The sequence below is a fragment of the Streptomyces sp. NPDC091287 genome, from assembly GCF_044768525.1.
GTDB lineage: Bacteria > Actinomycetota > Actinomycetes > Streptomycetales > Streptomycetaceae > Streptomyces.
On record NZ_JBIVUV010000007.1, the window covers coordinates 229,949 to 345,291 of the forward strand.

Sequence of the window (115,343 nt, forward strand, 5' to 3'; positions counted from 1 at the left end):
TCGCTCGGCGGTTTCTCCCGCCCCCCCCCCCCGCGGGGGGGGGGGGGGCGGTCATTAACCCCACCCCCCGGGGGGGGGGCCCCCCCCGCCCCCCCCCCCCCCCCCCCCCAACGCCTTGTTTGTTCAGGGGTTACATCCGCTGATGTTGAGATTTTCTCAACACATGGCTACGGTGGCTGACCATGCAGCAGGACGAGGTGGCCGCACGGGTCCGGCACGTGATCGACGCGACGGGTGTCAGCGCGCGCGAGTTCGCGCGGCGGATCGTCATCGATCCGTCGAAATTGTCCCGTTCCCTGAACGGCACACGGCGGTTCACCGCCGCCGAGCTGGCCCGGATCGCGGACATCGGCGGCGTGGACGTCGGTCGGCTGATCGGTACGACGGCCGGTGCCGGCGATGATGCGACAGCCGGCGTGGCGGGCGACGCGACGGCCGGTGCGGGCGATGCGACAGCCGGCGCGGCGGTCGGCAGCACGACGTCGACGCCGTCGACCGTGCGCGCCCCGTCGCCCCCTCGCGCGCCGTCGCCCTCGCCGGAGGGCGGCAGGCCCTTGCAGATCGTGCGGGAGACCGTCCGGCTCATCGCCGAACGCGGATTCCACGCCGTCCGGGTCGCGGACATCGCCGCGGCCTGCCACACCAGCACGGCGGCGATCCACTACCACTTCCCCGGCCGTGACGAACTTCTCGAGGCAGCGGTCCGCTGGTGCATGGACGAGGACACCCGTCGCCGTGCCGACGCCACGGCCGGCACCTGTAACGCCGGGGACGAGCTGCGCCTGCTGATCGAGCTCCAGACGCCCCGCACCGGACAGCAACGGCGGCAGTGGTGCGTCTGGCTCGACCTGTGGGCCGAGGCCGCCCGGTCCACCACGGTCGGACGGCTCCACGTGGAGTACTACCGCCAGTGGCGGGGAACGGTCGCCGACGTGATCCGTCGCGGCGTCGAGCAAGGCGTGTTCCGTCCGGTCGACGCGGACGGCACGGCCCTCGCCCTCACCGCCCTGATCGACGGACTGGCCTCCCAGGTCCTGGCCACCGAGCCCGGCCTCCCGGGCACCGGCGCACAGACCATGCACGACGCGCTCATCGCCCACGTGGACGCCTGCCTGACGGCGCCCGTGGCCGACTGACGCCCGCACCCGCCCCGTACCCCCCCCTGCACCCCGATCCCAACCCCAGCCCCAACCCCTGAGCCCGAACTCCCCGAACTCCCCGAACTCCCCGAACTCCCCGAGAGGAGACGTTCCCGCATGCCCGTGAACCAGGACGTCATCATCACCTGCGCCCTCACCGGAGCCGGCGACACCGTCGGCCGCAGCCCCCACGTCCCGGTGACGCCCGAGCAGATCGCCGCCTCCGCCGTCGAGGCCGCAGGGGCCGGGGCCGCCGTGGTGCACATCCATGTCCGCGAGCCGGAGACCGGCGCGCCCTCCCGCGATCCGCGGCTCTACCGGGAGGTCGTCGAGCGGATCCGGGAGACCGGCACCGATGTGGTCATCAACCTGACCGCCGGGATGGGCGGAGACCTCGTCATCGACCCTGAGGCCCCGCTCCGTCAGCTGCCGGGCACCGATCTGGTCGGCGGTCTCGAACGGCTGCCGCACGTCGAGGAGCTGCTGCCGGACATCTGCACCCTGGACTGCGGTTCGCTCAACTTCGGCGACGGCAGCAACCTCTACGTCTCGACCCCCGACATGCTGCGCACCGGCGCGAAGCGCATCCAGGAGCTCGGGGTCCGGCCCGAGCTGGAGATCTTCGACACCGGGCAGCTGTGGTTCGCCAAACAGCTCCTCGCCGAGGGGCTGCTCGACGACCCCACGGTCTTCCAGCTCTGCATGGGCATTCCGTGGGGCGCGCCCGCCGACCCGGGCGTCCTCCAGGCGATGGTCAACATGCTTCCGCAGGGCGCCCAGTGGGCGAGCTTCGCGCTCGGCCGGATGCAGATGCCCTGGGCCGCCCAGTCGATCCTGCTCGGCGGACACGTCCGGGTCGGCCTGGAGGACAACCTCTATCTGGGCAAGGGGGTCAAGGCCACCAACGGTCAGTTGGTGGAGCGCGCGGTGCGGATCACCGAGTCCCTGGGCTCCCGGGTCGCCACGCCCGACGAGGCACGCGCGAAGCTCGGCCTGCGCCCGCGCGCCTGATCACGCACGCTTCCCTCCCCCCGTTCGTCCTCCCCCCTCTCCCTCTTCCCTCTTCCCCTCCCCCTCCCCCACCGTCTTTCTGGAGTGTCGCCCGTGACTGTCACCCCCTCTGCCGCCGCGACCGACGGCCCCGCCGCCCCCTGCGCCCCGGAGGACGTACGCCGTGTCGCGTGCGTCGGGGCCGGGGTGATCGGCGGTGGCTGGGCGGCCCACTTCCTCGCCCGCGGATACGACGTCACCGCCTGGGACCCGGCCCCCGACGCGGCCGTCCGGCTGCGCCGGCTCATCGCCGCGGCCTGGCCCGCGCTGGAGCAGCTCGGGCTGGCCCCCGGAGCGTCGCAGGACCGGCTGACCGTCACCACGACCCTCGAAGAGGCCGTGGCCGACGCCCAGTTCGTCCAGGAGAGTGCCCCCGAGAAGCTGGACCTCAAGCGCGATCTGCTGGCCCGGCTGGACGCCGCGGCGCCGGTCGGCACGGTGATCGCCTCGTCGACGTCCGGCTACCCGATGACGGACATGCAGACCGAGGCCGCCGACCCCGGGCGGCTCGTCGTCGGGCACCCCTTCAACCCGCCCTACCTCATACCCCTGGTCGAGGTCGTCGGCGGTGAACGGACCGCGCCCGCCGCGGTCGACTGGGCCTCGCGCTTCTACGCCGTCGCGGGCAAGTCCGTGATCACCATGGAGCGCGAGGTGCCCGGCTTCATAGCCAACCGGCTCCAGGAGGCCCTCTGGCGCGAAGCCCTGCACATGGTCGCCAACGGCGAGGCCACGGTGGCGGAGATCGACGCGTCGATCACCGAGGGCCCGGGGCTCCGCTGGGCCGTCATGGGACCGATGCTGACCTTCGCGCTCGCCGGCGGCGAGGGCGGGATGGCCCATATGCTCGACCACTTCGGCCCGTCTCTCAAGTCGCCCTGGACCCGGCTCGAAGCACCGGAACTGGACCGGGCGCTGTACGAGGCGGTGGTGGCCGGCTGCGAGGAGGCGGCGGACGGCCGGAGCATCGCCGATCTGGTCGCCGAACGGGACCGGGTCGTCATCGACGTCCTGCGGGCCACGGGCCGGCTGCCCCGGTCCGCCGAGGAGGTCGCCCGATGAGCGAGCACTCGACCCCCGAGGAGACGACCGCGACCGACGACCACACGGGACTCCCCCTGTTCCACCGGACCGTGCGGCCCGAGTGGATCGACTACAACGGCCACATGAGCGAGGCGTTCTACGTCCTCGTCTTCGGGTACGCCACCGACGCGATGATGATCGAGACCGGTCTGCACGCCGGGTACCGGGAGAGCACCGGCTGCTCGCTCTACACCGTCGAGTCGCATCTGCGCTATCTCCGCGACGTGGCCGAGGGCGCCCATCTCGCCGTCCGCACCCGCCTGTTGGGCGTGGACGCGAAGAAGGCGCGCTTCAGCCACGAGCTGTACGTGGTCGGCGCGCCGGACGGCGTACCGGAGCCGGAGGCCGCCCCGGTTGCGACGAGCGAGCTGCTGGCGCTCCACGTGGACCAACGGGCGGGCCGCACCGTCCCGTTCCCGGATTCCGTACGGGAGCGGCTGGCCGCGCTCGTCGAGCCGGCGCCCGCGTGGGCGGGCCGCTCGATCGCCGAGGTCCCGGCGGCCCGCTGAGCCGCCCTCAACCCTCCACTCTCCGTCGCCGTCGCCGCGCCCACCCCGCCGGCGCGGCGACGGCGAGCGGCGGCCCGGGAGCGGCCGGGTGTGGCTTCTCCGTTGCCGCCGTGTTGCGGGGCATGACGCGCCGTTGCGGGTTCATGGCCGGGCGGGCGACACGCTTCCGGGGGTGAGCGGTGCGGCTTACGGTCCGTACTCAGCCGTCACCGCCCCGTGCGAGGAACCACATGAGCCAGCCCCTCGACCCCGTCACCGCAGGCCACACCCCCGAGGACCAGCACCGGCAGGAACCCGGCGCCCCCTGGTCGTTCGAGACCAAGCAGATCCACTCCGGCGCCGCCCCGGACCCGACGACCGGCGCCCGCGCGGTGCCGATCTACCAGTCGACGTCCTTCGTCTTCCGCGACACGCAGCACGCGGCCGACGTGTTCTCGCTGGCCGAGCCGGGCAACATCTACACCCGCATCCACAACCCCACCCAGGACGTCCTGGAGCAGCGCATCGCCGCGCTGGAGGGCGGGGTCGCCGCCGTCGCGCTGGCTTCGGGGCAGGCCGCCGAGACACTGGCGATCCTGACGCTGGCCGGGGCCGGGGGCCACATCGTCTCCTCCCCGTCGCTGTACGGCGGCACCTACAACCTCTTCCGTCACACGTTGCCCCGGTTCGGCATCGAGGTGACGTTCGTCGAGGACTCGGAGGACCTGGCGGCGTGGCGGGCCGCGGTCCGGCCCAACACGAAGGCGTTCTTCGCCGAGACGCTCGGCAATCCGCGCGGCGACGTGCTGGACGTCCGGGGCGTCGCGGACACCGCGCACGCGGCCGGGGTGCCGCTCATCGTCGACAACACCGTGCCCACTCCCTTCCTGCTGCGGCCGATCGAGCACGGCGCGGACATCGTGGTCCACTCGGCGACCAAGTTCCTCGGCGGGCACGGCACGACGATCGGCGGCCTGGTCGTGGACGCCGGCACATTCGACTTCGGGGCCCACGCCGAACGCTTCCCCGAATTCCACGATCCCGACCCGAGCTACCACGGGCTGCGCTACTGGCCCGACCTGGGCCCGAGCGCGTTCGCGGTGAAACTCCGGGTGCAACTGCTGCGCGACCTGGGTCCCGCCCTCTCGCCGCACTCCGCGTTCCTGCTGCTCCAGGGCGTCGAGACGCTCAGCCTCCGGCTGGAGCGGCACACCTCCAACGCGCTGGAGCTGGCCCGCTGGCTGGAGCGGCGCGACGAGGTGGAGACCGTGCACTACGCGGGCCTGGAGTCGAACCGCTGGTACGAGGCCGGGCAGCGCTACCTTCCGCGCGGGGCCGGGGCGGTGCTGGCGTTCGAGCTGAAGGGCGGGGCCGAGGCGGGCCGGCGGTTCGTGGACGCCGTCGAGCTGTTCAGCCACCTCGCCAATATCGGTGACGTACGGAGCCTGATCATCCACCCGGCCTCCACCACGCACAGTCAGCTCACCGAGGAGCAACTGCTCGCCACCGGCGCCACGCCCGGTCTGGTGCGGCTGTCGGTGGGGCTGGAGAACGTGGACGACCTCAAGGCCGACCTGGAGGCGGGTTTCCGGGCGGCGAAGGCGGCGTCCTGAACCGGCAGGACCCGCACCGCGCCCTCCCCCTCCCACCGGCCTCCGGCGGCCGGCAGGAGGGGGATCCGCCCGGTCGTCGCCGCTGGGCGGCGATCGAGGACCCGCTGCCCCTGGAGTCCGGCGTCCGGCTGCCGGGGGTGCGCCTGGCGTACGAGACCTGGGGGCAGCGGGCGCCGGACGGGTCCAACGCCGTGCTGGTGCTGCACGCGCTGACGGGCGACAGCCATGTGGCCGGGCCGGCCGGCCCGGGGCATCCGACGCCCGGCTGGTGGGACGCGCTGGTCGGTCCGGGCCGGGCGGTCGACACCGACCGCTGGTTCGTCGTCGCGCCCAACGTCCTGGGCGGCTGCCAGGGCAGCACCGGACCTTCCTCCCCGGGGCCCGACGGCACGCCGTGGGGGCCGCTCTTCCCGTACCTGAGCGTCCGGGACCAGGTGGCGGCCGAGGCGGCGCTCGCCGATGCGCTGGGCATCGACCGGTGGGCGGCCGTCGTCGGCGGGTCGATGGGCGGCATGCGGGCCCTGGAGTGGGCGGTGAGCAGGCCCGGACGCACCGGTTCGCTGCTCGTGCTCGCCGCCCCGGCGGCCGCGTCCGCCGAGCAGATCGCCTGGGGCTCGGTACAGATCGGCGCGATCCGCTCCGACCCGGGGTGGCGGGGCGGCGACTACCACCGGGCGCCCCCGGGCGGCGGCCCGCACCTGGGGCTCGGGCAGGCGCGCCGCATCGCCCACATCACGTACCGCGCCGAACCCGAGCTGAACTCCCGCTTCGGCGGCCGGGCGCAGCCCGGCGAGCGGCCGGCGCACGGGGGCCGCTACCGGGTGGAGTCCTACCTCGACCACCACGCGGACAAGCTGGTGCGCCGGTTCGACGCGGGCAGCTATGTGACGCTCACCGAGGCGATGAACGGCCACGACGTCGGCCGGGGCCGGGGCGGGATCGCCCGGGCGCTGCGCCGGGCGGACATGCCCGCCCTGGTCGCCGGGGTCGACTCGGACCGGCTGTATCCCCTGGCGCAGCAGGAGCGTCTGGCCGCACTGCTGCCGGGTGGGGACGCCCCCCGCACCATCACCTCGCCCTGCGGGCACGACGGTTTCCTCGTCGAGACGGAGCAGGTGGGCCTGCTCGTACGGGAGTTGCTCGCGAGCCTGCCGCAACCGCACCCCGCTCCCGCGCCTTCCCTCTCCACCTCGACCTGCGTCTCCCCCCACCTTCCCACCTGAACTGCGAGGAGCTTCCATGAGCCCGGTTCCGACCGAGGACGTCTACGACCGGATACGGATGCGGCAGTGGACCGGCGGCCGGGCACGCTCCGCCGGGATCGACCGCCGCGATCTGCTGAAGCTGGTCGCGGCGGCCTCGGCCGCCGTGCCGCTGGCCTCGGTCGCCGCACCCGCGCGGGCGGCCGACGGACTGCCCGGGGTGGTCAAGTCACTGCCTCCGGAGCTGTTCACGCTACGCGGCACCAACGCGGAGACGAGGTTCGCCGCCCTGCGGGACACCGGGCTGCTGACACCGGCCGACCGGTTCTTCGTCCGCAATCACACCGCCACCCCGCGCATCGACCGGACCGACTGGAAGCTGACGGTCTGGGGCGACGGGCTGAGGGGCGGCCCGGTGGACTTCACCTTCGCGGATCTGCTGGCCCTCCCCCCGGTGACGCGCACCGCGTTCGTGGAGTGCGCGGGCAACGGCCGCAGCTTCTTCACCTCGCAGCAGGGCCAGGCGGTCAGCGGCACCGCGTGGACGCTCGGGGCGATCGGGACGGCACGCTGGCGCGGGGTGCGACTGGCGGACGTACTGCGCCGGGCGGGAATCGGGCGGCACGCGGTGGACGTCCTGCCACGCGGCCTGGACGCGGAGGTCGTCACCGACGGGGTGAACCTGGGACGGGTGCGCCGTCCGCTGCCGGTGGCGAAGGCCCTGGACGACGTGCTGCTCGCGTACGGGATGAACGGCGAGCCGCTGCCGCCCGACCACGGCTTTCCGGTCCGGCTGATCGTGCCGTCGTGGGTGGGCATCGCCAACATCAAGTGGGTCGGGGACATCGAGGTGAGCTCCGGACCGCTGCTCACCCCGTGGAACACCGGCCTCTACCGGCTGTTCGGTCCCGGGCATCCGCCCGAGGGGAGCGCGCCGCTGACCCGGCAGACGCTGAAGAGCGCCTTCGAGCTGGCCCCGGGCGCTTCGTTCCGCGCCCATCGGCGCACGCTGCTGACCGGGCGTTCCTGGTCGGGCGGGGCGCCCGTGCGGGCCGTGGAGGTCAGCACCGACGGCGGGACGCACTGGCGGGCGGCCCGGCTGCGCGACGAGCCGCGGGCCGGGAGCTGGGTGCGCTGGACGGCCGACTGGGTGCCGAAGGAGCGGGGGCCGGTCGTGCTGCTGGCGCGGGCGACGGACCGGTCGGGGCGTACGCAGCCGGTGGCCGCCGCGCACAACACGCAGGGCTACCTGTTCGACGCGGTGGTGCGGCATCCGGTGACCGTGGACTGAGCCGGCCCGAGCCCGTCACGGTGCTGTGCGGGCCCCCGCCAGTACGGCGGTGTGCACGGCGCGGGCGATCCGCGCGCCCCAGGTGGACCGGGGTCCGGCGAAGGGTTCGCCGCCGTCGGGCCCCGGCTCGGGAGCGGCGACGCACACGGCGTCCGTGGGGGTGCCCGAGCAGTCTAGTCCGGCGTCCAGGAGGGCCTGCACCTTGGCCTCGGTGGCGGTGGCGACGGCGTTGACGAGGGCGGCGTCGGAGAGCGCGACGGGCAGCGTGACGACGATGTTGACCGTGCCCGGCCGGAACGGGGACGCAGGGACCTCCGCGGGACCCGGCAGGAACGGGGCCGGCGAGGCCTCCGTCTCCGGCGGACGCGGCGCCCGGACGGCGGTGTCGGGAGCCGCCGCCCAGCCCCGTACGCCGAGGCCGGCGGTGACGGTCGCGGTAACTCCGCCGTCCTGGCCGGTCGTGTACGCGGCGACGTCGGCCGCGGTCATCAGCCCTGCGCCCGGTCCGGTGAGCCCCTCCGCGGCGGCGATCTCGGCGAGGTGCCGGTCCGGGTCCAGGCGCGGGTAGCCACCGGGTACCTGGGCGTTGAGGATCCAGGCCCGGGTGCCGATGCCGCCGCCGAGAACCGCGCTGCTGCAGACCCGGACGCCGGGCCCCAGCCGCCAGAGGAGGTGGTGGAGCCGGTGCCCGTCCTCGTGCCGGTCGCGCAGTTCGCCGCGTTGCGCGGGCGGCCGGAGGCGTACGGAAGAGATGGCGCACCCCTGGTGGCTCGGCGGGTCGGCGGTGGTCCGTCCTTCGGCCGCCACGGTCCGCCGATCATATGCGGGACCCACAGTCTCACCCGATTGGCCTAACGGGTCCGGGGGCGGCCCGGTGCCGCCGCACGGGCCCGGGGCCCCGCACCGGGCTTCCGGGAGCCCTGATCCGGCCAAGCGGCCGGTTGCAGCGTCCATGCGGGTGAGGCGCGATGGAATCCGGACGCGCCACCTCTGGTGGAGCCACCCACAGGGCGTGCCCGAGAGGAGGAATCGGTTATGGGAGCCGCTGACGGTTTCACGGATTCCGGAGAACTCGACGGTCTGACCGTGTACGACAACGACGGCGAGAAGGTCGGCAGTGTGGGCCGGGTGTACGTCGACGACGACACCGGCAAGCCCGACTGGGTCACGGTCAAGACCGGTCTGTTCGGCATGAAGGAGAGCTTCGTCCCGCTCGCCGGAGCCCGTCGGGTGGGCTCCGACCTGCACGTCGCGCATCCGAAGGACAGCGTCAAGGACGCCCCGCGCGTGGACGCCGACGCGCACCTCTCCGTGGCCGAGGAGGAGGAACTGTACCGGCACTACGGCCTGACCAGGAAGTCCGGCAATCTCGGTGAGAACCGGTCGGCGGGCATGGACGCGCCGACCGTCGCCGGGACCGGTGCGATGGGTGCGGCGGGCGCCGCCGGTGCGGCGGGCGCGGCCCGTGGGACCGGAACGGCCCCCGGCGCCAAGGCGACCGGGAAGGCGACCACGGCGGGCACGAGCGCCGGGATGGCCGGCGCGGGAACGACGGGAGCGGGCATGGCAGGAGCAGGCAGCGGTACGGGCAGGCACCGCGACACGGACGCCTCCAGCACGGCGCGCCCGATGGCGGGCGCCGGCGCGGGCACGTCCCGGGCGGCCGACATGAGCGGCCGCGAGGAGATGATCCGCTCCGAGGAGCAGCTGCACGTCGGCAAGGAGGAGTACGAGAGCGGCAGGGCACGGCTGCACAAGTACGTGGTGACCGAGGAAGTCACCCGGACCGTGCCGGTCTCCCACGAAGAGGTTCGCGTGGTCCGCGAACCGATGCAGCCCGGTGAGAAGACCACCGGGACCACGGACTTCGGCGAGCAGGACGTCGAGGTGACGCTGCACGCGGAGCGCGCCACCGTGCGCAAGGAGTCCGTGCCGGTGGAGCGGGTCCGGCTGGAGACCAACCGGGTCACCGAGCAGAAGGAGGTCTCCGCCGAAATCCGCAAGGAGAAGATCGACTACGCGGACGGCACGGAGATGGGCAAGGGCAAGGGCAAGGACGCCGGTGGCGAGTTCGGCCAGGGGCGACGCCGCTGACCGGCACTTCCTCAGGTGGCCACACGGCCGCTCCCACGTCCTCGGCCGCCGGGCGGACTCGTTCCACGGGTCCGCCCGGCGGGCTGTCCGGCGCCGGCGCCGGCCGCGCTCAGCGGCGCGGCAGCAGCCCGGGGGTTACGGAACCGCGGGTTACGGAGCCGGAGTTACGGAGCCTGGAGGGCGATCACCGCGTTCTGGCCGCCGAAGCCGAAGGAGTGGCTGACGGCCCGACGTACGGGCACCTCGCGCGGGACCTTGGTGACGCAGTCGATGTCGAACCCGGGCTCGGGGGCGTCCAGGTTCGCGATCGGGGGGACCACTCCATGCTGGAGCGTGAGGATCGTCAGGCCCGCTTCGATGGCGCCGGCCGCCCCCATGCAATGGCCCAGCACGCCCTTGGGGGCGGTGACGGGCGGCCGGTGCGGATAGGACCGGCCGATGAGGGCGGCTTCGGTGGCGTCGTTGAGGGGGGTCGACGTCCCGTGCGCGTTGACGTGGTCGACGTCCTCGGCACGCCAGCCCGCGTCGCGCAGCGCGGCGTCGACCGCCGCCCCTGCGACCGCCCCGGACGGGTGAGGGCTGGTGGGGTGATGGGCGTCGGTGGTGGCGCCCGCACCCGCGATCAGCGCCCGGGGGACGGCTCCTCTCGCACGGGCGTCGTCCGCCCGCTCCAGGACCATGATGGCCGCGCCCTCGCCCATGACGATGCCGGCCCGGTCCGCGGCGAAGGGCCGGCAGAGGCGGGCGGGGTCGCCGTCCCGCAGCGCTGCCGCGCCGGAGCGGGCGAAGCCGGTCATGGCGACCGGGAACACGATCGACTCGGTGGCCCCGGCGATGGCGATGTCGCACTGGCCCAGCGTCAGCATGTCCCGGGCCACCGACAGCGCGGTCACCCCGGACGAACAGGCCGTGCACGGGGCCAGGCTGGGGCCGGTGGCCCCCATCCCGATGGCGATCTCGGCCGCGGGCATGTTCGGGATGGTCAGCAGGATGCCCGACGGCGAGGTGGCCCCGGGGCCCCGCCGCTCCAGGGCGACGGCCTGCTCGGTGAGTCCGGCGGATCCTCCGCTGCTCGTGCCGACGACGACGGCGACCCGGGCACCGTCCCAGCGCTCCGGGTCGAGCCCCGCGTCGGCGACCGCCTCCCGGGCGGCCAGGAGGGCGAACTTGACGTACCGGCCCATCCGGAACGCGGTCCGGCCGCCGACCGCGTCGTCGAGGTCGATGCCGGTGACCGTACAGGCGAAGTCGACCTCGCAGCCCAGCAGTTCGGGGACGGTGCGGGCGGGCGACGCGCCCGCGCAGACTCCGTCCCAGGTGGTGTCGGTGGTGTGGCCGACCGGGGTGATCATCCCCAGCCCGGTGACGGCGATGGCGGGTCGCTTCATCGGGTGTTGCTCACCGGCACCGTGGCCTCGGCTGCCGCGCTGCCGACGGCCGCGTCGACGTACGCGGAGATGTCGGCAAGCGTGGCGTCCTTGTACAGCTTCTCCGAGTCCGCGTCGACGCCCAGGGTCTCCTTGATGACGACGGCGAACTCGGCGACCGCGAGGGAGTCCATCTCCAGGCTGTCCATCGTGGACTCCGGCAGGATCTCGGCGGCGGGCACCTTGAACGTCGCGGTCAGCACCTCGGTGATCTTGGGGTGGATGGTCTTCATGGTGGTTCCTCTCATCGGCGTCTCATCGGCTTGGCTTCGTCCTGCGCGGCGGGCGCGTGAACGCGACGGCCCACCGCCCGATGTAACTGGATGACGATCTTCCGGTTACGCCTTCGGGCGAACCGATTCGTCTACGCTCACCTGCGGCTTCTCGAACCATCGGGAGAGCACGGAGGTGGTTCCCCAGTACGCCAGCAGGACCCCGCGAGTACCGAGCGCCGCCACCTTCTCGCGCAGCGGGCGCCGCCTGCTGCCGCAGACGGGCCGTCGGAACTCCGCCGCGCGGCCCCGGATTCCCGCCCTGCGGCCCCGGTGCCAGGGCCCCTCCGGGTCGTCGTACACCTCCGCGTAGCCGGGTCCGGCGATCGGCCAGTCCGACATCAGGCGCTCGGGGAGCGCGAAGGACTCCACCAGGGCGGGCGTGTGTTCGGCCACGACGGCGACCGCGTCCTCCACCGCGTCGGGCAGAAAAGTTACCTGATCGGCGGTCAGCCGTCCGGACGCGAGCAGGGCGCCGCTGTTGCGGGCGATCCACCGGAGCGCGAAGAGCCTGCGCAGCTCGGACAGCCGTTCGCGTGCCGCGCCCTCGGGCAGGGAGGCGACGGCCTCGGCGTACGCTTCGTCCGCCTGCCGGTAGGCGTGCGCCTCGACGCCGCGCAGCGCGGCCGACGAGGCGGCGTTCCAGCGGCCGAGCGGGTCGCCGGGCGGGGCGGCGGCCATCCGCTCGCGGGCGCGGGCGAACCAGAGGTCCTCCACCGCCGCGAACAGCCTGCCGAGGAAGGCGGGGTCGTCCGTATCACCGGGGCCGTCCGGGGCCGGTTCCGGGGCGGTGGCGCTGAACAGCATCTCGGCGGCGGCCTTGGCGTGCACGGCGAGGTTGTCGCCCTCGGCGGTGATCGCCCCCTCGATGCCGGTGAACAGCTCGGTCATGCCGTTGTTCTCCAGGAGCCCCTGGGCGCCGCACCGTTCGCGGCACTCGACGATGACGGCGCGTGCCTGCCAGGTGATCCACCCCTTGGCGACGGCCACCAGGCGCTCCGCCTCGTCCCGGTCGGTCTCCGGGGCCGACTCCCAGCGGTCCAGGGCCCTGCGGTGGAGCAGGCTCATCGCGTAGACGGTCGCCATCGCTCCGGCCAGCGGCCCGTGATGGGTGCGGTGCGCGTACACCGGGATCCGCCGCGCGGCGCGTGATCCGGAGATCATCCGGTGGCCGGCGTACCGGACGGCGATGGCCAGGGTGACCCGGGCGGAGCCGACCGCGCAGGCGCTCATGGAGAGCTTGCCGGGGGTGACCCGGCCGATGGAGGCGAGGAACCGCCTTCTGCGGTTCGGGACTTCGCTGTGGAAGTGCCCGTCGTCGCCGATCCGCCCCTGCTGTCCGGCGAGCAGCGCGTCACGCGCCACGAAACGGCGGTCGAAAGAGGTCAGGCAGTGGTCGACCGGGGAACCCATCCGGGCGGGCAGCCGCCGCACCCGGACGCCGGGCAGGGCGCGATGGGCGTCGGTGAGCGGGACGAGGAAGAGGAAGACCCCGTGGTCGGCGCCGTCGACGAGCAACCGGGCCGCGACCACACCGGACTTGGGGCCTCCGGCGGGGCTGGTGTTGGGCATGAATTTCTGCGCACCGGCGTGCGGGGTGTGCAGCACGAAGCCGTCGCGTTCCCGGTCGTACGTCGCGGTCGTCTCGATGGCCGCGGCGTCGTTGCCGTGCGCCACCTCCGTACAGAGGAAGGTGCCCACACGCCGCAGGGCGAGGAAGTCCGACAAGTCGCGGAGGGTGCCCGCGTCGTGGTCGAGGAGGCTGCCGAGGAAGAGGTTGTAGTGGATGCCCGCCACGGTGGTCAGCGCCGGGTCGACGGGGCCGAGCCACTCGTGCAGGGCGGCCAGCGCCCGGGGGTCGGCGGCCAGTCTCGCGCCGCTGTCGAGCGCGTTGTTGAGGATCCGCAGCCGGTGGTAGGAGAGGGCGAGCCGCTCGTCGGGGGTACCACCACCAGGACGGCGAAACGGCTCCGTTGTGAGCAGTCGGCGCCAGAACCCGTGCTCCTGACGGAAGTTCGGTCCGAAGAGCACCGCGGTGAGCAGGTCGTTCGTGGACGGCGGGGCCGCGTCGTTCATGATTACGGTCACAACAAAGTAACGATCAAGGAACGGCGAGGACACCCTCGCCGTCCCGAAATGCCCCTGTGGATCAGGCGCGTTGGAAGGCGAGGGCGACGTTGTGGCCGCCGAAGCCGAAGGAGTGACTCAGGGCCCTCTCGACCCGCTGCTGACGGGGCTCCTTCGTCACGCAGTCGAGCGGGAAGGCGTCGGGGAGCGCGTCCAGGTTGGCGATCGGCGGGATGGCGGAACGTTCCAGCGTCAGGACGGTGGCCACCGCCTCGATCGCGCCCGCCGCCGCCAGGGTGTGCCCGACGACCCCCTTGGGTGCCGTCACCGGCGGCCGATGCGGGAAGAGCCGGGAGATGAGGGCGGTCTCCATGGCGTCGTTGAGGGGTGTGGAGGTGCCGTGGGCGTTGATGTGGTCGACGTCGGACGGGGTCCAGCCCGCCTGGTCCAGCGCCGCCTGGACCGCCCGCTGGGCGCCGTACCCGTCGGGGGCCGGGGCGGTGGGGTGGTGGGCGTCCGTGCTGGACCCGGCCCCGGTGAGCAGGGCACGCGGGCGGCCGCCCCGGCCGCGGGCCTCCGCCTCGCGCTCCAGGACGAGCATGGCGGCGCCCTCGCCGATGACGAAGCCGTCCCGGTCGGCGGCGAACGGGCGGGACGCGCCCGCCGGGTCGCCGGTGCGGGTGGAGAGCGCGCCCATCCGGGCGAAGGCGGTGACCACCAGCGGGGTCAGCACCGACTCCGCGCCGCCCGCCACCACCACGTCGCAGCTGCCGCCGAGCAGCAGGTCGCGGGCGACGGCGACGGCGGTGGCCCCGGAGGCGCAGGCGGTGGCGGGGGCGAGGCTGGGGCCGCCCGCCTTCAGCGCGATGGCGACCTCGCCCGCCGCCGCGTTGGGGATCATCATCGGGACGAGCAGCGGGGAGACCGCCTCGGGGCCGGAGGCCGCCAGCTTGGCCGCGTTGTCCACCAGGACGGAGACGCCGCCGACGCCCACGCCGAGGACCACCCCGACCCGGCTGCCGTCCCACCGTGCCGGGTCGAGGCCGGCGTCGGCGACGGCCTGCCGGGCGGCCACCAGTGCCAGCTTCACGAACCGGGCCATCCGCCACACCGACCGGCCGCCCACTGCCGCGTCCAGGTCGATGCCGTCGACCGGGCAGGCGAAGTCGACCGGCAGACCGGCCAGTTCCTCGCACCGCCGGGCGGTGGAGTGCCCGGAGCACAGCCTCTCCCAGAAGCTGTGCTCGTCCGCCCCTGCGGGTGTCACCAGGCCGACCCCCGTCACCGCGATGGCGGTGCCGGCTCCGGCCTCGGTGCCCTGATCAGCGGGGAGCGACATGCTGTGTTCCTTCCGTAGAATCCGTGGAAATGGTCCCCGGGGTCCCCGGCCAGCGAAGTGCCGCCGACCCCCAGGTCAGTCCGCCCCCGAAGGCGGTGAGCAGCACCCGGTCGCCGGAGCGGAGGCGGCCTCGGCCCGCCTCGTCGGCCAGGGCCAGCGGGATGGAGGCGGCGCCGGTGTTGCCGACCCGCTCCACATGGGTGACGCAGCGCTGCGGCGCGATGCCGACCCGCTCCGCGACGGCGTGCAGGATCCGGGCGTTGGCCTGGTGCGGCACGAAGCGGTCGACCTCGGCCGGGTCCCAGCCGACCCGGTCCAGGAGGGTCCGGCAGGAGCCGGTCATCCGCTCGACGGCGTGCTGGTAGACGGTGCCGCCCTGCATGCGGAAGAACCCGTCGGTCAGGCCCGGCGGTTTTCCGCTGGCCCGTGCGCGGGCCCCGCCGCCGGGGACGGTGATCAGGTCGTAGCCGGTGCCGTCGCTGCCCAGGTCGAACGCGAGCAGTTCCCCGGGATCGCCCAGGTGCCCGGCCGCCACCAGGGCGGCGCCCGCCCCGTCGCCGAAGACGACGCCCGCCGAGCGGTCGGTCGGGTCGAGCCAGGTCGAGTAGGCGTCGGCGCCGACCAGCAGGACCCGGTCGTAGAGGCCCGAGGCGACCAGCCCGTGGCAGACGGCGAGTCCGTAGACGAAGCCGCTGCACACGGCGGCGATGTCCAGGGCCGGTACGGTGCCGAGCCCGAGCCGGGCCGCCAGCGCGGGGGCGGTGCCCGGACAGAGGTGGTCGGGGGTGGCGGTGGCGAGGACCACCGCGTCCACCTCCCCCACCACCGGGCCGCGGGCCAGGAGCCGGGAGGCCGCCTCGTAGGCGAGGTCCCCGGTGGCGACGCCCGGTCCGGCGCGGTGCCGGCTGCCGATGCCGGTGCGGCGGCGGACCCAGGCGTCGTCGACGTCCCAGTCCGCGGGGAGCCGGTCGTTGCCGACCGGCTCCCCCGGCACCCATCCCGCCACGCTCTCCAGCACCGCCGTGCGCGCCCCGGCCCCTAAGACGCCCGCCCGCGTCCCCGGCTCCGTACCGCTGTCGGCCACCCGTCTCCTCGCCACCCGTCGCCCCGATCCCGTTGTCGTACTGCATCCGGTTGACGAACGGCGGAACGTCTCACGAGGATGCGTTCGACTGCGCCGAACGGGTCATGACGTGGCGTCAGGTGTTACGAGCGCCTCGCGGAGCTCGTCCGCGCCGGGCGGGTTGGCCCCGGCCCGGGAGACGGTCACGGCGGCGGAGGCGACCGCGTGACGCAGGACGTCGGTGACGGTTCCCCGGTCCACGGCGTGCAGCCGGTCACGGGCGCCGGGGCCGAGGAGGCCGTGCGCGGCGAGGGCGTGGAGCGTCCCCGACATGAACGCGTCGCCCGCGCCGACGGTGTCGACGACGTCGACCGGCGGGGCTTCGGCGACTGCACGGCCGCGGGCGAACAGGGCGAACGCGCCCGCCCCGCCCCGGGTGACGAGGACGAGTGCGGGGCCGGCGGCGAGCCACCGCTCGGCCACCTGCTCCGCATGCTCGTCCGGGTACAGCCACCGCAGGTCCTCGTCGCTGGCCTTCACCACGTCGCTCAGCGCGACGCAGCGCTCGACGCGGGGCACAGCCCGGGCACGCTCGCCCATCAACTCGGGCCGCACGTTGGGGTCATAGCTGACCGTGGCGCCGCCCCGCAGCGACTCCACGGCGGCCAGGACCGTCGCTGCCCCGGGCTCGACGACGGCCGCGATCGAACCCGTGTGCACATGCCGCGGTACCCGGTCGAGCACCACCGGGCCCAGGGTCCAGCTCACCTCGAAGGCATACGTGGCGTGCCCATGGTCGTCGAGCGTGACGGCCGCCGACGGGGTCGGGCCGGTGGCTTCGTCGGTGCGGACCTCGACCCCGGCGGCGGTCAGGTGGTGCCGGATGAGCCGCCCGTGGGCGTCCGGTCCCAGCTGGGTGAGGAGGGTGGTGTCGTGGCCGAGGCGAGCCAGGCCGTACGCGACGTTCGCGGGGCTGCCGCCCGGGTGGACCCGGTCGGGCTCCTCCGGCACCCGGACGATGTCGGCGACGCATTCGCCGATGACCAGCGGATCAACTCGGTCGAGCATGGGGGCGGGTCTCCTGGGTTGCCGTGTCGGGGAATTGTCCGGCGGTGCCGCCGGTCGCCGGGGCGGTGACCGGCGTCGAAGGGGGCGTGTTCTCCGGGGGAGGCTCGTCATGGCCGCGCCGATCCGGCCGGAGGAGCGGCTTCGCGGGGGCGGCCCGGCGGAGCCAGAGGAGGGCTGCGGCCAGCACGGCGGTGGCGGCCAGCAGCCAGGGCAGCCTGCCCGGCGGCAGGGCGCCGGCGGCCAGTCCGGCGCCGGCGGCGACCAGTTGCAGGGAGAGCGACTGGACGGAGAGGGCGGTGGCCCGGCCCGAGGCGTCGACCCGGCGGTGCAGCAGGTCGTTCTCGTTGGGGCCCGCGGCTCCGAGGCCCAGGTACACCAGCCCGTAGCCGGTGACGGCGGTCGCCGTGGCGAGGGGGCTCATTGAGTGCGCGGTGAGGCCGAGCAGGGTCAGCCCCAGCGTCACCAGCCCGAGGCTCACCAGCACCGCGCGCTCACTGCCGCCGGCGAACCGGGCGACGAGCGGGGCGAGTTGACTACCCAGGGCGTGGCAGAGGAATCCGGCACAGGCAAGCCCCGCGAAGACCAGGGCCCCGGATTCGGCCGTTCCCATGAGGGCGGCGGCCCGGCCGGGGGTGAGCAGTTCGAGGGCCGCGAGCGCGGCACCCGCGGCGCTCGCGGTCAGCAGGATGCGCCGGATCAGGACGTCCCGGGCGCCGAGCCGGAGCCCGGCGGCGATGGCGGCGGGCACTCCGCCCACGATGCCTCGTACACCTGCCCGGGGCCGGGGCGGTTCGGTCAGGGCGCTCAGCACGTAGAGCACGAAGACGACCTCGACCAGCGCGCCGAGCAGGGCGGGCACGGAAAGCAGGATCACGAGCCCGCCGGTCGCGTCGGCCAGCCACTCCGCCAGGCCGGGAACGAGGCCGAGCAGCCAGGGCAGCCCGCCGCCGAGCAGGGTGCCGAGCGCGAGGGCGGCCGAGGTGGCGGAGCCGCCGCGCGCCAGCCCCGTACGCAGATCGGCGCCGGGCCCCGCGTGGGCGTGGACGGTGTCGACGTACCAGGCCTCGGCGGGACCGCTGGACAGGGCGCGGGCCAGGCCCATCAGCCCCATGCCGAGAGCGATGGCCCAGCCCGCCGCGCCGAGGCCGATGAGGGTGAAGGCGGTCAGGTTGAGCAGCCCGGCGATGGCCAGGACGGGGCGCCGCCCGATGACGTCGGAGAGGCCGCCGGTGGGCAGTTCCATCGCGGCGGCCGTGAGGGAGTGCACGGCGTAGAAGCCGGCGATGGCGGCGAGGCCCATGCCCCGTTCGGTGAAGAGGAGCACTCCTGTCGCGATGGACATGCCGATGGGGAGCCAGAAGAGGAAGGAGACCGTGACGAACCGACGCCGCGCGGTCGCCTCGTCCGGGCCGGGCCCCGGCACGGGGACGGCGACGGTTGGCCCGCCGGTCATGAGGCGTCTCCGGCAGCGGAGGTGTCCGGGGCATCGGGTCCGGCGGGGGCGTCCGCGTGTTCCTGACCGGCCACCGGCTCCGGGGACAGCGGCAGCCCGGCGGTGAACAGGACGACCTGCTCGGCGCGGGGGTTCCCGGCGTCACGGGCGGTCAGCTCGTCCGTCTTCGCCTGGAGCACCTCCCACAACTCGGCGAGGGACTCGGGAGTCAGCCGGGGCATCGAGTCGCTGACGCCCGACGGCTCCTGCCACTCCTGACCCAGTCGGCCGCTCTCCAGGTCCGCCTCGTGGCGGTCCAGCGACTGCTGGAGGTGCTCGATCTGGCGGCGGTGCAGGACGCTGAGAATCGTGCTGCCGCCGGGGCTGCGGTGCATCGCCTCGTTGCTCCACGAGGTCATGTCGTGCACGGACTTCCAGCGCCGTTCCCGGCTGTCGCGGTGTTCGGCCTCGGTGACGAACGCGTATTTGGCGAGCACTCTCAGGTGGTAGCTGGTGGAGGCCGAGGACTCCCCCGTCCTGGCCGCGAGCTCGCTGGCGGTCGCCGGGCCGTGCTGTCGGAGGAGTCCGAGCAGGGTGAGGCGCAGGGGGTGGGTGAGGGCCTTCAGGGCGGCCCCGTCCTGCGCCGGATCGAGTACGCGACGACCGTCTTCGCTATCCATGACCTCAGCGTAGGACGACAGGAGCGCTTTCCCAAAGTATTTTTGCAGAATATTTTTTGGAGACCTGCGGGCCCAGGGCGCACCCGTCAGGACCCGGCGGCGTCGGACTCCCGCCGCGCCCGGAGAACCGCCACCACGTCCCGGCACCAGTCGCGGTTGGCCCGTTCGAAGTCCCGCCCCCGCCGGCAGGTGAGGTACGGGCCGACCCGTGCGCCGCGGAGCAGGAACTCCGCCTCGCCGCACTCCCCCCGCATCGTGCGCAACTGCTCCTCGAACAGCGCGGCCTTGGCTTCGGCGAACGCGAACCGTTCGGTGAGCCGCTCGATCAGCACGTCGGTGTCGAGGTGGTCGGCGGCCTGGACCTGGACCAGCAGGTCCTCCCGGAGGAACGAGGGTTTGGCGGCGGCGGAAGCGAAGCTCTCCAGTTCGGCCAGCCCCTCGCCGGTGACATGGAACAGCCGCTTGTTGGGGCGGGCCTCCTGGACGACCTCGCGCCCGGCGACCAGACCCTCCTTCTCCAGCCTGGCCAGCTCCGCGTAGACCTGCTGCGGCAGGGCGTGCCAGAAGTTCGCGACGCCCGCCGCGAACGCCTTTGTCACCTGGTAGCCGCTCAGCTCCTCGTCGAGCAGCGCCGCCAGCACCGCGTGGCGCAACGCCATCGGACCGTCTCCCTCTCCACCGTGGCCGGGCGCATCCCCGCCCACCACCCCTGTCCGGAACACCTGACCTCATGATAGTCATGAAACTGACTAGTCACTTTCATGGCTATGCAGCGCGCCTCGGCGAGGACGCGCCTCATCAAGGAGGACACATGACCACCGCAGTGGACCGTTTCCGCGCCGCCGTCGACCGTCGCGACCTCGACGCCCTGGAGGATCTGTTCACCGAGGACATCCAGCTCTACAGCCCGGTGAAGTTCACCCCGTTCGAGGGCAGGCCGATGGTGCTTGGCCTCTTCGGGGTCCTGCTGCGCACCTTCGAGGACTTCCGTTACGTCGGTGAGTTCGCGGGCGCCTCGCAGACGAGCGCCGACGGGACCGAGGCCCCGTCGGCGGTCCTGCTCTTCCGGGCGACGGTCGGCGGCCGGGAGATCCACGGCATCGACCTGCTGCACCTGGACGAGGACGGACGGATCAAGGAGTTCACCGTGATGGTCCGCCCGCAGTCCGCCGTCCAGGCACTGGGCGAGGCCGTGCTGACCGGTCTGGTCGCCGACGGCCTCGTCCCCGCCCCGTAACCACGCCCCGTAGCCGTACCCCGCATCCGCCGCCCGGTGCCGGCGCTCCGGCTCAGCTCGTCCGCGCCGCCTCCAGGGCGTCCGCGACCAGACCCAGGAACCGGGCGTGGTCGCGGGGCCCGTAGAGGGGCTCGGGGTTCCACGGGACGACGGGCGTCGGCGCGCCCTCGCTCCCGCGCAGCTCTTCCAGCGGGGCCGCGTGGGCACGGATGTCGGTCAGGATCACCTCGGGGCGCAGCGCGAAGGTGTCGGAGCGGCTCTGCGTGGACCAGTTGGCCCCCGGGCCCTCGGCCGGCTCCACGACCTGGACGCCCAGTTCGGTGAGCACGCGCAGCTCGGGCCACATCCTGGGGCGCGCGACATGCGCCTGGTCCGGGCCGGCCGGGGAGAGCGCGAGCACCCGGGGCGCTTCGGCGGACGTGGCGGCGACCACGGAGCTCAGCCGCTCCCGGGCGGCGTCCAGGTCCCGGTCGGCGCCCGGCCGGGCCGTGGCGCCGAGCGAGCGGGCCAGTTCGGCGAACCGCTCGCCGATCTCACCGAACGTACGGGCCTGGCTGACGTCGAGGACGACCACCGGGACCCTCTCCTCCAGGGGCTTGGCCGTCTCGGGGGTCAGCCCGTAGACATGGCCGCCGCAGTAGCTGACGGCCACCACGAGGTCCGGTCCGGTGCTCAGCAGCCGTTCGACGTCCAGGGCCGCTCCCGCACCGACGTACGCGACCTCGCCCAGCGGCAGGGTCCCCGTCTTCGCCGTGTCGGGGTCCGGTCCGTCGTGGTCGGAGCCGAAGATCCCCACCGGCCGGATTCCGAGGTCCCACAGGGTGGCGCCGGCCTGGACATAGGCCAGCACCCGCCCGGGCGGCCGGGGTGCCGTCGACTGCTGACCCCGGTCGTCGGAGAACCGCCATTCGCTCTGCTCCGTCACGTCACACACGCCCCTCTGCCGCCGACTGCCGTTCCATTCGTGCGAGTTCGTACACGTGTACCTGCCCACCTCCTCGCTGCCACACCCCTCCGGCCAGGGAACAAACGCCCGTCAACCGGTTTCGGGCACGACGGGCGACCGCGGTCACGGAGTGTTAGAAATGAGAGACCCTCAGTAATCGGGCGGCGCCCCAGTCGGCCCCCTTCAGGACGGAGTCAACTCCCCATGCGCGCGACCCTTTTGAAGGCAGCCCTGGCCGTCGGCGTCGGCGCATCGCTCTGTGCGGCCTCGGCGGACGCCCCCGCCACGGCCGGGACCGCGACACGTCCGGCGGCGGGAGCGGCGAGGGCGGCGGCGGCATGTCCCGTGGTCGATGTGCTGGCCGTCTACACGCCCAAGGCGGCGAAACGGGTCGGCGGCGAGCGCCGGGTGCCCTCGTCGGCCCAACGCATCGCGACGCGGATGAACCGGTCCCTGGCGGCGGGCGGGCTCTGCGGCGCCATCCGGGTTGTCCACCCGTACACGGCGAACGATTACGAGGGCCCGGAGGAGTTCCGCGCCGCGCACGCCATCCTCAAGGACCACTCGGCGGGGCTCGGACGCCAGGTGCACGAGCAGCGGGCACGGTACGGCGCCGATCTGGTCACGCTCGTCGTGGACCGGGAGGAGCGGGGTGGCGGCACCGCGGACTACACGCCCGTGCTCGACGGCTCCACGGACGAGTACGCCTACGCGGTCGTCGAGGTCGACGGCATCCGCCTGGATTCGGCGAGCCACGAGATCGGCCACAATCTGGGCCTCGCCCACGACCGCACGACGCTGGCGGGCAACACGGACGGCTCGATGAGCGTGAGCCGCAACCGTCCGTACAACACCGGCTGGATCACCGAGGACGGCAATCACTACACGATCATGGCGTACCGCTCCGCGTGCGGGGACCACTGCCGGCGGATCAGCCGGTTCTCCAGCTCGACGGAGACATGGAAGGGCCGTCGACTGGGTGACGCGGTCAACGACGGTGTACGGGTGCTGCGCGAGACGATGCCGATCGTCGCCGGATACCGCGACAAGCGCTGACCCGGCAGCCCCTCGGGGCGTCACGGCACCCCCGGGCACTCCCGGGTGCGTGACGCCGCACGGGGTGCGTCAGCCGTTGGCGGCGCGCCCGTCGCGGGGGCGCGCGCCGTCGAGCGTCAGGTCCACGATCCGGCGCGCGAGCCCCCTGTCCAGCGGCGCCCCGGTCAGCAGGACCCGGGCGAACAACGGCCCCGCCAGGGTCTCCGCCACCAGCCTGGCGTCGGTGTCCGGGGCCAGTTCGCCGCGCTCGACACCGCGCCGCACGATGTCCTCGCCCCGCTCCAGCCGGGCGTCCCAGTACGGCAGGCGTTCCGCTTCGACGGACCCCGCGTCGGGGGAGGCGCCGAGGTGGAGCAGGGCCGCGCCCTGCGGCGAGGCGAGATAGTCCGAGACCGCCGACATCAGCTGGGTCAGGTCCTGGCGCACGTCCCCCGTGTCGGGCTCGGGCAGCGCCTCGTCGGCGTGCGAGCCGAGGGCGTCCAGCAGCAGGTTCTCGCGGGTCTTCCACCGCCGGTACACGGAGGTCTCGTGCACCCCCGCCGCCCTGGCGACCGCGGCGACCGTGGTGCCGGTGAGTCCGTCCGATGTGAGCAGGTCGACGGTGGCCGCCAGGACGGCCTGCCGCATGCGTTCGCCCCGGCGGCGCAGCGGCGCGGGGCTCTTCTCGGTGGTCACCCCCGAACCGTATCGCAAGGCTACTTGCTTTACTGACAGGCCGGGCTTACGTTTCAAAGCAAGGCGACTTGCGATAGGCCGCCGATCCGAACCGTAAGGACCCGTCATGGAACGCATGCGCGCAGCGCGTCTCCACCTGCCCAGCCGCACCCTCGCCGTGGAGGAGGTGGACAGGCCCGTGCCCGGTCCCGGCGAAGTACTGGTGAAGGTCGAGGCGGCGGGGGTCTGCCTCTCCGACGTGCACCTCGTCGAGGGCACGCTGAGGCCGCTGTACCTGGAGGGGGACACGGTCACCCTGGGCCACGAGGTGGCCGGGACCGTGGCGGAGCCGGGTCCGGACGTCACCGGCTGGTCGCCCGGCACAAGGGTGGTGCTCCAGGCGGGCGAGCAGCGCCGGGGCCGGACGCACACCCGCGGCGTCGACTACGACGGCGGCTGGGCGGAGTACGCCCTCGCCACCGCGTCGACCCTGGTCGCCCTGCCCGACGCGCTCCCCTTCGAGCAGGCCGCGATCATCCCGGACGCGGTCTCGACGCCCTGGGCGGCGGTGACCGCCACGGGCGACGTCCGGGCGGCGGAGGCCGTGGGAGTCTGGGGCGCGGGCGGGCTCGGCGCGCACGCCGTGCAGTTGCTGCGGGCGGTGGGCGCGCATCCGGTCCTCGCGGTGGACCCCGCTCCGGCGGCCCGGCGGCGGGCCCTGGAGTTCGGGGCCGACCTGGCGCTGGACCCCGCCGATCCGCTGTTCCGCGAGAAGGTGCTCGGGGCGACGGGCGGCGTGGGTCTGGAGGCGGCGTTCGACTTCGCCGGGGTCCCCCCGGTCCGCGAACAGGCGCTGACCACGCTGGCCCCGAAGGGGCGGCTGGTGCTGGTGGGATTGACCGACCAGCCGCTGACCGTCGCCCGCGGCACGCTGTTCAGCTACCTCCAGCACCGGATCCTGGGCCACTACGGCTCGGAGGGACACCATGTGGCGCAGCTCGTCCGGCTCGCCGAGGGCGGCCGCCTGGACTTCTCCCGGTCGATCACCGACGTCCTGCCCCTGGAGGACGCGGCGGCGGCCGTGCGGCGGATGGAGACCAAGGAGGGCGACCCGGTCAGGATCGTTCTGCGGCCGTGACGGGTTCCCCGCCGTGGGCGCGGGCCTCCCGCTCCGGCTCGGGCCGCCGCAACTCCACGTTGAACTGGGCTCCGGCCAGCAGCGAGAGGTTGGCGAACCAGACCCAGATGAGGAAGACGACGAGCCCGGCGAGCGATCCGTACAGCCTGCTGTAGCTGCCGACCTGGGTCGCGTAGAGGGCGAACAGCGCCGATGCGGTGAGCCAGCAGAACGCGGCGAGGATCCCGCCGGGCAGGCCCCGGCGGACACCGCGCGCGGAGCGGGGGCCGGTACTGAAGAGGACCATGATCAGGCAGGCCACGAGGAAGACCAGCAGCGGCCACTTCAGCGCCGCCCACAGGGTCTCCCCCTCGTGCGGCAGGCCGATGCGGCGGCCCAGCCAGCGGGCCAACGGGCCGGTCGTGACGATGGCGAAGGCGCTGGTCATCAGCAGGAGGAGCAGGCCGATCGCGGAGACGACGATGATGTGCGCCTGCCGCAGGGGCGGGCGCGTGTCCCGGACGCCGTGCATGGCGTGCATCGCCCGGCGGAAGACCGCGAGGTAGCTGCACGCGGACCAGACGGCGCTCACGGACCCGGTGGCGACGAGCAGCCAGACGGCGGAGCGCTGTTCGGTCGCCGCCTCCAACGGCCTGCGCAGCGCCTCGCCGGACTCGGCCGGGGCGAACGCGGTGATGTCGGCGATCAGGGCGCCGGTCGCGTCGGGGTTGGCCAGTCCGATCACGGAGACGGTGACCAGGAGCGCCGGGAGCAGGGCGAGGATGGCGTAGTACGTCAGGGCGGCGGCCCAGTCGGTGACGTCGTCGTTCCACAGCGAGACCGGTGTACGCCGCAGGGCGGCGCCCCAGCGGCGGGGCAGGGCGGCGGGGGCGGTGCTTTCCGCGGCGGACGCGGTCTGGGTGGGCAAGCTGGTACTCCGGGGACGTGGGCGGACGCGGTGGGCGGCGTGACCTGTCCGTTTCCGGACGCGGTGACTCCGCTCGATCCTCTCCTGCCACGTCGCGGCCGAAGCACACCCCACCCCGGCCGGTACCGCGCGCCCCGGCCGGATCAGTCGTTGACGGCCGTGAGCAGGACCACGGCGTCCTGGAGCGCCAGCAGCCCGTGCCGTTCCTGCGGGATCGGGTGCAGGGTCCCGGACGGCAGCTCGGCGTCCCCGGAGCCGGCGGTGAGACGGACGCTGCCGCGCAGCACGAGGAGCGAGGCTGCGGGCGGCGCGTTGTGCTCGTCGAGCGACGTCCCCTCGGTGAGGGCGATCACCGTCTGCCGCAAGGGGGGCTGCTGGAGCAGGAGGTGGGCGCTGCGGCCGTGCGCGGAGGCGCGGGCGGCGGTCAGGTGTTCCTCGGCGAGTGCGTTGAGGTCGTCCATGTGCCCACTGTGCCGCAGCGGCGACAACGCCGCGATCCGCGGGATCAGCGGGGCGCCTTCGCGGTGGAGCCCCGCACCACCAGCTCCGGCTCGAACAGCAGCTCGTCCGGGGGGACCGACCCGCCCTGGATGCCCGCGCAGAGCAGTTCGACGGCGGCCCGGCCCATGGCCTCGATGGGCTGGCGGATCGTGGTGAGCGGGGGTTCGGTGCAGTTCATGAACGCCGAGTCGTCGTAGCCGACGACCGAGATCTCCGACGGCACCCCGAAGCCGCGCCTGCGGGCCGCCCGCACCGCGCCGAGGGCCAGGGGATCGCTGGCGCAGATGATGCCGGTGACTCCGCGCTCCAGCAGCCGGGAGGCCGCGGCCTGCCCGCCTTCCAGGGAGAACATCGAGCGCTCGACGTGCTCCTCGGTCAGCTCCCCGCCGGTGGCCGCCGCGACGGACCGGGCGGCCGCGAGCTTGCGGCGGGAGGGCACATGGTCGGAGGGGCCCATCACCACGCCGATGCGCTCGTGGCCGAGGGAGGCCAGGTGGCGCCAGGCGCGCTCGATCGCGACGGCGTCGTCGCAGGAGACGCAGGGGAAGTCCAGTCCTTCTATGGGGGCGTTGATCAGCACGACGGGGATGCGGCGCTCGGCGAGCCGGTGGTAGTGCTCATGGGCCTCGTCGGCCTGCGCGAACAGACCTCCGGCGAAGACCACCCCGGAGACCTGCTGCTGGAGCAGGAGGTCCACGTAGTCCGCTTCGGAGACTCCGCCCTTGGTCTGGGTGCACAGCACGGGGGTGAGTCCCTGCTGGGCGAGGGCGCCGCCGATCACCTCGGCGAAGGCGGGGAAGATCGGGTTCTGCAGTTCGGGCAGGACGAGGCCGACGAGCCGGGCGCGCTCGCCCCGGAGCTGGGTGGGCCGCTCGTAGCCGAGGACGTCCAGGGCGGTCAGCACGGACTGCCGGGTGGTCCGGGACACCCCGGGCTTGCCGTTGAGCACCCGGCTCACCGTGGCCTCGCTGACCCCAACCTTCTTGGCAACCTGAGCAAGTCGTCGCGTCATGCCGCAAGACTAGCGTAAGCAGCGCAAACAATTGACTTATCAATGCAAGGATTGCATGCAAAAGGGGCACTTCCCTGTCATCGGGAAGCGCCCCCTTGCCGGTGATCGCGGCCTCTCTCCCGGGCTACGGGTTAGTGATGATCTTGAAGGTGGAGGTGGTGTTCTTGACGTCCTGAGCGTTGTCGCTGAGCTTCAGGCCGTTGAAGGTGACCTCGCCGACGGCGGGCCCCTGCCCTGCCTCCGGCATCTCGTTGGCCCACAGCCCGAACCCGGACTTGGCGTCGAAGGCGTCACCGCTCTTGCGCGCACCCGAGATGGACACGTCGGTGAGCACGGTGTCCTTGATCGGGAACTGGGGCTGTCCGCCGACGTAGTTCGTCTGGAACATGATCCCGCTGTAGGTGGGATCGACGATGTCCACGTTGTTGATGCGGATGCCCTGGAACACCTTGGAGGCCGAGAACAGCCAGATGCCGGGGAAGGTCTGCGATCCCCAGAAATGACCGCCCGCGCGCACGATCGAGACGTTCTCGATCGTCGTCGGTTGCGTGCCGAACCCGTTCATCGGGTAGCCGAAGTCCAGCGAGCTGACCGTGATCCCGGAGTACACCAGGGTGTCGGCGATGTGGATGTTGCGGAAGGTGTTGTCGTAACCGCCGTAGACGGCGACGCCCGCCGCGCGCCAGGTGAGGATCGAGGTCAGGTTCTCGTAGACGTTGTTCTTCATGTCCGCTCCCCCGGCGTCGATCGCCGAGAAGAGCGCGAAGCTGTCGTCGCCGGTGGCCCGTGCCTCGTTGTTGGTCACCAGGTTGTCGGTGGACCCGTTGGTCATGTTGACGCCGTCGGCGAACATGTTGCGGATCCGGGAGTTCTTGATGGTGATGCTGTCGGTGTTGGCGCCCCAGTAGAGGCAGACCATGTGCTCGTTCCAGATGTTGTCGATGACGATGTCCGACACGTTGGAGAAGTCGAACACCTTGCCAGGACCGTCGATCCGGGACGTGTAGTTGCCGAAGTACGCGAAGTTCGCGAACGAGGACCCCTTGGCACTGGCCTCGGCCCGGAAGCCGATATCGGTGTTGTCCTGGGTGGAAGGGGCGTTGAAGCGGGTGTACCAGGGACCCGCGCCGACCACCTTGACGGCCTTGCCGTAGACCTGGAACTTACTGGCCGTGCTGTACTGCCCCGCCGGGAGGTAGACGCCCACGAGGGTGCCCGTGGTGTCCATGCGGACCTTGTCCAGGGCGTTCTGGACGTCCTGGTGGGTGAACCCGGCCGGCACGGTGTACGCGGCGGGGTTCGGGTTGGCGACCGGTGCGACCTGCTCCAGGTTGATGAAGTCGATCGCGTACGTGGTGGTGTTGGCGCTGTCCTTCTGGAGCCGGATCTTTGATCCCGCCGGGACGGTCTTGCCCAGCATCATGTTCGCCTCGTCGTAGATGTGACGGGGCGCCCCGGAGCCCGGGGAGTTGCCGGGAGCGGCCTCGTTCCCGTACAGCCAGGCGTACTTGGAGGTGAGGTCGATCGCCTTGAGGAAGACGCCGTCCACGTAGACGTTCAGGGTGGAGTCGATGCCGCCACCGCCCGGGGCGTCGGGGATGGAGTACCGGGTGACCAGGGTGTTGGTGGCGGCCCGGGTGGTGAACTCGACGTAGTTGCCGGTCTGGTCGAGGGTGACGGCCTTGCGTCCCGAGGCCTCTCCCGCGATGTCGCCGATGGTCCGGTTCGGGCCGACGGCCTTCGCGCCGCCGCCGGCCGTGCCGTCTTCCGCCTCGTACATGTCGTACGGCATGTTGGCGCCGCGTCCGACGAAGAGCGCCTGGGTGGAGGTGTTGTTCTCGCGCTTGACCGGGAGTTCGTTGGCGTCGGCCGCGATCACGGTCCGCACGGTGTACGAGCCGTTGGCGGCGGTCCAGGAGCCGAGGGTGACCGGTGCGGCGGTGGCTCCCGCCGCGATGGCCCCGGTGTGGCTGCCGGTGAGCGTCTTGACCGTGGCGCCCTTGCTGTCGACGAGCGTCAGGGTGATGCCGTGGGCACCGGCGGCCGAGGCCACCGTGCCCTGGTTCTTCAGCGCGACGGAGAAGGTGACCGTGTCACCGTCGGACGCGCCCGAGGGCGAGGTGGTGACCGACGAGGCCACCAGGTCGGAGCTGGAGACCGGCTTCACGACCAGCGGGGACGCACTGGTGTAGGTGTTGTTGGTCTCGTTCTGCTCGATGATCTCGCCCGCCGGATCGGCGACCGCGCTCAGCGGGTAACTGCCCGCGTTCCGGGCCCCGATGGAGGCGCTGACCTGGGTGGAGGCGCCCGACGCGAGGGCGCCGACCGCAGCGGTGGCCACCTTGGTGCCACCGAGGCGCAGCTCGACCTTGCTCGCCGGGGCGGCGAGCGCGCCTGCGTTGCGGACGGTCGCGGTCAGGGTGACCTCGTCCGTCTCGACCGGTGCGGCGGGTGCGGCGGTGATGCCGGTGACCTGGAGGTCCGGGTTGGCCGCCGGAGCGCCCAGGACCTGGAACTCCGCGACCTGCCCGGCTCCGGAGCCGCTGTTGGCGGTGAACTTCAGCTGGACGTCCGCGACGCGCGCGGAGACCGGGATGGTCACCGTGTTGTCGGACGCCGGACCGAAGGCGTAATCCTTGGCGGCCGACAGGGAGTTGAAGGACGAGGAGCTCTGCTCCCGGCCGAGGACCTCGATGCGCTGGGTGCGCGGCCCCCAGCTGCTGTCGGGGTTGAGCTTGATGACGACGTTCTCGGTGTCGGCGTTGGAGCCGAGCTTCACGGTGAGGGTGTTCGGGTAACTGCCGCCCGCGCCCTCCCAGTAGGTGGAGGTGCTGTTGTCGTTGGCGTTCTCCGCGACGAAGGTGTGGATCACGGAGGAGGCGGTGATCGGCTTGTTCACGGCGAGGTTGGAGGCGGAGCCGCTCTGCCCGTTGCGGGTGACGGTGTTGCTGTCGCCGGAGACGTTGCCCGCCGCGTCCTTGGCCCGCACGACGTAGCTGACCGTGGTGGACGTCGGCTGGGTGTCGGTGTAGGTCAGCACGTTGCCGGCGACGCTGCCGCGCAGCACGTTGTTGGCGTAGACGTCGTAGCCGGTCACGCCCTTGTTGTCGGTGGACGCTCCCCACGTCAGCTTCACCGAGCCGCTGGACGGTTCGGTGTACGCCAGCGCGGAGGGGGCGGTGGGCGCCTGGGTGTCACCGGTGTCGCCGCCGCGGGTCACGGTGTTGCTGTTGGCCGAGACGTTGCCCGCCGCGTCCTTGGCGCGGACGAAGTAGCTGACGTCCTGCCCGGCCGGCCGGGTGTCGGTGTAGGTGGTGACGTCGCCCGCGACGCTGGTCAGCAGGGTGTTGTTCGCGTAGACGTCGTAGCCGGTGACGCCCTTGTCGTCCGTGGAGGCCTTCCACGTCAGCCGGATCTGCCCGGTGGCGGGCTCGGTGAACGCCAGGCCGGCCGGTGCGGTCGGGGCCTGTGTGTCGCCGGTGGCGGGGCCGTAGATCTCCAGTTCGGCCAACTGCGCTGCCTGCGCGCCGCTGTTGGCGGTGACCAGGACACGGACGTACCGGGTGGTCGTGGCGTCGAAGGTGATCGTCGCCGACTGTCCCCCCGCCGCGTCGAAGCGGTAGGCCTTGGACGCGGTGAGGTCGGTGAAGTCCGTTCCGTTCGCGCTGCCCTGGAGCTTCAGCGTCTGACTGCGCGCGGCCCAGCCGTCGGGCAGCCGCAGGACCACCCGGTCCACACCGAGCGATCCGCCCAGGTCCGCCTGGATCCACTGCGGGAACTGGTCGTCGCGGCTGGCCCAGTAGCTGTCCCGGTTGCCGTCGTTGGCGTTGGCCGGAGCCTGGGACCCGCTGCCGCTGCTGGCGGTGAGGGTCTTGCCCGCCGCGAGGTCGGCGGACGAGTCACCGGCGCCCCGGACCTCCAGCTCGGAGAGCTGCGCGGCCGACCAGCCGGTGTTGGCGGTGATGTTGACGCGCACGAAGCGGGTCAGAGTGGCCGGGAACGCGATGGTGACCTCGTTCGCCGCCCCCGGGGCGAAGGTGTACGTCGCGGAGTTCTTCAGGGTCGCGAAGCTGGTGCCGTCCGCGCTGCCCTGGAGGGACAGCGTCTGGGTGCGGGTCTCCCAGCCCGCCGGCAGGGTCAGCTTCACCTCGTCGACGCGGCTTCCCGCGCCCAGGTCCGTCTGGACCCACTGGGGCAGTCCGCCTCCCGCGCTCTCCCAGTACGTGGACCGGTTGCCGTCGGTGATGTTGGACGCGCCGTACTCGGCATGGGCACTGCTCGCGGCCGCGGCCCGGCCCGCGGCGAGGTTGGGGCCGTCGGCCGCCGCGGCGGCGAGCGACGGTACGCCGATCATCAGAAGACTGGTCGTGACCAAGGCGGATATCGACCGCCATCTCCAGCGTTGGGCTCTCATAGCTCCCCGATCTTCGGCCTCGGCGCAGGGCGCGTCGAGGGCGCGGCTCTGTGACCGCAGCCAGGGAGAACACGAGTTTCTGCATGCGCTGCGGCCTGTTTTGCGTTGTGCCGTCAGAGAGTTGCAGAGAAATGAGAGACCGTCCACCGTTCCGACAACAGCCGGGGGCCGGGCCGGGGAGCGGGTTCCGTCGCGCGGTCACCGCTCCCCGCCCCGCGGACGAGCCGTCGGGACGGCCGCCCGACGGATCGTCAGAGGCCGCCGGTGTACAGCAGCAGGTCGGGCGAGCCCTGACCGAGAGCGGAGAGCACGTCCGGGGTGGCCGTGTCCGTCAGCCACTGCGAGACGGCGGCGGGAGACGCCGAGGGGTTCCCCTCCTTGTAGAGCGCCGCGACGCCCGCGACGTGCGGGCTGGCCATGGAGGTGCCGTTCAGCGAGACGGTGCCGCCGCCGAGGCGGGCGGAGACGATGTCGGCGCCGGGGGCATAGAGCGAGAGACAGGAGCCCCAGTTGCTGAAGGAGGTCTCCCGGTCCTGCCGGTCGCTCGCCCCGACAGTGAACACACCATCCGCGGCGGCCGGGGAGACGTCACAGGCGTCCCGGTTGTCGTTGCCCGCGGCCACGACGGGCAGCACACCCGCGTCGGCGACCGCCTCGACCGCGGCGTCGACCGCCGTCGAGCGGTCGCCGCCGAGCGAGGCGTTCAGAACAGCGGGGACCCCGCTGCGCTCGGCGTCCTTGGCGACCCAGTCGAACCCGGCGAGGATGCCGGCCCAGGTGCCCCGGCCCTCACAGTTCAGGACGCGTACGTTGACCAGCGAGGCGTCCTTCGCCACGCCGGACGTCGCGCCGCCGACCGTGCCCGCCACGTGCGTGCCGTGTCCGTTGCAGTCCATGCCCGCGCGGCCGTCCCCGACGGCGTCGTACCCGCTCGCGACCCGGCCGCCGAATTCGCTGTGCGCGGCGTCGATCCCGGTGTCGACGACGTACGCCTTCACTCCCTTGCCGGTGGCCGTGGTGGTGAAGGTGTCGTCCAGCGGCAGGGCGCGCTGGTCGATGCGGTCGGTCCCCCAGCCGGCCGCGGGGGCCCGCAGCAGGTTCGCGGCGGTGGGCGCGGGGACGGTCACCTCGGCGTTCTCCTCGACGGCGAGGACGCCGGGCACGGCCCGGACCGCTTGGAGTTCGGTGGCGGTGAGCGTGGCGGCGAAGCCGTGCAGAGCATTTCCGTACGTGAACAACGGGTTGAGCCCGAACTCCCGCAGGACGGTGGCCGGCGAGAGTTCGGGCTTCAGGGTGACGATGTACTGCCCGGGTACGGCCCGGGTGGACTGCTCCACCAGGACCCCTTCCGGTCCGGTGTCGGCCGAGGCCGTGGCGGGTGCGCCGATCAGCGGTGCGATCAGCAGCAGGGCGGCCGTGGCCCATCGGGCGGGCAGGCGCATGCATTCTCCTCGGGGTGGGGATCCGGTCACGGAGCGAGTGCGTCCGCGAATCGCGAACACCCGTTCCTTCGTCCCCGCCCGTCGGTCGCCTTAGCGGGTTCAGCCGGACAGCGCAACGCCCGCGGTCAGCTCCAGCTCGTCGAGGTCGTGTCCGACGTCCGCCCGGAGGTCGTCCTTCGCCCAGCTGCCCACGGCCACTTCGGCGGTGATGCCGGGCCCGAAGCCGGCGATGAGCCCCTGCGCGGACTCGGCGGCTCCGCCGTCGTCGAAGAGCCGCGCCAGTGCGTCGAAGACGACGGAGCTGGCGATGTTGCCGCGTTCGGTGAGGGTGGCCCGGCTGTAGCGGAACATCTCGGGCGGCAGTTGCAGGAAGTGGCAGAGGTCGTCCAGGATGCGCGGTCCGCCCGCGTGGACGATGAAGAAGTCCATGTTCGGGACTGACCAGCCGTGCAGGTCGACCAGGTCCAGGAGCACCGGGGCGAGCATCTCCATGGTGCCCGGGACCCGCTTGTCCAGCTGGAAGTGGAAGCCGGTGTCACGGACGGCGTAGGAGATCCAGTCCTCGGTGTCGGGCACCAGGTGGGAGCCGTTGCGCTCCAGGCGCATGCCGGTCCCGCCCTGCCCCCGTACGACGGCCGCGGAGATGGCGTCACCGAAGAGACCGTTGGAGAGCAGCGAGCCGACCCCGATGTCGGTGGGCTGGTAGCACAGCGAGCAGAACTCGCAGGACACGATGAGGACGTTGGACTCGGGGTAGGCCAGGCAGAAGTCGTGCGCGCGGTTGATCGCCGCGCCGCCCGCCGCGCAGCCGAGCTGGGCGATGGGCAGTTGGCGGGTCTCGGGTCTGAAGCCCATGCTGTTGATGATCCACGCGGTCAGCGAGGGCATCATGAAGCCCGTGCAGGAGACGTAGACGATCAGATCGATCTCGGCCGGGTCGGTCTCGGCGTTGGCGAGCGCCTGCCGGACGACTTCGGGGACCCGGGTCTTGGCCTCGGCCTCGTACACCTGGTTGCGCGCCTCGAATCCGGGGTGCCGCAGGGTCTTCTCGATGGGCTGCACGAGGTGCCGGGTCTGGACGCCGGTGTTCTGGATGAGCCTCAGGACGAGCTCGCGCTGCGGGTGCCCGGCGTGGGTCTCCCGGGCCAGGTCCAGGGTCTGCTGCATCGTGATGACGTGCTCGGGCACAGCGATGGCCGGTCGGCACAGGGTCGCCATGGGTTCTCCTCGTTCTCTGGAGCGAAGGCTCTCGTCACCATGTGACGGGCAGGGCGAGCGGGTAACGCCAGATGGACGTCGTGTTCCACGAGACGCCCGCGGGCGGCACGTCCAGACGCAGGGCCGGGAAGCGGGTCAGCAGCGTGGAGAAGGCCACTTCCAGTTCCATGGTGGCCAGCGGTGCGCCCAGGCAGTGGTGGGCGCCCCAGCCGAACGTCATGTGGGGGATGGTCGGCCGGTCGGGATCCAGCTCGTCGGGACGGTCGAACTTGGCGGAGTCCCGGTTGGCCGTCAGATAGGACACGTGCACCACGTCGCCGGCCTTGATGAGGACTCCGGAGAGCTCCACGTCCTCCAGCGCGATGCGCGGGATGCCGACGCCCTTGCGGAAGGGGATGTGGCGCAGCAGCTCCTCCAGGGTGCGGGGCAGCCGCTGCGGTTCGGCCCGGAGGGACCGCATGAGGTCCGGGCGGGTGAGCAGGGTGTAGGCGATGTTGCCGAGCTGGTAGGTCGTGGTGTCCTGGCCGGTGATGAGCAGGACCATCGCCATGACGGCCAGCTCGTCGTCGTCCAGCAGTTCGTCGCCGTCCCGGGCGGTGGCCAGGGTGCTGATGAGGTCCTCGCCCGGGGAGCGGCGCCGCTCCGCGGTCAGCTCCTGGAAGTAGCCGCGCAGCTCCGCCTTGGCGCGTACCGCGTCCTCCTTGCCCGCGGCCCCGACGTTCATCATGGTCATGGCGTGGGCCCGGAGCCAGGGGCGGTCGGCCTCGGGGATGTCGAGCGCCTCGCAGATGGTGATCAGCGGCAGCGGCGCGGAGACCCGGGCGACGAGGTCGGCCGGTGCGCCCTCCTCCTCCATCTCGTCCAGCAGCCGGTCCACCACCCGCTGGGTCCCGCCGCGCATCTGCTCGACACGGCGCGGGGTGAAGCTCTTGGCGACCAGGCCCCGCAGTCGGCTGCTGGCGGGCGGGTCCATGAGGTTGATGGACTCCGCCTGCACGATCGGCTCCGGCGTCATCCGGGGGAAGTCACGGCCGAGGACGGCGCTGCGGCTGAACCGCCGGTCGGTGGTGACCGTCCGGACGTCCTCGTAGCGGGTGACCAGCCAGGCCTCGCCCTCTCCGTACGCCATACGGATGCGGGACACCGGCTCCTCGGTCAGCAGTTGCCTGAGCTGGGGGTCGAACTCCAGCTGCTGCGCATAGTCGAAAGGACAGTTCCGGACGGTTTCCTTGTTCTGCACCGAGGTGTTCTCCACCGAGGTTCTCCCAATGACCGCTTCGAGGAAAAGGGCGTGTGCCGGACCGGGACCCGGCACCCGACCTACCCTGTGTGCCCCGTCACTCTCCGAAACATGTCAGTGACACACGGCAGTCAGTCGATCAGGGGGGCGCACGCCCCGGCGCTCATTCGGCCGCCTCCCCCACGGTCAGTGCCTCGGCCCGGTCCAGGACGTGGTGGCGGCCGATCGGGAGCATCAGGGGCCGGCCCGACACGGGGTCCTCGATGATGCGGCTGTCGAGGTCGAACACCACCCGTACGGTCTCCTCCGTCAGCACCTCGGCCGGGGTGCCGGACGCGTGGAGCCCGCCGCCGGCCAGGGCGATCAGGTGGTCCGCGTACCGGGCGGCGAGGTTGAGGTCGTGCAGGACCATCACGATGGTGGTGCCGCGCGAGCGGTTCAGATCGGTCAGAAGGTCCAGGACCTCGATCTGGTGGCTGGCGTCGAGGAAGGTGGTCGGCTCGTCGAGCAGCAGCAGATCGGTCTGTTGGGCGAGGGCCATCGCGATCCAGACGCGCTGGCGCTGGCCGCCGGAGAGTTCGTCCACCGCGCGCTCGGCGAGCGGTTCGGTGTGGGTGGCCTCCAGGGCGGCGGCCACGGCGGCGTCGTCCTTCTCGTTCCAGCGGGAGAAGACGGACTGGTGGGGGTGGCGGCCGCGGCCGACGAGGTCGGAGACGGTGATGCCCTCGGGCGCGACGGGCGACTGCGGCAGCAGTCCGAGGGTGCGGGCCAGCTCCTTGGCGGGCAGCCGGTGCACCTCCTTGCCGTCCAGGACGACGCGGCCGGCCCGGGGGGCGAGCAGCCGGGACATGGAACGCAGCAGCGTCGACTTGCCGCAGGCGTTGGCGCCGACGATCACGGTGATCCGGCCGGGCGGTACGGCCAGGTCGAGGGAGTCGACGACGGTGCGGTCGCCGTAGCCGAGGGTGAGTCCTTCGGCGGTCAGTCGGTGGTGCGTGGTCATAGCGAGCCTCCCGCCCGGTTGGTGCGGATGATCAGGTAGACGAGGTAGGGGGCTCCGAGGGCGCCGGTGACGACGCCGACCGGGTAGCGCTCGCCGAAGGCGAACTGGCCGGTGAAGTCGGCGACGAGGACGAGCAGCGCGCCGACGAGTCCGGCGGGCACCAGCGGGGAGCCGCCCGCCCCGGTGATCCGGGCCGCGATGGGTCCGGAGAGGAACGCCACGAACGCGATGGGGCCGGCCGCCGCCGTGGCGAAGGCGATCAGCCCGACGGCGGCGACGATCACCGTGATCCGGGTGCGTTCCACGCGTACGCCGAGCGCGGAGGCGGTGTCGTCGCCGAGCTGGAGCGCGGAGAGGTTGCGGGCCTGGCCCAGCAGCAGCGGGGTGAGGACGGCCGCCGCGACGAGCGCGGGGACGACCTGGTCCCAGGTGGCTCCGTTGAGGCTGCCGGTCAGCCAGCGCATCGCCTCCTGGAGGTCCCATTCGGCGGCCCGGGACAGGACGTAGGAGGTGACGCTGTCGAGCATCGCGGAGATCCCGATGCCGATCAGGATGAGCCGGGTGCCCACGACGCCGCCCTTGAACGCCAGGGAGTACACCAGCAGGGCGACTCCGAGGCCGGCGGCGATGGCGAGGACGGAGACCTGGACCTCGCCGAGCGACAGGGTCACGATGGCGATGGCCGCGGCGGCGCTCGCCCCGGAGCTGATGCCGATGATGTCGGGGCTGGCGAGCGGGTTGCGGAGCATCGTCTGGAAGGTGACCCCGGCCAGGCCGAAGCTGAATCCGGCCACCAGGGCGAGGACCGCGCGGGGCAGCCGCAGCCGGCCCACCGTGAACGACGCGCCCGGCACCTGTTCCCCGAGGATCACCCGGAACACGTCTCCGGGCGGGTAGAAGGTCCGGCCCGCCATGAGCGTCACGGCGAAGGCGGCGAGGACGAGGACCATCAGCGCCAGGACGACCCGGCGGCGGCGCGAGGCGCCGCGCACGCGACGGCGGGTGGCGGCCTCGACGGACGGCCGCCGGGTGAGGACAGGGGCGCTCACAGGGCACGTACCTTCTGTCGGCGGACGATGTAGATGAAGAAGGGGGCGCCGATCAGTGCGGTCACGATGCCGACGTCGATCTCCGAGGGGCGTGCCACGATCCGGCCGACGACGTCGGCTGCGGGGAGCAGGACCGCGCCGAGCACCGTGGAGAGCGGCAGGAGCCAGCGGTGGTCGACACCGACGAGCAGCCGGCAGGTGTGCGGGACGACGAGGCCGACGAAGCCGATCGGTCCGGCGACGGCGGTGGCCGCTCCGCAGAGCAGTACGGCGCCGAGGGCGGCCACGGCCCGGGCCACGGCGACGCGTTCGCCGAGGCCGGCCGCCAACTCATCGCCCAGCGCGAGCGAGTTGAGGGCGCGGGCCGAGAGCAGGCAGACGGCGAAGCCGACCGCGAGGAACGGCATGACCTGGCCGATGCGTTCGAAGGACGCGCCGCCCACGCCACCGATCTGCCAGAGCTTGAAGCTTCCGGCGATGTCGTTGCGCGGCAGGATGATCGCGCTGACGAGCGAGGCGAAGGCCGCGGACGTAGCGGCTCCGGCGAGTGCCAGCTTCAGCGGGGTCGCTCCTCCCCTGCCGAGGGTTCCGACGGTGTGGACGAACAGGGCGGACAGGGCCGCGCCCACGATGGCGGTCCAGATGTATCCGGTCGGCGAGGTGAGCCCGAAGAACGCGACCGCCGTGACGACGGCGAGGGACGCCCCCATGTTGACGCCGAGGATGCCCGGGTCGGCCAGGGGGTTACGGGTCACACCCTGCATCACGCCGCCCGCGAGGCCGAGTGCGGCGCCGATGACGACGGCGAGGACGGTACGCGGGATCCGCTTCGTCGCCGCCGCCCGTCCCAGGGTGTCGTCCGCGCCGCCGAGCGCCGCGACGACGTCGGACCAGGGGACGTCGCGGGAGCCGATGGCGACGGAGGCGACCATGACCGCCGCCAGGGCGAGTACGGAGAGCAGGACCCACAGCAGGCGCACGCCCGCCGGACGCCTGGTGACGACGTCCGGCGGGGTACGGGTGTCGAGCTCGGTCACTTGACCTTGTCCGCGGCCTTGGCGAGCGCGGCGGCGTAGTCGTCCAGCACGTAGCTGATCGACAGCGGCGTCGGGTTCGCGGCGGTGGCCAGCGGGCTGGTGCCGGGCAGGAGGTAGACGGAGCCGCGCTCGACGGCGGGGATCTTCGAGAGCAGCGGGTCCTTGGTGATCGTCTTCAGCAGCTCGCCGGTGTCGTCGCCGTAACCGGTGATGATGTCGACGTCGTCGAACGCGTCGATCTGCTCGGCGCTCTTGGTGAGGGCGAACTTCTTCGTTCCCTCGGACGCCTTCGCGATGGACCCGGGGATCTTCATGCCGAGGTCCTGGAAGAACTGCGTGCGGGTGTCGTGGGCGGTGTAGAAGCCGACCTGACTGACGTCGTTGGGGTCGACGTGCGTCATGAACATCGCCGACTTGCCCTTCAGCTGCGGGTACTTGGCGGCGGTCCTGGCTATGTCCCCGTCGAGCTTCTTGATCAGCTTCTCGCCCTCGTCGGCCAGCCCGATCGCCGTGCTGTTCGTCCGGATGATCTCGCGCCACGGCGTCGCCCAGGCGGCGTCCGGGTAGGCGACGACGGGGGCGATCTCGCTGAGGGTCTCGTAGTCCTTCTTGGTCAGACCCGAGTACGCGGCCAGGATGACGTCCGGCTTCGTGTCCGCCACGGCCTCGAAGTCGATGCCGTCGGTCTCGTCGAACAGCACCGGCGTCTTCGCCTTCAGCTCGTCGAGCTTCTCCTCGACCCAGGGCAGCACGCCGTCGTCGTTGTCGTCGCCGAAGTTGGCGGCGGCCATGCCGACGGGCACGACGCCGAGCGCGAGCGGTACTTCGTGGTTGGCCCAGTTGACCGTCGCGACGCGCTTCGGCTTCGCCGGGATGGTCGTCTTGCCCAGGGCGTGCTCGACGGTCAGGGGGAACCCGCCGGAACGGCTTTCGTCGTTCTCGTTCCCGGCGTCGGTGGAACCGCCGCAGGCAGAGACGCCGACGAGGGCGGCCGCCACGACGAGCAGGCGGAGGCGGTGTGAAGACATGGGTGTGTACCCGGCTTTCCGGATGTCGGGGTGCCGCTTCTCGCACGTCCGGGCGTGCGCAGCCGTCATGGATCGGTGCGCGGCGCGTGCGTCATCGGCTTAGGTAAGGCTTGCCTTCGCACTTTATGAGAATCGACCCTGCTGTCGCAATCAACCGTTTAGGACATGCCCTGTAGCGATACGGACATGGGGTCCGCGGTCACTCCGGTCGGAAGGTCCCCGGGGTGAGGCCCGTCGTACGCCGGAAGGCGGCGCCGAACGCGCTCGCCGAGCGGTAGCCGACCTGTTCGGCCACCGCCTCCACGTCCCATCCCCGGGCCAGCAGGCCGATGGCGTGCTGGGCGCGGACCGCCGCCACCCAGCGCACGAAGCTCGTGCCCGTCTCGGTGGTGAACGCCCGGGTGACCGTGCGGGCGCTGACGCCGATGGCGGACGCCCAGTCCTCCAGTGTCCGCCGGTCGGCCGGGTCCTCGCGCACCGCGTCGGCGATCGGGCGCAGCAGCTCGGAGGCCGGGATCCGCACGAGCAGTTCGCGGGGCGACGGTACGAGGACGTCGAGCACCAGTGCCTCGGTAGCGGCGCGCGAGGCGGCCGAGAGGCCGGGTTCGCCGAGCCGTTCCAGCAGCAGGCGCAACAGCGGGGTGATCTCGACGGCGACCGGCGTGGCGGAGATCGACGCGGTGGTGCGGAAGCCGAAGAAGCTCGCCCGGAACCAGGTTCCGGCGGTCGCCGATCCGGCGTGCAGGGTCCCCGCAGGCATCCACAGGCCCAGAGCCGGGGTGATCGTCCAGATCCGGCTCCCGACCACCGCCGTGGAGGCGCCGCGCTCGTTCCAGAGCAGTTCGTGGAAGGGGTGGGAGTGCGCGTCCCAGAGCGTGTCGTGGGTGACGACCTCGTCGTAGCCGGCGATGACGAAGGGGGTGTCCACCGAACCGGGAGCGAACGCGGGCAGCGTCCGGGTCTCCCTGGTCATGGAAGGTGGACCTCTCTCGTACGGGGGCCGCTCGCGGCGGACGGGGCGCGCATCGGCTCAGCCTAGAGGCCGGGGGCGCGCGGATCCAGCGAGCCCCTCCTCCTGCTTCAACTTGACGTTTACGCAGGTCAGTTACGTCCTTCAGGTGAAAGAACCACGGCTTTCACCGTGGACGCCGCTCCTCGGCGGACAGTGGGTGGGCCGACCGGGCACCGGGCCGCGGTCGGAGGGAACGTGACATGCGGAGAAAGGTGACGGATTCATGAGCATTGAGGCCACCAGGCGGGTCACGCTCGTCTTCTCCCTGTTCGACGCCAACGCCAACGGCGTCCTGGAGGCGGACGACTTCGACCTCATGGCCGACCGCGTCGTCCGGGAGGCGCACGCGTCGGACCGGGCGGCGAAGGACGCGATGCGCGCGGCGTTCCGGCGGTACTGGACGACGCTGCGCACCGAGCTCGACGCCGATGGCGACGGCGAGGTCAGCTTCGAGGAGTTCACCGCCTGCGTGCTGTCGCCGGAGCGGTTCGACGCGACCGTCGGGGTGTTCGCGGAGGCACTGGCCGCACTCGGCGACCCCGACGGCGACGGTCTGATCGAGCGCCCGCTGTTCATGGCGCTGATGACGGCCATCGGGTTCGAGCCCGCGAACATCGACGCGCTCTTCGACGCCTTCGAGCCGAACGACGGGGACCGGATCCGGGTGGAGACGTGGGTCGCCGGGATCAAGGACTACTACGCGCCGGGCAAGGCCGGCATCCCCGGCGACCACCTGGTCGTGGGGACCGCCGTCTGACCGGGCGCGCACGCATACGGCCGGCGTCGGTGGACGCTCTCCCGGGCGTCCACCGTCACGCCGTCCCCGGTGCGGTCCGCCCGGTCCGGCAGTTCCTCGGGCATCACCGGCTCCGCTCTGAGCGTCGGGCGTCGGGAGGCGGGCGGCGTACTGCGGGCGCGGGGTGATGGGCACGTGCCGGATGCGGTCCTGGTCCGTCGACCCGATCGGCGCGGTGCAGCCCATGCGGGCGCGAACGTCGATGATGATGCCCGTGGACGCCGCCTTCCGTCCCGCACTCCGGTGCCCGCAAGTCCATCGACCACCCCCAGGTGGGTGCGATCACCCTGGACTGCGACACCACGAACCCTCGTCGGACAAGGTCTTGCCCCGCACTTTCGCGCACGCGTAGCCCCCCGCCCCAACGGACGCCGCTGGAGCGGGGGCATGCCATGAGTGCGCGCTCGTCCTTGCGTGGGACGTCGACAGCCGAGGCGTCGTGAAGCAGTTTCGATCTCCATGTCCTCGAGCGCAGTTCAGGCGGGAAAGTCCGTGACACCGAGGGCGAAGTCCCAGCCGCCCACCCCGTGACGGGCGAGCCCCATCGTGAGCAGGCCCGCTCCTTCCAGCCAGTGCGCCATGTCCAGGCCTCCGACATCCATCGGGCGCAGCCCGAGGCTCTTGATGAACACCTCCACGTCGGCCTTGGCCTGCGCCTGGTCCCCGGCGATGAAGACATCGGGGCGGCCGTTCTCCAGGACGTGACGGAAAACCGTGTTGAACCCCTTCACCACGCCAGCACCGGCCGGGGCCACCTTGGCGACTTCCTGCGCGATGGAAGTGACCTCGCGGTGGGTCAGACCGTCTGCCGTGGCGTTGAAGGGGTTGCTGATGTCGACGATCACCTTGCCCGCGAGGGCGTCTCCGTAGTGAGTGACGGCCGGAACGACCCCGTCGGCCAGCAGAGCCACGATGACGATCTCCCCAGCCGGGACGGCACCCCACTCTCCCGCCGTGGCGCCTCCGCCGAGGGCCTTGGCCAGGTCAGAGGCCTTGGCCTGATCGCGGCCCATGACCTCGACGGTGTTGCCGCCCGCCAGCGCACGCGCGCCGATGGTACGGGCCATGTTCCCCGTGCCGATGATGCTGATGCTGCTGCTCATGAAATGTGCTCTCTTCCTGGTATGTCGAACTCACGCCGCTGAGCGCGCCGTTCGCGAGGGGCTTCTGGACGACACGTCGGTGTGCCCGTTCAGATCGCTGTGGTGCCGCCGTCGGTGGTCAGTTCAAGACCGTTCACATAGCTGGAGTCGTCCGAGGCGAGGAACAGCGCGACCGCCGCGATCTCCTCCGGGCTGCCCATCTCGCCCCGCGGGATCAGGGACTCGAACTGCCGCTTCGTCTCCTCGTCGAACAGCTCCTCCTGCTTGGCCGTGGCGACCTGGCCGGGGGTCAGGACGTTCACCCGGATCCGCCGGTCCCGCAGCTCGTTCAGCCACACACGGGCATAGGCCTGCTGCACGGCCTTGCTCCCCGCATACGCTCCACCCGGGGAAGCCCCTGAGCGAGGCGTTCGACCCGGTCATGAAGATCGAGCCACCGTCGTTGAAGAGCGGCAGCGCCTTCTGCACCGTGAACAGCGTGCCTCGCGCGTTCAGCGAGAACGTGGCATCGAACTGCTGCTCGGTGATCTCGCCGAGCCTGCCCTGCTCGCCCATGCCGGCACTCGCCCACAGCACGTCGATCGAGCCCTTTTCCCGCCTGACCGTCTCGTACAGGCGGTCCAGGTCCGCCAGGTCGGCCGCATCTCCCTGCACGGCGGTCACGTTCCGGCCGATCACCTTGACGGCGTCGTCCAGCGCCTCCTGCCGTCGGCCCGTGATGAAGACATGGGCCCCTTCCTCGACGAACAGCTTCGCGCCGGCCAGCGCCATACCGGTCGACCCACCCGTGATCACCGCGACCTTGCCATCGAGCTTTCCCACAACCGCTCCTTAAGTGAACCGTTCGGTTTACTTAACGTAGGGGACGGTCGGCGGGAACGCAAGCTAAGTACACCGATCAGTACCGCACTCGGTTACGATGGAGTCATGACGCAGCTGGAGAAGGGCCCCCAGGGCCAGCGCCGCGGCAGGGGAGCGCGCGAGCGCATCCTCAGCGCCTCACAGCAGCTGTTCCGCGCCCAGGGCATCAACAGCACCGGCATGGACCAGCTCTGCGCGCTGGCCCAGGTCTCGAAGCGGACGGCCTACCAGCACTTCCCCAGCAAGGACGACCTGGTCGCCGAATATTTGCGCCGATTCGATCCCGAGATCATGGCCTCGGTGTTCGACCGCACCGACCTCACGCCCCGCGAACGGCTCCTCGCCGTCTTCGAGGTCCCCACGTCCGGCACGGACGAGCTCACGCCCCTGTGTCCCTACATCGCGGCGAGCGTCGAGATCCACGACCCGCAGCACCCCGCGTCCCAGTACGCACGTGACTACAAGCTCGCCCTCGCCGCGCGGCTCGCCGCAACGGCCCGCGAAGCCGGCGTCACCCACCCCGAGCAGCTCGGCGAACAACTGGGGCTGCTCCTCGACGGCGCCTCGGCCCGCACCCGAGTCCTCAACGCCGAGTCCTTCCCCGCCGCCGCCGCCATCGCCGCCGTCCTCATCGACAACGCCCTCCCCGGGACAGCTCCAGGCCAAGGAAGCGAAAAGCCAACGGCCGGGTAAGTCGCGCGGCCCGCGTGATCGTGCGTGACACCAACGGAGCCCACGAGGCCACCCTGCTCACCCCTGGCCGGCGGGCCTGGCTGGGGAGCCTGGTACGCCGCCATGCCGACGTCTTCTGAGAACGGCCCCCAACTGCCGAGGAGCCTCACCGTGTACGACGTGGCAGGAAGAATTCTCGTCGAGCAGAAGCTCGCTACGAGGTGACAGCGGACGCATCGACCGCTGCCGGCGCCCGGAGGACCCCACCGGGGTGCCTGATTTGCGCACACGTTGCGGGGCGCACGATCCAGTTGTGAACAAATAGGCGCCTTTTGGGCTATTTGTTATCTATGAGTGATCTCGACTACGCGGACAGGTCCGACTTCGACGACGCCGAGCGGGGTTTCGTCGCCGCTCTCTCCCCGGCGGTGATCCGGACGGAGGACGGCCGGGTGATCTGGGACGGGGCCGCGTACGCCTTCCTGGACGAGGACTGCCCGCCCAGCGCGCACCCGAGCCTGTGGCGGCAGAGCGGGCTGTGCGCCAAACAGGGCCTGTTCGAGGTGACGACGGGGATCTACCAGGTCCGGAACCTGGATCTGTCGAACATGACGCTGGTCGAGGGCGACACCGGCGTCATCGTCATCGACCCGCTGATCTCGGCGGAGACCGCGGCCGCCGCCCTCGCGCTCTACCGCGAGCACCGCGGCGACCGCCCGGTCACCGGGCTGATCTACACCCACTCCCACGGCGACCATTTCGGCGGCTCCCGCGGGGTTCTGCCGCACGGCCACGCCCCCGTACCGGTAATCGCCCCGGCCGGGTTCCTGGAACACGCGGTGGCCGAGAACGTATACGCGGGCGGCGCGATGACCCGCCGTGCGGTCTACATGTACGGCGCCGAGCTGAAGAAGGGCCCCACCGGGCAGATCGGCGCCGGGCTGGGCATGACGACGTCCACGGGCACGATCACCCTGGTCCCGCCGACGCTGGACATCACCCGCACGGGCCAGGAGGAGACCGTCGACGGTGTGCGGATCGTGTTCCAGATGACGCCGGACACCGAGGCGCCCTCGGAGATGAACTTCTACTTCCCCGACCGGCGCGCTCTGTGCATGGCGGAGAACGCGACCCACAACATGCACAACATCCTGACCCTGCGCGGGGCGGTGGTCCGCGACACCCGTATCTGGGCGCACTACCTGGACGAGGCGATCACGCTGTTCGGCGACCGGGCCGAGGTCGCGTTCGCCTCCCACCACTGGCCCACCTGGGGCCGGGACCGCATCGTCGACCACCTGGCGGGCCAGCGCGACATGTGGGCGTACCTCCATGACCAGACCCTGCGCATGACCAACCAGGGACTGACCGGGCCGGAGATCGCCGAGCGGATCGAACTTCCGCCCGCGATCGCGAACCGGTGGGCGAACCGCGGCTACTACGGTTCCGTCAGCCACAACGCCAAGGCCATCTACCAGCGCTACATGGGCTGGTTCGACGGCAATCCGGCCCACCTGTGGGAGCACCCGCCCGTCGAGCAGGCCAAGCGGTTCGCCGCCGACTACGGCGGCGTGCCGGCGCTGATCGCCAAGGGTGAGGAGTACGCGGCCTCGGGGGATCTGCGGTTCGCCGCGACGCTGCTGGGGCACGCGGTCTTCGCCGCGCCCGACGACTCGCTCGCCAAGCAGGCGCTGGCGTCGGTGTACGAGAAGCTGGGCTTCGGGGCGGAGAACGCCACCTGGCGCAACTTCTACCTGATGGGTGCCCAGGAACTGCGCGGCACCATCGCGCACACCTCGCTGGAGACGACCAACCCCGAGATGGCGATGGCTCTGACCGTCGACATGCTCATCGACTCGCTCGCCATCCGCGTCGACGGCCCCCGGGCTTGGGACGAGAAGCTCACCATGACCTGGAACGTCACCGACGAGGGCCGCGCCTGGCACCTTCGGCTGTCCAACGGTGCCCTCACCTACCGCAGCACCGATGCGCCCGCCGGGACGGACGGGTCGGCGGCGGCCGCCGACCTGACCTTGACCCTGACCAAACCGCAACTGCTCGGTGTCCTCGCAGGCAAGGGACTCGATGGCGTGGGCGTCCAGGGCGACCCGCAGGTCTTCGCGACCCTCGCGGGCCTGCTCTGCACCCCCGACCCCGACTTCCCCATCGTCACGCCGTGACCATCGAGGCCTTGCACGATCCGGCCGCCGTGAATACGGCGCAGCTGGCGATCGGCGCCGTCGGTTTCGGGTCGTTCGATTTCACCGGTGGCGGCACGTTCATCAACCTGGTCGCGGCGACCACCAACGCTCTGAACGGGGCCCTGCTGGCCCGCCGTCCCGACCACTACAAGAACTTCACGGTGGTCGGCATCCTGCTCATGGCGCTGCTCGGCGGCATCGGCGGCGGCATCAGCCGCGACGTCATGGTCGGCCGCGTACCGGCCGCACTGACCAACTCCTCGTACGTCGTGCTGTGCCTGATCGCCGGATACATCGGCCACCGACTCGCCTACTCCCAGGGGCAGCTGTTCCGCGAGGGCCTCTTCCAGTTCGTCACGTCCTTCGCCCTGCCCTGGTACGCGATCGTCGGCGCGCAGACCGGGGTGGACGTCGGTCTGCCGGTCCTGGGCTCCCTCGTCCTGGCTGTCGTGGGACCCACGGCGGGGCGCTTCCTGATCGATGTCTCCTGCGGCGTGCCGCCCAAGCAGTTCGTCCGCGGCGAGTGGTTCGTGACCATCGCCGCGCTGACCGGCGCGGTGTGGATCGCCCTCGACCAGGCGGGGCTGCCCCGCGCCACGAGTGCTCCCCTCGCGTTCCTGGTCGGCTTCACCGTCCGTCTCGCCGCCCTGTACCGGGGCTGGGAGGAGCCCCTGGCCGCCGAACCGGCCGGCGTCTACCGTCACGACGACGGCCGCCCCCTCCTCGGCCGCAAGATCGCTGGGAAATCCACCCGTGAACTGCGCCTGCTCGGCCTGACCGTCGAACCCCACGAGCCCGGGTCACCTCCTGCCGGAACAACGCAGGGGGACCACGACAGCCAACCGTGAAGCACTCGGCGGCGAGCCCATCAGCTTCATCGATGACGTGTCCCGGTGTGGCTGTGTCCGCTCACAGGGCACGCTCCATGCAGATCAGGTGGTCCCCCGGCCCCGGAATTCCGGGTCCGTCCAGAGCCTCTTGATCTCCGACCGCCCGTCGTCAGGGGCGGTCACCACCAGACAGCCCACCGATCCGGACGGGCTGCCAGACCGCTACCGGGCGGAAATCTCGGACCCGCAGCTGGACATCACCTGCACCGGCCATGAGCCGGTCAGGGGGCGAGGCCTGAGATCGCGTCGCCGACGTACTTGGAGCCCAGGAGCACCAGGACCACGGTCATGATCGCTGCGTTGTGGGCGGCCATCCACTGCTTCCAGCTGCCCAGCACTGTCGCGGATCTGGAACCGCCGAAGAGGTAGACGGCCAGCGGAAGCAACGCGCAGAGGGAAGCGATGACGACCATGAGCACGGCCGCCAGGGTCTTGCCCCCCGAGTCCGTGGTGCTGGAAGCGATCGAGACGGCGCCGCCCACCGCGAGGACGAGGTTCTTGGGGTTGGCCACCGCGAGCGCGGCGGCCAGACCTGCGGCCTTGACGGGGGTGAAGCGATCGATGGCCTTCATCCAGCCGGGCGGCTGCGCCTCATGCCCCTCCCTGGGCCGGGAAGCCCACTGCTTGGCGCCCAACAGCAGGAACAGCACGCCCAGCGCGAGCTTCAGCCACAGCGTCCACGGTGCGGGCGAGTCACCGGATCCCTGAGCCGCACCGGCTCCCGAGCCTGCGAGAACCACCACCGTGACCAGCACGGCGAGCGAGACGATCCAGCCTGCCGTGAAGGCGATCCCGTTCTTGCGCCCCGCCGGCGTCGCCAGCATCAGGATCACCGCGATGAGCGGGAGCGGGCTGATGGCGATACCGACGGCCGAGGTGAGCATCTGGCCGATCGCGTCACCCATGACCGGCACCGTCGGCGACGGAGAGTGTCGGCATCGACCAGGTGCCGTCCAGGACCGACGGGTCCGCGCCGTAGACGCGGATGGCGATCGTGAAGGGACCTTCGGGTGCGGGCAGCCAGTTCGCCGCCTGCTTCGGGTCCGCCGGTGCGTCCTTCCGCACGTGGAGGGTCAGGCCGCCGTCCTCGTCGTACACGATGCCCGGCGTGCGGTCGCCGATCGAGTACCGGTCGATCGGGTTGGCGACGAGCAGGCGCTCGGGGAGGCGGTACATGGTCGCCGACCAGAAGAAGCGGGCCGGAGGGAGCGCACCGGGGGCGAAGCGGACCGTGTAGTTGCGCGTCGAGGCGTCCGGAGGCCGGTTGCCCCGGTCGTCCTGCACCCATCCCGCGTACCAGGCTTCGGCGGCCGGCAGGCGGTACAGGCCCTTGTCCACACCGACCGCACGAGTCAGATAGTCCTCGCCGTGCTCCGCGCGGGTGCCGAACCAGTGCGTGGAGTCGGCCGTGTTCTTCTCCGCCTCCGCCAGCCGGGCCCGCGCGTCAGCGATGCCCTGCTCCATCGCCCGCTTCACCTCCGGAGCCAGGGTTGCCGGTTCGAATTCGCCGTCCCCGCTGACCCCGAGGGTCGCGAGACGGGTGCGCAGGTCCGCGTCCTGCTGAAGCACGGGGAAGAATTGCAGCAGGAAGTCCAGGAGGGTGAAGAACTCGACGTTCCCCAGGTCCTCCTCGCGCCAGATCGGCCGGACAGGCTCCTCGGCCTGCTCGGGCGCCTTCTGGTCGAGGTAGGCGGAGAGGGGGCGCAGGGTGTACTGCTGCTGGATGGCGCGGAGGGCGGTCACGTCGTCGGGTCCGGCGAGGTAGGTGCGGCCCAGGCAGCCCACCAGGAAGGTGTCCGCGCGCAGGACGCCCCCGAGGCCGTCAGGGGGTGTGCCCTGCCAGCCGGGGCCCACGATCAGGTATGCACCGGGCCCCTGGCCCGTGGTGCGGGCGCCGACGTAGCCGACATACGACGTATCGAGGTCGTGGAAGGGCAGGACGTAATAGCGGTCCACCGCGGGGACGGAAACCACCCACGGTTCAGTACGCAGGTCCAGCCACGCCCAGGAGTACGGGGTGTCGTTGTTCGGTGTGACGATATCGGTGTTGGCCGGGGTGAACGGTTCCGAGTAGTGGCGGAAGAGGCCGAATCCTCCGACGTTGCGCGGGTCGTCGGCGTCGATGGCCTGCGGGTACATCGTCCGGTAATTCTCCAGGCCTTCGCTCGCTGGGAGGCGCTGGGCGCCCGCCGCCGACCGAGTACAGGACGGGTCGACGTCACCCCCGTCCATCCAGGCCGCCGTACAGCGAGCGGCCCAATCCGGGCACGGATCGGGCTGTCTGAGTAGAGTGACCATTTGATCGATCATCTATCATCCTTATGCTCGGAGGGCCGGACATGGCGGAACGGGGAGAGCGGCAGCGGGTGACGGTGGTCACCGGCGGCAGCCGGGGCATCGGCGCGGCGATCTGCCTGCGGCTGGCGACCGAGGGACACGACATCGCCATCGGCTACCGATCGGACACCGAGGCGGCCGAGGGCGTGGCCGAAGGGGTACGCGCGCTGGGCCGGGCAGCCGTCACGGTCGCGGTCGACACCGCCGACGCGGCAGACGTTGACCGGCTGTTCAACACCGCCGTCGCGCACCTGGGATCGGTCACCGGGCTGGTGAACAACGCCGGGGTGAGCGGGCCGGTCGGACCACTGGCCGGCGCGGACCCGGAAGGGATGCGGCAGGCCCTGGAGGTCAACATCCTGGGCTACCTGCTGTGCGCCCGCCGGGCCATCGGCGACATGACAGCGGGCGGGGCGATCGTGAACATCTCCTCCGCCGCCGCGACTCTCGGCAGCCCCGGTACCTACGTCCACTACGCGGCGGCGAAGGCCGCCGTGGACGCCATGACGGTCGGGTTGTCCAAGGAAGTCGCGGCCGACGGCATCCGGGTCAACTGCGTCGCCCCCGGCACGATCTGGACCGACTTCCACGCCGACCCGCAGCGCCCCGCCAAGATCGCGGCACTCGTCCCCATGGGCCGCGCCGGCCAGCCCGAGGAAATCGCCGGAGCGGTCGCCTGGCTGCTGTCGGACGACGCCTCCTACGCCACCGGCACGGTGATGAGGATCGCCGGCGGGATGTGAGCACACGCGGCCGCAGCCTGGTCCCGCTGCTCCGGGACAACCGACTTGGTACCGCGTTTACACAGGTGGGCGTGGTCACCGCGGGACGCGTACGCCTTGTCCCCGGCGACCGCGTCCGGCCGAGTGCCGGGGGGCGGCCGACGGGCCAGCGCAGCAATGCCCGGCCGGCCGCCCCAGCACGGTGGCGAGTTCGTTTTCGGCGACCCCGTCACCCGGGGATCGAGCAGGCCGTAAGGGCACCGGCACCCACCTCTACGGGCAGGCGACCGCGCGAGCGTGGGACCGGCTGCACCGGACCGCGCACGCGTGGGGCCGGCTGGAGCCCCCCGTACGCCGCCCCCAGGAGAAGCAGTCCGGCCAGCAGGGCGGGGGCGGGGTCCGATCCGATGGCGTACGCGATCAGCGCCAGGCCCGCGCACGCGGTGAGGGCGAGGATTCCGGTGGTGGGCCGTAGGGCGATCCGGTCCTCACCGCCGGGTTCACGCGCCACCCGCCCGCCGGGCTGGGCGAACACACTCCGCCTCCGCGCACGGTGCGGAAGTGCTCACACGGGCCCCGGCCGACCGTACGGGCGCCCCGCACGGCCTGAACGAACGCCCGGCCTCCCACGGGGGCCGGCTCCGGAGCGGGCCGCCCCCCGCCGGTCAGCCGGTCAGCAGATCGGGGTTGCCGGCCAGGGCGGCGAGACGGCCCTGCGGGTCCGGGACGAGCCGGCGTTCGGTCAGATCGAGAACGCCGGCCACTCCGGTGATCTCGGCGGCCACCGTGCCGTCCTCCTTGATGATGTGCTGCTCCATCGTGAACGTCTTGCCCGTGCCGTAGTCGAACCGACAGGTGACCCGTACGCGCTCGCCGCCGCGCAGCTCCCGGCGGTACTTGACCGTCACTTCCAGCTGCACCGGGCCGACCCCGTCGGCCAGCAGCTTCTCCTGGGGCAGCCCGGCGGCCCGAAGCAGCTCCCAGCGGGCGTGCTCCGCGTACTGGAGGTAGACGGCCTGGTTCATGTGGCCCTGGGTGTCGAGCTCATAGCCGCGCACGGTCACATCAACGGAGAAGGTCATGACCGTGCGAACGCCTGCACCAACCCTTCCATTCCGGTGAGACGGTGCTGTCGGATCCCTTTACGCACCTGTCATGCACCGGTAACTTCCACCCCGCAAGGAATTGCAGCAAGATTCCGGCGGAACTTGCCGTCGGGTCGCGTTCACCCGCCGAACCCCGAGGCGCGTCAGGGTTCTCCCCCTCCCCCTGGAGACACGCATGAGACGCACCCCTCGCCGGTTGCCGCGGCGCCCGCTCGCGGCGGCCGTGGCGGCAGCCGGGCTGCTGGGACTCCTCACCGCCACGCCACAAGCCGTTCCCGACCCGGCCACCGCACCCGTCGCGGCCTCGGCCTCCGCAGCGACCACGGCGACCGTCTTCTACTCCACGAAGACCCGGAACTGGTCGGCGTACTACCTGCATTACTCCACCGACGGCGGTTCCTGGACCGCCGCGCCCGGCACCCGGATGGAGGCCGCCTGCACCGACTGGGTCAAGCTGACGGTCCCCCTCGGGGGCGCGGGCGGACTGAAGGCGACCTTCACCGACGGCTCGGGCACCTGGGACAACAACGCGGGCAAGAACTACGACCTGGGCACCGGGAACATCACCGTCCAGGGCGGGGTCGTGGCGCACAGCGACCCGTGCGCGGACACGGGCCCCGAGGAGCCGGAGGAGCCCGAGGGGCCGAACTCGGCGTCGGTCTACTACGCGACCTCGACCGTCGGCTGGCCCACCGTCAATCTTCACTACCGACCGCACGGCGGAGCCTGGACGACCGTACCCGGCATCGGCATGGAAGCCGCCTGCACCGGCTGGGTGAAGCGCACGGTGGACCTGGGCAGCGCCACCGGCCTCCAGGCGACGTTCAACAACGGCAACGGGGTCTGGGACAACAACAACGGCAACGACTACACCCTGGCGACCGGGCTCACCACGGTGAAGGACCGCAAGGTGACCGCCGCGGCGAAGGACCCGTGCGCCGCCGAGGAACCGGACACCGAGGCGCCCACCGCGCCCACGGCGGTGAGGGCCGCCGCCGACGGGGTCGCGGTCGTGGTCACCTGGGAACCCGCCACGGACGACCGGGGAGTGACGAAGTATCAGGTCGTCCGGACCGGTGGCACGAAGGGCACGGTGGTCACCGACCCCACCTCGACCGTGTTCTCCGACACCGGTCTTGAGGCGAGGACCGTCTACCGCTACGGCGTCCGGGCCGTCGACGCCGCCGGGAACGTCTCGGCGGAATCCGCCCCCGCCTCCGCCACCACCGGCGACAGGCCAACCGCACCGCCGGCGGGCACACCGCTGGGCACTGATCCCCGCAAGGACCCGATCTACTTCGTGCTCACCGCCCGCTTCAACGACGGCGACAGCATGAACAACCGGGGCGGCAGCCAGCACGTGAAGTCCGGCAACGCCGCCAACGACGACCCCATGTTCCGGGGCGACTTCAAGGGGCTGGTGCAGAAGCTCGACTACGTCAAGGGGCTCGGCTTCTCCGCGATCTGGATCACCCCGGTCGTGCTCAACCGCTCGGACTACGACTACCACGGCTACCACGGCTACGACTTCTACAAGGTAGACCCGAGGCTGGAGTCCGCCGGGGCCTCGTACCAGGACCTCATCAACGCGGCGCACGCCAAGGGCATGAAGATCTACCAGGACGTGGTCCACAACCACTCCTCGCGCTGGGGCGCCAAGGGGCTGTTCACCCCGAAGGCCTACGGGGTGCGCGACGCCCAGTGGAGCTGGTACTACGACGAGAAGGACGACGCCTTCACGTACGACGGCCTCACCGTCGAGCCCAAGTCGGGGAAGTCGTACTACAACGGCGATCTGTGGTCCACGGCCGAACCGTCCGGCAACACCTGCCTCAACTGGGGCACCCCCACCGGACACACCTCGCCGGAGGGCTACCGGATCTACAACTGCCAGTGGCCGAGCCCCACTTCGGGCATGTTCCCGAAAGCCCTTTACCACAACTGCTGGATCGGCAACTGGGAGGGCGAGGACTCCCGCTCCTGCTGGCTGCACGACGACCTCGCCGACTTCAACACCGAGAACGCCCAGGTCCAGAACTATCTGATCGGCGCGTACAACAAGTACATCGACATGGGCGTCGACGGCTTCCGGCTCGACACGGCGGTGCATATCCCCCGCACCACCTGGAACCGCCGCTTCCTGCCCGCCATCCAGGAGCGCGTCACCGGGCAGTTCGGGGCCGAGGCGGCGAAGAACTTCTTCGTCTTCGGTGAGGTCGCCGCCTTCGTCAACGACAAGTGGAACCGAGGTTCGGTCAACCACTCGGCGCAGTTCTTCACCTGGAAGGAGCGCAAGGAGTACAGCGCGGACGACGAGAAGGCCGCCCTGGAGATGTACGACTACGAGCAGCAGCAGGGCACTGCGGCGCAGCCCGTCTCCGACAACGCCTTCCTCAAGGGCAACGCCTACCACACCCCCGACCGCAGCCGGTCCTCCGGGATGAACATCATCGACATGCGGATGCACATGAACTTCGGGGACGCGAACAACGCCTACCACAACGGCAAGGACTCCGACGACGCGACCAACGACGCCACGTACAACGTCGTCTACGTCGACAGCCACGACTACGGGCCCAACAAGAGCAGCGAGCGGTACGCCGGCGGCACGGACGCCTGGGCCGAGAACATGTCGCTGATGTGGACCTTCCGGGGCATCCCGACGCTCTACTACGGCTCCGAGATCGAGTTCCAGAAGGGGAAGAAGATCGACTGCGGGCCGACGTGCCCCCTGGCGACGACCGGGCGCGCCTACTTCGGGGACCACCTGGCCGGTGAGGTGACGGCCTCGGACTTCGGCAAGGTCTCGTCGGCCACCGGGAAGGTCGCGGACGCGCTGGCCGCACCGCTGGCACGGCATCTCCAGCGGCTCAACGAGATCCGGCGGGCGGTGCCCGCACTCCAGATGGGCCAGTACTCCACGGAGGGAATCAGCGGATCCATGGCGTACAAGCGGCGCTACACCGACGCGGCGAGCGGCACCGACAGCTTCGCCCTGGTGACGGTCTCCGGGAGCGCCACGTACACCGGCATTCCCAACGGCACGTACAAGGACGCCGTCACGGGTGACACGAAGGTCGTCACCGGAGGCACCCTCGCGGTCCCGGCCCCCGGGAAGGGCAACCTGCGCGTGTACGTCCTGGACCTCGGCGGGAAGAACGCCGCGCCGGGGAAGATCGGCGCGGCGGGCCCGTACCTCAAGTAGCGGGAGGGGTGCGGCCGGCGACCCGCCGCACCGTGCGGAGCAGGTACTCCTCGCGGTGCAGCGGGTCGTGGTCGGTGCGCGGGCGGTCCGGGGCCGGGCCGGTCACCGGGCGGTGGCCGGCGAAGGAGGACTCCAGCACGCCCTCGCCCCGGGTCGCCCCCGGAAGCAGCCGCTGGAGTTCATGGACGCGGGCCCGGGCGTGGGTGAAGCCAGCCGGGTCGTCGACGTACGCGCTCAGCAGTTCGTCGTCGTGCCGGGTGAGCAGGTCCGTGAGCGCACCGGTGAAGCCGGGATCGGCCCCGGTGAAGGGGATGCTCGTCGCGGACCGGGTGCCGAGCCCCCGGGCGGAGCCCATCGCGACGATGTCCGGGCAGAGCCGTTCGGTCATGCTCGCCAGCAGCGAGCCGTACCGTGCGCCGGGCCGGTCGGTCTTGTTGACGAACAGCAGGGTCGGGATGCGCAGTCGGCGCAGCGTGCGGAGCAGGACGCGGGTCTGCGCCTGGACGCCCTCCACCGAGGACACCACCAGGACGGCTCCGTCGAGCACGCCGAGGACCCGCTCCACCTCGGCGATGAAGTCCGGGTGGCCGGGGGTGTCGATCAGGTTGACCGTGGTGGCGCCGAGGGTGAAGGAGACGACGGCGGACTTGATGGTGATGCCGCGTCGGCGCTCCAGGGCGAGGGAGTCGGTCTGTGTGCTGCCGTCGTCGACGCTGCCGATGGTGTCGATGATTCCGGCGGTGTGGAGGAGCCGCTCGGTCAGGCTTGTCTTACCGGCGTCGACATGCGCCAGAATTCCCAGGTTCAACGTGTGCACGGAGCTTCATGTCCTTGAGAGAAAGGTCAGTTTCTGTCGGGAGGGACACGAAAGCTCGGCGCATGTCAGGGCTCCTGGGTCGTCGTACCGGCGGGCTGCCGGAGTAGATCAGGGGGCCGCCGGGGGCCGCAACCGGTTATCCGCGGCGCCGCAGGTGCGGGAAGCGCCACTCGGTGCGGCTGCGCAGGGTCTCACCGGGGCGCAGCACGGTGGTGGGGTGGCCGGGGCGGTTGGGCGAGTCCGGCAGGTGCTGGGTCTCCAGGCAGAGCGATCCGTGGCGGAGGTGGCGGCGGCCGGTGCCGTCGGTGAACGCGCCGTCGAGCTGGTTGGCGGTGTAGACCTGGAGGCCGGGTTCGGTGGTCCAGAGCTCCAGGGTGCGCCGGTCGCCGGGGGCGGTGAGGCGGGCGGCCCGGCGCAGGGTCCCGGGGGCGGCGGGGCGCAGGGCCCAGCAGTGGTCGAAGCCGCCGGCCAGGGCGAGTTGGGGGTGCGGCAGGGCGAGTTGTTCGCCCAGCCGCTGCGGGGCGGTGAGGTCGAAGGGGGTGCCGGCCACCGGGGCGGGCGGGCCTTCGGGGATGGAGCCGGGGTCGATGGGGAGATAGGCGTCGGCGTCGACCTGGAGGGTGTGGCCGAGGATGTCGTCGTCGCCGAGGTTGAGGTAGGAGTGGTTGGTGAGGTTGACGACGGTGGGCCGGTCGGTGACGGCCCGGTAGTCGACGGCGAGGGTCCCGGTGGTGTCCAGGGTGTAGGTGGCGGTGACGTCGAGCGCTCCGGGGAAGCCCATGTCGCCGTGGGGGCTGTGCAGGGTGAGCCGGAGGACGGCGGTGGTGTCGGTACGGTCCCCGGTGGCCTCCCAGACCTTGGTGTGGAAGCCGTCGGGGCCCCCGTGCAGGGCGTGGCCCCGGTCGTTGGCGGGGATGTGGTGCGTGGTCCCGTCGAGGGTGAAGCGGCCGTGGGCGATGCGGTTGGCGTACCGGCCGACGACGGCCCCGAAGTACGGGTTCTTGTCGGTGTAGTCGTCGAGCGCGGGCAGCGAGCGGACGACCGGGCCGGGGCTGCCCGCGGTGTCCGGCACGGTGAGGCTGTGCAGGACACCGCCGTAGGTGAGGATCTCGGCCCGGACGCCGGTTCCGGAGTCGAGGGTCCAGAGGTCGATCTCGCTCTGCCCGTGGGCGCGGCCGAACGGTTTGCGGTGCACGGTGGGCATGAGGAGTTCCTTGGGGGAAGCGCGGAAGGTGACCCCGCTGAGGTGTGTCGTCAACTTCCGCCTGTCGGGTGGCAGTTGACGACAGTCCCGAAGGGCCGCTAGCGGGGAGGCCCGGGAGCCTCGCGGGGCGTGGTGGATTCACGGACGACGAGCCGGTAGCCGGGGCGGGGCCGCCGGGGTTCGGCGACGGGGGTGCCCGCGAGGCGTTCGACGAGGCTGTCGACGGCGAGCCGGGCGATGGCCGCCTTGTCGGGCGCGATGGTGGTGAGGGTGGTGGCCCCGTACCTGCTCTCCTCGATGTCGTCGAAGCCGACGACGGCGATGTCGTCCGGGATGGCGAGGCCGCGCTCGGTGATGGTGCGCATGGCACCGGTCGCGATCATGTCGTTGTACGCGAACACGGCGTCGGGCCGCTGGCCCCGGTCGAGGAGGGAGGCCATCGCCGCCGCGCCGTCCTCGCGCCCGTAACCGTCGGTGACGACGACCAGGGACTCGTCGGGTTCGATGCCGGAGGCGGCCAGTTCCTCGCGCCAGCCGCGCAGCCGGAGGTGGGCGGGCTGGCGTTCCTGGCCGGTGCGGGAGCCGAGGAAGGCGATCCGGTGGTGGCCGAGGGCGACGAGGTGGGCGACGGCCTCGCGGGCGGCGGCCACGTTGTCGATGGCGATGTGGTCGTAGGGGGCCTCGTACTCGCGCTCGCCGAGCAGCACCAGCGGCGCGGTCTCGGTGCGGGCCATCAGGTCCTCGGTCTCCAGGTGGATGGGGCTGAGGATGAGGCCGTCGATGACGTGGGAGCGGAACCCCTGGCAGACCAGCAGCTCCTTCTCCCGCAGGCCCGCCGTGTGGTCGACCAGGACGGTGTAGTCGTGCCGGGCCGCCGCGTCGACGACCTCGCCGGCCAGCTCCGCGAAGTACGGGTTGCCGAATTCGGGGACGGCGAGGGCGATGATGCCGGTGCGGCCCTTGCGGAGGTGGCGGGCGGTGAGGTTCGGCCGGTAGCCGAGCTCGTCGATCGCCTGCTGGACCTTGGCCCGCATCTTCGGGGTGACGTGCTGGTAGTTGTTGACCACGTTCGACACGGTCTTGATGGACACGCCCGCCCGTTGAGCTACGTCCTTGAGGCTGACGCCCACGGCACTCCTTGTTGCTTGGTTCGACTCGGCCCGATCCGTACGGTTCAGGTGGTTCTCCGGCTGCGCGCGAGGTAACGCTGCGCCACCACGACAACGATAAGGAAGCCGCCGCTGACCACCGACTGGTACGAGGAGTTGAGCGAGCCGATCTGGTTGATGAGGTTCTGGATCACGGCGAGGAGCAGGACGCCCCAGAGGGTGCCGCTGATGGATCCCGCGCCGCCGATGAGGAGGGTGCCGCCGATGACGACGGCGGAGATCGCGTCGAGTTCCATGCCGACGCCGACGATGGTGACGCCGGAGGAGAGGCGGGCGGCGTTGAGCGCTCCGGCGAGTCCGGCGAGCAGTCCGCTGAGGGTGTAGACGAGGATCTTCGTCCGGGCGACGGGCAGGCCCATGAGGGTGGCCGCGTCGCTGCTGCCGCCGACGGCGAACAGGGTCTGTCCGAACGAGGTCCGTTGGAGCAGGAGTCCGCCCGCCCCGAAGAGAGCCAGGGCGATCAGGATCGGGTATCCAAAGCCCCAGACGCTGCCCTGGCCGAGCTCGGCGAAGGCGGAGTCCTTGGGCACCAGGTAGGTGGTGGCGCCCTCGTCGGTGAAGGCGAGCAGCATGCCGCGCGCCGCGAGGAGGGTGGCGAGCGTGACGATGAAGGGGGCCATGTTCGCGCGGGCGATGAGCAGCCCGTTGAGCAGCCCGATCGCGCCGCAGACCACCAGGGGTACGAGGAGGGCGGCGAAGAAGCCCCATTGCGAGGCCCAGGCGGCCAGCACGCCACCGAGGGCGAAGACGGAGCCGACGGAGAGGTCGATTCCGCCGGTGATGATGACCAGGGTCATGCCGAGCGCGACGATCGCGAGGAACGAGGCCTGGACGGTGACGCCCCGGGCGTTGTCGAGGCTCGCGAACGTCGGGTAGACGAACGAGGCGATGAGGATCACGGTCAGCAGGACCGCGAGGACGCCCTGGCGCTGGACGAGTTCGCCGATCCGGGAGCCGGTGGAGCGTCCGGGGCGGGGTTCGGGGCGCGAGGGGGCGCTCTTGAGCGGCGCCGGGGCCTCGGCCGCGGGCACGGTGGCCGGTGGGGTGTTGTTCATCGGGACCTACGCTCCCGGGCGACGTAGACGGCGGCGATGATGATGGCCGCCTGGGCGATCTGTGCGGTGGAGTCGGGCAGGTCGTGCTTGACGAGGGTCGCGCGCAGCAGCTGCATCAGCAGGGCGCCCGCGACGGTGCCGAGCACCCGGATGGAGCCGCCGTTCAGCGGGGTGCCGCCGACGACGACCGCCGTGATGGCGGACAGCTCCATGAGGGTGCCGAGCGAGGACGGGTCGCTGGCGGTGAGCCGGGCGGTGGCGAGGATGCCGGCGAGGGCGGCCGTCACCCCGCACAGGATGTAGACGCCGATCAGGACGCGCTTGACGGGCAGTCCGGAGAGCGCCGCGGCCGAGCGGTTGCCGCCGATGGCGACGATCTGGCGGCCGAAGGTGGTGCGCTGCACCAGGAAGGCGACGGCGAGCGCGAGGACGCCCGCGATGAGGACGACCGTCGGGATGCCGAGGAAGGAGCCGGTGCCCAGCGCGAGGATGTCGGGGTTGACGATCTGCTTGAGCTGGCCGTCCGCCATCACGAGGGCGAGCCCCCGGCCGCCGACGAACAGGGCGAGGGTCGCCACGATGGGTTGCAGCCCCACGAGCGAGACGAGCGTCCCGTTGACCGCGCCGACGACCGCTCCGGCGAGCAGCGCGATCAGCAGCGCGGGGACCAGCCCGTAGCCGAGGTAGAGCGGCAGCAGGGCGGCGGCGAGCGCCATGGTGGAGCCGACGGAGAGGTCGATGCCCTCGGTCCCGATGACCAGGGCCATACCGAGGGCGACGATCACGATGGGCGCGACCTGGACGAGCTGGGTGCGCAGGTTGTCGGCCGTCATGAAGTGCTCGGTGAACAGTGCGTTGAACAGCAGCACGACGGCGACGGCCGCGTACACCCCGTACTCCTGGTACCAGGCGGGGTCGCGCAGCCGGGCCAGTGGCTTCGCGGCGGGGCGTGGCAGGGTGGCCTGGGTGGTCATCGGGGGTCCTCCTGGGCGGCCGGGGCCTTCCCGCCGGAATCGGGCGTGTGGTCGGCGAGCACTGCGAGCAGGCGGCTCTCGTCCACCTCGTCGCCGGCGAGTTCACCGGCGACCGCGCCGCCGCGCAGGACGACGATGCGGTCGGCGCCCTCGATCAGCTCCTCGATGTCGGAGGAGATCAGCAGTACGGCGAGTCCCTCGCGGGCGAGTTCGTCGATGAGGGACTGCACCTCGGCCTTGGCGCCGACGTCGATGCCCCGGGTGGGCTCGTCGAGCAGCAGCACTTTGGGCTCCAGGCAGAGCCAGCGGGCGAGCAGCACCTTCTGCTGGTTGCCGCCGGAGAGTTCGCCGACCTTCTGCTCGGGGCTGGAGGCCTTGATCCGCAGCCGTTTCATGAAGATGTCGACGACGCGGTCCTGTCTGGCGCGGGAGACGATGCCGCCCCTGGAGAGCCGGGGCATGGCGGCGAGCACGATGTTCTCGCGGACGGAGAGGCCGGGGACGATGCCCTCGGCCTTGCGGTCCTCGGGGAGCATGCTGATGCCCGCGCGGATGGCCGCGGCCGGGGTGGGGCGGCCGAGGCGCTTGCCGTCGACGGTGATCTCCCCGCCGTCCAGGGGCAGCGCACCGGTCAGCGCCTTCGCGGTCTCGCTGCGCCCGGAGCCCAGCAGTCCGCCGAGTCCCAGCACCTCACCGGCGTACAACTCCACGGATATGTCGTGCAGTTGGTGGCGGCGGTCGAGGCCCTTGGCGGTGAGGACGGGGGTGCGGGCCGCGTCGTGTCCTTCGGCGGCGAAGCCGGTGAGGCCGTCGCGCCGGACCTCGGCCATGTCGCGGCCGAGCATCATCGACACCAGCTGCATGCGTTCCAGCGGGGCCAGTTCGCCGGTGTGGATGTGGCGGCCGTCGCGCAGGACGGTGACCCGGTCGCAGATGCGGTAGAGCTCGTCCATGCGGTGGCTGACGTAGAGGACGGCGATGCCCTGGCCGCGCAGGTTCTCGATGACCCGGAAGAGGGTCTCGACCTCGCGGGGCTCCAGCGACGAGGTGGGTTCGTCCATGATGACGACCTGGGCCCGTACGGAGACGGCGCGGGCGAGCGCGACCATCTGCTGGGTTCCGATGCCGAGCGTGTGCAGGGGCCGCTTGGGGTCGACGCGGACGCCGAAGCCGTCGAGGAGTTCGGTGGTCTCACGGTTCATCCGGGCGAAGTCGATGAGCCCGAGGCGGTTCTTCGGCTCCCGGCCCAGGAAGATGTTGCGCGCCACGCTCATCAGCGGGACGAGGTTCACCTCCTGGTAGATGGTGGAGATCCCGGCCTGCTGCGCCTCGAACGGGCGGGCGAAGCGGACCGGTTCGCCGCTGACGCGCACCTCGCCCTCGTCGCTCCGGTAGACGCCGGTGAGCACCTTGATGAGGGTGGACTTGCCGGCCCCGTTCTCGCCGACGAGCGCGTGGACCTCGCCCGCGCGCAGGGCGAAGGAGACGTCGTCCAGGGCGACGACGCCCGGGAACCGCTTGCTCACCGAGCGGGCTTCGAGGACGGGGTCCGCCACGGCGGCGGCACCGGCCCCGGGGGGCTCCGGGTGCTGGGGTGTCGCTGGGGTTGGTGCCATGAATCCTGGCCTTCCGGTGTTACGGGAATGAGACCGGGCCGCCGGGCGCCCGGGCCCTGATCGGCAAGACACCCCCCAGGGGTGCCGGGCGTCGCGGCGGCCGACGGCCGTCCGACGGGGTCAGTACGCTCCGCCGAGCGATTCCTTGGCGTTGGCCTCGTCGTACTCGCGGTCGGTGATGATCACGTTCTCGGGGATCTCCTCACCGGCGTAGAACTTCTGCGCGGTGGCGAAGGCGAGCGGGCCGAAGCGCGGGTTGGACTCGATGACGGCGTTGTACTCGCCGTTGACGAGGGCCTGGACGGCGTTGCGGGTGCCGTCGACGGAGACGATCTTGACGTCCTTGCCGGGCTTCTTGCCGGCGGCCTTCAGCGCGGTGACGGCTCCGAGGCCCATCTCGTCGTTCTCGGCGTAGACGGCGGTGATGTCGGGCTTGGACTGGATGAGCTGCTCCATGACCTGCTGGCCCTTGTCGCGGGCGAACTCGCCGGTCTGCTGGGCGACGATCTCCAGGCCGGGGGCCTCGGCCTTCACCTGGTCGACGAAGCCCTTGGTGCGGTCGGTGGTGACGTTGTTGCCGGACGCGCCGAGCAGGATGGCGACCTTGCCCTTGCCGCCGGTGACCTTGATCATCGCGTCGGCGGCGCGCTTGCCCTGCTCGACGAAGTCGGAGCCGAGGAAGGCCACGTAGTCCTTGCAGGCGGTGGAGTTGACCTTGCGGTCGATGGTGAGGACGGGGACCTTCTTGGCGGCCGCGGCCTTCAACGCGGGTTCCAGACCGTCGGAGTTGAGCGGGGCGACGATGAGGAACTGGGCGCCCTGGGACAGCATGTCCTGGATGTCGCTGATCTGCTTGGACAGCTGGGACTGGGCGTTGGTGGTGAGCAGCTTCTTGACGCCGATCTTCTTCGCCTCGTCCTTGATGGACTGGGTCTCGGCGATCCGGAAGGGGTTGGCCTCCTTCTCCGACTGGGAGAAGCCGACCACGGCGTCCTTGAGGTCCAGTTTCGGCGCGCCGTAGGTGGTCAGCTTGCAGCCCGAACCAGAGGTGGAATCGGGGGTCTTGGCCTCCTGCGCTCCCTGACTGCTGTCGCCGCCCGCGTTGCTGGAGGTCTCCGACTTGGCGCAGCCGGCGGCGGCCAGCGTGGTGGCGGCGAGGACGCAGGCCACGGCGAGGGTACGGGATCGACGCTGGATCATCATGCGCGGAACGCTCCTTGGCGGGTTGACGGCACGCTGATCGGCGTGCGGTCGGGCATGCGGGACGAGGCATCGGCTGCTCTGCGGCCGCTGCCGCCGCATTCCTCACACCCCTGCTCCGTCCTGCGGAAACAGTGGTCGTGAGAGCCTGCGCGGCCTGTCGGCGGCTCGGTTTACAACGTTATATATGCGGTGCGGCACGGGCGGCAAGAGCGTTGTCGATGCGTTCTCAAAATGTGTCGGCGCTCTGCCGGAGCCCGCCCCCGGCTCACAGCCCACCCGTCGGCAAAGGCTCTGCGCGAGACCTGGACACTCGCCCGACGCCGTGCTGTCATACCGCCGGACGCTCGATTTTCAACGTTGCAAGAACGGTTGCCGTCCAACCGCCCCGCCGCGCGACGGCGGCCTTCGGCGTGCGCCCGGCCGCCGCTGCCCCGCGCCCCGGTCCGTCCGGGCCCCACCACACGCCCGGCAGCGGCCTGTTCCCCGCTCCGCCGCACGTCAGCCGCACAGCGCACCGCCCAGCCCCGCCCCGCACGGCCACGGCGCCGTGCGGCCACCCCCACCGAGCCGGCCGCGGCACAGACGGCCGGGCCCGAGAGCAGGAGCCGCACCGATGCCCCTGAACCGCAGGCAGCTCATCACCTCCGCGGTGGCCACCGCCATCACCACCGGCGCGACGAGCCGGTGGGCGACCGCCGCGACCCCCGACCGCCACCGGGCCCCGGCCGCCCGGGGCGGCCACTACTCCCCCAACGCCGCCCCACTGCACCCCACCGCGTTCCTGAAGCTGCCGCCCGGCAGAGTGACCGCGCGCGGCTGGCTGGCCGGGCAGCTGAAGCTCCAACTGGAGGGGCTGTGCGGCCGGTACGAGGAGCTCTCGCACTTCCTCGACTTCACGGCCACCGGCTGGGTGCGCCCGGACCGGGGCGGCTGGGAGGAAGTCCCCTACTGGCTGCGCGGATACGCCGATCTCGCGATCGTCACCGGAGACGCGACCGCGCTGGCCACCACCCGCCGCTGGCTGGACGCGATCCTCGCCACCGGGCAGTCCGACGGCTTCTTCGGCCCGAAGGCGCTGCGCACCTCACTGAACGGTGGCCCCGACTTCTGGCCGTTCCTCCCGCTGATCCAGGCCCTGCGCTCCTGGCAGGAGTACAGCGGCGACACCCGGATCATCCCGTTCCTCAGCCGCTTCTTCCGTTACATGAACGCCCAGGGCCCGGGGGCCTTCGACACCAGCTGGATCGCGCTGCGCTGGGGCGACGGCCTGGACAGCGTCATGTGGCTCTACAACCGCACCGGCGACGCGTTCCTCCTGGACCTCGTCGACAAGATCCACCGGTACGGTGCCGACTGGGGCGACAACCTGGTCAATCCGCACAACGTCAACATCGCGCAGGGCTTCCGGGAGCCCGCCCAGTTCGCGCTGCGCAGCGGCTCGGCCACCGACACCCGTGACACCTACGGCACATACGCGAAGGCCATGGACGCGTACGGCCAGTTCCCCGGCGGCGGCTTCGCCGGCGACGAGAACGCCCGGCCGGGCCACGGCGACCCCCGCCAGGGCTTCGAAACCTGCGGCATCGTCGAGTTCATGGCCAGCCACCAGCTGCTCACCCGGATCACCGGGGACCCGTTGTGGGCGGACCGCTGCGAGGAGCTGGCGTTCAACTCGCTTCCGGCGTCGCTCGATCCGTCGGGCCGGGCGGTGCACTACATCACCTGCGCCAACAGCGTGGACCTGGACGACGCGCCCAAGCGGGACCGCCAGTTCCAGAACGGCTTCGCGATGCTGGCGTATCTGCCGGGCGTCGACCAGTACCGCTGCTGCCCGCACAACTACGGCATGGGCTGGCCGTACTTCACCGAGGAGCTGTGGCTCGCCACCCCGGACGGCGGGCTCGCGGCGGCGATGTACGCGCCGAGCGAGGTGACGGCGAAGGTCGCGGACGGCACCGAGGTGACGTTCACCGAGAAGACCGGCTACCCCTTCACCGACACGGTCACGCTCTCCCTCACCTCACCGAAGCCGCTGCGCTTCCCGCTGGTCCTGCGCGTCCCGGCCTGGTGCGCGGACCCGGACATCCGGGTCAACGGGCAGCGCGTCACCGCCCCCGCCGGGCCTGCCTTCACCCGGATCGAGCGGACCTGGTCGAACGGTGACGAGGTCACCCTGCGGCTGCCGCAGCGGACCGCCGTACGCACCTGGGCGGACAACCGCGGCTCGGTCAGCGTGGACCACGGGCCGCTCACGTACTCCCTGCGAATCGGGGAACGGTACGAACGGATCGGCGGCAGCGACACGTTCCCGGAGTACGCGGTCCACGCCACGACCCCCTGGAACTACGGCCTCGTCCTGGACACCGCCCACCCCGCCGCTTCCCTGCGCCACCACTCCACGGACCGGGCGCCCGGCGACAACCCGTTCACCCTGGAGGGCACCCCGCTCACCCTGACCGCCCGCGCCCGCCGCATCCCGGAGTGGACGGCGGACGACGAGCGGGTGGTCGCTCCGCTCCAGGCGAGTCCGGCGCGCTCGGCCGAGCCGGTCGAGGAGGTCACCCTGGTGCCGATGGGTGCGGCCAGGCTGCGGATCACGTCCTTCCCGACGGCCGCCCCGGACGCGGAACCGTGGCTGGCGGACCGCTGGTACCGGATCGCGAACCGGCACTCCGGCAAGGTGCTCGGCGTGGACGGCATGTCGACCGCGAACAGCGCCCACGTCGTGCAGTTCGGGGACACGGGGACGGCCGACCACCTCTGGCGGCTGGTGGCCAACGGGGACGGCTGGTACCGGATCCGCAACCGGCACTCCGGCAAGGTGCTGGGCGTCGACCTGATGTCCACCGCGAACAGCGCGCACGTCGTGCAGTTCGACGACAACGACACCGCCGACCACCTCTGGCAGCTCGTCCCGGACGGCGACGGCTGGTACCGCGTCCGCAACCGGAACTCCGCGAAGGTGCTGGGCGTGGACGGGATGTCCACGGCCGACAGCGCCCATGTCGTCCAGTACGACGACAACGGAACGGCCGACCACCTGTGGCGGCTCCTCTGACAGCCCTCCCTTCCCCGCACCGCTCCCCGCACCGCTCCGGCGCGGGGAGTCGTCCCCGTACGACCGTAGAAAGGGATGTTTCCGCATGCGACCAGCACCCGCACCCCGCCATCGCACCTGGTGGCGGAGGTTAACGGCCACCACCGGCCTCCTCGCCCTGGTGGCCACCGCCCTCGTGGGGACCGGCACCTCCCCTGCCGCCGCCGCGCCCGCCGCCGCCTGGGAGCCGAAGCCGGCGCCCATGACGACGCCGTGGACGAACCAGGTCCCGGTGGACAAGCCACTGCCGGAGTACCCGCGCCCGCAGCTGACCCGGCCGGACTGGACGAACCTCAACGGCATCTGGGACTTCGCGGTCACCGGCCGTGACGCCGGGCAGCCGGCCACGTTCCCGGAGCAGATCCGGGTCCCGTTCGTCGCCGAATCGGCGCTCTCCGGCATCCAGCGCCGGATCACCGAGAACGACAAGCTCTGGTACAAGCGGACCTTCACCGTTCCCGCGAACTGGGACGGCCGCCGGGTCAAGCTGCACTTCGGCGCCTCCGACTGGCAGACGACGGTCTGGGTCAACGGCACCCAGGTCGGCGCGCACAAGGGCGGCTTCGACTCGTTCGCGTACGACATCACCCCGCAGCTGAACGGGGGTACGAACACCGTCGTGGTCTCCGTGTACGACCCGAGCCAGACCGGCGGCCAGGCGGTCGGCAAGCAGCGGATCAACGACGTGAAGCCGCACCCGGGCGGCGGGATCTTCTACACCGCGGCCTCCGGCATCTGGCAGACGGTCTGGCTGGAACCGGTGGCCGCCGCCCACATCACCCGCCTCGACATGACGCCGAACCTGGGGAACAGCACCCTGAGGGTGAAGGTCCAGACGGCGGGTGCGGCGGGCAGGAGCGCCCGGATCACCGTCTCCAGCGGCGGTACGGCGGTGGGCACGGCGACCGGCACGGTGGGCGGGGAGATCTCCGTACCCGTTCCGAATCCGCGGCTGTGGACCCCCGAGGATCCGTTCCTGTACGACGTGAGGGCGGACCTGCTCGACGGGTCGGCCGTCACCGACACCGTGGGCAGCTACACCGGCATGCGGTCCGTGGGGATCGCGAAGGTCGACAACATCCTGCGGCCGGTGCTCAACGGGAAGTTCGTGTTCCAGACCGGCACCCTGGACCAGGGGTACTGGCCGGACGGCATCTACACCGCGCCGAGCGACGAGGCGCTGAAGTACGACCTCCAGGCGCACAAGGACCTCGGCTTCAACATGGTCCGCAAGCACATCAAGGTGGAGCCGCAGCGGTGGTTCTACTGGGCGGACAAGCTGGGTCTGCTGGTGTGGCAGGACATGCCGTCGATGGACACCGGCAAGGTGCCGGACGGGCCCGCGCGCACCCAGTGGGAGGCGGAGTACCGCACCATCATCGACCAGCACCGCAGCTCACCTTCGGTGGTGATGTGGGTCAACCAGAACGAGGGCTGGGGGCAGTACGACCAGGCCCGGATCGCCGACGAGGTCAAGGCCCAGGACCCCTCGCGCCTGGTCAACAACATGAGCGGGGTCAACTGCTGCGGCTCGGTCGACGGCGGCAACGGCGACGTGGTCGACAACCACATCTACGTCGGCCCCGGCAACACCGCGCCGAGCGCCACCCGGGCCGCCGTGCTGGGCGAGTTCGGCGGGCTCGGCTACAAGGTGCCCGGTCACGAGTGGTATCCGGGCGGCGGCTTCAGCTACGAGGACCAGCCGAGCATCGCGGCTCTCAACAACCGCTTCGTGGGCCTCCTCGACGCCATCCGCGTCGGCCAACTGCCCGCCGGGCTCTCCGCGTCGGTCTACACGGAGATCACGGACGTCGAGAACGAGGCGAACGGACTGCTGACCTACGACCGCCAGGTGGTCAAGGTCGACACCGCCCGGGTCAAGGCCGCCAACCAGGCCCTGATCCAGGCGTCCCGGAACCCCGCTCCCCCGGTGAACCTCCCCACCGGGCAGAACAGGTCGCTGCGGGTCACCACGCCCGGGCACACGACGAAGCACCTGCGGCACTACGACGGGCTGGCCTTCACCGAGGTGGTGAACAGCGGGAGTCCGGCCGTGCTGAAGGCGGACGCCACCTGGAAGATCGTCCCCGGGCTCGCCAACGGCAACTGCTACTCCTTCGAGTCCCGGAACTACCCCGGCGAGTTCCTCCGCCACCGGGAGTTCCGGGTGCGGCGCGACGCCAACGACAACTCCGCGCTGTTCAAGGCGGATGCCACCTGGTGCGCGGTCGCGGGCAACGGCGGGGTGCGGTTCACCAGCGCCAATCTGCCCGGCAGCTATCTGCGCCACATCGACTCCGAGGTGTGGCTCGCCACTCCCGGCGGCGGGCGGGCCTTCGACAGTCCGGCCTCCTTCGCCGAGGACACCACCTGGGCGGTGGACGCGCCCTGGGCCCCGTGATCCCCGGGGGCCGATGGCGATGAGCGGATGAACGACCGGCCGGCCCGGCCGCGACGGAGAGAGTCTTCCGTCGCGGCCGGGCCGACTGTGTGCGGGTGGAGGGAGAGAGCCGGCTGTGTGCGGGGGGAGAAAGATGTGCGCCCGGAGTCAGAAGCGGTCAGGGGCGCGGTCCGGGAGCGGAGACCCGGGGAGCGCGTCTTCCTTCCGGTTCTGCCGCGCCCGCTCGTTCGACTCGGCGGTCGCCCGGCAGGTCACGTCCTTGGCCGGGAGACTGCCCGTGAGCAGGTAGCGGTTGACCGCACCGTCCGCGCACGCGTTGCCGCTGGGATAGACGCCGTGGCCCTCGCCGCCGAGGACGGTGACCATCTTCGACCCGCGCATCTGTGCGTGCAGGGCCTGGCCGCTGGGCAGCGGCGTCTGCGAGTCCCTTGATCGTGGCGCACCGGAACTCGGCGGGCGCGGCGGCCTCGCACCGCTTCCAGCGCGGCTTCTGCTTCGCGTAACGGTCCAGCGCGCCCTTGCCGGCGGACGGGGACGCGCTGGACGGGAAGGACGCCGCCGGGGAGGCGGCCGGAGCGGCGGTGGCCGTGGAGGTGACCAGCGCGGGGGCAAGCGTTGCCGTGATGCTTACCGCTAACAGGGGCACGAGACGTCGGCTGGTGCGTACGATATCGATCCTTCCGGTCACATGTTCGGACAGGGAGGATCATTCAGGATCCGTCCGTACGTGCGGATCCCCCGTCGGGCTGCACCTCACCTCCACCCTGGGAGTGACGCAACCGGCGTGCATGGTCCGCGAGTTGTAGAAGCGGAGGACGGGGCAGGGGCCCGCTCCCCCGCGCCGGGAGGTTCGGCGCGAGGAAGGCGGACCCGTGGTCCTTCCCGCGTTACGGCTGCTGACGGCCGTGGAGTGCGGACACCTCCTCGGCGGTCAGGGCCTTGTCGTACACCCCGACCTGATCGACGGATCCGTTCCAGAAGTCACCCCTGGCGCCGTCGTACTGGGCCCGCCCGACGGAGAGCGGGCCGGTGCTCACATCGGCCGGCCCGGCCTCGGTGGTGGCGGCGGGCTTCCCGTCGATATACAGCGTGATCGTGTCGCCCTCGCGGACCCCGACCAGGTGGTACCACTTACCGGTCTCCGGGGTGATCTCCAGGCGGGCGCGCTTGCCGCCCGGGGTGGAGAAGGCGAACGCGCCCTGCCCGTACTGGAGGTAGAAGGGGTTCTCGGTGCGGCGGCCGTCCTGGCTGACGACGGTGGCGTAATTGCCCGGTACCGCGTCCAGCGAGGCCCACGCGGAGACCGTGTAGTCCTTCGTGGTGTCCACGACCGGGCCGGCGCTCTGCGCGTACTGCCCCTCACCGTCGAACTTCAGCGCCGAGCCCGTGACGCCCGGCGCCCAGGACGTGCCGCCCTCCAGGGCGAGATGGGCCTTGTTGGGGCCGCTGTCGCGGGCGGTCGTGCCCTTGTTCTCGTCGAGCGACCAGGAGCCGCCGCCCTTCAGCTCGTCGCGCTCACCGGCGTTGGCCCCGGCGGCGATGACCTGGCGGTTGATCTCCCGGACCTTCCTCGGGTCGACCTTGATCTCCCGACGGTCGTACGTCCACAGACCGTTCAGCTCGTTCTCCAGGTCGCTGACCTGGGTGTAGACGGAACCGGACAGCTCGGCGCCGGCGGCGGCGAGGTAGTACGTACGGGTGTTGTCGACATACTTCGCGGTGAGGGCGGCCTTGTCCGCGACCCCGCTGTAGATGTTGGCGGGCGCACCGGGCCACATGTGCCCCGGCGTCCGGAGCGTGAAGCCGCCGTGCTCGCCGTCCATCGCGGCGCGCCGGTCGTCCGGGAAGGCGGGGTCGTTGTTCACGTAGTCGTGGTGGTCGATGATCTCGCCCTTGCCGGAATCACCCTTGGAGGCGCAGCAGTTGACGCCGCTGTGCGCGTTGACGACGCGGGACGGGTCCAGCGCCTTGACGTCCTCGGCGATCTTGCCGGTTTCGGTGCGGTCCCACTCGCCCCAGCCCTCGTTGAAGACGATCCAGCCGCTGATCGAGGGGTAGTTGTGGAACTGCTTCATCATCTCCTTCCCCTGGGTGAGGAAGGCGTTCTTGCCGGTGTCGTTGTCGATGTCGGCGTTGACGAAGTCCTGCCATACGAGCAGTCCGAGCCGGTCGGCGTGGTAGTACCAGCGCGGCGACTCCACCTTGATGTGCTTGCGTACGGCGTTGAAGCCGAGGTCCTTCTGGGCCTTCAGGTCGAAGGTGAGGGCGGCGTCGCTGGGCTGGGTGTACAGCCCGTCGGGCCAGAAGCCCTGGTCGAGCATGGCGAGGGAGAAGAAGGGCTTCCCGTTGAGGACGAGTTTCTGGTAGCCGCCAACCTTGTCGATCTTCAGCTGGCGCATCCCGAAGTAGCTCTCGACGCTGTCCTTGGAGCGGCCGTCGGTGAGGGAGACGTCGAGGTCGTAGAGGTAGGGGTCGTCCGGCGACCAGAGGTGCTGGCTCTTGAGCTTCAGGCTCAGCTCGCGGTTGGCCGGTCCGGTGACCGTACCGACGACTTTGCCCTTGCGGTCGCGGGCGACGGCGGTGATCCGGGCGTCGGCGGAGGCCTTCGCGGAGTTGACGGTGACCGCGAGGCGGCCGGTGTCGATGTCCGGGGTGGTGGTCAGGGAGTCGATGGCGGCGGGTGCCACCGGCTCCATCCACACGGTCTGCCAGATGCCGGAGGTCGGGGTGTAGACGATGCCGCCGGGGTTGGTGGACTGCTTGCCCTTGGGCTGGTTGGGACCGGTCTTGTCGGTGACGGCGACGACGATCTCCTGTGGGCCGCTGCCCAGAAGCGCGTCGGTGATGTCGGCGGTGAACCCGGTGTAGCCGCCGGTGTGTTCGGCGACCTTGGTGCCGTTGACCCACACGGTGGACTTGTAGTCGACGGCGTCGAAGTTGAGCTTCAGGCGCTTGTCCTTGCCGTTCCTGTCTTTGCCGACCGACCAGTTCTTCGGCACGGTGACGAGCTTCCGGTAGAACATGTGGTCCTCGTCGCGCTCCAGGCCGGAGAGCTGGGACTCGACCGGGAACGGCACGATGATCTTCTCGTCGAGCTTCTTGCCGAAGACCGGCTGCTCGCCCTCGGTGGCCCCGGCGAACTCCCAGGGACCGTTGAGGTTCTTCCACTGGTCGCGGACCTGCTGCGGCCGGGGGTACTCCGGCAGCGGGTGGTTCTTGTCCAGCTTGTCGCCCCAGGTGGTGGTGAGGCGGTGCGTGGAGAGGTTCTTGGCGGTGCGGCCGATCTCCGGGACGGTCTCGGTCCCCGACTTCAGACCGCCCTGGCCGTCGTAGACGACCTTGACGCGCTGGTCCTTCTGGACCGGTGCGGCGAGATCGATGATCAGCGCCCTCGGATCGTCCGAGGCCCGGTTCACCGACTTCACCGGCATCGGGGAGGTGTCGACCTCGATCTTGAGGTGCTCCTTCACCTTCCGGTAGTCCGAGACGCGGTCCCTGAAGGTGGCCTGGAGGCGCTTGCCGTTCTCGGCGACGCTCAGGGCGACCGGGTAGACCTCGAAGTCGGCGGGCGGGGTGAAGGCCGACTCTGGCACGATCTGCTTCTTGAGGGTGTCGCTCCCCCAGCGCAGGAACATGCTGGCGCCGCCGATGTCCTGGAACATCTCCAGCTTGAAGTCGTGCTTCTCCCCGGCCTTCAGGGCGATCGGAGCGCTGTGCTGCTCCTTGTCCCAGTCCGGCTCCCAGTGGTCGATGACAACGTTGCCGTCGAGGAAGAGCCGGAAGCCGTTGTCGCCGATGGCGGAGAAGGTGTACTCCCCGGTCTCGGGGGCTTCGATCTGCCCCGTCCAACGGGCCGTCGTGTGCTCGGTCTTGCCGGTGGCCGACTCGAACGTCCCGGTGAGGCCGGGGAAGTTGATCTCGGGGTCCAGGGAGGTGGCGCCGAGTTCGGCGAAGTCACGGGCGCCCGGGGCGGACATGCTGAAGTACTCGCCCTTCAGCCCGTGGACATCGGTGACCGGGTCGTCGGCCGTGAAGGCCTTCGCGGTGGCTTCGGCCGGTACGGCGGGTGCGGCGGCCGCCGTCGGGACCAGGGTGGCACCGACCGGTATGAGCAGCGCCGCAGCGCAGGTCAGGGCCCTGAACAGGGCGCGGGGGCGCGGGTGTTGTCGTCTCAAGGCGTCGTCCTCGTCGAAGAGCCGGGGTGCCTCGAACCAGCGAGGCACTGCACATAGTCGAACATTGAGCCACAACACCAAACACTGCACAACGGTCGTGCACGCAGAATTTTCAACGATAGAAATCTGGTCGCCGCCGGCGCGGCCACGGCACCCCCCACGGGCCGGCCGGGGTCCCCGGTCCGCGGAGCGCACCCCGACAGGGCCCCCGGCCGCGCGACGGCCCGCCGCGCACGCTTCGCACGCTTCAGGCGGTTCGCGTGGTTCACGTGGTTCACGTGGTTCACGTGGTTCACGTGGTTCACGTGGTTCACGTGGTTCACGTGGTTCACGTGATTCATCCCGGCGGTTTTCCATGGAATGCCGTTTCGCGGGTACCCGGACTTCAGCCAGGAAGCTCACGTGACGGGGTGGAAACCATGAACGACCGCATTCTGATGACGTTTTCACCGGACGGCGAGACCCGGACCGACTTCGTCTGCCGACCGGAGAAGGCCGCCGACGCGCGGGACGCGGTCAGCGCCTTCGTCGCACGGCTGCACCCGGCGCCGACCTCGCACACGGTCCAGAACCTTCTGATCCTCGTGTCGGAGCTGGTCACCAACGCCGTCCTGCACGCGGGGGCCGTCACCGCGCTGTGGCTGACCGCGGACCGCAGGGGCGTCCACGTCCGCGTCACCGACCCGAGCCCGGCACACCCGCAGGACCGGACGCCCGATCTGACCGGCCTGACCGGCGGATTCGGCTGGCCGATGGTCCAGCGGCTGGCTCAGGAGGTACGGGTCCGCGACGCGGCGAACGGCGGGAAGGTCATCCTCGCCACCGTTGCGCGCTGAGCCCCTCGCCTCCGGGTGACCCGGGTGACCCGGAGGCGGCACCGGACGGCGGGCGCTGATCCGGGGCACCACCGAACGGTGGGCGCCGATTGCCCCGTATCGGTAGAATTCAGGCATGGGAGAGCGGCCTGCAGCGCCGACTGCGCCCGAACTCGTTCTGGAGACCGATCTGGGCTCCACGGTGATGAGTCCGAGCCGGGACTACCATGTCGGGCGCGACCCGGAGAGCGACGTGGTCATCGACGACATCCGGGTCTCCTGGCACCACGCGATCCTGCACCCCGAGGCCGGTCACTGGACGATCGAGGACGAGGACAGCACCAACGGCACGTACACCGGCGGCCGGCGCATCCGTGCCACGGACGTCGGCGCGGGCAGCGAGATCCGCTTCGGCAATCCGAGCGACGGACCGCGCGCCGTCCTCCTGGGCCGTGAACCTCCCGTGCCCACCGCCGCACCCTCCCTCTCCGCCGCCGTCGACCGGCCGTCGGCCGTGTCGATGCCCGCGGAGACCGGCACGTTCCGGCAGCCGACGACGGTGCGGCCGCTGCCCGCGAAGACCGTGCGGATCGGCCGCGACGCCGGCAACGACCTCGTCATCGACGACCTGGTGGTCTCCCGCCACCACGCCGAACTGCGGGCGCAGGCCGACGGCGCCTACGAGATCGTCGACCTCGGCAGCCACAACGGCACCTTCCTCAACGGTCAGCCGGTCACCCGCGGACCCGTCGGCCCCGGTGACATCGTCGGCATCGGCCACTCGGCGTTCTGCCTGGTCGGCGACGCCCTCCAGGAGTTCGTGGACACCGGTGAGGTCTCGCTGGACGTCCAGGACCTGGAGGTGACGGTCGGCCGGGCGGGCAAGGGCGGCAAGACCCTGCTGGACCGGGTCTCCTTCCCGGTCGGCGAGAAGTGCCTGCTCGGTGTGGTGGGTCCCAGCGGCGCGGGGAAGTCCACCCTGCTCAACGCGCTCACCGGCCAGCGCCCGGCCGACAGCGGCACGGTGCTCTACGACGGCCGTGACCTGTACCGGGACTTCGCCGAGCTGCGCCAGCGCATCGGCCTCGTCCCACAGGACGACATCCTGCATGCGCAGCTGACCGTGCGTAAGGCCCTCGGTTACGCCGCCGAGCTGCGCTTCCCGCAGGACACCGCGAAGGCCGAGCGGCAGGAGCGGGTCGCCGAGGTGATCCGGGAACTCGGCCTCGAAGAACGCGCCGACCAGCCGATCCACTCGCTCTCGGGCGGCCAGCGCAAGCGGGTGAGCGTGGCCCTGGAGCTGCTGACCAAGCCTTCGCTGCTCTTCCTGGACGAGCCGACCTCGGGGCTCGACCCCGGTATGGACCGCTCGGTCATGCACATGCTCCGCGGGCTGGCCGACGACGGCCGTACCGTCATCGTCGTCACGCACAGTGTGCTGAGTCTGGAGGTCTGCGACCGGTTGCTCGTCCTCGCACCCGGTGGGCGCATCGCCTATTACGGTCCCCCGGAGGACGCCCTCGCGTTCTTCGGGTTCGAGGAGTGGCCGGAGGCGTTCGAGGCGTTCGAGAACGACCGCGATCGCGACTGGGCGGCCACGTACGCCGGCTCGCCCTTCCACCAGCGGTACATCGTCAATGCCACGGCGCAGCCGCAGCTGCCGCCCGCCGCGCCCGGAGCGCTGGTCGCGCCGCCGCCGAAGACCCGTAACTGGGGTGCGCAACTGCACACGCTGGTGCGCCGGTACGCCTCCGCGCTGAGCGCGGACCGGACGTTCCTGATCATCATGATCGCGCTGCCCTTCGTCATGGGAGCCATGGCCCGCGCGCTGGCCGGCAGCCGGCTCACCCAGGAGACGGCGATGAACGCGCTGCTGATCCTGTGCGTGGGCGGCGTGCTGACCGGAGCGGCCAACGCGGTACGGGAGTTGGTCAAGGAACGGGTGATCTACCAGCGGGAGAGAGCCGTCGGGCTGTCCAGATCCGCGTATCTGATGTCGAAGATCGTGGTGCTGGGGACCGTCACCGTCCTCCAGGCCGTGGTGCTGGCCCTGGTGGGTCTGGTGGGCGTCGACCTCAACGCGCCGGGCGGCGAAGGGGTGTTCCTGCCACCGCTGGTGGAGATCACGCTGGCCGTGGCCCTGTTGTCCTTCACCGCGATGATGCTCGGCCTCCTGGTCTCCGCGCTGGTGCGCAAGGAGGAGGTGACGATGCCGTTGCTGGTCCTCCTCGCCATCGTCCAGGTCGTCTTCTGCGGCGCACTGCTCAAACTGAACGGGGTGCCCGGGGTGGAGCAGCTGGCGTGGCTGGTGCCGTCGCGGTGGGCGCTCGGGGCGATGGCCGGAACGATCGATCTGGCGCGGATCGTGCCGGGCGAGCTGACCTCCGATCCGCTCTTCGGACACTCGGCGGGGGTATGGCTGCTCAACATGGGCATGATGGTCGTCCTCTCACTCGTCTTCGGATACGTGGTCGCGAAACTGCTGAGGCGGCACGAGCCCGCGGTCATGCGGAAGTGAGGCGGTTCCATGGCGACCCCGGAGTTCCGCCCCACGCACGTCGTCCCGCCCGACGGGCTGCCTGCCTGGGAGGCTCCTGACGTCGCCCGTCCCACGGACCCGCTGGACGCCCTGCTGCCGGTGGAGATGCGGGACCGGCGCGGGGACTGGGCGTACGTCGCCTGCTCCAACGGCTGGTCGGCCTGGGTCGACGGGCGGCTCCTCGTCTCCGTACCGCAGCCCCCGCCGGCCGCCGGGCAGCCGCTCGCACGCGTCGCGGATCCGCGACCGCTGCTGGCGAGGGCGGAGGAGTCGCTGACCCGGTACCGCCGTGCGGCCCAGGACCTGGCCGAGGGCCGCAGCGACGGAGAGGGCTTCCGGCAACGGACGCGGGGGCTGCGGGTGGGGATGGTGGTGGACGGGGAGTCGGTGTGGCTGTACGACGCCGAGCACGAGCGGTGGGTCTTCTGCGACGGGACGCGGCTGAGCACGTACGCGGCTCAGGCGGGCCCGGGAGCGGCGGGGCCGTCGTCCGGGGAGGCCCAGGCGCCGGCTCCGGTCCGGGCCCAGGCTGCGACTCCGGTCCAGGCCCGGGCTCCGGCTCCGGAGCCCCCGCGGATCGTGGCCGGTGAGGAACCGGAACCCACCCGTGTGGTCGCGCCGGACGGCCCCGAGCCGACCCGCGTGGTCACGGCCGACGAAGGCGAACCGACCCGCGTGGTCCGCCCGGACGCCCCCGAACCCACCCGCGTCGTGACCCCGGACGCCCCCGAACCCACCCGCGTGGTCGGCCCGGACGAAGCAGAGCCCACCCGGGCGATCACCGTCGCCGGGCCCGACGAACCGCCCGGCGGCGGGGCGTCGGGGGACGCGGGGCGGTGACGGCCGATGGCGCCGCCGCCTCCTCCGTCGCACGACGCCGGGCTGCCCACCGGGCGCGAGGACGATCTCGTCGGCAAGCGGATCGCGAGCTACCTGGTGGAGGCCGAGATCGGCCGCGGCGGCATGGCGGTCGTCTACCGCGCCAAGGACCTGCGTCTTGACCGGATCGTCGCGCTGAAACTGCTCGCCCCCGAGCTGGCCCGGAACGACACCTTCCGGCAGCGGTTCACGCACGAGTCACGCGTGGCGGCCGCGATCGACCACCCCCACATCGTGCCGGTGTTCGAGGCGGGCGAGACGGAGGGGCTGCTCTACATCGCCATGCGCTTCGTCGCGGGCGCCGATCTGCGGGTCCTCATCGACCGACGCGGACCGCTGGACCTGACGGCCGCGGTCCGGATCGCCGCGCAGGTCGCCTCCGCGCTCGACGCGGCCCACGACCACGACCTGGTGCACCGGGACGTGAAGCCCGGCAACATCCTGGTGGCGGCGGGCACCGACAGCGACCATCCGGAGCACGTGTACCTCACGGACTTCGGGCTGACGAAGAAGTCGCTGTCGCTGACCGGGTTCACCACGGTCGGCCAGTTCGTCGGCACCCTCGACTACGTGGCGCCGGAACAGATCTCCGGACGGCCCGTGGACGGGCGGTGCGACGTGTACAGCCTCGCCTGCGTGGTTCAGGAGACCCTGACCGGTGCGCCTCCCTTCCAGCGGGACGACGACATGGCACTGCTGTGGGCCCACCAGTACGACCCGCCCGCCCCGCCCAGTGCGCTGCGACCCGGCCTTCCCGACGCCGTCGACGGCGTACTGGCGAAGGCGCTCGCCAAGTCCCCGGAGGACCGTTACGAGACCTGCCTGCGGTTCGTGGCCGCGCTGCGGGCCGCGGCGGCGGGCCTCCGGCCCGGCGAACACGCGCCGACCCGGGTGGACGCGCCGGCCGGTTCCTGGTCGGCCGCGCCCGAACCGCCGCCCGCGCCGCCCCGCTGGGCCGCACCGATGTTCCCGGACACCGGCTGAGCGCGGGAGCGGCGGCCGTTCAGGCGCCGGGTTCCGCATCCCGGACCTCGCCGCGCCGGTGCACCCGGGAGGCCGCGAGGCTGCCGAGGAAGCCGGTGACCAGGCCCCACAGCACCGCGAGCCCGAGCGCCGTCCACAGCTTCGGGCGCAGCGACACCTCCCCGCCGAGTCCGCCGCCCAAGTCCCCCAGGCCCAGGAGGGACAGTCCGTAATGGGCGGAGATCCGGGCGGTGAGGCAGATGAACAGCACGGTCAGGACGAGCGCCACCGCCATGTGCACCGCGTGCTGCCACAGCCGTGTCCGGGCGGGCGACCGCGCCGCCATGAGGAAGGCCGCGGCGAGCACCAGCACGGCGACGACGACCACCAGCCAGCGGACGCGCCCGTCCTGTTCGGCGAGGGTGCTCAGATTCAGGGTGGAGAGGTCGGGGGTGCGCAGGACGGAGTCGAGCACCTGGGGCATGGGCAGCCCGAAGGGGCCGTCCACCTTGCCCTCCCAGGACGCACCGAGGCCGAGGGTGAGCGCGAGCCAGACCAGGTTGGGGAGTCCGAGGAGGAGCACCGCGGCGGTCTCGGCGGGGTGCCCGCGCGTGATCATCACGACGAGTCCGGCGACGACGCCGAGCGCGACGCAGGCGAGGAGCAGCGCCACCATGGCGTACGCCGCCGGACGCACCGCTTCCTGGAAGCGCAGCAGCCGGGCCGGGAGCGGGGCCCGGTGCGAGACGAGCAGGGCCAGCACGAGGACACCGGCCAGCCACAGCAGCCCGAAGACCAGGGTGAGCGGGATCTCCGCCCGGAATCCGACCTTCGGGGCGTCGCCGAGGAGGTCCCCGGCGCCGCTGTCGGTGAGGTCGTCGACCGAGAGGGTGAAGGTGTGCCGGGCGATCAGCGAGAGCACGATCAGCGCGACGATCCACAGGGCCGCGACGCGGCCCGCCCAGCCGGCCAGTTCGCGGCCCCCGGCGACGGCCCGGTGGCGCAGCGGACGGAGGAAGCCCCGGGCGACGAGGAGCGCGCCCACGAGGGTGACCGAGAGCGGCAGGACCGAGAGGTCGGCCTGCGTCCCCACGAGGGAACCGGCGTCCCCGGAGAGCCCGACCGAGCCGCCCGCCGCCATCACCACCACCGCGGCGACGACGGCCGGGAAGGCGCCACCGGGGAGGCCGGCCGCCCCGGCCGCCCACAGGCCCAGCGCCGCGGTCGCCACCATGGCCAGGACACCGGTGAGGACCGCCAGGAGCGCGTCGCGCCATCCGTGGGGGGAGCGTGCACTGTTCTCGTCGTTACTCGCCCGGACGTTCACGCCCCCACGCTAAGCAGCAACCGAACGCTCCGCTCCCCGGAGAACCGGTTCCTCCCTCCGCTTGCGGGGACCGCCGGGGCGGGACAGACAATGAGGCGAAATGCCCTGGATTTTTCACTGATGTGCCCCCTACGGAAACGGGACCGGGCAGGGACGTCCGGGGCGGGTACCGACATCGGGGAGCAGAGCCCGTGAGTGTCCAACCGCCGCCATCCGGCCGCCCCACAGGACCGCCGTCCGGCCCGCTCTCGGGCCCCTCGGACACCGGCCCCACACCGCCCCCTCCCACCGTGTCGGGCCCGCCGCCCGGCCCGCCCAGTGGCGGCGACCGCGGCGGACCGCACGGTCCGGGGGGCTCGGGCGGCGGCGGTGATTCGGGGGGTTCCGGGGGCGGCCCCGGCGACCCGGGCAGCGGCTCGGGCGCCGCCCCCGGACCCGGGCCGGACCGCCCCTGGTGGCGTTCGGCCCCCCGGATCGCGGCGATCGTGACGGCCGTGGTCGCCGCGGTGGTGCTGGTCGTCGTCCTGACCCGGCCCGACGGCGGCGGGTCGAAGGCGGGCGGCGAGGTGTTCCTCCAGGCGGCGGGCGAATCCGGGCCGGACCCGTTCACGGAGTCCACGGCCCGCGAGAGCGAGCCCGAACCCGGCACCGCCAGCCCGTCCGTCGCACCGAGCCCGTCGAGGACCGGAGCGCAGGTGACGCGTGGCGTGGACGGCGCGGCCCCGGGTCTGTACGGGGGCACCCGCAGGATCGCCAGCTGCGATGTGGAGCAGCAGATCAAGGTGTTGCAGGCGGCTCCGGACAAGAACCGGGCGTTCGCCTCGGTCCAGGACATCGAGCCGTCCGCCGTCCCCGGCTATCTGCGGGGGCTCACCCCCGTGACGCTGCGCATGGACACCCGCGTCACCAACCACGGCTACCAGGACGGCGAGGCCAACGCCTACCAGGCGGTGCTCCAGTCGGGTACCGCGGTCCTCGTCGACGACCGGGGCGTGCCCCGGGCGCGCTGCGCCTGCGGGAACCCGCTACTGCCGCCCGTCGCCCAGGAGGACCCGCGGCAGACGGGCAAGGCGTGGCCGGGCTACCGGGCCTCCGAAGTGGTCGTGGTGGAGCCGTCGAAGAAGCCGGTCAAGAAGTTCGTGATGGTCGATCCGGAGAACGGCGACTGGTTCGAGCGGCCGGCCGGCGACACGGGCGACGGCGACAAGAAGACGGATCCGCCGAAGGACGCGTCCGCCTCCCCCTGTCCGCCCGGATCGGGTGACGACGGCGACCGTCCCTGCCCGGCGTCGTCCGGGGCCACTCCGTCGGAGTCCTCGCCCGAGGACCCGGCGTCGCGGCCCGGTGACGATCCGGCGACCTCCGAACCGCCGCCGGAGGACCCGGCGACCTCGGAGCCCCCGCCCGACGACCCGGCGACCGAGCCCGCACCCGAGACCCCGCCGGGCTCGCAGTCGGCCCCTCAGCCGCCCGGACCCGACTCCCCGGAGCCGCAGGACCCGGCTCCGGGGACGGTATCGCAGGGGGCTCCCTCGTTCAGCTGAGGAGGCCGGGGTCCGCGGGGCGCGGATCGGCTTCGCGGGCCCGGCCTCGGCCCACGGCGTCGGGGCGGCTCTCCGACGGGGTGCTCTTCCCCCGCGCGCCCGTGCGCACTCCGGCGGCCGAGGCCGCCGAGTGGAGGGAGCGCAGGGCGACCAGCAGGAAGCCGATGTCGTCCAGGTAGACGGGGTCGGGCAGCAGGTCGACCGGTGACACGGTGTAGATGACGGCCGCCCAGACGAGCGCCTTGCTGCGCAGCGGGATCCCGGCGTCGACCAACAGCTTCCTGGCCTTGAAGACGCGCACCAGAAGCACGACGGCCGAGGCCAGCATGATCAGCACGGCCACGGCGCCGAGAACGAGCCAAACGGTGGTGGTGTCCATGGCTCATCGTGTACCCACTCGTTCCCGGATGACGAACCCGTGGCGGTGGTGTCACCGTTCGGGGCCGGGGAGTACCGCGGTACGGGTCAGGCCGTACCGCGCCCCCGGGCCTCCGCCCGCCTGCGGCTGCGGCGCTTCAGGGCGCGCCGCTCGTCCTCGGAGAGGCCGCCCCAGATGCCGGAGTCCTGCTTGTTCTCCAGGGCCCACTCCAGGCAGGCGGCCTGTACCGGACACGTCCGGCAGACGGCCTTGGCCTCCTCGGTCTGGACGACGGCGGGGCCCGTGCTCCCGATGGGGAAGAACAGGTCCGGGTCCTCCTCGCGGCAGGCGGCGTGCAGGCGCCAGTTCTCGATGCTGCTCAACTCCGCTCACTCCCGATGTCGATACGTCGTACGTCGCTCGGCGTACGTGTGTGTCTTCCGTGCGGGTGACCGATGTTCGGCGCCTCAAACCCGTACCGGGCGGGCCGTGTGGGGCGCCGCGAAGGGGGCGGCCGTTACGTGTACGGCCGGACCCGGGGGCGGTGCAGGGCGAGGAGCGCCTGATCGTCCTGGATCCGGCCGCCGGTGTGGTGCCCCACGTCCTCGATCAGCAGGTGGAGGATCTGCGCTGGGGTGGCCGGGTCGCCGATCAGTGCGCGGTGGTGGACGAGGAAGGGCAGCCGGACGGCCGCGTCGTAGAAGACGCCGGCCTCGTCGCGGGCCTCGGTGACCCCGTCCGTGTAGCAGATGAGGGTGGCGCCGGGCGGGAACGGGAAGGTGTCGACCGGGCACGACCAGGTCCCCAGGGCGCTCATGCCGAGCGGGGGCGCCTCCTCGGAGGGTCCGAGGACGGTGGCCCGGCCCTCGGCGTCCAGCAGCACCGGCGGTGGATGCCCCCGGTTGACGACGCGTACGGCGTCGAGGTCTTCGGCGAACTCGGCGATCAGCGCGGTGGTGAACCCCTCGTCCTGCTCCTGGCCACCGCGTCGGCCGCCCTCGCGCAGGAGCGCCCGCTCCAGCGCGGTCACGAGGCCGGGCAGGTCCTCCGCCTCGTCCGCCGCGTACCGGAAGGCCCCCAGGTCCGCGCAGACCGCGCTGACCGCGCCCAGGCCCTTCCCGCGGACGTCCCCGACCATCACGCGCACCCCGTGCGGAGTGTCCTGGACGACGTAGAGGTCACCGCCGATCATGGCCTCGTTCTCGGCGGGCACGTACCGGGCGGCGATCCTGAGCTCGCCGAGGCGCGAGGGGGGCCTGGGCAGGACGGCGCTCTGGGCCACGGCGGCGATATGGCGCGCGCGGCGGGTCCGGGCGTCCCGGCCCTCCAGGGCACGGTTGATGAAGACGGCCAGCACGGTTACGGCCAGAAGGGTGAGCTGGTTGGCGACGCCCCGCTGCCAGCCGAAGGTGCCGTCGTACCAGGCGAGGCCCGCGTGGACCGCCATCGCGAGGGCGCCGGTCGCGATGATGCCGCGCAGGCTCAGGAGCGGGGCCGCGGCGACCGGGGCGGCCATCAGCAGGGGCGCGGAGGTGACGTCCGTCGGGGTCACCAGGTCCAGCACGACGGCCAGCACGACGACCCCCAACGGGATCCACTTGGCCCTGCGCAGCTGCACCACTCCCCCACGCTGTACGGCGCCGGAGCCCGCCGCATCCCGGGCGGCGGCCGGGGCCCGGGTCACTCCGGCAGCGGGGTCCCGGGGCCGGGTGCGGCGGCGCACGCCGCGTCCAGCCGGATGCGGTGGGCCATCACGGCCTCGGGATCGTCGATGACGTCGACCCGGACACCCGGGGTCTCCAGCACCGCCTGGTCCCCGATCTCGGGAGCGGGCACCCGGAGGATGTGCAGGGGCGGTACGCCGGTCAGGGGGTGCGGCGGGTGGTCCATGGGCACCACCTGGACGGTGACGTGCTGTTCCCTCATCGCCTCGGCCAGCGCGGCCCGCTGCCCGTCCATGGTCTCCCGGTCGCCGACCCGCGTGTGGAGGGCCACTGCCGGGAACAGGGCCCACAGGGCGGCCCCGCGCTCGCACATGCGGCGGCGGCGCTCCCGCAGCAGCTCGACACGGCGCTCCCGGCGCCCGGGGGTGTCCTCGGGGTACTGCGTACGGTAGAGCGCGGCGGCGTACGCGGGAGTGCGCAGCAGTTCGGGCACCAGCGCCGGGTGCCAGGTCCGTACGAGGCTCGCCGAGGACTCCACGCCGATGACGTCCTGCTGCCAGCCGTCCATCGCGTCCCGCCACCGGTGCCACCAGCCGGGCAGGTTCGCGGCTCCGAGCCCGGCCATGATGGGCTCGGCCACGGCGGGCGGAACGCCGTAGCAGCGGAGCAGTTCGCCGACCTGCCGGGCGTCGAGTCCGGTCTCGGCGCGTTCGATGCGCCGGACGGTGGCAGGGTGGGCGTCCAGTGCGTCGGCCGCGGCCCGAAGGCTGATTCCCGCGCGTTCCCGCAGCATGCGGAGGCGGACCGCGAGAACGCGGTGCTCCACGGTGGGACCTGAACGGGCTCGCATGCGCAGAACCTTCCTCGTCGAGCCCCGGGGCGGAGCATTACACACTCTGTCGCTTGCAAAGTATGCGTTTTGCGTCGAGAGTGCATACATGTCGGAAATAGTCAGTTGCGCGGAGCGTGCTCCCGATGACGGAGGTGTCCGAGGTGCCGGAGGTGGCCGAGGTGCACACAGCTGGTGGGTTCCCCGATTGCCCGGGGGTGTTCCGGAGGCCAGGCACCGGGTCCAGGAGGCCATGCGGGCCTGGGGCGAACCGGCCGAACGGACCGAGGCGGCGGCCCTGATAGTGACCGAGCTGGTCACCAACGCCGTCCAGCACACCAGCACCCGGCGGATCCGCTGTCGGCTCCTGCGCTCCGCGGACGGCGTGCGTATCTGTGTGTGGAACCGCGGCCGGGCCCGGATCCCGGCACCGGCCTCCCCGGGCGACTCGGCGGGCCTTCCCGTCACCGGCTCCCCGGCGACGGGCGGCCACGCGGACGACGACATGCTCGACCACCTGGCGGAGGACGGCAGGGGCCTCCTGCTCGTCGACGCGCTGGCGGCCCGCTGGGGCACCCGCGCCGCACTGGCGGGCCGCCTCGTCTGGGCCGACGTCTGAGCCTCCCCCCAACGCGCCCACGACATCTCCACGACGCCTGCGCGACCGACCGGACCGCCCTCCGGGCTTTCCCTCCCGACGCCCTCGCGTGATCAGGCGGGAGCGGTACGGCACTCCGGGTGACCCCAGCCGTTCGGGTTCTTCGCGATCGGCTCCTTGGCCGCGTACGGCTTTCCGCAGTGGCATCGGCCCGCGAAGCGCGCCGCGATCGTGCCGGTGGACCGCCCGCCCCGGGACGCGCCCGCCGCACTCCGCCCCTTCGCGCCGCCCGACGCCCCGGTCGCCTCCGATCGCCCCTTCGTGGACCGCGCGGGCGCGGGCACCGGCAGAGCCGTGGCACCGTGCGCCGTACCGGCCGGGCTCTGGGCCACAGCCGCCTCACTGGCGGCCTGGTCGGCGATCGCGTTGAGCGGGTCGCCGTCCACCTGGTGCGCGGGCACATAGCGGAACGTCACCGAGCGGTCGGCGAGCAGGGCGTCGATGCGGGTGACCAGCTCACGGTTGGCGACGGGCTTGCCACCGGAGGTCTTCCAGCCGTTGCGCTTCCACCCCGGAAGCCACTTCGTCACGGCGTTCATGGCGTACTGCGAGTCCATCCGCACCTCGACGCGCGCCGCCGGGCCGGTGGACTCCAGCAGCTCCGCCAGCGCCGTGAGCTCGGCGACGTTGTTCGTCGCGGTCCCGAGCGGACCGGCCTCCCAGCGCACGGGGTTCCCCTGTGCGTCGGCGACGACCCACGCCCAGGCGGCCGGGCCCGGATTTCCCTTCGACGCCCCGTCACACGCGGCGATCATGCACTCGTTCATCCCCTGATCATGCCAGCCCCGCATGACCGTTCCGACCGTGCGCGCGATCGCCCGACCGGGGCGTGCTCCGACGCCTCCGCTCCGCCATCCTTGACCTCAACCAAACCTGAGGTCCTAACGTTCCGAATGAACCCGGGGCCGCACGGCCCACGGGATCCGCAGGCCGTCGGGGGAAACCGGGGGCCACCACACTTCGGAGCGCCCCATGGACATGGAAGTCACCGCGTGGCATTCGCTGCACAGTGCGATGAACGCCCAGCAGGACCGCCGGCCCTTCTCCCGGACGGCGTTGCGCCGCATCATGGTCTTCGCCCGGCCCCATCGGCGGCGGATCTACCGCTTCCTGGTGCTGAGCGTCCTGACGGCGCTGCTCGCGGTGGCCACTCCGCTGCTGGCCGGGAAAGTCGTCGACGCGATCGTGAACGGCGCGGAGACCGGGACCGTCACCCGGTTCGCCCTGCTCATCGCGCTCATCGCCGTCGCCGAGGCCGGTCTCGGCCTGCTCACCCGCTGGCTGTCGTCGACCCTGGGCGAGAGCCTGATCCTGGACCTGCGCACCGCCGTCTTCGACCATGTGCAGAAGATGCCGGTCGCCTTCTTCACCCGGACCCGGACCGGCGCGCTGGTCAGCCGGCTCAACAACGATGTGATCGGCGCGCAGCGGGCGTTCAGCAATACGCTCTCCGGCGTCGTCTCCAACGTCGTCACGCTGCTGCTGACGCTCGCCGTGATGCTCACGATCTCCTGGCAGATCACGCTGCTCTCGCTGGTCCTGCTCCCGGTGTTCGTCGTGCCGGCCCGCCGGATGGGGGCCCGGATGGCGGGACTCCAGCGGGAGGCCGCCGACCACAACGCCGCGATGGGCACCCAGATGACCGAGCGGTTCTCCGCCCCCGGCGCGACGCTGGTCAAGCTCTTCGGGCGCCCTTCCGACGAGTCGGCCGAGTTCGCCGCCCGCGCCGACCGGGTGCGTGACATCGGTATCCGTACGGCGATGGCCCAGTCGGCTTTCATCACCGCCCTCACCCTGGTCTCCGCCCTGGCACTGGCCCTGGTCTACGGGCTCGGCGGCTACTACGCCCTGCGCGGCAGCCTGGAGCCGGGTGCCGTCGTGGCGCTGGCGCTGCTGCTGACCCGGCTGTACGCGCCGCTCACCGCACTGGCCGGGGCCCGGGTCGAAGTGATGAGCGCGCTCGTCAGCTTCGAGCGGGTCTTCGAGATCCTGGACCTGAAGCCGCTGATCGAACAGAAGCCGGACGCCCGCCGGGTGCCGGAGGGCCCGGTCTCCGTGGAGTTCGACAAGGTGTCCTTCGGCTACCCCTCCGCCGAGAAGGTCTCCCTCGCCTCGCTGGAGGAGGTCGCCACGCTCGACGACCGGGGCGGCGCAACGGTCCTGCACGACGTCTCCTTCCGCGCCGAACCCGGCCAGATGATCGCCCTGGTGGGCTCCTCCGGAGCGGGCAAGTCGACGATCGCGCAGCTGCTGCCCCGGCTGTACGACACGGACACCGGTTCCGTGCGGCTGAACGGTGTCGACGTACGCGATCTGAGCGCGGACTCGATCCGGGACACGCTCGGCATGGTCACCCAGGACGGGCACCTCTTCCACGAGTCGGTGCGTTCCAACCTGCTGATCGCCCGGCCCGACGCCTCCGAGGACGACGTCTGGGACGCCCTGCGCCGCTCCCGGCTCGACGGTCTGATCGCCTCGCTGCCGGACGGGCTCGACACGGTGGTGGGCGAGCGCGGCTACCGGCTCTCCGGCGGGGAGCGCCAGCGTCTCACCATCGCCCGGCTGCTGCTGGCCCGTCAGCGGGTCGTGATCCTCGACGAGGCGACCGCGCACCTCGACTCCACGTCGGAGGCGGCCGTCCAGGAGGCGCTGGCCGAAGCGCTGGCCGGCCGGACCGCCCTGGTGATCGCCCACCGGCTCTCGACCGTACGGGCCGCCGACCGGATCCTGGTGGTGGAGGCGGGCCGGGTCGTCGAGAACGGCACGCACACCGAGCTGCTGGCGGCCGGCGGGAGGTACGCGGAGCTGTACCGCACCCAGTTCGAGCGGCCGTCGTCGGAGGGGAAGAGGCCGGTCCAGCCGGTCCGCTGACCCGGTGCCCGTCCCCACGCCGTCCGGCCGGACCTCACCGGCCGGACGGCGTCAGCGCATGCCACCGGGGGCGAGGGGCACCCGGTCGGCGGTCCGCAGCCGCCGCAGCGCGTGGCCGCCGCACCGGCGCCACTCCTTGGGCGACACCCGCGGACGGTGGCCGCCACTGGTGACGAGCGCGTTCACCGACGTCATCGGGTCCGCCGCCATGGTCTTGGCCAGCAGGGCGCCGACCACGAGCGGGAGCAGCGTGACGGCCAGGGCGGAGCCGGCGGTGGTGACGTGCTGGATACGGGGGCGGCGCGGCGCTTCGGAGGTCATGCGCTCATCGAACAGCGGCCCGGGAACCGGAACATCGGGGAACGTACTCAGGGGTGCGGGACCGGCATACTCAGGCGCTCCCGGGGGGACGCTCACAGCGGCCGGGTACGCGGATCCCGGCCGGCCGCCGACCACGGAAGGATCGCCTCGATGGGTGAGCGCCAGGGACTCGGTGACAGCGGGGAACCCCGTGGCGGCCAGGGGCTGCCGGACGGGGACGTCGGCCGCGGACATCCGGCCGCAACGGTGTTCGACGCGCTGGGAGCGGAGTACGAACGGGCCTTCGCCGCTTCGGCCGCCCACCGCGAGTCGCTGGAGCGGCTGCTGGCGGACCTGGCCCCGGGGAGCCGGGTACTGGACGTGGGCAGCGGGACGGGCCGGCCCACGGCACAAACCCTGGCGGACGCGGGGCACCGGGTGCTGGGCGTCGATGTGTCGCCGGTGATGACCGCGCTCGCGGCCCGGCAGGTGCCGGAGGCGGAGTTCCGGTGTGCCGACGTCCGCGATCTCCCCCTGCCCGAGGGCGAGTTCGACGCGGTCTGCGTCTACTTCTCGCTGCTGCAACTGGAGCGGGGAGAGCAGCGCGAGCTGCTGGAGCGGCTCGTGCGGTCGCTGCGGCCCGGCGGGCTGCTGGTCGCCGCGACGGTGCCGGTGGACGCCGCGGGCGTCGACGCGGTGTTCATGGGGCAGCCGGTCCGGGTCTCCAGCTTCGGCGCCGAGGAGTTCACCGCCCTGATCACCCGGGCGGGCATCGCCGTGGAGTGGGAGCACAGCGCGCTGTTCACCCCGGACCATCCGGCCGGCGCACCCGAGCCGCACCTCTTTCTGCACGGCCGCCGCACCTGACGGCGCCGCCTTCCCCCGCGGCACTCGCCACCCATTGGCTATCACAAAGAACAAGCCGAATGAATGACATGGGTGGCGCATTTGTGTTCCTTCACGAGAAGGTAATGCGATAGCAAAGTTCTGGTCGTTATGCTCTGCTGCAGTCGTATCCGCAAGGAGCGATCGGACTGGGCTTCACCGCGACCGCCATCCGGCAAACCGCAAGGTGGGGCACCCTCACCATTCCGAACATTCATCCGGTTATAAGCAGCGCATTCGTCAATATGACCCGACCACACCGCTCCCCGGCACCGCCGGATGCAGGAGGCAGGCCACCATGCAGTCCCTCGTAGAACACGCCCGGACATTCACCGAGCACGTCGCCGCGAACGCAAAGCAATTCGAACATCTAGCGGACGGCCAGACCCCCGAAGCACTCTTCGTCACGTGCTCGGATTCCCGTGTCGTCCCCTCACTGATCACCGGCGCCCGCCCGGGTCAGCTCTTCGAACTCCGCACCGCGGGCAACATCGTTCCGCCCTATCCGGCGCAGGACCGGCCCACGGGCGAGGCCGCGACCATCGAGTACGCGCTGAGCGCGCTCCAGGTGCGGGACATCATCGTGTGCGGGCACTCCCATTGCGGCGCCGTGGGCGCCGTGTTCCGCGGCGACGACCTCTCCGCCATGCCCGCCGTCCGCCACTGGCTGGAGCACTCCACGGACGGCAGGGACCCGGCGGCCGACCCCGACGACCTCCCTCTCGCGATCCAGGCCCACGCCCTCGCCCAGCTCAACACCCTGCGGGGCTACCCCGCCGTGCGCGAGCGGCTCGCCGAAGGCACCCTCGGCCTGCACGCCTGGTACTACGAAGTGCACACCGGCTCCGTCAGCGTTCACCGACCGGAGCGCGGGACCGAGTTCGCCCGCCTTTGACGGTTTTCCCTCCCCCACGCTCGCGCGCTCGGCCCCCCGGCCGGGCGCGACCGTACCCACAAGGGAAACCCATCGTGATTTCCGCGAAGGAACTCAAGAACCCCCACGTCGTACGGCGTGACCTGCTGGCGTCACTCGTCGTCTTCCTGGTCGCGCTGCCGATGTGCGTCGGCGTCGCCGTCGCCTCCGGAGTGCCCGCCGAACTGGGCCTGGTCACCGGCATCGTCGGCGGGCTCGTCGTCGGCTTCCTGCCGGGCAGCAAGCTCCAGGTCAGCGGACCGACCGCCGGACTCACCGTGCTGGTCTACGAGACGGTCAAGGAATTCGGCCTCAGCACGCTCGGCCCGATCGTGCTGGCCGCCGGACTGCTCCAGGTGGTGCTCGGCCTGGCACGCTTCGGCCGCTGGTTCCGTGCCATCTCCGTCTCCGTGGTACAGGGCATGCTCGGCGGCATCGGCCTGATCATCGTGCTCGGCCAGGTGTACGCCATGGCCGACACCGAACAGCCGGGCAGCGGTCTCGCCACGCTGGCCGGACTCCCGGGTCTCGCCGTCGAGATCATCACGAACCAGGAGGCCCTCACCGCCTTCGGCCTCGGCGCCGGAACCGTCGCCGTGCTGCTGCTGTGGCCGAAGCTCCCGGCGACCGTACGCCTCCTCCCGGCGCCCCTCGCCGCGGTCGCCCTGGCCACGGCCGTCGCCTCGCTGGCAGGGCTGCGGCCGGCTGTGGCCGATGTGAACGGACTGCTGCAGGCCATCGATCCGCCCGGCGGGGCGGAGTTCGCCCGGCTCGCCGATGTGGCGATCATCGGCACCGTCCTGGCCATCGCCCTCATCGCCTCGGCCGAGAGCCTGTTCAGCGCGGCGGCCGTCGACCGGATGCAGGACGGGCCCCGCACCGACTACGACAAGGAGTTGGTGGCCCAGGGCGTCGGCAACACCATCTGCGGGGCGCTCGGCGCGCTCCCGATGGCCGCGGTCATCGTCCGCAGCACCACCAACGTCCAGGCCGGGGCGACCACCGCGCTCTCCCGGATCGCCCACGGCCTGTGGCTGCTGCTCCTGGCCGCGCTGCTGCCCGCCGCCGTCGGGATCATCCCGCTGGCCGCGCTGGCCGGGATCCTCGTCCACGCCGGGTGCAAGCTGGTGCCCGTCAAGGAGTTCGGCCCGCTGTGGCGCGAACACCGCGGGGAGGCCGTGCTGCTGGCGATCACCGCGATCGCGATCGTCGTGACCAACCTGTTCGAGGGGGTCGTGATCGGCCTGCTGCTGGCGGTGGTCAAGTCGGCCTGGGAAACCTCGCACGTCCAGCTCACCACCCGTCGGCTCACCGGCGGCCGGGTCGTGGTGACCCTCACCGGGAACGCCACCTTCCTGCGACTGCCCCGCATCCTGGAGCAGTTGGAGAAGCTCCCGCAGGACCAGCCCATAGAGCTGGACCTGACCGGTCTGCGCCACCTCGACCACGCCTGCCGGGTCGCCCTCGAGAACTGGGCGCGCCGGCACAACAACGCGGAGATCGAACCGGTGACGATCCGCCGGTAGCCGGGACTCGGGGCAGCGGGCCCGGACAGCGGCCCGAACAGCGGCAGGGCGTCGGGCGCTTCACGTGAAGCGCCCGACGTCCCCACGGGCGTCCAGCCGTTACGGCTTGCGGGCGACGAGCCCCCACTGGTCGACCGGCACCGCGTCGTCCTCCTCGGGCCGCCAGCGGTCGATCGAGACGAATCCCGGCTCGACCAGCTCCAGGCCCTTGGCGCAGTCGGTGATCTCCTCAGGCTTCCGGACGAGGTAGGGCGGGTTGTCGCCCGACGCGTACGCCTCCTGGGCGGCCAGCGTCTGAGGCGTCGTCACCGTGTCGCAGAGCACCAGGTAGCTTCCCGCCGGCATCCGGGCCAGGTACCGCTGGACGACCTCGATGCCCTCGGCCGGAACGAGGTGCCCCAGGGTCGAGAGCAGGAGAACGGCCACGGGTTCGGACAGGTCGAGCGTCTTGGACGCCTCGTCCACGACCGCGTCCGCATCGGACAGATCGGCGTCCACGTAGGCCGTGCGGCCCTGCGGGGCGCTGGTCAGGAGCGCCTCGGCGTGGGCCAGGACGATCGGGTCGTTGTCCACGTAGACGATCCGCGACTCGGGTGCGATGCTCTGCGCCACCTCGTGCGTGCTGTTCGCCACCGGAAGCCCGGTCCCGACGTCCAGGAACTGGCGTACCCCCGCCGAGGCGAGGTGGTGGATCGCCCGGATCTGGAAGGCGCGTGAGGCACGGGCGATGTCGACCATCTGCGGGTAGGCCGCGCTCACCACGTCGGCCAGCTCCCGGTCCACCGGGTAGTGGTCCTTGCCGCCCAGCCATGCGTTCCACACGCGCGCGGAGTGGGGAATGTCGGACCGGATCCGGCGGCGGAAATCGTCGTTTTCGACGCTCATGTCTCTCCTCTACTCACTGTCCGTACAAGGCCGTTGACCGAATACCCGCTGGCCGGGGCCCTGAGGGTGACCGTACCCCGCCGTCCGGCGGCACGCAGCGGGGGCGCCCCGCCCCGCTCGTCCGCCCGACCCGCCGGCCGCGGCGCGGAGCCTGCCGCGGGCAGAGATCCGGAGATCATGATGCTCCCGATTTCTGCCATGGAGCGTCTGTTCACCGGTCTGCGGTGCGTCGGCGGCACGCACACCTGTCAGGTGCGGACGCGCGACTGGGACAGCGACCACTCATCGGCCACGACGCGTGGAGCCAGGAGGTCACGCTCGGCTGCTGAGCCCGGCCGTGGGCGCCACCGGCTCGTTGAGCTTCCCGAACGGCACGTGGACGCTCGGGGTGGTCCGCGAGGTGCTCTCCAGGTGGCCCTGCTGGTCGTCGAAGAAGATGTGCGGCTTGAGGATCTTCATGATCCGGCCCTTGTCGATGCCGCCGAGGAAGAACGCGTCGTTGACGGTCACGCCCCACCCCTTGAGGCTCTGCACCGCGCGCTCGTGCGCCGGTGCGTTGCGCGCCGTGACGATGGAGACGTGCAGGCGGATCCGGTAGTCGGGGTTCTTCCGGCGCTCCTGCTCCTCCCGCTGCTGGATCCGGTTCACGTTCGCCAGGAAGTCCCTCAGCGGCCCGGCGTCGTGCGGAATCCCGGCGTTGGTGACCTCGTGGGCGCGGAACTTCTCTATCCCGCCCTCCTGGAACACCTGCTCCGACGCGTCCGTGGCCAGGACCCCGTCGAAGTCGAAGGAGATCCGCAGGTCGTGGTCGTCGACGTCGTCCTCGTAGGGGGCTCCCAGGACGTGCCCGGCGGGCAGCCCGGCGGCGACCGCCTCCCGGACGTCCGTCTCGTTCGCCGACAGGAACAGGGACATGTTGAGGGCGGGCATGAACCGGTGGGGCGAGCGGCCCTGCATGAAGATGGCCCTGCTGATGGGCAGACCGTGGCTCTCTATGGAGCGCATGACCCGCAGGCCGGTGTCGGGGTCGTTCCGGGACAGGACGATGACCTCGACCAACGGGTCGTCCACCTCGCCCAGGTCGTTCAGCGAGAGCAGGCGCCTGATGAAGGGGAACGCGCTCCCGGGGCGGAGCCGGTCGCCGACGCGCTGCTCCTGGTGGGCGCGGTAGCTCTCCTCGCCCTGTTCCCGGAAGACGGCGTCCGACTCGGTCAGGTCGAAGAGCGCGCTGGACGCGATCCCGATGACCAGTCGGTCGGCGAGTTCGTAGTACACGGCGCCCCCTCCGGTCGGCCCCTTACCGACGCGCCCCCACTATCGCACCGCCGTCACCCTGTTCCCGCACGGGCCGGAGCGGTCAGCTCAGCAGCAGGGCGCTGTCCCAGGACGTGGTCGGCACGTTCCCGGTGGCGTACGTGTGCAGGGCGAGGGCGATGCCCGCGGCTCCCTCCAGGAAGCCGGGGCGGTCGAGTTCGCGCGCCGCGAGCGTATGGGAGTAGCGGTAGCCGAACGGGGCCTCGGGGTCGAACCCGCCCAGCACCCGCGCCGCCAGCCCGTCGGCGGCGGCGTGGAGGTCCGGGTCGGCGGTGTCGTGGGCGGTGCGCAGCACGATCTGGAGGTGGCCGGCCCAGCCGTGGCAGAGCGCGGAGTCGCGGATCAGGTCGTCGTCGGCCGCCGTCAGGGCGCCGAGAAGTGCGGCGTGCGCGTCGGCGTGCCAGTCCGGCCGGTCCAGCGCGGTGCCGGCGAGATGGACGGCGCGGGCCGCGCCGAGAGCGCCGTAGCACCAGGAGTCCCGTCCGCGTTCCGGCGCTGCTCGGTTCTCGATGCGCTCGCGGGTCATCAGGTGCGGCCAGCGCGGGCCCGCCTCGTCGGTGGTGCGCAGGCGGGTCAGCAGCTCCATGATCCGCTCGATGGCCTCGTCCTGACGGTCCACCCGAAGCCCTGCCCGCCAGGCGACGGAGAGGAGCGCGAGCGGCCCGGGGACACCGTGGGCGAGGCCGAGGTTGACGTGTTCGGCGAGCCCGTGGTCGAGGCCTTCGGTGATCCACCAGGAGGGCAGCCGGGAGCCGTGCCGCGTGAGGTCCTCGGCGGTGGCGACGGCCACGAGGGAGGTGAGCACCTCGGTCAGCGCGACGCCCGCCGCCTCGCGCTCCTCCCGCCCGTCCGCCGCCCGGTGACGGGCCAGCAGATAACGGCCGATCCCGGCGGTGCCGCCGAGGACGTCGTAGCGGCTCCACGCTCCGGCCGGCTCCCCGGCGTCGGCCCGCTCCAGGTCGGCCCGTGCACGGGCGCGGGCCTGGTCGACGATGTGCCGGTCCAGTCCGGTGAGCATCGTGGTGTAGCCGCCGGAGCCGACGGCCGCCGTGTGCCCGGCGTACGCGAGGGCCACCATGCCGCCGAACAGCGACTGGGGGCGCAGCCGGATCCCGGCGGCGAGCGCGGCGGAGAGGTGCGCATGGGCCCGCTCGCGCGCTTCGGCGTCCTCGGCCGCCAACTCGGCGTGGAGCAGGGCGACTCCGGGGTGGCCGTCGGAGAGCAGCAGCGGGTCCCACACCGGTTGGGGGTCGCCCGGGTAGTGCATCAGGTTGTCCGGCACGCCCGCGATCCGGGCCACGCGCTCCGGGTCGGCCAGCCGGTCCGCGATCTCCGCGACGACCCGGGCGGCGGCCTGCCGGTGGGCGGGTCCGCGGACGGCGGGCCCGGGCGTCCCATCGGTGGGCGTTCGGTCAGTGGGTGTTCGGTCAGTGGGTGTTCGGTCAGTGGGTGTCGACGCGGGTGACGGCACGGAAGCTCTCCAGTTCCTGCAGCAGGCGGCGGACGTCCGCGCGCCGGGCCTCGGGCAGGTCACCGACCCGCACCGTCTCACCGGCGTCCAGCAGGCGCAGCACCGCGAGGGCTTCGGCGCCGGTCGCGCCGGAGGTGACATGGCCGTTGGCGGCCCAGCCGTGCGGGCCATCGCCGGGAGCGGGCAGCAGCGGGGCGCAGCCACGTACGGGGGTGTCGTCGTCCAGGGGGCGCGGGGCGGCGGGCGGCTCGGTCGGCCAGAAGCCGCCCGCCGTCCTGACGCGCAGCGCGAGCGCGGTGGCCCGGCCGGCGAACCGCTCCTCGTCCAGGTGTTCCGCGAAGGCGCCCACGGCGTCGGCCAGGGCCCTGGGCAGTTCCCCGGCCAGCCGGCCGCCCGGACCGGCGTCCGGGGTGAACAGCGGGGCGGAGCTCTTCGGCCGGGTGCCCCGGAACAGGTCCTTGATCTCGTAGTACGGCCGGTGCTCGCGGCGCGGAATGCCCACGTTGACGCTGGTCGCCGGGGCGTCCGAGGCGCTCTCCCCCACGTGGTAGTAGCGCGCGGGCCAGTACAGCAGGTCTCCCGGTTCGACCTCGGCGACGAACGAGGACGCCAGGTACGGCTGATAGTCCAGCACCGTGTGCACCGGGTCCGACCACGGCCGCTCGGCCCAGAACCGCATCCGCTTGGTGCCGCGTACGCAGAACATGAAGGTGGCGAAGCGGTCCTGGTGCACGCCGACCGGGCTGTGCTCGTAGGAGCCGTGGAACATCGTGGAACCGGCGGTGTGCGTGGGCTGTCCGACCCGCTCCCACAGCCCGGCGTAGAACCGCTGCGCGCGGTCCCACAGCGGGTGGGAGAAGGAGTGGAAGCGGTGGACGACGAGGGCGTAGCGCTGCCCGTCCAGCCGGTCGGCCATGCGCCGCTCGTAGCCGTCGAGCGAGCCGTCGCGCGACTGGGGCAGATAGTCGTGGGGCCGGGTCTGCTGCCGCCGCCGCACAAGGAACTGGACATTGCCCGGCACGGCGAGCGGATGGGGCGGGCGGCTGCCGAGCACGGCGGCCCCGAACACCTCGCGCTCGTCGAACGGCGCCGTGTCGAGGCCCTTGTACAGGACGGGCGCCCGGTCCCAGAAGCGGTCGGCGAAGGTGTCCCAGTCGAAGGACTTCTCGACCGTCAGCGTCATCGTGCCCTCTCCTCGGCCAGCTCGATGCCGCGCAGCCGGTACAGCCTGTCGAGCAGCGCGAGCACCGTCGGATCGTTCCTGTCGTCGTCGCCCGCGGCGAGGGCGCGGCAGACGTCGTCGGCGCCGGTCTCCTCGCCGTCGCCGAGGGCGGCGTACACCCGGTCGCCGGCGGTACTCGGCAGGGTGAAGACGTTCCCGTCGACGGCCCAGACCTCGTGCGCGGGCCCGTCGGCCATCCGGACGATCTCGCCGGTGCGGCGGAAGCGGGTGTCCCGGGTGATGGTGACGCGCTCGCGGGGCACCGGAATCGGTTCGAGCCCGGCGGCCGAGCGCAGCGCGGCCCAGCGGATCCGCAGCGTCCTGCGCAGCCGTTCGCCGTCCACGGCTCTGCGCAGTTCGTCGCCGAGCGCGGTCAGGCGGGGCAGCACACCGTCCCGGTCGTCGATACGGGTTCCGGGGCCGAACGGGAAGTAGGGCACGGTCTCGTCGTTGTCCTGGCCCGCGTGCACCAGGTCGGCGAGCAGGTCGCGCAGCGCGGTGAACGGCAGCCCCCGGTCGACCGGGATCCGCAGGCGGAGGGCGACGCACCGTTCGCGGTAGGTGTCCACGTGCCGCTGGTCGCCGGGCCAGTACAGCAGTTCCCCGGCCTCGGCGCCGAGGGTGCGCGCACCGGGCACGTCCCGGTCCGGGTCGGCGATGTCCGCCGGTGGGGGCCCGCCGCGCTCGTCCCACAGCGTCACGTCCATGCGCCCGCGCAGCACCCAGGTCAGCGCCGCGTGCGTCGGGGCCTCGGCCGCGCCGGCGTGCTGGGTGAACCGGTCGCCGGTGAGCACCTCGGCGGTGAGGGGGAGGTTGGGCCAGCCGACGTGTCGCCAGAGCCCGCTGACCGTGTCCCGTACGGCGGACCACAGGGCGTGGTCCAGGAGGAGCGGCTGTCGCACGGTCAGCAGGTAGCCCTGTCCGGGGACCTCGGCGTCCAGCCGGTCGAGGTAGTCGTCCAGGGTCCGGTCCGTGGTGTCCGGCAGCAGGGTTCCGGGGGCGCGCAGCCAGCCGTCGCCGAGGAGGAACCGGACGTCGGGCATCACCCAGAAGCGGGTGCCCGCGCGGAACGGTGCGCAGGAGGCGACGTTCAGGGGGTGGACCTCGTCGAGGCCGAACGGCGGGCGGGCGCGCAGCCGGACGGGCCGCCGGTCCCAGTAGCGCTGCCCGAACAGCTCCCAGTCGACGCCGTCCGGCGTCCACCGCGCCTCGGGGGCCAGCGTGCTCATGATGCTTCCCTTCCGGTCAGGGGGAACCGCCGCCGGATCCGGTCCGTGTGGTCGGCGAGCGGTTCCATGCCGAGAGCGGCCCGGCGGTGGTCCACGTCTTCCGGGTCCTCTACCGGCCAGGGGACCAGCACTCCGCCGACGGGCTCGAACTTCGTTCCGTACACCTGCGGGAGACCGTCGGTCACCCGCAACTCGTCGGTCAGATAGGCGATTTCCCGCCACGGCAGATCGCCGCGCTCCGCGGCGTCCCGCATCAGCTCCAGGCAGTGGCGGCGGAAGTCCAGGTGCTCCCGGGCGTGTTGGACGAGGCGGCTCGCGGCGGCGGCCGCCTCCGCGCCGACCAGGGCGTGCCCGGGCCAGCCGTGGTCGGCCACGACCGTGGTGAGCCAGGTGATGCCGGCGTCGGTCAGGTCCCGCAGGCGGCGCTCGGCGGTCGCGTCGCTCATACCGCCGTCGGCCCACGGCGCCCGGACGGCGCCGTCGAGCCAATCGAGCCGCAGCAGCCTGCGCCGGATCTCCCCGGCGGGCGCGGGCTCGACCGGGGCTTCGGGCGCGTCGATCGGGTCGATGCGCAGCCATACCTTCCGCCGGTCCCAGAGGTAGGTGATCCGTCGGCCGGCCTCCGGCCAGTCGAAGGCGACCCGGCCCTCGGCGGGGCTCTGGAGGTGGAGTCGGACACCCAGCTGGGCATCCGTGACGACGTGGTCCGTCACATCGTCGAACACGTGCTCCACGGCGTCCCGGAGGGCCACGCCGAGACCGGCGAGGGTGAGGTTCTCGCCCTCCAGCAGCTCCCGCAGTGGGGGCCAGCCGCCCTCGGGTGCGGGCCGGGCGGCGACCCGGGCCGTCCCGAACGGCACGGGCGGCGGTTCGACGCTCAGCACCGGCCCGCCCGCCAGGGAGCGGACGAAGTAGGGCACGTCCAGACGTCGCAGCTGGTCACGTTCGGCCCGGTCGAAGTGGACGTCCGGGTCGGTGGGGTGGGGCGCCGCACCGCCGCCGGACAGCCAGCGGGGCATGAGCGCGTCGAAGTACCGGAACGTGGGCTGCCGCAGGACGCGTACGTGGTGGCCGGCGGTGGCGGTCGACAGGAACTCACCGATGGCGGGCCGCTGTCGGCACATCAGGGTCCAGGCGTCGAACATGCCGCGCAGCATGGCCGGGAGGTAGGGCCCGTAACCGGTCCGCCCGTCGGTGTCGGCGACGACGTTCCTGGTCTCTTCCCGGGTGAGGGACACGCGGCGGCGGTGGAGGCGCAGTTCCCCCGTCGGCCGCTCGGTCCAGCACACCGGCGGGCCCTCGGCGTCACACCAGCGAGCGGTGCGCTCCAGGCCGACGTGGTGCTGGTCGATCTCGGCGGTCGCGTCGTGCAGGAGGCCCGTGTCGTAGAGGCGCGGGACCCGGCAGAAGTAGATCTCCAGGTCGATCGGGTAGAGCAGGGGCTCGTGGTCGCCGGGCCGGCTGCCGGTGACCACGTTGCCGCCGATCATGTCGGTGATCCCGAAGGCGAACATCGCGGCGGTCAGCGAGCCTGTGCGGTGCCAGAACCGCGCCGACTCCCCCGGGGTGAGCCGGGTTCCGGTCAGCTCCCACGGTCCGGAGACCCGGATCGGTCCCCATTGTGCGGGTGGCTCGATCCACTCCTGCCACAGGTAGCCGGGCTCGGCTCCGGGCCAGCAGGACAGCACGGGCAGCCGGACCTCGCCGGATGCCGTGGGCGCGTGGTTGAGCAGATCGAACAGCGAGGCGGGTGAGGCGGGCGACGCGGATGCGGCGGATCCAGCGGACGCGGCGGACGCGGTGAACAGCAGCTCGCCGGAGGCCGGCCGCGGTTTGTAGGCGACCCGGCCGCCGCCGGCGCAGTCGAGGCGCAGGACGCGCTGGCGTCCGTTGTGGGTTTCCTCGCCGTGGGCCCACAGTCCGACGACCGGCCCCCGGAACGCGGGTTCATCGGGCCAGCAGGCGTTCATGTCCCGGAGCAATCGGTCGAGGAACAGCGTCAGGAATTCCTCGCAGCGCACCGCCCACTCGGCCACCCGGGCACGGGCGTAGTGCGGTCTTCCGGCAGCGCAGGCCACGAATGCCTCGGATACCACGGGGCCAAAGATATCGGCGTTGGTGATATCCAGTATTCCGGCGGAAACCACGGCCGAATAGCGTGGTCCGGAGAATACGCACCAGGCGTCCAGCCGGTCCCACAGGTCCAGCAGCGGAGCGAACCGCCGGTCGCGGAGAGCGTGTTCGATCATCCGTGCGTCCGCCTCGCCGCCGAGCAGCCGGTCGATCGCGACCGTCCCTTCGGGGCCGGCCGTGACGACGGGCGGGAACAGCCCGCCGGCCTCGCCCTTCCGGACGGCGTCGAGCACCCGTCGCGCGACCGGGGAGAGTTGGGGCGATCCGTCCCGTTCGGCACCCTGGCCGGACTTCGGGGCGGGCCCTCGCCCGGTGCCGCCGCCGGGATCTCCGCCGAGGTTTCCACGGTTTCCACCGAGATCTCGGCCGGGGTCGCCCATCTCCCAGAGGGGCTCGACGTCCATGGGTGAATCCGGCACAGCAGCCCTTCGGCTCGTCACGGGGAGGGGAGGGGCGGCGCACCCGGGTGGCGCCGACGTGGCGACACCACCCGGCGCGCGTCAACAGCAGTAGATGCTCGCGCACGAACCACAGGCCGTGCCGCTGCCCGAGTTCGTCGGTGAAGCGAGCGGCGGAATTTCTTGTTCCAGATCGCCGATCACCAGATCGAATACATCATCGGCGTTCCGGTCCGTTCCGCCCTGGACCTTTTCTTCGACTGCCTGCATGAATATCCTCCTCCCGTACTGGCCAATTGATCCGTCACTCAGTAGAACAATGCGGCATGCCCATGTCAACGAGCAGGCACGGACGCACGGCTTTACTGGCCGGTAGGCATCTATGCGACGCAGGTCACACTCCTCTACGGTCGGGGCACTGCCCCGGCCCCTCCACATCGGCGAGCCGCCGACCGGGCCCGGGCATCCCCGTCTCCCGCCCCAGGAGGTTCCATGCCACCCCCCACCGCCCGCCGCTCCCGGCGCAGGCTCCCCGTCGCGGTACTCGCCGCCGTCCTCGGCACGGTCACCCTCGGCGCCCCCTCCCCCGCGTCGGCGTCGAACACCGCCGGCGGAGGGGACTACCTCGTCGGGCGAGGCATCTCCGACGTCACGGGCGAGGCCGCCGAAACCGGGATGATGGGCTACTCCAGCTTCGACCAGAAGACGTCGGGCATCCATCAGCGGCAGCGGTCGCGCGCCTTCGTCGTCGTCGACCGGTCGAGCGGCAAGCGCGTGGTGTACGTCAACGCCGACCTCGCGATGATCTTCCAGTCCGTCCAGCAGGGGGTCATCGCCCGTCTGAAGGAGCGTTACGGAGACCTGTACGACGAGGAGAACGTCCTGCTGTCGGCCACCCACACCCACTCGGGGCCCGGCGGCTACTCCCACCACGTCGCCTACAACCTCTCCGTCCTCGGCTTCCAGAAGGAGACCTACAGGGCGATCGTCGACGGCATATCGGACTCCGTCGCCAAGGCCCACGACGACCTGAAGCCCGGCGCGATGAGCCTGGGCACGGGAACCCTCACCGACGCCAGCGTCAACCGCTCCCGCGAGGCCTTCGACCGCAACCCGGCGGCCGACCGGGCGGCGTTCCCGGACGCGATCGACCCGGCGATGACCGTCCTGCGCTTCAAGCAGGGCGACAGGGACGCGGGCGCGATCAGCTGGTTCGCCACCCACAACACCTCGATCACCAACAAGAACACGCTCATCAGCCCCGACAACAAGGGCTACGCCGCCTACGCCTGGGAGCACGACCACGAGGGCGTGCGCTACCTCGACGACACCCCCGGGTTCGTCGCGGCCTTCCCCAACACCAACGCCGGCGACATGTCGCCGAACCTCAACCTGAAGCCGGGATCCGGGCCCACCGAGGACGAGTTCGAGAACACGCGCGTCATCGGCGAGCGCCAGCTCGACAAGGCCCGCGAGATCTACGACGACACACGGCCCGTCTCCGGAGGGGTCGACTCCCGGCTCGCCTACGTCGACATGGAGAACGTCACCGTACGCCCGGAGTACACCCCGGACGGCGAGGAGCACCGCACCTGCCCCGCCGTCGTGGGCGCGTCCACGCTCGCGGGCAGCGTCGAGGACGGTCCCGCGATCCCCGGCTTCGAGGAGGGCACCCGCACCCCGGTCGCGGGCATCATCGACGCGTTGCGCATCGACACCCCGTCCTGGCTCGCGACCTGCCAGTACCCCAAGGCGAGCCTGATCCCCACCGGGCTGCTGAGCAACGTCCACCCGGTCACCCCGAAGCGCCTCCCGCTCCAGATCATGAAGATCGGCGAGCTGCACCTGGTGGCCGCCCCGGGCGAGTTCACGATCACCTCCGGCCTCCGCGTACGCCGTACGGTGGCCGAGCGGCTGGGCGTCCCGCTGGACCGCGTCCTGCTCCAGGGGTACGCCAACGCCTACAGCCAGTACGTGACGACGCCGGAGGAGTACGACACCCAGAACTACGAGGGCGGCTCCACGCTGTACGGCCGCTACACCCTGCCCGCCTACCAGCAGGAGTACGCCCGGATCGCGGACTCCCTGCGCGAGGGCACCACCCTGGAGCGGGGCGCGACGCCTCCTGACGAGTCGGGCCGGCAGTTCACCTTCCAGACGGGGGTCGTGTACGACAACCCGCCCGCCGGCAAGGCGTTCGGTGGCGTCCTCAAGGCCCCGGAGACCTCGTATGCGCGCGGCTCCACCGCGACCGTCGAGTTCGCCACCGGACACCCGAAGAACAACGTCCGCCGGGGCTCCACCTTCCTTGAGGTGCAGCGGCTGGAGAACGGCACATGGCAGCGCGTGCTGGACGACGGCGACTGGGAGACCACCTACCGCTGGACGCGGCTGAACGGTCTGACCGGCACCTCGAAGGCCACGATCACCTGGGACATCGCGGCGGACACGGCACCCGGCACGTACCGGATCGTCCACCACGGGGACGCCAGGAGCCTGCTCGGGAAGATCACGCCGTTCAGCGGGGCGACGGGGTCCTTCACGGTGAACTAGAAGGTTACGGAGTGCGCGGGGTGGGCTGGAACCAGGCGGGGCCCTCGGTGAGGGCCTGCTTGATCCGGAACAGGGCGAACTCGCCGAGCGGCGGGAGCCCGTCCAGCGGGAACCAGCCCACCTCCAGCGACTCGTCGTCGTTGACCCGCGCCTCACCGCCGGTCGCCCGGCAGCGGAAGGTGACGTCGAGGTACTGGCAGATGTCACCGTTCGCGTACTGCACGGGATCCAGCGCCTGCGTGAGCACCACCCGCTCGGCCACACAGTGCACGCCGGTCTCCTCCAGCACCTCGCGCTCCGCCGTCGCCGCCGGCTCCTCGCCCGGTTCGCAGATCCCGCCGATGACCGACCACTTACCGGTGTCCGCGCGCCGCCCGAGCAGCACACGGTCCTCGTCGTCGAGGACGATGGCTGTCACCCCGGGCAGCAGGAGCAGCTGGTGCCCGGCGGTGGCGCGGATGTCACGGATGAAGTCGGGAGTAGCCATGGATCCGAGCCTACGTGGCCGGGTCAGGTGCTACTTCCCGGCCCCCGGCTCCGGCGGGCCCGGAACGCCGAGACGCTCACCCAGCCCAGGCCCGCCAGGGCCAGCAGCGCGATGACACCCTCGGGCAGGGGGCCCATCCGGGTGGCGGGGGTGAGCGAGGAGCGCAGCGGGACCTCGTCGACGAGGGCGTCGGGGGTGAACATCCCGCTCTTCTCGACGATCGTGCCGTCCGGGCGGATCACCGCGCTGACCCCGCTGGTGACGGGGACGACGACGGCCCGACCGTGCTCGACGGCCCGCACCTGGGACATGGCCAGCTGCTGGTAGGTCATCTCGCTGCGGCCGAACGTCGCGTTGTTGCTCGGCACGGCGATCATCTGGCCGCCGTGGGTGACCGTGTCGCGTACGGCGTCGTCGAAGGCTGCCTCGTAACAGGTCACGAGCCCCACCTTCGTCCCCGCGAGGTCGAAGACGCCGACCTCGGTGCCGGGGACGAACTCGCGCTGCACCCGGTCGACGTCCTCACTGAAGAAGCGGGCGACGGTGCGCATCGGCATGTACTCACCGAACGGCTGGATGTGCCGCTTGTCGTACGTGTCGACGGGGCCCTGTTCCGGGTCCCACTCGATCAGGGTGTTGCGGAGGCTGTCGGAGCCCTTCTCGACCACCGAGCCGACGACCGTGGGGGCGCCGATCGCCTTGACGGCGTCGTCGATGACCTGGCGGGCGTCCGCGTTGAGGTAGGGGTCGAGGTCGGAGGAGTTCTCCGGCCACAGCACGAAGTCGGGCTGCTTCTCCTTGCCCGCCTTCACGTCCTCGGCCAGCTGCGCGGTGCGCCGGGCGTGGTTGTCGAGGACAGCGCGGCGCTGGGAGTTGAAGTCGAGGCCCAGGCGCGGCACGTTGCCCTGGATCGCGGCGACGGTGGCCGTGCCGTTCTCCGCCGAGTCGTCGACCAGGGGCAGCGCGGCGAGGGCTCCGGCGACCGGCACGAGGACGCTCACGGCGGCGCCGACGACGGCGGCACGCGGGACCCTTCCCGTCCTGCGGTACGCGACGAGCTGTCGCACGGCCTCGTAGAGCCCGAAGCCGCACAGGACGACGGCGAAGGAGAGCAGCGGGGTGCCGCCGAGCGCGGCGAGCGGCAGGAAGACGCTCTCGGACTGGCCGAAGGCGATCTTGCCCCAGGGGAAGCCGTTGAACGGGATCCGGGCGCGGACCGCCTCGTCCAGCGTCCAGACCGCGGCCGCCCACACGGGCCAGTACGCGAGCCGGGTGACCGCGGCGATGCCGAGGCACCCCACCGCGATGAAGAGCGCCTCCGCGGCGGCCAGGGCCAGCCACGGCACCGGGCCGACGTCCTCACCGGTCCAGCGCAGCAGCGGAAGCATGAAACCGAGGCCCGAGAGGAGACCGAGGCCGAAGGCGGACCTGAGTCGGCGCCCGTGCAGCACCCATCCCAGCAGGGCGAATCCGGGCAGTACGAGCCACCACAGGGGCCGGGGCGGGAAGCTCGCGTAGAGCAGCAGCCCGGAGAGCACGGCGGCGGCCGGGCGGAGGAGCCGCGGCAGCAGTCCGGCGGCCGGAGAGGCTGTGGCGGGCGGCGGGTCGTCGACGGGAGTCATGGTGGCGCTCACCCGGCGGAGTCTACGGTGGGCGGCTGTGAGCGGCGGCGTTGACCTGCGTGGGGCCGGGACGCGGGCGGCTCCGAAGTGCCTCTCGGCCGGCGGTGGGCGGCCCGGTCGGTCACCGGGACGGCGGCCGGCGCGGCCCGGTCGCTCCCCGGGACGGTGGCCGGCGCGGCTCGGCCGGTGGTCCGGTCAGTCGCCCGGTCGGTTTCCGGAGGCCGGCAGGTGCAGGCGTTGCCGGATGAACCGTACGGCCGCCTCCGCGTCGTCGACCGTGACGGTGAAGGTGCGGCCGTCGCCGAGACGCAGGGCCATGCCCTCGCCCTTGCGGACCACGACCGCGGTGCCCTGCTCGGGGCGCCAGCGGTAGCCCCAGCCGCCCCAGTGGCGCGGGTTGATCCGGGGGACGAATTCCGCGCCCGTCACATGGCTGAGCAGGATCCGGCGGCGCGGCAGGCCTGCGTGGCCGCAGCGCACCTCCAGGCTGTCCCCGTCGACCTTGACGGACACGTGGACGAAGGCGAGCGTTCCGAAGAGGATCAGCAGTCCGGCGGCGAGGCAGCCGACCACCGACATGAGCAGCGGGGCGATGCCCGAGGTCCAGGCGCCGTCGACGGCCAGCTCGATGCCGAGGGCCACACAGCCCGCGCCCGCGAGGGCCAGCAGCCACTGGATACGGTTGGTGGCGCGGCCGTTCCACTCCGTGGGCGGCGCCTGGCTCGACCCGTGCGTCGCACTCTCGGGGAGGTCCGTCATATTCAGCAGCGTAGCCGCGTTCCGGGTTCCCGGCCGGGGCCGCGGGGGCCGATCGGGCTACCCGGTCCCGCCGGTCCCGATCCGGCGGCGGCTCCCCGGCGGATCGGTCAGCGGGCGGGCACCGCTGCGGCCAGCATCCGGCCCTCGGCGTAGGTCAGGGCGGCCTGCGGGAGGGCGGCGGGGCGGCCGGCCTGGAGCACGGTGAGCTTGGCGGAGGGCTCGGCCGCCGGGGCGGGGTCCGCTCCGATCCGGCGCAGTGCCTGGGCGGCGACCGCTCCGGCGGACCCGTGCAGGGCGAGCGGCGGGCGGCCGGGCCGCTGCACGGCGTCGCGGATCCGGGCCGCGACCAGCTCGTAGTGGGTGCAGCCGAGGACGACGGCCCGGACGTCGGGCGGGGTGAGGGCGGCGGCGGCCGCTACGGCCCGGTCGATCGCGGCCTCGTCGCCGTGCTCCAAGGCGTCGGCGAGCCCGGGGCACGGGACCTCGGTGACTGCCGCGGTCCCGCCGAAGTCACCGATCAGCCCGCGCTGATAGGGGCTGCCGGTGGTGGCCGGGGTGGCCCAGATGGCGACGGAGCCGCCGCCCGCCGCGGCCGGCTTGATCGCGGGGACCGTGCCGATGACCGGCAGCGCGGGCTCCAGTTCGGCGCGGAGCGCCGGCAGGGCGTGGACGGAGGCGGTGTTGCAGGCGACGATCAGCGCGTCCGGCCGGTGGGCCGCGGCGGCGCGGGCGACGTCCAGGGCGAGCGCGGTGATGTCCTCGGGGGTGCGGGGGCCCCAGGGCATGGAGCCGGGGTCCGAGGAGAGGACGAGTTCGGCGTCGGGCCGCAGGCGGCGCACTGCGGCCGCTGCCGCCAGCAGGCCGATTCCGGAGTCCATGAGCGCGATCTTCACCCGGTCACCCTAGCCGACAGCCCTTGCGGACCGGGCTCAGTGGGGCAGACTTCGGCGGATGAGCGCCGTTGCCTGGATCGCCGTGGGTTCGCTGATCGCGTGGGTGTGGCTGCTGCTGGGGCAGGGCTTCTACTGGCGGACGGACCAGCGGCTCCCCCGGCGCACCGACCCGGCGCGCTGGCCGTCGGTGGCGGTGGTGGTGCCGGCCCGCGACGAGGCGGAGATGCTGCCGGTGAGCCTGCCGTCGCTACTGGTCCAGGACTATCCGGGGGACGTCCGGATCACCCTCGTCGACGACTGCAGCAGCGACGGCACCGGGCGGGTGGCCCGGGAGCTGGCCGCCCGGTACGGCGGGTTCCCGCTGACCGTCGTGACGCCCGGGGAGCCGGAGCAGGGCTGGACGGGCAAGCTCTGGGCCCTGCGGCACGGGATCGCGGTGGCCCGGCGGGACAAGCCGGACTTCCTGCTGCTGACCGACGCGGACATCGCGCACGAGCCGGACAGTCTGCGCGATCTGGTGGCCGCGGCCGGCCCCGGGGGCGAGGGTGGCTTCGACCTGGTGTCGCAGATGGCGCGGCTGCGGGTGGAGAGCGTCTGGGAACGTCTGGTGGTGCCGGCGTTCGTCTACTTCTTCGGGCAGCTCTACCCGTTCCGCCGGGTGAACCGGGCCCGGTCACGGACGGCGGCGGCCGCGGGGGGCTGCGTCCTGCTGCGCACCGAGGCCGCCGAGCGGGCGCGGATTCCGGACTCGATCCGGCAGGCGGTGATCGACGACGTGTCGCTGGCGCGGGAGGTGCGGCGCAGCGGCGGCCGGATCTGGCTGGGGCTCGCGGACCGGGTGGACAGCGTGCGGCCGTATCCGCGGCTGGCGGATCTGTGGCGGATGGTCGCGCGCAGCGCGTACGCCCAGCTGCGGCACAGTCCGCTGCTGCTGGCGGGGACGGTCCCGGGGCTGCTGCTCGTCTATGTGGCGCCGCCCGTGACGCTGGCGGTGGGGCTGCTGACGGGTGACGGGGCGGCGGCCTGGGCGGGCGGCGCGGCGTGGGCGGTGATGACGGCGACGTATCTGCCGATGCTGGCCTACTACCGTCAGTCGCTGTGGCTGGGGCCGCTGCTGCCGCTGACGGCGGTGCTGTATCTGCTGATGACGGTGGACTCGGCGGTCCAGCACTACCGGGGGCGGGGCGCGGCCTGGAAGGGCCGCACCTACGCGCGCCCGGAGGCCGCGCCCGACCGGTGACGCCGCGGAGGGGGGTGCGGCCGGTCCGGGCGGGCGCGGCGGGTCACTTGCGGCCGGGCGTCCAGTTCATGCCCCAGCCGTAGGCGGCGTCGATGGTGCGCTGCGGGCTCATACCCCGGTCCGGGACCAGGTAGCGGGCCTCGCGCTGCACGGTGAGGTCGCCGCCGTTGTTGGTGATCAGTGCCAGGGCGCAGACGGTGGAGGGGACGGTGCACTCGTCGAGGGAGAAGTCGATGGCCGCGCCGTTCTGCGGCTGGAGGGTGACCGTGGCGTGGAGATCGGCGAAGCTCCGGGCGCCTTCGTAGATGGTGACGAAGATCAGTACGCGCCGCAGCAGGTCCTTGTGGTCGAGGTTGATGGTCATGTTCTCGCCGCTGGAGAGGGCGCCGGTGCGGTCGTCGCCGTCGAGATGGATGAAGGGCGGCCTGTTCAGTGAGCCGAACGCGTTCCCGAGCGACTGCACGACCCCCTTCCGGCCGTCGGCGAGTTCGTACAGTGCGCAGAGGTCGAGATCGAGATCGGCGTGCATGGCGACGGCCCGGCCGAGCTTGGCTCCCCAGCTCTTGAACTGTTTGCGCACTTCCCAGTTGAGGTTGACGCGCAGCGCGCCGGAGGTGCCGCCCTGTTTGGCGAGCGAGACGGACGGCGCGCTCTTCGTCAGCGTGACCTTCGTCAGCCGTACGGGCGTCGCGGCCGGCGGGGCGGCGGGCGCGGGGGGCGCCGGCGGGACGGGGGCCGCGGGCGGTGCGACCGGGGCGGGGGCCGGGACGGGGGCCGGGGCGGGGGCCGGGGCGGGGGCCGGGACGGCGGGGCGAGGTTGCGACGGGGTGACGGGGGCCGACGGGGTCTGCTGGACGGGCGGGGCGGGCGGGGCGGCCTGTTGCGGTTCGTCCACGGAGATGCCGAAGTCCGTCGCCAGGCCTTCGAGGCCGGTGCTGTAGCCCTGTCCGACCGCGCGGAACTTCCAGGCGCCCTGTCGCAGGTACAGCTCGCCGAGGATGAAGGCGGTCTCGACCGTGGCGTCCGTACTGTCGAAGCGGGCCAGCTCCGCGCCGCTCGCCGCGTCGGTGACCCGCACATACAGTCCGCTCACCCGGCCGAAGGTCCCGCCGTCCGCCGAGGCGGCGACGACGATCCGGTCGATCGCGGGCTCGACCTTGCCGAAGTCGACGACGAGGGTGTCGGTGACGTGGTCGGGAGCGGCCCGCTTGCCCTCGTGCCGGACCGCGCCGGACGCGTGGGCCGGCTGGTTGTAGAAGACGAAGTCCGCGTCGCTGCGGACCTTGCCCGCCACCAGCAGGAGAGCGGAGGCGTCGACGTCCGGGGTGCCCGCTGCGGCGTGCCGGCCCAGTTCGACGCGCACGGTGCCGGCCGGCACCGCGACGTTGCTTCCCTTTTGCATGGTCATGCTCGCCCCCATCACGAATCCGGCTGCCCGCAGGCTTTCCCCCCACAACCTAACGGCCTGTGGCGGGAAAGCCTCCGGGCGCCGGGACCGTGGCGGACGAGAGCGTGTCCGGCGGACCCGGTCGAGGTCCGCCGGACACGCCCGTGGGTCCCGGCGGTCCGCGCTAGGTGCGCGGAGGGCCTTCACCGTCCGGAGCGGCGCCCGCGAGGGCGGCCTCGCGCGGTGTGTCGTCCGTCGTCGCTTCGGGGCCCTGGACGGCGCCGCTGTGCGTGGTCCACGCCTCCAGGGCGGTGCGGCAGGCGTGGTCCAGGTGGCGGAGCCGCGAGAGGTCGAGCTCCACCGGCCGGTCCTTCGGCAGGGCCTCCAGGGTGTCGAGGATCAGCGGCAGGCGCAGGAAGGTGGCACTGCCGCTGAGGGAGACCGTGGTGCGGTCGTCCTGCTCGTCGATGTCGAGGCGGACGGCGGAGGTCTCCCAGGCCGTCTTGATCACGGCCAGTCCGATGCCGAGCAGCACGCCCATGAACATGTCCGTGAGAACGATCGCCAGCGCGGTCACCACCAGGACCACGGCCTCGCCCCGGTGTTCACGCCAGAGCGGTCGGAAGGTCGCGACGGGGATGAGCTTCGCGCCCGCGTGGACGAGGATCCCGGCGAGGGCGGCCACGGGGATCAGACCGAGTACGGCGGGGAACAGGGCCGCGAACAGCAGCAGCCACGCTCCGTGCATGATCCGGGAGGCCTTGGTGAGCGCACCTGCCTGCACGTTGGCTGCACTGCGCACGATGACGGCGGTCATGGGCAGCGCGCCGACGAGGCCGCAGATGGTGTTGCCCGTCCCCTGGGCGATGAGTTCCTTGTTGTACTGCGTGCGCGGGCCGTCGTGCATCCGGTCCACGGCGGCGGCGCTGAAGAGGGATTCGGCCGAGGCGATGAGCGTGAAGGCGAGGATGACGCCCAGGAGACTGACGTCGGCCAGGAGGCCGAAGTCGTCCAGGCTCGTCAGCCGCAGTGAGTCGATCAGCCCCTGCACCTTGATGGGAGCGACGGGCAGGTCGAACACCGCCACCGCCGCGGTGGCCAGCCCCACGGCCACCAGCGGCCCGGGGAGCACCTGGGGCAGGCGTCCGGGAAGCCGCTTCCAGAGGATCAGTACGACGATGGTGCCGGCGCCGATCGCGGTGGAGGAGATCGCCGCGGCTCCCGTGATCTGCGTGAACAGTTCCGGCAGTCCGGCCAGGTTGTCGAGACCGTTCCCCGGGGCGTCGGCCCCGGCCATGGCGTAGAGCTGGCTGCCGATCAGGACGAGGCCGATGCCGGCGAGCATGCCGTGGACGACGGCGGTCGATATGGCGCGGAACCACCGGCCGAAGCCGACGAGGCCGAGTCCGACCTGGAGGAGCCCCGTGGACAGGACGAGGAGGCCGAGCGCCGCGATGCCGTGGGTGGTGACGGCCTCGTACACCAGGACGGTGAGCCCGGCGGCCGGGCCGCTGACCTGGAGCGAGCTGCCCGGCATCGCGCCGGCGATCAGCCCGCCGACGATGCCGGTGACCAGGCCCAGTTCGGCGGGGACACCGGAGGCGACCGCGATGCCGACGCACAGGGGCACGGCGACGAGGAACACCACGATCGAGGCGAGGAAGTCGCGGGACAGTGCGTCCGGGCGTAACCGGAGTTGTGGAGACGACATGAGAGCTTCAGCTCCTAGAGGAGTGGGGGGAGACAGCAGGTGGCGGCGGGAGCGGCCCGCGTGTTCACCGGTGGGTCGCTGTCACAGGGAGGAGAAGGTTCCGGTGGAGGGCCGGTGGGCCTGCACGGCGCCGGTGTGGACCTCGTAGTACCAGGCGTGCAGCCCGAGCCGGCCCTCGCGCACGGCGCGGCTCACGCACGGGTAGTCGCGCAACGCGTCCAGTTGCGCCACCGCATGGCGCTGTACGGGCTGTTCGCAGTCGGGGCCGAACCCGTCGGGGTCCTGAGGACCGGCCGTCGGGGCACATCTGCCGAGCCAGCCGCGTACCGCCGGCAGGGTCCGCAGATCGTCGCCCCTGGCCAGGGCTCCGACGGCGCCGCAGTGGGAGTGCCCGCAGAGGATGATGTCGGACACCTCCAGCACGCAGACGGCGTACTCGATCGTCGCCATCTCGCTGGTGGGCGCGTCCGGATCGTAGGGCGGGACGATGTTTCCGGCCGTGCGCATCTCGAAGAGCTCGCCGGGGCCGGAGTCGGTCAGCAGGGTGGGGACCACCCGGGAGTCGGAGCAGGTGATGAACATGGCGGAGGGCTTCTGGCCGCCCTCGAAGCTCTGGAGATCACGGCCCGCTCCACCGCAGCGCGAGCGGAAAGTGCGGGCGTGGTCGATGAGTTGTCGCACAGGAGTGTCCTCCATACGGAAGTGGCGTGTGGCTCTTCACGCGGGGCGGGCTCTCACCCCGCCCACAACCGGGCCTTCGTGGCACACGGGTGGCCCGGGTACCACGGGGGATCAGGTGCGGGTGCTCGCGTCGCAGGGCAGGCGGGGGGTTCGCCTCCGTGTCTGCTGCTCCGGTGTGGCGGCGGCGCCCTGTTCCCGGGCGGGGCCGCGGCGACCGTCTGCGCCGCTCACGGGCCTCGCGTCACCGATGACCCGTAACGAGGAGTCTCGGGGCGGGCGATGAGGTGGCGGTGAGACAGCGGTGAGACTGTTCTCATGGGTCCGGCGGGGTGCGGGGGTGCGTCCGCCGCCGGGCGAAGGCCGCCCGCCCCGGTGGTCAGGCCCGGAGCCGGTAGCCGACGCCCCGCACGGTCTGGACCCGGTCGGCGCCGATCTTGCGCCGCAGATAGCGGATGTAGACGTCGACGATGTTCGAACCGGGGTCGTAGTCGAACCCCCATACCTGGCTGAGAAGTTGCTCCCGGGACAGCACCTGGTCGGGGTTGCGCATGAGGATCTCGGCGAGGGCGAACTCACGGGCGGACAGGTCGGAGACGCGCTCGCCCACCTGGGCCCGACGGGTGCGGAGATCGAGGATCAGATCGCCCACCCGCAGCAGAAAGTTCTCCGCCGGCTCCTCTCGGCGCAGGCGCAGTCGTACGCGGGCCAGTAACTCGTCGAAGGCGAAGGGTTTGACCATGTAGTCGTCGGCGCCGCTCTCCAGTCCTGCCACGATGTCGCTCACGCTGTCGCGCGCGGTGAGGATGACGACGGGCAGGGAGATGCGCGCCTTCCGCAGCTTGCGCAGCACCGTCAGCCCGTCGTCGCCGGGCAGTCCGAGGTCGAGGATCAGCAGGTCGAAGTCCCGGCCGCGGGCGTGCTCGTAGGCGGAGACGCCGTCGGTGACGACGCGGGTGACGTACCCGCTACGGCGCAGGCCTTTTTCGACGAAGGCGGCGATTCTTGCCTCGTCCTCGGCTATCAAGATCCTGCTCACCATGGGTTCCTTCCGTCGTGGGCTGCAGTGCGGGAAGGTCGATGACGAATCTCGCGCCGCCCCCGGGCGCCTCCTCGACGTGGGCGACACCGTCGTGTGCCTGGGCTATCTCGCGGACCAGCGCGAGACCGAGTCCGATGCCGGGGGCGGCCCGGGCTGGAGCTGCGGTGCCCCCCTGATGGAAGCGCTGGAAGATCCGTTCGCGGTCCTCCGGGGCCACTCCGGGCCCGGTGTCCGCGACCCACAGCAGTACCCTGCCGCGCCAGAGGCGTGAGCCGATCTCGATGGCGTCCCCTTCCCCGGTGTGGCTGACCGCGTTGGCTGCGAGCTGCATCAGGGCCTGGGTGACCCGCTGCTCGTCCAGGTGCACGCTGACGTCGGCGACCTCGGCCACCGTCCAGTGCCTGGGCCCCAGCGCCTGGGCCTTGGCTGCCGTGTCGACCACCAGGTCGGTCAGACTGGTCTGGCCGAGGGTGAGGAAGTCGGGGCGCTCGGCCCGGGCCAGGAGCAGCAGGTCCTCCACGATCCGCCGCATCCGGTCGAGTTCGTCGAAGAGCAGGGAACGGGTCTGGCCGCGCCGGCTGTCGGGGTCCTCGTCCATCAGCTCCAGATGTCCGCGCAGGACCGTGATGGGGGTCCGCAGTTCGTGCGCCACCTCGTCCAGGAACTGGCGTTGCGCGGTGAAGGCGCCCGACAGCCGGTCGAGCATGTGGTTGAACGTCTCGGCCAGTTCCGCCACGTCGTCGTTGCCCCGCACCGGTAGCCGCTGGGTCAGGTCTGTCTCGCTGATCCGCTCGGCGGTCTGCCTGACCAGCCGGATCGGAGCCAGCACCCGGCCCGCGACCAGCCAGCTGGCCAGTCCGGCGACCACCAGGGCGAAGCTTCCCGATGCCAGCAGCAGCCGTGCCATGTGGCGTTCCTGCCGCAGTTCCCGGTCCCGGAAGGTGACCAGGACGAGCCGGGTGTCGATGTGGTCGCCCGCCATCTGTACCGGGACGACACCGTAGCGAACCGTGCCGGCCGGGGAGTCGAGCGACCGGATACGGGTGTCTGCCGTCCGCGCCATCAGGGCCACGACCTCCGGGTCCCGGTCCAGACGGACCGGAACGGGGCCGGGGCTGCGCCGGTCGGCCCGTCCGTTCACGACGCTGAAGAAGGCTGCGTTGTGCTCGGGCCGGTGGACCGCCATGAACGCCGTCAGCAGCGAGGCACCCGTGGTGAAGCGCTCACCGCTGTACGGGTCGCGCGAGGTGCGGGCGAACGCGCGTAGCTTGTCGGCCTCGGACAGGAGTTGCGCGTCGACCTGCCGGTCGAGCTCCGCCTGCCAGACGATCGTGATCCCGAAGGTGGGCACGGCCAGGGCCGCGCTGAGAAGCATGAGCATCCAGCCGACGATCCGGGACCGGGCGCTGGTCGAGCGCCTGAGCATCAGTCGTCCCACTCGTCGTCCGCATCCCCCCGATTGCCGTGTGACGCTTCCTCGTTCCCGTCGTCGGGCTCGTCCTCTTCGTCCTTCTCGTCGCCCACAGCGTCTGTGTCGCCCACGTCGCCCCCGTCGCCCCTGGGAACACGCGAGGCCTTCTCGTCGTCACCGGTGGTCCGTGACGCCCCCTCCACCCCGCCTCCTCCGGGGAGCTCAGGGGAGTCGGTGCTCTTGTCGTCGGACTGGGGCGGCGGCGGGGGCGATACGGGCCGGCCGCCCGGGCAGGTGCCGGACGGGGCGGGGGACGGTGTCGGCGACACGGCGGGACGGCCGGGGCCGGTCGGTGCGGTGACCGGAGGGGTCGGGCCGTCCAGGAAGGGCACGACGACCACGGGCCCCATGGAGGGCGGCACATTCTGCCCGGGCCATATCCATACGACCAGTAACACCAGTGCCCCTGCTCCACATCCTGCCAATACCGACCCCGCCCCACGCCACAGCATCGGGCCAGTCTGCCTTCGCGGGGCCCCGGGGACGGACATGAGGAAAACATTCTCATCTTCGGTGGCCGTTGCCCCGTCCGTCACCGCGTCGGCGTCCCCCGAGCCAAGCCGGGCGACCCGCTTCCATCAGGCGCTCTGCGGATGATGCGGCCGGGTTCGCGAGCCGCGAGCCGAGCCGGCGCCAACGCGACACCCACAGAGCGGAATCACGCCAAACCGGTCCTGAATGGGACTGCTTCCCCATGGCTCGACATTGCCATTCATTGACAGTTGCTCAACCACGCTTTTACATTCAGCGGGCAGGCCGAGGAGAAATCCATTCACCGGCGGCCCGGCTCAGGGAGTACCTTCCGCACTATCATCGGAGGACCTCATGGAACACCTGATCAAGAAGATGGCCCAGGACAACGTCTGGCAGAATTGGCTCGCCGCCAACTCGGCCCAGCAGGCCGCGAAGAACGGGTGCATCAGCGCCGCACCGAAGGCCGGCTGTATCTCCTGATCGAACGGGGACGCCCGGGATCAGCTCTGTGAGAGATTTCTCCCCCACCACAGCATGTTCCCGGGCGTCCCGACTCCGTCTCCCTCATAGCCCATATTTTCTTCAGCTATGCGAAACATGAGAAGGAATTAATGAAGGGCCAGCCGACCAGCGATGTCATCGAGCATATTCGCGACATACCGATCTATCAGGAGTCCCTGGCGAAGGGCCACTTCCCGCTGCTCGACAAGCCGGAGATCGCCCGCGGGTTCCCCGACAACTGGATGACGCCGCGGCTGGCGGCGGCGCTGGAGACCGGCGAGGCGGAGTTCGTCCTGTCCACGGGCACCAACCACGCCCGGATGCAGATCATCCGGCCTCCGTACTTCCTGCTCCGCTCCTACTACGAGTTGTGGCAAAGCCACCCCGACATCGGCGAGACGTGGGAGTCGGGCTGCCGCCGGGTCTCCCTCACCACGGTGCTCGCGACGGAACACGTGGCGCGGGTCAACGCCGCCCGACGCGGCGTGGAGCACAAGGGAGTACCGATCCTGGCCGACCGCTGGCTCGATGAGCGCACCTGCTACCTCAACCTGCGGCTGGATCCGGCGCAGTGGGTCCGCAAGGACGTACTGCGGATGCTCCGCGAGATCGACCTGGCACGGAGCACACACCCACAGGGCCGGTACCACCTCGACTGCTCCGGCTACCACTTGGCGCACCTGGTGCGAAAGGCGGAGGCCTGGGGCCTGCTGGACGCGTTCCCCGCGCCGGCCAGCGTCATCACCGCCTACGAGTACACCCCGGTGAACGTACGGCGGTTCCTGCACCAGCACTTCGCCTGCCCGGTCATCGACCTGTTCGGCAGTACGGAGTTGGGCTACCTCTACTACAGCGACCGGACGGGCCGGTACTGGCCCCACCTGGCCGGGATGAGCGTCGAGCTCCTACCGGTGGCCGCCGGAAGCGCGATCCACCAGCTCATCGTCACCAGTGTGCGCAATCCCTACATGCCGCTCGTCCGCTACCGGTCGGGCGATTGTGTGCGCACCCTGGACGGCTCGCCGGACCCCGCGGCGATCACCCAATTCTGCGGCCGTCAGAAGGAATTGCTGAGCACACCGAACGGCCCGGTCGCCCAGGGCGACCTCGACCGGCATATCGCGGATGCCTCCCCCCGGATCTTCCTGCATCAACTGCACCTCCAAGGCGACGCCGACGCCACCCTGTCGTACACGACGTTCACCGACGAACCCCTCAGGGCCACGGAGGCCGCCGCGTTGCGGCAGGGCGTCGTCGAACTGACCGGACGGAACTGCCGGATCGAACACCGCACCCATATTCCCATCGGGCGCTCCGGCAAGTACGCCTGGCTCGTCAGCGCCGGCACCTGACGCAGCGCCACCTCCCCCCTCAGAAAACGGAGTGCCATGACCAGCGGACAGACACTCTCCGCCGACGACCTGAAGCGTCTTCTCGGGGACGCGCTGCACACCGAGGTAACACGGTATTTCTGCGACAAGGCGCCGGACACACCCCAGGACTTCGTGGAACGTCAGGTCACCGAATGTCTGCGGTACCTCTACCTCGTCTCCCGGCACCGGGACCGGCTCGCCGGGCTTTTCCTGCCCGTCGAACAGGACATCGACGAGATATGGCACTACCTCATCCTGCAGACCCGTGAATATCGCGCGCTGTGCGAAGAACGGCTCCCCGGGCGGTTTTTCATCAACCACCGCAGCATCGCCTACGAGGACTACCAGGAAGAGCCGGGACGCGAACAGGCATTGGAGGAGGCATTGCGCTGGATCCCCCTCTACTGCCAGGAATTCGGTCCGTTCGACGAAGGCGCGCTGCCGCACTGGACCATGGTCCGGTTCCTCCACGAGCGGCTGGGCATTTCCCTCACGGACATCGCGGAGCTGAAACCGATGGCCGTTGCCTGAGTGAAAATCTCCTCGCCCGCATGACGATCGGGAGCTCTCCCTTGTCGACTCGCAGCAGACATCCGGTTGCCACGGGTGAGATTCCGGAACAG

The 115,343-nt window shown here is 71.7% G+C and carries 93 protein-coding genes and 5 pseudogenes; 34 read left to right on the forward strand and 64 right to left on the reverse strand.

All coding sequences use genetic code 11. From position 1 onward, the window contains the following. Positions 1-182 precede the first annotated feature (182 nt). From ACIQRW_RS14140 to ACIQRW_RS14170, 7 genes are all read left to right on the forward strand, one after another. A complete protein-coding gene (locus tag ACIQRW_RS14140; protein WP_403758963.1) occupies positions 183-1,136 on the forward strand; it encodes a TetR family transcriptional regulator C-terminal domain-containing protein in 954 nt (317 codons plus the stop codon). 120 nt (positions 1,137-1,256) lie between these two features. Continuing rightward, entirely contained in the window at positions 1,257-2,150 is an 894-nt protein-coding gene (locus ACIQRW_RS14145; RefSeq protein WP_403758966.1) for a 3-keto-5-aminohexanoate cleavage protein, read from the forward strand. Positions 2,151-2,243: 93 nt separating this feature from the next. Next, complete coding sequence (locus ACIQRW_RS14150; RefSeq protein ID WP_403758969.1) at positions 2,244-3,251, forward strand: 3-hydroxyacyl-CoA dehydrogenase NAD-binding domain-containing protein; 1,008 nt, start codon at positions 2,244-2,246, stop codon at positions 3,249-3,251. Beyond that, on the forward strand, positions 3,248-3,781 hold the full coding sequence (locus tag ACIQRW_RS14155; RefSeq protein WP_403758972.1) for a thioesterase family protein: 534 nt from the start codon (positions 3,248-3,250) through the stop codon (positions 3,779-3,781). Before ACIQRW_RS14150 ends, ACIQRW_RS14155 begins: the two co-directional genes overlap by 4 nt. A gap of 230 nt (positions 3,782-4,011) precedes the next feature. Then, positions 4,012-5,373, forward strand: coding sequence for a bifunctional o-acetylhomoserine/o-acetylserine sulfhydrylase (locus tag ACIQRW_RS14160; RefSeq protein ID WP_403758975.1), 1,362 nt, complete (start codon positions 4,012-4,014; stop codon positions 5,371-5,373). Further along, positions 5,370-6,596, forward strand: a complete 1,227-nt coding sequence (locus ACIQRW_RS14165; RefSeq protein ID WP_403759440.1) for a homoserine O-acetyltransferase — start codon at positions 5,370-5,372, stop codon at positions 6,594-6,596. Before ACIQRW_RS14160 ends, ACIQRW_RS14165 begins: the two co-directional genes overlap by 4 nt. Before the next feature lie 16 nt (positions 6,597-6,612). Then, positions 6,613-7,866: a sulfite oxidase gene (locus tag ACIQRW_RS14170; RefSeq protein WP_403758978.1), complete on the forward strand. Its 1,254-nt coding sequence runs from the start codon at positions 6,613-6,615 to the stop codon at positions 7,864-7,866. 15 nt (positions 7,867-7,881) lie between these two features. Here the strand turns inward: ACIQRW_RS14170 and ACIQRW_RS14175 are convergent, their stop codons facing one another. Further along, complete coding sequence (locus ACIQRW_RS14175; protein WP_403758980.1) at positions 7,882-8,673, reverse strand: adenosylcobinamide amidohydrolase; 792 nt, start codon at positions 8,671-8,673, stop codon at positions 7,882-7,884. Positions 8,674-8,901: 228 nt separating this feature from the next. Between ACIQRW_RS14175 and ACIQRW_RS14180 the strand changes: the two genes are divergently transcribed. Next, a complete protein-coding gene (locus tag ACIQRW_RS14180; RefSeq protein WP_403758983.1) occupies positions 8,902-9,960 on the forward strand; it encodes a PRC and DUF2382 domain-containing protein in 1,059 nt (352 codons plus the stop codon). A gap of 164 nt (positions 9,961-10,124) precedes the next feature. On the opposite strand, the gene ACIQRW_RS14185 is transcribed toward ACIQRW_RS14180, so the two are convergent. From ACIQRW_RS14185 to ACIQRW_RS14225, 9 genes are all read right to left on the reverse strand, one after another. After that, positions 10,125-11,348, reverse strand: a complete 1,224-nt coding sequence (locus ACIQRW_RS14185; RefSeq protein WP_403758986.1) for a beta-ketoacyl-[acyl-carrier-protein] synthase family protein — start codon at positions 11,346-11,348, stop codon at positions 10,125-10,127. Continuing rightward, entirely contained in the window at positions 11,345-11,620 is a 276-nt protein-coding gene (locus ACIQRW_RS14190) for an acyl carrier protein (RefSeq protein ID WP_403758989.1), read from the reverse strand. Before ACIQRW_RS14190 ends, ACIQRW_RS14185 begins: the two co-directional genes overlap by 4 nt. A 105-nt stretch (positions 11,621-11,725) precedes the next feature. Then, positions 11,726-13,735 (reverse strand): acyl-CoA dehydrogenase, encoded by a 2,010-nt coding sequence (locus ACIQRW_RS14195; protein ID WP_403758992.1) that lies wholly within the window; start codon positions 13,733-13,735, stop codon positions 11,726-11,728. A 73-nt stretch (positions 13,736-13,808) separates the two neighbouring features. Beyond that, positions 13,809-15,065, reverse strand: a complete 1,257-nt coding sequence (locus ACIQRW_RS14200) for a beta-ketoacyl-[acyl-carrier-protein] synthase family protein (protein WP_403758995.1) — start codon at positions 15,063-15,065, stop codon at positions 13,809-13,811. Further along, positions 15,049-16,149, reverse strand: a complete 1,101-nt coding sequence (locus ACIQRW_RS14205) for a beta-ketoacyl-ACP synthase 3 (RefSeq protein ID WP_403758996.1) — start codon at positions 16,147-16,149, stop codon at positions 15,049-15,051. Before ACIQRW_RS14205 ends, ACIQRW_RS14200 begins: the two co-directional genes overlap by 17 nt. Before the next feature lie 102 nt (positions 16,150-16,251). After that, positions 16,252-17,196: a carbohydrate kinase gene (locus ACIQRW_RS14210; protein ID WP_403758999.1), complete on the reverse strand. Its 945-nt coding sequence runs from the start codon at positions 17,194-17,196 to the stop codon at positions 16,252-16,254. Beyond that, entirely contained in the window at positions 17,180-18,649 is a 1,470-nt protein-coding gene (locus ACIQRW_RS14215) for an MFS transporter (RefSeq protein ID WP_403759002.1), read from the reverse strand. The genes ACIQRW_RS14210 and ACIQRW_RS14215 overlap by 17 nt, the downstream gene beginning before the upstream one ends. Further along, positions 18,646-19,308 (reverse strand): helix-turn-helix domain-containing protein, encoded by a 663-nt coding sequence (locus tag ACIQRW_RS14220; protein WP_403759004.1) that lies wholly within the window; start codon positions 19,306-19,308, stop codon positions 18,646-18,648. Before ACIQRW_RS14220 ends, ACIQRW_RS14215 begins: the two co-directional genes overlap by 4 nt. Positions 19,309-19,394: 86 nt before the next feature. Continuing rightward, the gene (locus ACIQRW_RS14225) at positions 19,395-19,967 is read right to left on the reverse strand and encodes a PadR family transcriptional regulator (RefSeq protein WP_403759007.1); all 573 of its coding nucleotides are present in this window, start codon (positions 19,965-19,967) and stop codon (positions 19,395-19,397) included. Between the two features lie 152 nt (positions 19,968-20,119). Here ACIQRW_RS14225 and ACIQRW_RS14230 point away from each other — a divergent pair, with 152 nt between their 5' ends. Further along, positions 20,120-20,545 (forward strand): nuclear transport factor 2 family protein, encoded by a 426-nt coding sequence (locus ACIQRW_RS14230; RefSeq protein ID WP_403759010.1) that lies wholly within the window; start codon positions 20,120-20,122, stop codon positions 20,543-20,545. A gap of 52 nt (positions 20,546-20,597) precedes the next feature. Here the strand turns inward: ACIQRW_RS14230 and ACIQRW_RS14235 are convergent, their stop codons facing one another. After that, a complete protein-coding gene (locus ACIQRW_RS14235) occupies positions 20,598-21,470 on the reverse strand; it encodes an ABC transporter substrate-binding protein (RefSeq protein WP_403759012.1) in 873 nt (290 codons plus the stop codon). A 225-nt stretch (positions 21,471-21,695) separates the two neighbouring features. On the opposite strand from ACIQRW_RS14235, the gene ACIQRW_RS14240 reads away from it, so the two are divergent. Beyond that, the gene (locus ACIQRW_RS14240) at positions 21,696-22,547 is read left to right on the forward strand and encodes a M12 family metallo-peptidase (RefSeq protein ID WP_403759015.1); all 852 of its coding nucleotides are present in this window, start codon (positions 21,696-21,698) and stop codon (positions 22,545-22,547) included. A gap of 69 nt (positions 22,548-22,616) precedes the next feature. Here the strand turns inward: ACIQRW_RS14240 and ACIQRW_RS14245 are convergent, their stop codons facing one another. Continuing rightward, positions 22,617-23,222 (reverse strand): TetR-like C-terminal domain-containing protein, encoded by a 606-nt coding sequence (locus ACIQRW_RS14245; RefSeq protein WP_403759018.1) that lies wholly within the window; start codon positions 23,220-23,222, stop codon positions 22,617-22,619. A gap of 106 nt (positions 23,223-23,328) precedes the next feature. On the opposite strand from ACIQRW_RS14245, the gene ACIQRW_RS14250 reads away from it, so the two are divergent. Further along, positions 23,329-24,339 carry a zinc-binding dehydrogenase gene (locus ACIQRW_RS14250; RefSeq protein ID WP_403759021.1) on the forward strand — a complete coding sequence of 337 codons (1,011 nt, stop codon included), beginning with the start codon at positions 23,329-23,331 and terminating at the stop codon, positions 24,337-24,339. On the opposite strand, the gene ACIQRW_RS14255 is transcribed toward ACIQRW_RS14250, so the two are convergent. From ACIQRW_RS14255 to ACIQRW_RS14310, 12 genes and pseudogenes are all read right to left on the reverse strand, one after another. Further along, positions 24,317-25,246 (reverse strand): YihY/virulence factor BrkB family protein, encoded by a 930-nt coding sequence (locus ACIQRW_RS14255; protein ID WP_403759024.1) that lies wholly within the window; start codon positions 25,244-25,246, stop codon positions 24,317-24,319. The genes ACIQRW_RS14250 and ACIQRW_RS14255 overlap by 23 nt on opposite strands. A gap of 143 nt (positions 25,247-25,389) precedes the next feature. Beyond that, on the reverse strand, positions 25,390-25,707 hold the full coding sequence (locus tag ACIQRW_RS14260; protein ID WP_403759027.1) for a cupin: 318 nt from the start codon (positions 25,705-25,707) through the stop codon (positions 25,390-25,392). Positions 25,708-25,751: 44 nt separating this feature from the next. After that, entirely contained in the window at positions 25,752-26,759 is a 1,008-nt protein-coding gene (locus ACIQRW_RS14265; protein WP_403759030.1) for a LacI family DNA-binding transcriptional regulator, read from the reverse strand. A gap of 124 nt (positions 26,760-26,883) precedes the next feature. Then, positions 26,884-31,173, reverse strand: coding sequence for a discoidin domain-containing protein (locus tag ACIQRW_RS14270; protein WP_403759033.1), 4,290 nt, complete (start codon positions 31,171-31,173; stop codon positions 26,884-26,886). 251 nt (positions 31,174-31,424) lie between these two features. Beyond that, complete coding sequence (locus tag ACIQRW_RS14275) at positions 31,425-32,615, reverse strand: S8 family peptidase (RefSeq protein WP_403759036.1); 1,191 nt, start codon at positions 32,613-32,615, stop codon at positions 31,425-31,427. A gap of 99 nt (positions 32,616-32,714) precedes the next feature. Beyond that, positions 32,715-33,845: pseudogene (locus tag ACIQRW_RS14280) on the reverse strand (type III polyketide synthase); the annotation flags it as partial. Between the two features lie 22 nt (positions 33,846-33,867). Beyond that, positions 33,868-35,088: a cytochrome P450 gene (locus ACIQRW_RS14285; RefSeq protein WP_403759039.1), complete on the reverse strand. Its 1,221-nt coding sequence runs from the start codon at positions 35,086-35,088 to the stop codon at positions 33,868-33,870. A 148-nt stretch (positions 35,089-35,236) separates the two neighbouring features. Continuing rightward, positions 35,237-36,076, reverse strand: coding sequence for an ABC transporter ATP-binding protein (locus ACIQRW_RS14290; protein ID WP_403759042.1), 840 nt, complete (start codon positions 36,074-36,076; stop codon positions 35,237-35,239). Continuing rightward, positions 36,073-37,125: a FecCD family ABC transporter permease gene (locus ACIQRW_RS14295; RefSeq protein ID WP_403759045.1), complete on the reverse strand. Its 1,053-nt coding sequence runs from the start codon at positions 37,123-37,125 to the stop codon at positions 36,073-36,075. Before ACIQRW_RS14295 ends, ACIQRW_RS14290 begins: the two co-directional genes overlap by 4 nt. Further along, positions 37,122-38,162 (reverse strand): FecCD family ABC transporter permease, encoded by a 1,041-nt coding sequence (locus ACIQRW_RS14300; protein WP_403759048.1) that lies wholly within the window; start codon positions 38,160-38,162, stop codon positions 37,122-37,124. Before ACIQRW_RS14300 ends, ACIQRW_RS14295 begins: the two co-directional genes overlap by 4 nt. Next, a complete protein-coding gene (locus ACIQRW_RS14305; protein ID WP_403759051.1) occupies positions 38,159-39,190 on the reverse strand; it encodes an iron-siderophore ABC transporter substrate-binding protein in 1,032 nt (343 codons plus the stop codon). Before ACIQRW_RS14305 ends, ACIQRW_RS14300 begins: the two co-directional genes overlap by 4 nt. 199 nt (positions 39,191-39,389) lie before the next feature. Next, positions 39,390-40,163: an AraC family transcriptional regulator gene (locus ACIQRW_RS14310; protein ID WP_403759054.1), complete on the reverse strand. Its 774-nt coding sequence runs from the start codon at positions 40,161-40,163 to the stop codon at positions 39,390-39,392. A 262-nt stretch (positions 40,164-40,425) separates the two neighbouring features. On the opposite strand from ACIQRW_RS14310, the gene ACIQRW_RS14315 reads away from it, so the two are divergent. Further along, entirely contained in the window at positions 40,426-40,959 is a 534-nt protein-coding gene (locus ACIQRW_RS14315; protein WP_403759056.1) for an EF-hand domain-containing protein, read from the forward strand. 515 nt (positions 40,960-41,474) lie between these two features. Here the strand turns inward: ACIQRW_RS14315 and ACIQRW_RS14320 are convergent. Further along, on the reverse strand, positions 41,475-42,101 hold the full coding sequence (locus tag ACIQRW_RS14320; RefSeq protein ID WP_403759059.1) for an NADPH-dependent F420 reductase: 627 nt from the start codon (positions 42,099-42,101) through the stop codon (positions 41,475-41,477). A gap of 89 nt (positions 42,102-42,190) precedes the next feature. After that, positions 42,191-42,923, reverse strand: a pseudogene (locus ACIQRW_RS14325) (SDR family NAD(P)-dependent oxidoreductase). A 105-nt stretch (positions 42,924-43,028) separates the two neighbouring features. On the opposite strand from ACIQRW_RS14325, the gene ACIQRW_RS14330 reads away from it, so the two are divergent. The 3 genes from ACIQRW_RS14330 (at position 43,029) to ACIQRW_RS14340 (ending at position 46,683) form a co-directional block, all read left to right on the forward strand. Then, positions 43,029-43,655: a TetR/AcrR family transcriptional regulator gene (locus ACIQRW_RS14330; protein ID WP_403759061.1), complete on the forward strand. Its 627-nt coding sequence runs from the start codon at positions 43,029-43,031 to the stop codon at positions 43,653-43,655. Positions 43,656-43,984: 329 nt separating this feature from the next. Next, entirely contained in the window at positions 43,985-45,814 is a 1,830-nt protein-coding gene (locus ACIQRW_RS14335; protein WP_403759063.1) for an alkyl/aryl-sulfatase, read from the forward strand. Continuing rightward, positions 45,811-46,683, forward strand: coding sequence for a trimeric intracellular cation channel family protein (locus tag ACIQRW_RS14340; RefSeq protein WP_403759065.1), 873 nt, complete (start codon positions 45,811-45,813; stop codon positions 46,681-46,683). Before ACIQRW_RS14335 ends, ACIQRW_RS14340 begins: the two co-directional genes overlap by 4 nt. A 93-nt stretch (positions 46,684-46,776) precedes the next feature. Here the strand turns inward: ACIQRW_RS14340 and ACIQRW_RS14345 are convergent. The 3 genes and pseudogenes from ACIQRW_RS14345 to ACIQRW_RS14355 form a co-directional block, all read right to left on the reverse strand. Further along, positions 46,777-46,866, reverse strand: a pseudogene (locus ACIQRW_RS14345) (GNAT family N-acetyltransferase); the annotation flags it as partial. An 80-nt stretch (positions 46,867-46,946) separates the two neighbouring features. Continuing rightward, positions 46,947-47,630, reverse strand: coding sequence for a GAP family protein (locus tag ACIQRW_RS14350; RefSeq protein ID WP_403759068.1), 684 nt, complete (start codon positions 47,628-47,630; stop codon positions 46,947-46,949). Next, complete coding sequence (locus tag ACIQRW_RS14355; RefSeq protein ID WP_403759070.1) at positions 47,623-48,864, reverse strand: DUF1254 domain-containing protein; 1,242 nt, start codon at positions 48,862-48,864, stop codon at positions 47,623-47,625. Before ACIQRW_RS14355 ends, ACIQRW_RS14350 begins: the two co-directional genes overlap by 8 nt. Before the next feature lie 200 nt (positions 48,865-49,064). On the opposite strand from ACIQRW_RS14355, the gene ACIQRW_RS14360 reads away from it, so the two are divergent. Then, entirely contained in the window at positions 49,065-49,805 is a 741-nt protein-coding gene (locus ACIQRW_RS14360; RefSeq protein WP_403759073.1) for an SDR family NAD(P)-dependent oxidoreductase, read from the forward strand. Positions 49,806-50,013: 208 nt separating this feature from the next. On the opposite strand, the gene ACIQRW_RS14365 is transcribed toward ACIQRW_RS14360, so the two are convergent. Next, positions 50,014-50,319, reverse strand: coding sequence for a hypothetical protein (locus ACIQRW_RS14365; RefSeq protein WP_403759076.1), 306 nt, complete (start codon positions 50,317-50,319; stop codon positions 50,014-50,016). Positions 50,320-50,449: 130 nt separating this feature from the next. Further along, positions 50,450-50,866 (reverse strand): acyl-CoA thioesterase, encoded by a 417-nt coding sequence (locus tag ACIQRW_RS14370; RefSeq protein WP_403759079.1) that lies wholly within the window; start codon positions 50,864-50,866, stop codon positions 50,450-50,452. Between the two features lie 199 nt (positions 50,867-51,065). Between ACIQRW_RS14370 and ACIQRW_RS14375 the strand changes: the two genes are divergently transcribed. Beyond that, a complete protein-coding gene (locus ACIQRW_RS14375; protein ID WP_403759083.1) occupies positions 51,066-54,095 on the forward strand; it encodes a carbohydrate binding domain-containing protein in 3,030 nt (1,009 codons plus the stop codon). 193 nt (positions 54,096-54,288) lie between these two features. Here ACIQRW_RS14375 and ACIQRW_RS14380 read toward each other — a convergent pair. From ACIQRW_RS14380 to ACIQRW_RS14410, 7 genes and pseudogenes are all read right to left on the reverse strand, one after another. Further along, a pseudogene (locus ACIQRW_RS14380) lies at positions 54,289-54,912 on the reverse strand (GTP-binding protein); the annotation flags it as partial. Positions 54,913-55,048: 136 nt separating this feature from the next. Continuing rightward, positions 55,049-56,116: an aldose epimerase family protein gene (locus ACIQRW_RS14385; protein WP_403759086.1), complete on the reverse strand. Its 1,068-nt coding sequence runs from the start codon at positions 56,114-56,116 to the stop codon at positions 55,049-55,051. Between the two features lie 98 nt (positions 56,117-56,214). Continuing rightward, entirely contained in the window at positions 56,215-57,246 is a 1,032-nt protein-coding gene (locus ACIQRW_RS14390; RefSeq protein ID WP_403759089.1) for a LacI family DNA-binding transcriptional regulator, read from the reverse strand. A gap of 44 nt (positions 57,247-57,290) precedes the next feature. After that, entirely contained in the window at positions 57,291-58,340 is a 1,050-nt protein-coding gene (locus ACIQRW_RS14395; protein ID WP_403759091.1) for an ABC transporter permease, read from the reverse strand. Beyond that, positions 58,337-59,314 (reverse strand): ABC transporter permease, encoded by a 978-nt coding sequence (locus ACIQRW_RS14400; RefSeq protein ID WP_403759094.1) that lies wholly within the window; start codon positions 59,312-59,314, stop codon positions 58,337-58,339. The genes ACIQRW_RS14395 and ACIQRW_RS14400 overlap by 4 nt, the downstream gene beginning before the upstream one ends. Further along, positions 59,311-60,930 carry a sugar ABC transporter ATP-binding protein gene (locus ACIQRW_RS14405; protein ID WP_403759097.1) on the reverse strand — a complete coding sequence of 540 codons (1,620 nt, stop codon included), beginning with the start codon at positions 60,928-60,930 and terminating at the stop codon, positions 59,311-59,313. Before ACIQRW_RS14405 ends, ACIQRW_RS14400 begins: the two co-directional genes overlap by 4 nt. Before the next feature lie 120 nt (positions 60,931-61,050). Further along, complete coding sequence (locus tag ACIQRW_RS14410; RefSeq protein WP_403759100.1) at positions 61,051-62,133, reverse strand: ABC transporter substrate-binding protein; 1,083 nt, start codon at positions 62,131-62,133, stop codon at positions 61,051-61,053. Positions 62,134-62,746: 613 nt separating this feature from the next. Between ACIQRW_RS14410 and ACIQRW_RS14415 the strand changes: the two genes are divergently transcribed. Next, entirely contained in the window at positions 62,747-65,191 is a 2,445-nt protein-coding gene (locus tag ACIQRW_RS14415; protein WP_403759103.1) for an RICIN domain-containing protein, read from the forward strand. 85 nt (positions 65,192-65,276) lie between these two features. Further along, entirely contained in the window at positions 65,277-67,631 is a 2,355-nt protein-coding gene (locus tag ACIQRW_RS14420) for an AbfB domain-containing protein (protein ID WP_403759106.1), read from the forward strand. 147 nt (positions 67,632-67,778) lie between these two features. On the opposite strand, the pseudogene ACIQRW_RS14425 reads toward ACIQRW_RS14420, so the two are convergent. Beyond that, positions 67,779-68,057: pseudogene (locus ACIQRW_RS14425) on the reverse strand (alpha/beta hydrolase); the annotation flags it as partial. 461 nt (positions 68,058-68,518) lie between these two features. Further along, entirely contained in the window at positions 68,519-71,806 is a 3,288-nt protein-coding gene (locus tag ACIQRW_RS14430; protein ID WP_403759109.1) for a LamG-like jellyroll fold domain-containing protein, read from the reverse strand. A gap of 419 nt (positions 71,807-72,225) precedes the next feature. Here ACIQRW_RS14430 and ACIQRW_RS14435 point away from each other — a divergent pair, with 419 nt between their 5' ends. The 4 genes from ACIQRW_RS14435 (at position 72,226) to ACIQRW_RS14450 (ending at position 77,023) form a co-directional block, all read left to right on the forward strand. Further along, positions 72,226-72,642, forward strand: coding sequence for an ATP-binding protein (locus ACIQRW_RS14435; protein WP_403759112.1), 417 nt, complete (start codon positions 72,226-72,228; stop codon positions 72,640-72,642). A 115-nt stretch (positions 72,643-72,757) separates the two neighbouring features. Further along, entirely contained in the window at positions 72,758-75,139 is a 2,382-nt protein-coding gene (locus ACIQRW_RS14440) for an FHA domain-containing protein (protein WP_403759115.1), read from the forward strand. Positions 75,140-75,148: 9 nt separating this feature from the next. Next, the gene (locus ACIQRW_RS14445) at positions 75,149-76,000 is read left to right on the forward strand and encodes a hypothetical protein (protein ID WP_403759118.1); all 852 of its coding nucleotides are present in this window, start codon (positions 75,149-75,151) and stop codon (positions 75,998-76,000) included. Between the two features lie 6 nt (positions 76,001-76,006). Beyond that, positions 76,007-77,023, forward strand: coding sequence for a serine/threonine-protein kinase (locus ACIQRW_RS14450; RefSeq protein ID WP_403759121.1), 1,017 nt, complete (start codon positions 76,007-76,009; stop codon positions 77,021-77,023). A 19-nt stretch (positions 77,024-77,042) separates the two neighbouring features. Here the strand turns inward: ACIQRW_RS14450 and ACIQRW_RS14455 are convergent, their stop codons facing one another. Next, complete coding sequence (locus ACIQRW_RS14455) at positions 77,043-78,329, reverse strand: streptophobe family protein (RefSeq protein WP_403759125.1); 1,287 nt, start codon at positions 78,327-78,329, stop codon at positions 77,043-77,045. Positions 78,330-78,520: 191 nt separating this feature from the next. On the opposite strand from ACIQRW_RS14455, the gene ACIQRW_RS14460 reads away from it, so the two are divergent. Next, on the forward strand, positions 78,521-79,873 hold the full coding sequence (locus ACIQRW_RS14460; protein WP_403759127.1) for a DUF6777 domain-containing protein: 1,353 nt from the start codon (positions 78,521-78,523) through the stop codon (positions 79,871-79,873). Here the strand turns inward: ACIQRW_RS14460 and ACIQRW_RS14465 are convergent. The 4 genes from ACIQRW_RS14465 to ACIQRW_RS14480 all read right to left on the reverse strand — a co-directional run bounded on the left by ACIQRW_RS14465 (position 79,866) and on the right by ACIQRW_RS14480 (position 82,745). Further along, positions 79,866-80,252: a YkvA family protein gene (locus tag ACIQRW_RS14465; RefSeq protein ID WP_403759130.1), complete on the reverse strand. Its 387-nt coding sequence runs from the start codon at positions 80,250-80,252 to the stop codon at positions 79,866-79,868. The two genes, ACIQRW_RS14460 and ACIQRW_RS14465, sit on opposite strands and share 8 nt — an antisense overlap. Positions 80,253-80,338: 86 nt before the next feature. Beyond that, entirely contained in the window at positions 80,339-80,605 is a 267-nt protein-coding gene (locus ACIQRW_RS14470; protein WP_403759443.1) for a WhiB family transcriptional regulator, read from the reverse strand. A gap of 143 nt (positions 80,606-80,748) precedes the next feature. Then, positions 80,749-81,852, reverse strand: coding sequence for a PP2C family protein-serine/threonine phosphatase (locus ACIQRW_RS14475; RefSeq protein WP_403759446.1), 1,104 nt, complete (start codon positions 81,850-81,852; stop codon positions 80,749-80,751). Between the two features lie 59 nt (positions 81,853-81,911). Beyond that, complete coding sequence (locus ACIQRW_RS14480) at positions 81,912-82,745, reverse strand: Scr1 family TA system antitoxin-like transcriptional regulator (RefSeq protein WP_403759133.1); 834 nt, start codon at positions 82,743-82,745, stop codon at positions 81,912-81,914. A 187-nt stretch (positions 82,746-82,932) separates the two neighbouring features. Between ACIQRW_RS14480 and ACIQRW_RS14485 the strand changes: the two genes are divergently transcribed. Then, positions 82,933-83,343, forward strand: coding sequence for an ATP-binding protein (locus ACIQRW_RS14485; protein ID WP_403759136.1), 411 nt, complete (start codon positions 82,933-82,935; stop codon positions 83,341-83,343). 92 nt (positions 83,344-83,435) lie between these two features. On the opposite strand, the gene ACIQRW_RS14490 is transcribed toward ACIQRW_RS14485, so the two are convergent. Further along, positions 83,436-84,149, reverse strand: a complete 714-nt coding sequence (locus ACIQRW_RS14490; protein ID WP_403759139.1) for a ribonuclease H — start codon at positions 84,147-84,149, stop codon at positions 83,436-83,438. Between the two features lie 205 nt (positions 84,150-84,354). On the opposite strand from ACIQRW_RS14490, the gene ACIQRW_RS14495 reads away from it, so the two are divergent. Continuing rightward, a complete protein-coding gene (locus ACIQRW_RS14495) occupies positions 84,355-86,253 on the forward strand; it encodes an ABC transporter ATP-binding protein (protein WP_403759141.1) in 1,899 nt (632 codons plus the stop codon). Positions 86,254-86,304: 51 nt separating this feature from the next. On the opposite strand, the gene ACIQRW_RS14500 is transcribed toward ACIQRW_RS14495, so the two are convergent. After that, positions 86,305-86,574, reverse strand: a complete 270-nt coding sequence (locus ACIQRW_RS14500) for a hypothetical protein (RefSeq protein WP_403759144.1) — start codon at positions 86,572-86,574, stop codon at positions 86,305-86,307. 150 nt (positions 86,575-86,724) lie between these two features. Between ACIQRW_RS14500 and ACIQRW_RS14505 the strand changes: the two genes are divergently transcribed. From ACIQRW_RS14505 to ACIQRW_RS14515, 3 genes are all read left to right on the forward strand, one after another. Beyond that, positions 86,725-87,420 (forward strand): class I SAM-dependent methyltransferase, encoded by a 696-nt coding sequence (locus ACIQRW_RS14505; RefSeq protein ID WP_403759147.1) that lies wholly within the window; start codon positions 86,725-86,727, stop codon positions 87,418-87,420. A 316-nt stretch (positions 87,421-87,736) separates the two neighbouring features. Next, a complete protein-coding gene (locus tag ACIQRW_RS14510) occupies positions 87,737-88,333 on the forward strand; it encodes a carbonic anhydrase (RefSeq protein ID WP_403759150.1) in 597 nt (198 codons plus the stop codon). 74 nt (positions 88,334-88,407) lie between these two features. Continuing rightward, a complete protein-coding gene (locus ACIQRW_RS14515; RefSeq protein ID WP_403759153.1) occupies positions 88,408-89,877 on the forward strand; it encodes a SulP family inorganic anion transporter in 1,470 nt (489 codons plus the stop codon). Positions 89,878-89,976: 99 nt separating this feature from the next. Here ACIQRW_RS14515 and ACIQRW_RS14520 read toward each other — a convergent pair whose 3' ends face one another. The 7 genes from ACIQRW_RS14520 to ACIQRW_RS14550 form a co-directional block, all read right to left on the reverse strand. Further along, positions 89,977-90,762 (reverse strand): SAM-dependent methyltransferase, encoded by a 786-nt coding sequence (locus tag ACIQRW_RS14520; protein ID WP_403759156.1) that lies wholly within the window; start codon positions 90,760-90,762, stop codon positions 89,977-89,979. Between the two features lie 312 nt (positions 90,763-91,074). Beyond that, positions 91,075-92,037 (reverse strand): 5'-nucleotidase, encoded by a 963-nt coding sequence (locus ACIQRW_RS14525; protein ID WP_403759159.1) that lies wholly within the window; start codon positions 92,035-92,037, stop codon positions 91,075-91,077. Between the two features lie 82 nt (positions 92,038-92,119). Continuing rightward, on the reverse strand, positions 92,120-93,547 hold the full coding sequence (locus ACIQRW_RS14530; RefSeq protein WP_403759162.1) for a lanthionine synthetase C family protein: 1,428 nt from the start codon (positions 93,545-93,547) through the stop codon (positions 92,120-92,122). Continuing rightward, positions 93,519-94,730, reverse strand: coding sequence for a JmjC domain-containing protein (locus ACIQRW_RS14535; RefSeq protein ID WP_403759165.1), 1,212 nt, complete (start codon positions 94,728-94,730; stop codon positions 93,519-93,521). The genes ACIQRW_RS14530 and ACIQRW_RS14535 overlap by 29 nt, the downstream gene beginning before the upstream one ends. Beyond that, complete coding sequence (locus ACIQRW_RS14540) at positions 94,727-95,998, reverse strand: hypothetical protein (protein ID WP_403759168.1); 1,272 nt, start codon at positions 95,996-95,998, stop codon at positions 94,727-94,729. The genes ACIQRW_RS14535 and ACIQRW_RS14540 overlap by 4 nt, the downstream gene beginning before the upstream one ends. Then, a complete protein-coding gene (locus ACIQRW_RS14545; protein WP_403759170.1) occupies positions 95,995-98,535 on the reverse strand; it encodes a DUF4135 domain-containing protein in 2,541 nt (846 codons plus the stop codon). The genes ACIQRW_RS14540 and ACIQRW_RS14545 overlap by 4 nt, the downstream gene beginning before the upstream one ends. Before the next feature lie 96 nt (positions 98,536-98,631). Continuing rightward, entirely contained in the window at positions 98,632-98,799 is a 168-nt protein-coding gene (locus tag ACIQRW_RS14550) for a hypothetical protein (protein ID WP_003970887.1), read from the reverse strand. 222 nt (positions 98,800-99,021) lie between these two features. Here ACIQRW_RS14550 and ACIQRW_RS14555 point away from each other — a divergent pair, with 222 nt between their 5' ends. After that, a complete protein-coding gene (locus ACIQRW_RS14555) occupies positions 99,022-101,082 on the forward strand; it encodes a neutral/alkaline ceramidase (protein WP_403759173.1) in 2,061 nt (686 codons plus the stop codon). A gap of 4 nt (positions 101,083-101,086) precedes the next feature. Here the strand turns inward: ACIQRW_RS14555 and ACIQRW_RS14560 are convergent, their stop codons facing one another. The 4 genes from ACIQRW_RS14560 to ACIQRW_RS14575 all read right to left on the reverse strand — a co-directional run bounded on the left by ACIQRW_RS14560 (position 101,087) and on the right by ACIQRW_RS14575 (position 104,843). Continuing rightward, positions 101,087-101,569, reverse strand: a complete 483-nt coding sequence (locus ACIQRW_RS14560; protein WP_403759176.1) for an NUDIX hydrolase — start codon at positions 101,567-101,569, stop codon at positions 101,087-101,089. Between the two features lie 23 nt (positions 101,570-101,592). Then, a complete protein-coding gene (gene lnt / locus ACIQRW_RS14565; RefSeq protein WP_403759449.1) occupies positions 101,593-103,191 on the reverse strand; it encodes an apolipoprotein N-acyltransferase in 1,599 nt (532 codons plus the stop codon). Between the two features lie 195 nt (positions 103,192-103,386). Further along, entirely contained in the window at positions 103,387-103,950 is a 564-nt protein-coding gene (locus ACIQRW_RS14570) for a hypothetical protein (RefSeq protein ID WP_403759179.1), read from the reverse strand. Between the two features lie 107 nt (positions 103,951-104,057). After that, positions 104,058-104,843: a glutamate racemase gene (locus ACIQRW_RS14575; protein ID WP_403759182.1), complete on the reverse strand. Its 786-nt coding sequence runs from the start codon at positions 104,841-104,843 to the stop codon at positions 104,058-104,060. Between the two features lie 58 nt (positions 104,844-104,901). Between ACIQRW_RS14575 and ACIQRW_RS14580 the strand changes: the two genes are divergently transcribed. Next, positions 104,902-106,083 (forward strand): glycosyltransferase, encoded by a 1,182-nt coding sequence (locus ACIQRW_RS14580; RefSeq protein ID WP_403759185.1) that lies wholly within the window; start codon positions 104,902-104,904, stop codon positions 106,081-106,083. A 43-nt stretch (positions 106,084-106,126) separates the two neighbouring features. On the opposite strand, the gene ACIQRW_RS14585 is transcribed toward ACIQRW_RS14580, so the two are convergent. The 6 genes from ACIQRW_RS14585 to ACIQRW_RS14610 form a co-directional block, all read right to left on the reverse strand. Continuing rightward, positions 106,127-107,503 (reverse strand): TerD family protein, encoded by a 1,377-nt coding sequence (locus tag ACIQRW_RS14585; RefSeq protein WP_403759188.1) that lies wholly within the window; start codon positions 107,501-107,503, stop codon positions 106,127-106,129. Positions 107,504-107,654: 151 nt separating this feature from the next. Next, positions 107,655-109,181 (reverse strand): SulP family inorganic anion transporter, encoded by a 1,527-nt coding sequence (locus tag ACIQRW_RS14590; RefSeq protein WP_403759191.1) that lies wholly within the window; start codon positions 109,179-109,181, stop codon positions 107,655-107,657. Between the two features lie 81 nt (positions 109,182-109,262). Then, positions 109,263-109,862 (reverse strand): carbonic anhydrase, encoded by a 600-nt coding sequence (locus ACIQRW_RS14595; RefSeq protein ID WP_403759194.1) that lies wholly within the window; start codon positions 109,860-109,862, stop codon positions 109,263-109,265. Between the two features lie 376 nt (positions 109,863-110,238). Next, the gene (locus tag ACIQRW_RS14600; RefSeq protein ID WP_403759452.1) at positions 110,239-110,898 is read right to left on the reverse strand and encodes a response regulator transcription factor; all 660 of its coding nucleotides are present in this window, start codon (positions 110,896-110,898) and stop codon (positions 110,239-110,241) included. Then, positions 110,828-112,327 carry a sensor histidine kinase gene (locus tag ACIQRW_RS14605; RefSeq protein WP_403759197.1) on the reverse strand — a complete coding sequence of 500 codons (1,500 nt, stop codon included), beginning with the start codon at positions 112,325-112,327 and terminating at the stop codon, positions 110,828-110,830. Before ACIQRW_RS14605 ends, ACIQRW_RS14600 begins: the two co-directional genes overlap by 71 nt. Next, complete coding sequence (locus tag ACIQRW_RS14610; protein ID WP_403759200.1) at positions 112,327-112,722, reverse strand: hypothetical protein; 396 nt, start codon at positions 112,720-112,722, stop codon at positions 112,327-112,329. Before ACIQRW_RS14610 ends, ACIQRW_RS14605 begins: the two co-directional genes overlap by 1 nt. A 475-nt stretch (positions 112,723-113,197) precedes the next feature. Between ACIQRW_RS14610 and ACIQRW_RS14615 the strand changes: the two genes are divergently transcribed. The 3 genes from ACIQRW_RS14615 to ACIQRW_RS14625 all read left to right on the forward strand — a co-directional run bounded on the left by ACIQRW_RS14615 (position 113,198) and on the right by ACIQRW_RS14625 (position 115,251). Continuing rightward, positions 113,198-113,326, forward strand: a complete 129-nt coding sequence (locus ACIQRW_RS14615; RefSeq protein WP_403759203.1) for a hypothetical protein — start codon at positions 113,198-113,200, stop codon at positions 113,324-113,326. A gap of 131 nt (positions 113,327-113,457) precedes the next feature. Next, positions 113,458-114,699 (forward strand): hypothetical protein, encoded by a 1,242-nt coding sequence (locus ACIQRW_RS14620; protein ID WP_403759206.1) that lies wholly within the window; start codon positions 113,458-113,460, stop codon positions 114,697-114,699. Between the two features lie 36 nt (positions 114,700-114,735). Next, positions 114,736-115,251 (forward strand): hypothetical protein, encoded by a 516-nt coding sequence (locus tag ACIQRW_RS14625; RefSeq protein ID WP_403759209.1) that lies wholly within the window; start codon positions 114,736-114,738, stop codon positions 115,249-115,251. The last annotated feature ends 92 nt before the right edge of the window (positions 115,252-115,343 follow it).

Coding starts and splice junctions, on each gene's coding strand:
- ACIQRW_RS14140 (WP_403758963.1), top strand. CDS start 183: ATGCAGCAGGACGAGGTGGCCGCACGGGTCCGGCACGTGATCGACGCG.
- ACIQRW_RS14145 (WP_403758966.1), top strand. CDS start 1,257: ATGCCCGTGAACCAGGACGTCATCATCACCTGCGCCCTCACCGGAGCC.
- ACIQRW_RS14155 (WP_403758972.1), top strand. CDS start 3,248: ATGAGCGAGCACTCGACCCCCGAGGAGACGACCGCGACCGACGACCAC.
- ACIQRW_RS14160 (WP_403758975.1), top strand. CDS start 4,012: ATGAGCCAGCCCCTCGACCCCGTCACCGCAGGCCACACCCCCGAGGAC.
- ACIQRW_RS14170 (WP_403758978.1), top strand. CDS start 6,613: ATGAGCCCGGTTCCGACCGAGGACGTCTACGACCGGATACGGATGCGG.
- ACIQRW_RS14180 (WP_403758983.1), top strand. CDS start 8,902: ATGGGAGCCGCTGACGGTTTCACGGATTCCGGAGAACTCGACGGTCTG.
- ACIQRW_RS14185 (WP_403758986.1), bottom strand. CDS start 11,348: ATGAAGCGACCCGCCATCGCCGTCACCGGGCTGGGGATGATCACCCCG.
- ACIQRW_RS14190 (WP_403758989.1), bottom strand. CDS start 11,620: ATGAAGACCATCCACCCCAAGATCACCGAGGTGCTGACCGCGACGTTC.
- ACIQRW_RS14195 (WP_403758992.1), bottom strand. CDS start 13,735: ATGAACGACGCGGCCCCGCCGTCCACGAACGACCTGCTCACCGCGGTG.
- ACIQRW_RS14200 (WP_403758995.1), bottom strand. CDS start 15,065: ATGTCGCTCCCCGCTGATCAGGGCACCGAGGCCGGAGCCGGCACCGCC.
- ACIQRW_RS14210 (WP_403758999.1), bottom strand. CDS start 17,196: ATGCTCGACCGAGTTGATCCGCTGGTCATCGGCGAATGCGTCGCCGAC.
- ACIQRW_RS14215 (WP_403759002.1), bottom strand. CDS start 18,649: ATGACCGGCGGGCCAACCGTCGCCGTCCCCGTGCCGGGGCCCGGCCCG.
- ACIQRW_RS14220 (WP_403759004.1), bottom strand. CDS start 19,308: ATGGATAGCGAAGACGGTCGTCGCGTACTCGATCCGGCGCAGGACGGG.
- ACIQRW_RS14225 (WP_403759007.1), bottom strand. CDS start 19,967: ATGGCGTTGCGCCACGCGGTGCTGGCGGCGCTGCTCGACGAGGAGCTG.
- ACIQRW_RS14230 (WP_403759010.1), top strand. CDS start 20,120: ATGACCACCGCAGTGGACCGTTTCCGCGCCGCCGTCGACCGTCGCGAC.
- ACIQRW_RS14240 (WP_403759015.1), top strand. CDS start 21,696: ATGCGCGCGACCCTTTTGAAGGCAGCCCTGGCCGTCGGCGTCGGCGCA.
- ACIQRW_RS14250 (WP_403759021.1), top strand. CDS start 23,329: ATGGAACGCATGCGCGCAGCGCGTCTCCACCTGCCCAGCCGCACCCTC.
- ACIQRW_RS14260 (WP_403759027.1), bottom strand. CDS start 25,707: ATGGACGACCTCAACGCACTCGCCGAGGAACACCTGACCGCCGCCCGC.
- ACIQRW_RS14265 (WP_403759030.1), bottom strand. CDS start 26,759: ATGACGCGACGACTTGCTCAGGTTGCCAAGAAGGTTGGGGTCAGCGAG.
- ACIQRW_RS14270 (WP_403759033.1), bottom strand. CDS start 31,173: ATGAGAGCCCAACGCTGGAGATGGCGGTCGATATCCGCCTTGGTCACG.
- ACIQRW_RS14275 (WP_403759036.1), bottom strand. CDS start 32,615: ATGCGCCTGCCCGCCCGATGGGCCACGGCCGCCCTGCTGCTGATCGCA.
- ACIQRW_RS14290 (WP_403759042.1), bottom strand. CDS start 36,076: ATGACCACGCACCACCGACTGACCGCCGAAGGACTCACCCTCGGCTAC.
- ACIQRW_RS14305 (WP_403759051.1), bottom strand. CDS start 39,190: ATGTCTTCACACCGCCTCCGCCTGCTCGTCGTGGCGGCCGCCCTCGTC.
- ACIQRW_RS14310 (WP_403759054.1), bottom strand. CDS start 40,163: ATGACCAGGGAGACCCGGACGCTGCCCGCGTTCGCTCCCGGTTCGGTG.
- ACIQRW_RS14315 (WP_403759056.1), top strand. CDS start 40,426: ATGAGCATTGAGGCCACCAGGCGGGTCACGCTCGTCTTCTCCCTGTTC.
- ACIQRW_RS14320 (WP_403759059.1), bottom strand. CDS start 42,101: ATGAGCAGCAGCATCAGCATCATCGGCACGGGGAACATGGCCCGTACC.
- ACIQRW_RS14330 (WP_403759061.1), top strand. CDS start 43,029: ATGACGCAGCTGGAGAAGGGCCCCCAGGGCCAGCGCCGCGGCAGGGGA.
- ACIQRW_RS14335 (WP_403759063.1), top strand. CDS start 43,985: ATGAGTGATCTCGACTACGCGGACAGGTCCGACTTCGACGACGCCGAG.
- ACIQRW_RS14350 (WP_403759068.1), bottom strand. CDS start 47,630: ATGGGTGACGCGATCGGCCAGATGCTCACCTCGGCCGTCGGTATCGCC.
- ACIQRW_RS14355 (WP_403759070.1), bottom strand. CDS start 48,864: ATGTACCCGCAGGCCATCGACGCCGACGACCCGCGCAACGTCGGAGGA.
- ACIQRW_RS14360 (WP_403759073.1), top strand. CDS start 49,065: ATGGCGGAACGGGGAGAGCGGCAGCGGGTGACGGTGGTCACCGGCGGC.
- ACIQRW_RS14370 (WP_403759079.1), bottom strand. CDS start 50,866: ATGACCTTCTCCGTTGATGTGACCGTGCGCGGCTATGAGCTCGACACC.
- ACIQRW_RS14375 (WP_403759083.1), top strand. CDS start 51,066: ATGAGACGCACCCCTCGCCGGTTGCCGCGGCGCCCGCTCGCGGCGGCC.
- ACIQRW_RS14385 (WP_403759086.1), bottom strand. CDS start 56,116: ATGCCCACCGTGCACCGCAAACCGTTCGGCCGCGCCCACGGGCAGAGC.
- ACIQRW_RS14395 (WP_403759091.1), bottom strand. CDS start 58,340: ATGAACAACACCCCACCGGCCACCGTGCCCGCGGCCGAGGCCCCGGCG.
- ACIQRW_RS14400 (WP_403759094.1), bottom strand. CDS start 59,314: ATGACCACCCAGGCCACCCTGCCACGCCCCGCCGCGAAGCCACTGGCC.
- ACIQRW_RS14405 (WP_403759097.1), bottom strand. CDS start 60,930: ATGGCACCAACCCCAGCGACACCCCAGCACCCGGAGCCCCCCGGGGCC.
- ACIQRW_RS14410 (WP_403759100.1), bottom strand. CDS start 62,133: ATGATGATCCAGCGTCGATCCCGTACCCTCGCCGTGGCCTGCGTCCTC.
- ACIQRW_RS14415 (WP_403759103.1), top strand. CDS start 62,747: ATGCCCCTGAACCGCAGGCAGCTCATCACCTCCGCGGTGGCCACCGCC.
- ACIQRW_RS14420 (WP_403759106.1), top strand. CDS start 65,277: ATGCGACCAGCACCCGCACCCCGCCATCGCACCTGGTGGCGGAGGTTA.
- ACIQRW_RS14435 (WP_403759112.1), top strand. CDS start 72,226: ATGAACGACCGCATTCTGATGACGTTTTCACCGGACGGCGAGACCCGG.
- ACIQRW_RS14440 (WP_403759115.1), top strand. CDS start 72,758: ATGGGAGAGCGGCCTGCAGCGCCGACTGCGCCCGAACTCGTTCTGGAG.
- ACIQRW_RS14445 (WP_403759118.1), top strand. CDS start 75,149: ATGGCGACCCCGGAGTTCCGCCCCACGCACGTCGTCCCGCCCGACGGG.
- ACIQRW_RS14450 (WP_403759121.1), top strand. CDS start 76,007: ATGGCGCCGCCGCCTCCTCCGTCGCACGACGCCGGGCTGCCCACCGGG.
- ACIQRW_RS14465 (WP_403759130.1), bottom strand. CDS start 80,252: ATGGACACCACCACCGTTTGGCTCGTTCTCGGCGCCGTGGCCGTGCTG.
- ACIQRW_RS14480 (WP_403759133.1), bottom strand. CDS start 82,745: ATGCGAGCCCGTTCAGGTCCCACCGTGGAGCACCGCGTTCTCGCGGTC.
- ACIQRW_RS14490 (WP_403759139.1), bottom strand. CDS start 84,149: ATGAACGAGTGCATGATCGCCGCGTGTGACGGGGCGTCGAAGGGAAAT.
- ACIQRW_RS14495 (WP_403759141.1), top strand. CDS start 84,355: ATGGACATGGAAGTCACCGCGTGGCATTCGCTGCACAGTGCGATGAAC.
- ACIQRW_RS14500 (WP_403759144.1), bottom strand. CDS start 86,574: ATGACCTCCGAAGCGCCGCGCCGCCCCCGTATCCAGCACGTCACCACC.
- ACIQRW_RS14505 (WP_403759147.1), top strand. CDS start 86,725: ATGGGTGAGCGCCAGGGACTCGGTGACAGCGGGGAACCCCGTGGCGGC.
- ACIQRW_RS14510 (WP_403759150.1), top strand. CDS start 87,737: ATGCAGTCCCTCGTAGAACACGCCCGGACATTCACCGAGCACGTCGCC.
- ACIQRW_RS14520 (WP_403759156.1), bottom strand. CDS start 90,762: ATGAGCGTCGAAAACGACGATTTCCGCCGCCGGATCCGGTCCGACATT.
- ACIQRW_RS14535 (WP_403759165.1), bottom strand. CDS start 94,730: ATGACGCTGACGGTCGAGAAGTCCTTCGACTGGGACACCTTCGCCGAC.
- ACIQRW_RS14540 (WP_403759168.1), bottom strand. CDS start 95,998: ATGAGCACGCTGGCCCCCGAGGCGCGGTGGACGCCGGACGGCGTCGAC.
- ACIQRW_RS14545 (WP_403759170.1), bottom strand. CDS start 98,535: ATGGACGTCGAGCCCCTCTGGGAGATGGGCGACCCCGGCCGAGATCTC.
- ACIQRW_RS14550 (WP_003970887.1), bottom strand. CDS start 98,799: ATGCAGGCAGTCGAAGAAAAGGTCCAGGGCGGAACGGACCGGAACGCC.
- ACIQRW_RS14555 (WP_403759173.1), top strand. CDS start 99,022: ATGCCACCCCCCACCGCCCGCCGCTCCCGGCGCAGGCTCCCCGTCGCG.
- ACIQRW_RS14560 (WP_403759176.1), bottom strand. CDS start 101,569: ATGGCTACTCCCGACTTCATCCGTGACATCCGCGCCACCGCCGGGCAC.
- lnt (WP_403759449.1), bottom strand. CDS start 103,191: ATGACTCCCGTCGACGACCCGCCGCCCGCCACAGCCTCTCCGGCCGCC.
- ACIQRW_RS14570 (WP_403759179.1), bottom strand. CDS start 103,950: ATGACGGACCTCCCCGAGAGTGCGACGCACGGGTCGAGCCAGGCGCCG.
- ACIQRW_RS14580 (WP_403759185.1), top strand. CDS start 104,902: ATGAGCGCCGTTGCCTGGATCGCCGTGGGTTCGCTGATCGCGTGGGTG.
- ACIQRW_RS14585 (WP_403759188.1), bottom strand. CDS start 107,503: ATGGGGGCGAGCATGACCATGCAAAAGGGAAGCAACGTCGCGGTGCCG.
- ACIQRW_RS14590 (WP_403759191.1), bottom strand. CDS start 109,181: ATGTCGTCTCCACAACTCCGGTTACGCCCGGACGCACTGTCCCGCGAC.
- ACIQRW_RS14605 (WP_403759197.1), bottom strand. CDS start 112,327: ATGCTCAGGCGCTCGACCAGCGCCCGGTCCCGGATCGTCGGCTGGATG.
- ACIQRW_RS14610 (WP_403759200.1), bottom strand. CDS start 112,722: ATGGGGCCCGTGGTCGTCGTGCCCTTCCTGGACGGCCCGACCCCTCCG.
- ACIQRW_RS14615 (WP_403759203.1), top strand. CDS start 113,198: ATGGAACACCTGATCAAGAAGATGGCCCAGGACAACGTCTGGCAGAAT.
- ACIQRW_RS14620 (WP_403759206.1), top strand. CDS start 113,458: ATGAAGGGCCAGCCGACCAGCGATGTCATCGAGCATATTCGCGACATA.
- ACIQRW_RS14625 (WP_403759209.1), top strand. CDS start 114,736: ATGACCAGCGGACAGACACTCTCCGCCGACGACCTGAAGCGTCTTCTC.